101 protein-coding genes and 5 tRNA genes (2 of these 106 running past the window's edge) are annotated in these 112,474 nt (G+C 67.7%); 33 read left to right on the top strand and 73 right to left on the bottom strand.

Features of this window, described 5'->3' with window-relative positions:
- The 15 genes from rpoC to DFW101_RS01420 form a co-directional block, all read right to left on the bottom strand.
- Positions 1-1,561 carry the 5' portion of a DNA-directed RNA polymerase subunit beta' gene (gene rpoC / locus DFW101_RS01490; RefSeq protein WP_009179759.1) on the bottom strand. 2,600 nt of this gene lie to the left of the window's left edge, so the window shows 1,561 of its 4,161 coding nt (coding positions 1-1,561); its start codon is at positions 1,559-1,561; its stop codon lies beyond the left edge, outside the window.
- Between the two features lie 204 nt (positions 1,562-1,765).
- The gene (gene rpoB / locus DFW101_RS01485) at positions 1,766-5,872 is read right to left on the bottom strand and encodes a DNA-directed RNA polymerase subunit beta (protein ID WP_009179758.1); all 4,107 of its coding nucleotides are present in this window, start codon (positions 5,870-5,872) and stop codon (positions 1,766-1,768) included.
- Between the two features lie 227 nt (positions 5,873-6,099).
- A complete protein-coding gene (rplL, locus tag DFW101_RS01480; protein ID WP_009179757.1) occupies positions 6,100-6,486 on the bottom strand; it encodes a 50S ribosomal protein L7/L12 in 387 nt (128 codons plus the stop codon).
- 42 nt (positions 6,487-6,528) lie between these two features.
- Positions 6,529-7,050 carry a 50S ribosomal protein L10 gene (gene rplJ / locus DFW101_RS01475; RefSeq protein ID WP_009108920.1) on the bottom strand — a complete coding sequence of 174 codons (522 nt, stop codon included), beginning with the start codon at positions 7,048-7,050 and terminating at the stop codon, positions 6,529-6,531.
- 196 nt (positions 7,051-7,246) lie between these two features.
- Positions 7,247-7,954: a 50S ribosomal protein L1 gene (gene rplA / locus DFW101_RS01470; protein WP_009108921.1), complete on the bottom strand. Its 708-nt coding sequence runs from the start codon at positions 7,952-7,954 to the stop codon at positions 7,247-7,249.
- A gap of 29 nt (positions 7,955-7,983) precedes the next feature.
- Positions 7,984-8,406 (bottom strand): 50S ribosomal protein L11, encoded by a 423-nt coding sequence (rplK, locus tag DFW101_RS01465; RefSeq protein WP_009108922.1) that lies wholly within the window; start codon positions 8,404-8,406, stop codon positions 7,984-7,986.
- A 28-nt stretch (positions 8,407-8,434) separates the two neighbouring features.
- Entirely contained in the window at positions 8,435-9,013 is a 579-nt protein-coding gene (gene nusG / locus DFW101_RS01460; protein ID WP_009108923.1) for a transcription termination/antitermination protein NusG, read from the bottom strand.
- Between the two features lie 11 nt (positions 9,014-9,024).
- A complete protein-coding gene (gene secE, locus DFW101_RS01455; RefSeq protein ID WP_009179756.1) occupies positions 9,025-9,336 on the bottom strand; it encodes a preprotein translocase subunit SecE in 312 nt (103 codons plus the stop codon).
- A gap of 21 nt (positions 9,337-9,357) precedes the next feature.
- Positions 9,358-9,433: transfer RNA gene (locus DFW101_RS01450), tRNA-Trp, on the bottom strand.
- Between the two features lie 16 nt (positions 9,434-9,449).
- A complete protein-coding gene (gene rpmG, locus DFW101_RS01445) occupies positions 9,450-9,599 on the bottom strand; it encodes a 50S ribosomal protein L33 (RefSeq protein ID WP_009179755.1) in 150 nt (49 codons plus the stop codon).
- A gap of 3 nt (positions 9,600-9,602) precedes the next feature.
- Positions 9,603-10,796, bottom strand: a complete 1,194-nt coding sequence (gene tuf, locus DFW101_RS01440; protein WP_009179754.1) for an elongation factor Tu — start codon at positions 10,794-10,796, stop codon at positions 9,603-9,605.
- A 56-nt stretch (positions 10,797-10,852) separates the two neighbouring features.
- Positions 10,853-10,928: transfer RNA gene (locus DFW101_RS01435), tRNA-Thr, on the bottom strand.
- 28 nt (positions 10,929-10,956) lie between these two features.
- A tRNA-Gly gene (locus DFW101_RS01430) sits at positions 10,957-11,033 on the bottom strand.
- A 60-nt stretch (positions 11,034-11,093) separates the two neighbouring features.
- Positions 11,094-11,179 (bottom strand) — tRNA-Tyr (locus tag DFW101_RS01425).
- A gap of 4 nt (positions 11,180-11,183) precedes the next feature.
- Positions 11,184-11,259, bottom strand: a tRNA-Thr gene (locus DFW101_RS01420).
- A gap of 297 nt (positions 11,260-11,556) precedes the next feature.
- Between DFW101_RS01420 and ftsH the strand changes: the two genes are divergently transcribed.
- The gene (ftsH, locus tag DFW101_RS01415) at positions 11,557-13,374 is read left to right on the top strand and encodes an ATP-dependent zinc metalloprotease FtsH (RefSeq protein ID WP_009179753.1); all 1,818 of its coding nucleotides are present in this window, start codon (positions 11,557-11,559) and stop codon (positions 13,372-13,374) included.
- Between the two features lie 178 nt (positions 13,375-13,552).
- Here the strand turns inward: ftsH and DFW101_RS01410 are convergent, their stop codons facing one another.
- The 5 genes from DFW101_RS01410 to rpmE all read right to left on the bottom strand — a co-directional run bounded on the left by DFW101_RS01410 (position 13,553) and on the right by rpmE (position 18,641).
- The gene (locus tag DFW101_RS01410; RefSeq protein ID WP_198285076.1) at positions 13,553-14,794 is read right to left on the bottom strand and encodes an NRAMP family divalent metal transporter; all 1,242 of its coding nucleotides are present in this window, start codon (positions 14,792-14,794) and stop codon (positions 13,553-13,555) included.
- A 463-nt stretch (positions 14,795-15,257) separates the two neighbouring features.
- Complete coding sequence (gene prmC, locus DFW101_RS01405; RefSeq protein ID WP_009179751.1) at positions 15,258-16,169, bottom strand: peptide chain release factor N(5)-glutamine methyltransferase; 912 nt, start codon at positions 16,167-16,169, stop codon at positions 15,258-15,260.
- Between the two features lie 48 nt (positions 16,170-16,217).
- A complete protein-coding gene (gene prfA, locus DFW101_RS01400) occupies positions 16,218-17,291 on the bottom strand; it encodes a peptide chain release factor 1 (protein WP_009179750.1) in 1,074 nt (357 codons plus the stop codon).
- 113 nt (positions 17,292-17,404) lie between these two features.
- Complete coding sequence (locus tag DFW101_RS01395; protein ID WP_009179749.1) at positions 17,405-18,361, bottom strand: DUF1385 domain-containing protein; 957 nt, start codon at positions 18,359-18,361, stop codon at positions 17,405-17,407.
- A gap of 61 nt (positions 18,362-18,422) precedes the next feature.
- The gene (gene rpmE, locus DFW101_RS01390; protein WP_009179748.1) at positions 18,423-18,641 is read right to left on the bottom strand and encodes a 50S ribosomal protein L31; all 219 of its coding nucleotides are present in this window, start codon (positions 18,639-18,641) and stop codon (positions 18,423-18,425) included.
- A gap of 176 nt (positions 18,642-18,817) precedes the next feature.
- On the opposite strand from rpmE, the gene thiC reads away from it, so the two are divergent.
- Together thiC and gpmA are read left to right on the top strand one after the other, a co-directional pair.
- Positions 18,818-20,131, top strand: coding sequence for a phosphomethylpyrimidine synthase ThiC (thiC, locus tag DFW101_RS01385; RefSeq protein ID WP_009179747.1), 1,314 nt, complete (start codon positions 18,818-18,820; stop codon positions 20,129-20,131).
- 30 nt (positions 20,132-20,161) lie between these two features.
- Positions 20,162-20,908 carry a 2,3-diphosphoglycerate-dependent phosphoglycerate mutase gene (gpmA, locus tag DFW101_RS01380; protein WP_009179746.1) on the top strand — a complete coding sequence of 249 codons (747 nt, stop codon included), beginning with the start codon at positions 20,162-20,164 and terminating at the stop codon, positions 20,906-20,908.
- 203 nt (positions 20,909-21,111) lie between these two features.
- Here gpmA and DFW101_RS01375 read toward each other — a convergent pair whose 3' ends face one another.
- A complete protein-coding gene (locus tag DFW101_RS01375) occupies positions 21,112-23,451 on the bottom strand; it encodes a GGDEF domain-containing protein (protein ID WP_268743547.1) in 2,340 nt (779 codons plus the stop codon).
- A 198-nt stretch (positions 23,452-23,649) separates the two neighbouring features.
- On the opposite strand from DFW101_RS01375, the gene lhgO reads away from it, so the two are divergent.
- The 13 genes from lhgO to DFW101_RS01310 all read left to right on the top strand — a co-directional run bounded on the left by lhgO (position 23,650) and on the right by DFW101_RS01310 (position 39,338).
- Entirely contained in the window at positions 23,650-24,846 is a 1,197-nt protein-coding gene (gene lhgO / locus DFW101_RS01370; RefSeq protein WP_009179744.1) for an L-2-hydroxyglutarate oxidase, read from the top strand.
- Between the two features lie 153 nt (positions 24,847-24,999).
- Positions 25,000-25,419 carry an NADH-quinone oxidoreductase subunit A gene (locus tag DFW101_RS01365; RefSeq protein ID WP_009179743.1) on the top strand — a complete coding sequence of 140 codons (420 nt, stop codon included), beginning with the start codon at positions 25,000-25,002 and terminating at the stop codon, positions 25,417-25,419.
- Positions 25,416-27,788 (top strand): NADH-quinone oxidoreductase subunit B/C/D, encoded by a 2,373-nt coding sequence (locus tag DFW101_RS01360; protein WP_009179742.1) that lies wholly within the window; start codon positions 25,416-25,418, stop codon positions 27,786-27,788. Before DFW101_RS01365 ends, DFW101_RS01360 begins: the two co-directional genes overlap by 4 nt.
- Before the next feature lie 100 nt (positions 27,789-27,888).
- Positions 27,889-28,389 carry an NADH-quinone oxidoreductase subunit NuoE gene (gene nuoE, locus DFW101_RS01355; protein ID WP_009179741.1) on the top strand — a complete coding sequence of 167 codons (501 nt, stop codon included), beginning with the start codon at positions 27,889-27,891 and terminating at the stop codon, positions 28,387-28,389.
- Positions 28,380-29,744: a complex I 51 kDa subunit family protein gene (locus DFW101_RS01350; protein WP_009179740.1), complete on the top strand. Its 1,365-nt coding sequence runs from the start codon at positions 28,380-28,382 to the stop codon at positions 29,742-29,744. The genes nuoE and DFW101_RS01350 overlap by 10 nt, the downstream gene beginning before the upstream one ends.
- A complete protein-coding gene (gene nuoG / locus DFW101_RS01345) occupies positions 29,732-32,152 on the top strand; it encodes an NADH-quinone oxidoreductase subunit NuoG (protein WP_009179739.1) in 2,421 nt (806 codons plus the stop codon). Before DFW101_RS01350 ends, nuoG begins: the two co-directional genes overlap by 13 nt.
- Positions 32,153-32,155: 3 nt before the next feature.
- On the top strand, positions 32,156-33,145 hold the full coding sequence (nuoH, locus tag DFW101_RS01340; protein WP_009179738.1) for an NADH-quinone oxidoreductase subunit NuoH: 990 nt from the start codon (positions 32,156-32,158) through the stop codon (positions 33,143-33,145).
- Between the two features lie 11 nt (positions 33,146-33,156).
- Positions 33,157-33,720: an NADH-quinone oxidoreductase subunit NuoI gene (gene nuoI / locus DFW101_RS01335; RefSeq protein WP_009179737.1), complete on the top strand. Its 564-nt coding sequence runs from the start codon at positions 33,157-33,159 to the stop codon at positions 33,718-33,720.
- A gap of 9 nt (positions 33,721-33,729) precedes the next feature.
- Positions 33,730-34,248 (top strand): NADH-quinone oxidoreductase subunit J family protein, encoded by a 519-nt coding sequence (locus DFW101_RS01330; RefSeq protein ID WP_009179736.1) that lies wholly within the window; start codon positions 33,730-33,732, stop codon positions 34,246-34,248.
- Positions 34,245-34,553 (top strand): NADH-quinone oxidoreductase subunit NuoK, encoded by a 309-nt coding sequence (nuoK, locus tag DFW101_RS01325; RefSeq protein ID WP_009179735.1) that lies wholly within the window; start codon positions 34,245-34,247, stop codon positions 34,551-34,553. Before DFW101_RS01330 ends, nuoK begins: the two co-directional genes overlap by 4 nt.
- Complete coding sequence (gene nuoL / locus DFW101_RS01320; RefSeq protein ID WP_009179734.1) at positions 34,553-36,418, top strand: NADH-quinone oxidoreductase subunit L; 1,866 nt, start codon at positions 34,553-34,555, stop codon at positions 36,416-36,418. Before nuoK ends, nuoL begins: the two co-directional genes overlap by 1 nt.
- A 16-nt stretch (positions 36,419-36,434) precedes the next feature.
- Positions 36,435-37,931 (top strand): complex I subunit 4 family protein, encoded by a 1,497-nt coding sequence (locus DFW101_RS01315; protein WP_009179733.1) that lies wholly within the window; start codon positions 36,435-36,437, stop codon positions 37,929-37,931.
- Positions 37,932-37,946: 15 nt separating this feature from the next.
- Positions 37,947-39,338, top strand: a complete 1,392-nt coding sequence (locus DFW101_RS01310; protein WP_009179732.1) for an NADH-quinone oxidoreductase subunit N — start codon at positions 37,947-37,949, stop codon at positions 39,336-39,338.
- 176 nt (positions 39,339-39,514) lie between these two features.
- On the opposite strand, the gene DFW101_RS01305 is transcribed toward DFW101_RS01310, so the two are convergent.
- The 4 genes from DFW101_RS01305 to DFW101_RS01290 all read right to left on the bottom strand — a co-directional run bounded on the left by DFW101_RS01305 (position 39,515) and on the right by DFW101_RS01290 (position 43,531).
- On the bottom strand, positions 39,515-40,651 hold the full coding sequence (locus DFW101_RS01305) for a divergent polysaccharide deacetylase family protein (protein ID WP_009179731.1): 1,137 nt from the start codon (positions 40,649-40,651) through the stop codon (positions 39,515-39,517).
- Between the two features lie 25 nt (positions 40,652-40,676).
- Positions 40,677-41,960, bottom strand: coding sequence for a S41 family peptidase (locus DFW101_RS01300; RefSeq protein WP_009179730.1), 1,284 nt, complete (start codon positions 41,958-41,960; stop codon positions 40,677-40,679).
- A 78-nt stretch (positions 41,961-42,038) separates the two neighbouring features.
- On the bottom strand, positions 42,039-42,884 hold the full coding sequence (locus tag DFW101_RS01295) for a murein hydrolase activator EnvC family protein (RefSeq protein WP_009179729.1): 846 nt from the start codon (positions 42,882-42,884) through the stop codon (positions 42,039-42,041).
- Complete coding sequence (locus DFW101_RS01290) at positions 42,881-43,531, bottom strand: endonuclease III domain-containing protein (protein ID WP_009179728.1); 651 nt, start codon at positions 43,529-43,531, stop codon at positions 42,881-42,883. The genes DFW101_RS01295 and DFW101_RS01290 overlap by 4 nt, the downstream gene beginning before the upstream one ends.
- Positions 43,532-43,732: 201 nt before the next feature.
- Between DFW101_RS01290 and cutA the strand changes: the two genes are divergently transcribed.
- Both cutA and DFW101_RS01280 read left to right on the top strand, forming a co-directional pair.
- Positions 43,733-44,050, top strand: a complete 318-nt coding sequence (cutA, locus tag DFW101_RS01285) for a divalent-cation tolerance protein CutA (protein ID WP_009179727.1) — start codon at positions 43,733-43,735, stop codon at positions 44,048-44,050.
- 29 nt (positions 44,051-44,079) lie between these two features.
- Positions 44,080-45,012 carry a carbohydrate kinase family protein gene (locus DFW101_RS01280; RefSeq protein WP_009179726.1) on the top strand — a complete coding sequence of 311 codons (933 nt, stop codon included), beginning with the start codon at positions 44,080-44,082 and terminating at the stop codon, positions 45,010-45,012.
- 220 nt (positions 45,013-45,232) lie between these two features.
- On the opposite strand, the gene pal is transcribed toward DFW101_RS01280, so the two are convergent.
- The 6 genes from pal to DFW101_RS01250 all read right to left on the bottom strand — a co-directional run bounded on the left by pal (position 45,233) and on the right by DFW101_RS01250 (position 50,828).
- Positions 45,233-45,748, bottom strand: a complete 516-nt coding sequence (gene pal / locus DFW101_RS01275) for a peptidoglycan-associated lipoprotein Pal (RefSeq protein WP_009107714.1) — start codon at positions 45,746-45,748, stop codon at positions 45,233-45,235.
- A 254-nt stretch (positions 45,749-46,002) separates the two neighbouring features.
- Positions 46,003-47,325 carry a translocation protein TolB gene (locus tag DFW101_RS01270; protein ID WP_232286123.1) on the bottom strand — a complete coding sequence of 441 codons (1,323 nt, stop codon included), beginning with the start codon at positions 47,323-47,325 and terminating at the stop codon, positions 46,003-46,005.
- Between the two features lie 189 nt (positions 47,326-47,514).
- Positions 47,515-48,822: a cell envelope integrity protein TolA gene (gene tolA / locus DFW101_RS01265; RefSeq protein WP_009179724.1), complete on the bottom strand. Its 1,308-nt coding sequence runs from the start codon at positions 48,820-48,822 to the stop codon at positions 47,515-47,517.
- A 39-nt stretch (positions 48,823-48,861) separates the two neighbouring features.
- Positions 48,862-49,302: a protein TolR gene (tolR, locus tag DFW101_RS01260; protein WP_009179723.1), complete on the bottom strand. Its 441-nt coding sequence runs from the start codon at positions 49,300-49,302 to the stop codon at positions 48,862-48,864.
- Positions 49,303-49,305: 3 nt separating this feature from the next.
- The gene (locus DFW101_RS01255) at positions 49,306-50,052 is read right to left on the bottom strand and encodes a MotA/TolQ/ExbB proton channel family protein (protein ID WP_009179722.1); all 747 of its coding nucleotides are present in this window, start codon (positions 50,050-50,052) and stop codon (positions 49,306-49,308) included.
- A 29-nt stretch (positions 50,053-50,081) separates the two neighbouring features.
- Positions 50,082-50,828, bottom strand: a complete 747-nt coding sequence (locus DFW101_RS01250; RefSeq protein ID WP_009179721.1) for an SIR2 family NAD-dependent protein deacylase — start codon at positions 50,826-50,828, stop codon at positions 50,082-50,084.
- 561 nt (positions 50,829-51,389) lie between these two features.
- On the opposite strand from DFW101_RS01250, the gene DFW101_RS01245 reads away from it, so the two are divergent.
- Both DFW101_RS01245 and DFW101_RS01240 read left to right on the top strand, forming a co-directional pair.
- Positions 51,390-51,632 carry a hypothetical protein gene (locus DFW101_RS01245; RefSeq protein WP_232286122.1) on the top strand — a complete coding sequence of 81 codons (243 nt, stop codon included), beginning with the start codon at positions 51,390-51,392 and terminating at the stop codon, positions 51,630-51,632.
- A 16-nt stretch (positions 51,633-51,648) separates the two neighbouring features.
- A complete protein-coding gene (locus tag DFW101_RS01240; RefSeq protein WP_009179719.1) occupies positions 51,649-52,050 on the top strand; it encodes an SH3 domain-containing protein in 402 nt (133 codons plus the stop codon).
- Here the strand turns inward: DFW101_RS01240 and DFW101_RS01235 are convergent.
- Positions 52,035-52,754 (bottom strand): hypothetical protein, encoded by a 720-nt coding sequence (locus DFW101_RS01235; protein WP_009179718.1) that lies wholly within the window; start codon positions 52,752-52,754, stop codon positions 52,035-52,037. The two genes, DFW101_RS01240 and DFW101_RS01235, sit on opposite strands and share 16 nt — an antisense overlap.
- A gap of 134 nt (positions 52,755-52,888) precedes the next feature.
- Between DFW101_RS01235 and DFW101_RS01230 the strand changes: the two genes are divergently transcribed.
- Positions 52,889-53,740: a YitT family protein gene (locus DFW101_RS01230; RefSeq protein WP_043643073.1), complete on the top strand. Its 852-nt coding sequence runs from the start codon at positions 52,889-52,891 to the stop codon at positions 53,738-53,740.
- A 144-nt stretch (positions 53,741-53,884) separates the two neighbouring features.
- On the opposite strand, the gene DFW101_RS01225 is transcribed toward DFW101_RS01230, so the two are convergent.
- A complete protein-coding gene (locus DFW101_RS01225) occupies positions 53,885-54,766 on the bottom strand; it encodes a LysR family transcriptional regulator (protein WP_009179716.1) in 882 nt (293 codons plus the stop codon).
- A gap of 97 nt (positions 54,767-54,863) precedes the next feature.
- Here DFW101_RS01225 and DFW101_RS01220 point away from each other — a divergent pair, with 97 nt between their 5' ends.
- A complete protein-coding gene (locus DFW101_RS01220) occupies positions 54,864-55,718 on the top strand; it encodes a carboxymuconolactone decarboxylase family protein (RefSeq protein WP_009179715.1) in 855 nt (284 codons plus the stop codon).
- Positions 55,719-56,002: 284 nt separating this feature from the next.
- On the opposite strand, the gene DFW101_RS01215 is transcribed toward DFW101_RS01220, so the two are convergent.
- The 3 genes from DFW101_RS01215 to DFW101_RS01210 form a co-directional block, all read right to left on the bottom strand.
- A complete protein-coding gene (locus tag DFW101_RS01215; protein WP_009179714.1) occupies positions 56,003-57,037 on the bottom strand; it encodes a DUF1786 domain-containing protein in 1,035 nt (344 codons plus the stop codon).
- 197 nt (positions 57,038-57,234) lie between these two features.
- Positions 57,235-57,384: a hypothetical protein gene (locus DFW101_RS19725; RefSeq protein WP_009107683.1), complete on the bottom strand. Its 150-nt coding sequence runs from the start codon at positions 57,382-57,384 to the stop codon at positions 57,235-57,237.
- 314 nt (positions 57,385-57,698) lie between these two features.
- A complete protein-coding gene (locus tag DFW101_RS01210; protein ID WP_009107682.1) occupies positions 57,699-57,881 on the bottom strand; it encodes a ferredoxin in 183 nt (60 codons plus the stop codon).
- A 507-nt stretch (positions 57,882-58,388) separates the two neighbouring features.
- On the opposite strand from DFW101_RS01210, the gene DFW101_RS01205 reads away from it, so the two are divergent.
- Entirely contained in the window at positions 58,389-60,092 is a 1,704-nt protein-coding gene (locus tag DFW101_RS01205) for a putative bifunctional diguanylate cyclase/phosphodiesterase (RefSeq protein WP_009179713.1), read from the top strand.
- A 410-nt stretch (positions 60,093-60,502) separates the two neighbouring features.
- Here the strand turns inward: DFW101_RS01205 and DFW101_RS01200 are convergent, their stop codons facing one another.
- From DFW101_RS01200 to DFW101_RS01145, 12 genes are all read right to left on the bottom strand, one after another.
- A complete protein-coding gene (locus DFW101_RS01200) occupies positions 60,503-62,995 on the bottom strand; it encodes a CBS domain-containing protein (protein ID WP_009179712.1) in 2,493 nt (830 codons plus the stop codon).
- 126 nt (positions 62,996-63,121) lie between these two features.
- Complete coding sequence (locus tag DFW101_RS01195; protein WP_009179711.1) at positions 63,122-64,516, bottom strand: sigma-54-dependent transcriptional regulator; 1,395 nt, start codon at positions 64,514-64,516, stop codon at positions 63,122-63,124.
- Positions 64,517-64,544: 28 nt separating this feature from the next.
- Positions 64,545-65,885, bottom strand: a complete 1,341-nt coding sequence (locus DFW101_RS01190) for an HDOD domain-containing protein (RefSeq protein WP_009179710.1) — start codon at positions 65,883-65,885, stop codon at positions 64,545-64,547.
- Positions 65,886-65,954: 69 nt separating this feature from the next.
- Positions 65,955-67,130, bottom strand: a complete 1,176-nt coding sequence (locus DFW101_RS01185; protein ID WP_009179709.1) for a hypothetical protein — start codon at positions 67,128-67,130, stop codon at positions 65,955-65,957.
- A 242-nt stretch (positions 67,131-67,372) separates the two neighbouring features.
- Entirely contained in the window at positions 67,373-68,092 is a 720-nt protein-coding gene (locus tag DFW101_RS01180; protein ID WP_009179708.1) for a hypothetical protein, read from the bottom strand.
- A 32-nt stretch (positions 68,093-68,124) separates the two neighbouring features.
- Positions 68,125-68,778: a lactate utilization protein gene (locus DFW101_RS01175; protein WP_009179707.1), complete on the bottom strand. Its 654-nt coding sequence runs from the start codon at positions 68,776-68,778 to the stop codon at positions 68,125-68,127.
- An 81-nt stretch (positions 68,779-68,859) separates the two neighbouring features.
- Positions 68,860-69,306, bottom strand: a complete 447-nt coding sequence (locus DFW101_RS01170; protein WP_009179706.1) for a hypothetical protein — start codon at positions 69,304-69,306, stop codon at positions 68,860-68,862.
- Between the two features lie 104 nt (positions 69,307-69,410).
- On the bottom strand, positions 69,411-70,055 hold the full coding sequence (locus DFW101_RS01165) for a histidine phosphatase family protein (protein WP_009179705.1): 645 nt from the start codon (positions 70,053-70,055) through the stop codon (positions 69,411-69,413).
- An 8-nt stretch (positions 70,056-70,063) separates the two neighbouring features.
- Complete coding sequence (locus DFW101_RS01160) at positions 70,064-70,459, bottom strand: flagellar basal body-associated FliL family protein (protein ID WP_009179704.1); 396 nt, start codon at positions 70,457-70,459, stop codon at positions 70,064-70,066.
- A 23-nt stretch (positions 70,460-70,482) separates the two neighbouring features.
- Positions 70,483-71,679: an MFS transporter gene (locus tag DFW101_RS01155; RefSeq protein ID WP_009179703.1), complete on the bottom strand. Its 1,197-nt coding sequence runs from the start codon at positions 71,677-71,679 to the stop codon at positions 70,483-70,485.
- Positions 71,680-71,883: 204 nt separating this feature from the next.
- On the bottom strand, positions 71,884-72,048 hold the full coding sequence (locus DFW101_RS19720; RefSeq protein WP_009179702.1) for a hypothetical protein: 165 nt from the start codon (positions 72,046-72,048) through the stop codon (positions 71,884-71,886).
- An 80-nt stretch (positions 72,049-72,128) separates the two neighbouring features.
- Entirely contained in the window at positions 72,129-72,818 is a 690-nt protein-coding gene (locus DFW101_RS01145; RefSeq protein WP_009179701.1) for a LexA family transcriptional regulator, read from the bottom strand.
- Positions 72,819-72,990: 172 nt separating this feature from the next.
- Between DFW101_RS01145 and DFW101_RS01140 the strand changes: the two genes are divergently transcribed.
- Positions 72,991-73,173 carry a flagellar biosynthesis anti-sigma factor FlgM gene (locus DFW101_RS01140; protein WP_009179700.1) on the top strand — a complete coding sequence of 61 codons (183 nt, stop codon included), beginning with the start codon at positions 72,991-72,993 and terminating at the stop codon, positions 73,171-73,173.
- A gap of 75 nt (positions 73,174-73,248) precedes the next feature.
- Here DFW101_RS01140 and DFW101_RS01135 read toward each other — a convergent pair whose 3' ends face one another.
- Both DFW101_RS01135 and DFW101_RS01130 read right to left on the bottom strand, forming a co-directional pair.
- On the bottom strand, positions 73,249-74,190 hold the full coding sequence (locus DFW101_RS01135; RefSeq protein WP_009179699.1) for a pseudouridine synthase family protein: 942 nt from the start codon (positions 74,188-74,190) through the stop codon (positions 73,249-73,251).
- 51 nt (positions 74,191-74,241) lie between these two features.
- On the bottom strand, positions 74,242-77,454 hold the full coding sequence (locus DFW101_RS01130; RefSeq protein WP_009179698.1) for a tetratricopeptide repeat protein: 3,213 nt from the start codon (positions 77,452-77,454) through the stop codon (positions 74,242-74,244).
- A 114-nt stretch (positions 77,455-77,568) separates the two neighbouring features.
- Here DFW101_RS01130 and DFW101_RS01125 point away from each other — a divergent pair, with 114 nt between their 5' ends.
- Positions 77,569-77,865, top strand: coding sequence for a hypothetical protein (locus DFW101_RS01125; protein WP_009179697.1), 297 nt, complete (start codon positions 77,569-77,571; stop codon positions 77,863-77,865).
- Positions 77,866-78,024: 159 nt separating this feature from the next.
- On the opposite strand, the gene DFW101_RS01120 is transcribed toward DFW101_RS01125, so the two are convergent.
- Positions 78,025-79,092 carry a phosphotransacetylase family protein gene (locus tag DFW101_RS01120; protein ID WP_009179696.1) on the bottom strand — a complete coding sequence of 356 codons (1,068 nt, stop codon included), beginning with the start codon at positions 79,090-79,092 and terminating at the stop codon, positions 78,025-78,027.
- Between the two features lie 276 nt (positions 79,093-79,368).
- Here DFW101_RS01120 and rnc point away from each other — a divergent pair, with 276 nt between their 5' ends.
- Complete coding sequence (gene rnc / locus DFW101_RS01115) at positions 79,369-80,088, top strand: ribonuclease III (RefSeq protein ID WP_009179695.1); 720 nt, start codon at positions 79,369-79,371, stop codon at positions 80,086-80,088.
- 295 nt (positions 80,089-80,383) lie between these two features.
- Here the strand turns inward: rnc and DFW101_RS01110 are convergent, their stop codons facing one another.
- The 13 genes from DFW101_RS01110 to DFW101_RS01050 all read right to left on the bottom strand — a co-directional run bounded on the left by DFW101_RS01110 (position 80,384) and on the right by DFW101_RS01050 (position 97,217).
- Positions 80,384-81,277, bottom strand: coding sequence for a flagellin N-terminal helical domain-containing protein (locus DFW101_RS01110; RefSeq protein WP_009179694.1), 894 nt, complete (start codon positions 81,275-81,277; stop codon positions 80,384-80,386).
- 376 nt (positions 81,278-81,653) lie between these two features.
- Positions 81,654-83,309: a flagellar hook protein FlgE gene (locus tag DFW101_RS01105; RefSeq protein ID WP_009179693.1), complete on the bottom strand. Its 1,656-nt coding sequence runs from the start codon at positions 83,307-83,309 to the stop codon at positions 81,654-81,656.
- 36 nt (positions 83,310-83,345) lie between these two features.
- On the bottom strand, positions 83,346-84,053 hold the full coding sequence (locus tag DFW101_RS01100) for a flagellar hook assembly protein FlgD (protein WP_009179692.1): 708 nt from the start codon (positions 84,051-84,053) through the stop codon (positions 83,346-83,348).
- A 15-nt stretch (positions 84,054-84,068) separates the two neighbouring features.
- On the bottom strand, positions 84,069-85,976 hold the full coding sequence (locus DFW101_RS01095; protein ID WP_009179691.1) for a flagellar hook-length control protein FliK: 1,908 nt from the start codon (positions 85,974-85,976) through the stop codon (positions 84,069-84,071).
- A 116-nt stretch (positions 85,977-86,092) separates the two neighbouring features.
- Entirely contained in the window at positions 86,093-87,535 is a 1,443-nt protein-coding gene (locus DFW101_RS01090; RefSeq protein WP_009179690.1) for a glycosyltransferase family 9 protein, read from the bottom strand.
- Positions 87,525-89,207 (bottom strand): glycosyltransferase, encoded by a 1,683-nt coding sequence (locus tag DFW101_RS01085; protein WP_009179689.1) that lies wholly within the window; start codon positions 89,205-89,207, stop codon positions 87,525-87,527. The genes DFW101_RS01090 and DFW101_RS01085 overlap by 11 nt, the downstream gene beginning before the upstream one ends.
- Positions 89,204-90,892, bottom strand: coding sequence for a CgeB family protein (locus DFW101_RS01080; protein ID WP_009179688.1), 1,689 nt, complete (start codon positions 90,890-90,892; stop codon positions 89,204-89,206). Before DFW101_RS01080 ends, DFW101_RS01085 begins: the two co-directional genes overlap by 4 nt.
- Positions 90,893-90,901: 9 nt before the next feature.
- Entirely contained in the window at positions 90,902-91,243 is a 342-nt protein-coding gene (locus DFW101_RS01075) for an STAS domain-containing protein (protein WP_009179687.1), read from the bottom strand.
- Positions 91,231-91,647, bottom strand: a complete 417-nt coding sequence (locus DFW101_RS01070; protein WP_009179686.1) for an ATP-binding protein — start codon at positions 91,645-91,647, stop codon at positions 91,231-91,233. Before DFW101_RS01070 ends, DFW101_RS01075 begins: the two co-directional genes overlap by 13 nt.
- Before the next feature lie 121 nt (positions 91,648-91,768).
- Positions 91,769-92,164, bottom strand: a complete 396-nt coding sequence (gene queD / locus DFW101_RS01065; protein WP_009179685.1) for a 6-carboxytetrahydropterin synthase QueD — start codon at positions 92,162-92,164, stop codon at positions 91,769-91,771.
- A gap of 398 nt (positions 92,165-92,562) precedes the next feature.
- The gene (dnaE, locus tag DFW101_RS01060) at positions 92,563-96,024 is read right to left on the bottom strand and encodes a DNA polymerase III subunit alpha (protein ID WP_009179684.1); all 3,462 of its coding nucleotides are present in this window, start codon (positions 96,022-96,024) and stop codon (positions 92,563-92,565) included.
- Positions 96,025-96,336: 312 nt separating this feature from the next.
- Positions 96,337-96,786, bottom strand: coding sequence for a VOC family protein (locus DFW101_RS01055; protein ID WP_009179683.1), 450 nt, complete (start codon positions 96,784-96,786; stop codon positions 96,337-96,339).
- A 20-nt stretch (positions 96,787-96,806) separates the two neighbouring features.
- A complete protein-coding gene (locus DFW101_RS01050; RefSeq protein WP_009179682.1) occupies positions 96,807-97,217 on the bottom strand; it encodes a DUF309 domain-containing protein in 411 nt (136 codons plus the stop codon).
- A 126-nt stretch (positions 97,218-97,343) separates the two neighbouring features.
- Between DFW101_RS01050 and DFW101_RS01045 the strand changes: the two genes are divergently transcribed.
- A complete protein-coding gene (locus DFW101_RS01045) occupies positions 97,344-97,859 on the top strand; it encodes a DinB family protein (protein WP_009179681.1) in 516 nt (171 codons plus the stop codon).
- Positions 97,860-97,908: 49 nt separating this feature from the next.
- On the top strand, positions 97,909-98,517 hold the full coding sequence (locus DFW101_RS01040) for a LysE family translocator (RefSeq protein WP_009179680.1): 609 nt from the start codon (positions 97,909-97,911) through the stop codon (positions 98,515-98,517).
- A 26-nt stretch (positions 98,518-98,543) separates the two neighbouring features.
- Here the strand turns inward: DFW101_RS01040 and DFW101_RS01035 are convergent, their stop codons facing one another.
- The 4 genes from DFW101_RS01035 to DFW101_RS01020 form a co-directional block, all read right to left on the bottom strand.
- A complete protein-coding gene (locus tag DFW101_RS01035; RefSeq protein WP_009179679.1) occupies positions 98,544-99,779 on the bottom strand; it encodes a glycosyltransferase family protein in 1,236 nt (411 codons plus the stop codon).
- A 7-nt stretch (positions 99,780-99,786) separates the two neighbouring features.
- Positions 99,787-101,304: a sigma-54 dependent transcriptional regulator gene (locus DFW101_RS01030; RefSeq protein ID WP_009179678.1), complete on the bottom strand. Its 1,518-nt coding sequence runs from the start codon at positions 101,302-101,304 to the stop codon at positions 99,787-99,789.
- A gap of 77 nt (positions 101,305-101,381) precedes the next feature.
- The gene (locus DFW101_RS01025; RefSeq protein ID WP_009179677.1) at positions 101,382-102,548 is read right to left on the bottom strand and encodes a glycosyltransferase family protein; all 1,167 of its coding nucleotides are present in this window, start codon (positions 102,546-102,548) and stop codon (positions 101,382-101,384) included.
- Positions 102,549-102,560: 12 nt separating this feature from the next.
- Positions 102,561-103,556: a polysaccharide deacetylase family protein gene (locus DFW101_RS01020; RefSeq protein ID WP_009179676.1), complete on the bottom strand. Its 996-nt coding sequence runs from the start codon at positions 103,554-103,556 to the stop codon at positions 102,561-102,563.
- A 296-nt stretch (positions 103,557-103,852) separates the two neighbouring features.
- On the opposite strand from DFW101_RS01020, the gene DFW101_RS01015 reads away from it, so the two are divergent.
- On the top strand, positions 103,853-104,308 hold the full coding sequence (locus DFW101_RS01015; RefSeq protein WP_009179675.1) for a hypothetical protein: 456 nt from the start codon (positions 103,853-103,855) through the stop codon (positions 104,306-104,308).
- A 181-nt stretch (positions 104,309-104,489) separates the two neighbouring features.
- On the opposite strand, the gene budA is transcribed toward DFW101_RS01015, so the two are convergent.
- Together budA and DFW101_RS01005 are read right to left on the bottom strand one after the other, a co-directional pair.
- The gene (gene budA / locus DFW101_RS01010) at positions 104,490-105,251 is read right to left on the bottom strand and encodes an acetolactate decarboxylase (RefSeq protein WP_009179674.1); all 762 of its coding nucleotides are present in this window, start codon (positions 105,249-105,251) and stop codon (positions 104,490-104,492) included.
- 14 nt (positions 105,252-105,265) lie between these two features.
- Entirely contained in the window at positions 105,266-106,027 is a 762-nt protein-coding gene (locus DFW101_RS01005; protein ID WP_232286120.1) for an ABC transporter ATP-binding protein, read from the bottom strand.
- A 222-nt stretch (positions 106,028-106,249) separates the two neighbouring features.
- Between DFW101_RS01005 and DFW101_RS01000 the strand changes: the two genes are divergently transcribed.
- The 3 genes from DFW101_RS01000 to DFW101_RS00990 are packed head-to-tail and all read left to right on the top strand — an operon-like array spanning position 106,250 to position 109,487.
- On the top strand, positions 106,250-107,365 hold the full coding sequence (locus DFW101_RS01000) for an N-acetylneuraminate synthase family protein (RefSeq protein WP_009179672.1): 1,116 nt from the start codon (positions 106,250-106,252) through the stop codon (positions 107,363-107,365).
- Positions 107,366-107,391: 26 nt separating this feature from the next.
- On the top strand, positions 107,392-108,213 hold the full coding sequence (locus DFW101_RS00995; RefSeq protein WP_009179671.1) for a glycosyltransferase: 822 nt from the start codon (positions 107,392-107,394) through the stop codon (positions 108,211-108,213).
- Positions 108,210-109,487: a tetratricopeptide repeat protein gene (locus DFW101_RS00990; RefSeq protein ID WP_009179670.1), complete on the top strand. Its 1,278-nt coding sequence runs from the start codon at positions 108,210-108,212 to the stop codon at positions 109,485-109,487. Before DFW101_RS00995 ends, DFW101_RS00990 begins: the two co-directional genes overlap by 4 nt.
- Positions 109,488-109,666: 179 nt before the next feature.
- On the opposite strand, the gene DFW101_RS20120 is transcribed toward DFW101_RS00990, so the two are convergent.
- The gene (locus DFW101_RS20120) at positions 109,667-109,912 is read right to left on the bottom strand and encodes a hypothetical protein (RefSeq protein WP_009179669.1); all 246 of its coding nucleotides are present in this window, start codon (positions 109,910-109,912) and stop codon (positions 109,667-109,669) included.
- 478 nt (positions 109,913-110,390) lie between these two features.
- Positions 110,391-111,248 (bottom strand): DUF2092 domain-containing protein, encoded by an 858-nt coding sequence (locus tag DFW101_RS00980; protein ID WP_009179668.1) that lies wholly within the window; start codon positions 111,246-111,248, stop codon positions 110,391-110,393.
- Positions 111,249-111,411: 163 nt separating this feature from the next.
- On the opposite strand from DFW101_RS00980, the gene DFW101_RS00975 reads away from it, so the two are divergent.
- Entirely contained in the window at positions 111,412-112,215 is an 804-nt protein-coding gene (locus DFW101_RS00975; protein ID WP_009179667.1) for a hypothetical protein, read from the top strand.
- Positions 112,216-112,349: 134 nt separating this feature from the next.
- Here the strand turns inward: DFW101_RS00975 and DFW101_RS00970 are convergent, their stop codons facing one another.
- Positions 112,350-112,474: the 3' portion of a hypothetical protein gene (locus DFW101_RS00970; protein ID WP_009179666.1), read on the bottom strand. It continues 250 nt past the right edge of the window; 125 of the gene's 375 nt are visible here — the last part of the coding sequence; the start codon falls outside the window, past its right edge; it ends in the stop codon at positions 112,350-112,352.

Genomic DNA, 112,474 nt, shown 5'->3' with positions numbered 1-112,474 from the left:
TCAGGTAGTAAAGCCCGAGCACGATGTCCTGGGACGGCACGATGATCGGGGTGCCGTTGGCCGGGGACAGGATGTTGTTGGTCGACATCATGAGCACACGGCACTCGATTTGCGCTTCCACGGACAGCGGCACGTGCACGGCCATCTGGTCGCCGTCGAAGTCGGCGTTGTAGGCCGAGCAGACGAGCGGATGGAGCTGGATGGCCTTGCCTTCGACCAGGGTCGGCTCAAAGGCCTGGATGCCCAGGCGGTGGAGCGTCGGGGCACGGTTCAGGAGGATCGGGTACTCGCGGACCACGTCCTCGAGGATGTCCCAGACCACCAGCTCTTCGCGTTCGACCATTTTCTTGGCCGTCTTGATCGTGGTGGCCAGTCCCCTCTCCTCGAGCTTCGAGTAGATAAAGGGCTTGAAGAGCTCGAGAGCCATCTTTTTGGGCAGGCCGCACTGGTGGAGCTTCAGTTTCGGGCCGACGACGATGACCGAACGGCCGGAGTAGTCGACGCGCTTGCCGAGCAGGTTCTGGCGGAAGCGGCCCTGCTTGCCCTTGATCATGTCGGACAAGGATTTGAGCGGCCGGCCGTTGGTGCCGGTGATGGCCCGGCCCCGGCGGCCGTTGTCGAACAGGGCGTCCACGGCTTCCTGGAGCATCCGCTTTTCGTTGCGGATGATGATGTCCGGAGCGCCAAGCTCGATCAGGCGCTTTAAGCGATTATTCCGGTTGATGACCCGGCGGTAGAGATCGTTCAGGTCGGAAGTGGCGAAGCGGCCGCCGTCCAGGGGGACCAGCGGACGCAGCTCGGGCGGGATGACCGGAATGACTTCCATGATCATCCACTCGGGCTTGTTGCCGGAGTCGAGGAAGGCCTCGACGATCTTGAGCCGCTTGATGATCTTTTTCTTTTTGGTCTGTGACTTGGTGGTCATGGACTCTTCGCGCAGCTCGGCGCGAATGGTGACCAGATTGAGCTCTTCGAGCAGCGAACGCACGGCCTCGGCGCCCATGCCGACCACCACCGCGTCCTCTCCGCCGTAGTGGTCGATGACCTGGATGTACTGCTCCTCGGAGATGACCTGGAACTTGGTCAGGTTGGTGTCCTTGGGGTCGAGCACCATATAGGAATCGAAATAGAGGACCTTTTCCAGGTCCACCATGGTCATGTCGAGGAGCGTGCCGATCTTGGACGGCAGGGTCTTCAAAAACCAGATATGGGCGACCGGGGCGGCCAACTCGATGTGGCCCATGCGTTCCCGGCGGACCTTGGAGGCGATGACTTCGACGCCGCACTTCTCGCAGACAATGCCCCGGTGCTTCATGCGCTTGTACTTGCCGCAGTTGCACTCGTAGTCCTTGACCGGTCCGAAGATCTTGGCGCAAAAAAGACCGTCGCGTTCCGGCTTGAACGTGCGGTAGTTGATGGTTTCGGGTTTTTTCACTTCCCCGAAGGACCATTCCCGAATTTTTTCCGGCGCGGCGATGGAAATGCGAATGGATTTAAGGGACCGGCTGGAGACGCCGGTCTGGCCGATGCCACGCATGCTGAACAGTTCGTCCAGAGACATACGGTTACCTCGTATGGCGGGAGGACCCTTCCCGCTTCTGGCCCGGCCGGCGAACCGGCCGGGCGTTGGCGTCGCAAATGGCTATGTCAAAAGGCCGCGTGCGGCTGGCGTTGCGGACCCGGGGTCGGCCGGCCGGTTCCGGGGGAATCCGGCGCTTAAAGGCGCCGCATCCGGTCGGAGGGCTGGTTCCCGGGTGCGCCGCCCTTAGCGCCGGGGCGGAGCCTTGACGATCTTTTTCTCGTCCTGAATGAGGTCCACATCAAGGCCCAGGGACATGAGCTCCTTGACCAGGACGTTAAACGATTCGGGCAGACCGGCTTCCAGGAAGTTGTCGCCCTTGACGATCTTCTCGTACATCTTGACGCGCCCGCCGACGTCGTCGGACTTGACGGTCAGGAATTCCTGCAACAGGTAGGACGCGCCGTAGGCTTCGAGGGCCCAGACTTCCATTTCACCCAGACGCTGGCCACCGAACTGGGCCTTGCCGCCGAGCGGCTGCTGGGTGACCAGGGAGTAAGGACCGGTCGAACGGGCGTGGATCTTCTCGTCGACCAGGTGGTGGAGCTTCAGGATGTACATGCAGCCCACGGTGACCGGCCGGTGGAAGGCCTCGCCGGTGCGGCCGTCGTACAGGGTGACCTTGCCGTCCTCGGGCAGGCCGGCCTGCTTGAGCCAGCCCCACATCTCGTCCTCGGTGGCGCCGTCAAAGACCGGAGTCTTGGCCACGATGCCTTTTTTCAGGCCCTTGAGGGCCTTTCGGAGTTCGTCGTCGGTCATGCCGTCGATCATGGCCACGGTGTCCGCGGCGGAGAAGACGGACTTGGCCTCGGCCCGCACGCCTTCCATGGGCTTGCCGGACTCGATAAGGGCGGCCAGCTGCTTGCCGAGCTCCATGCCGGCCCAGCCGAGGTGGGTCTCCATGATCTGGCCGATGTTCATGCGCGAAGGCACGCCCAGGGGGTTCAAGACGATGTCGACCGGCGTGCCGTCCGCGAAAAAGGGCATGTCCTCTTCCGGCAGGATGCAGGAGACGACGCCCTTGTTGCCGTGGCGGCCGGCCATTTTGTCGCCCACGTTGAGCTTTCTTTTGACGGCCACGTAGACCTTGACCATCTTGATGACGCCGGGGGGCAGATCGTCGCCCTCGGTCACCTTCTCGCGCTTCTGGTCGTAGACGCCCTTCACGAAGTGGATGTGGCGGTCGTACTCGTCGAGAAGTTCGGCCACGGCCTCGTTGGCTTCCTTGGACGAGAAGATGCCGGAAAGCTTCTTGATCGGCAGCGTTTCCAGAAGCTCCTGGGTGATGGGATGGTTGGCCTCGAGAAGGACCTCGTTTTTCTTGGACCCCTTGATGGTCTGGAAGACGGTCTTGCCGGCGACCAGCGGCCAGATGCGGCGGCGCATGTTGGCGGCGATGGCGTCGATGTGCTGGCCTTCCTTGATATCCAGGCGGGAGAGCTCGTAGTCCTCGATGGACCGGGTGCGCTCGTCCTTCTCGCCGGAGCGGCGGTTAAAGACGCGCACGTCGATGACCGTGCCCTCGATTCCGGGCGGGACCTTCAAGGACGTGTTCTTCACGTCCCGGGCCTTGTCGCCGAAGATGGCGCGCAGGAGCTTTTCTTCCGGAGTCAGCTGGGTCTCGCCCTTGGGCGTGATCTTGCCGACCAGGATGTCGTCCGGCACGACCTTGGCCCCGATGCGGATGATGCCGCACTCGTCGAGGTCGTTTAACATCTCCTCGCCCACGTTCGGGATGTCGCGGGTGATCTCCTCGGGTCCGAGCTTGGTGTCCCGGGCCACGACCTCGAATTCCTCGATGTGGACCGAGGTGAAGGTGTCGTCCTTGACGGCCTTCTCGGCGATGAGGATGGAGTCCTCGTAGTTGTAGCCGCACCAGGGCATGAACGCGACCAGCAGGTTCTTGCCCAGGGCCAGCTCGCCGTCGCGGATGCCCGGGCCGTCGGCCAGGACATCGCCCTTGACCACCCTCTGGCCGACCCGCACGCGCGGGACCTGGCCGAAGCAGGTGTTCTGGTTGGACTTGTGGTGTTTCAAAAGCTCGTAGGTCTTGGCCCCGCCGGTGTCGGGCGAGACGGTGCCGTCGTAGCAGACGATGACCCGCTCGGCATCGGCATAGTGGACCACGCCCGGAGCCTCGGCCAGCAGGCACGAGCCCGAGTCCTTGGCCACCGGACCTTCCATGCCCGTGCCGACCAGCGGCTGCTCGCACCGCAGGAGCGGCACGGCCTGGCGCTGCATGTTCGAACCCATGAGCGCCCGGTTGGCGTCGTCGTGCTCCAGGAACGGAATGAGCGCGGCCGAAACGGACACGATCTGGCTCGGCGAGATGTCCATCAAGGTGACCTGCTCGCGCGGGGTCATGATCAGGTCGCCGCGGATGCGGGAGCCGACCATGGGATGGATGAACCGGGCCTCCGCATCGAGCTCGGCGTTGGCGCCGGCGATGACCTCGTCGATCTCGCGGGTGGCGTCGAGGTAGACGACCTCGTCGGTCACCTGGCTGTCGCGCACGACCCGGTACGGCGTCTCGATGAAGCCGAAGTCGTTGACCTTGGAATGGGTGGTCAACGACACGATAAGACCGATGTTCGGGCCTTCCGGCGTCTCGATCGGGCAGATGCGGCCGTAGTGCGAGGTGTGGACGTCGCGGACCTCGAAACCGGCCCGCTCACGGGTAAGCCCGCCCGGTCCCAGGGCCGACAGGCGGCGCTTGTGGGTGACTTCGGAGAGCGGGTTGGTCTGGTCCATGAACTGCGACAGCTGGGAGGTGCCGAAGAATTCCTTCAGGACCGCGGCCACGGGCTTGGGGTTGATCAGGTCGTGGGGCATGAGCGTGGCCACTTCCTGGAGGCTCATGCGCTCCTTGATGGCGCGCTCCATGCGGACAAGACCGATGCGGTACTGGTTTTCCACCAGCTCGCCGACCGGACGGACCCGGCGGTTGCCGAGATGGTCGATGTCGTCGGCCGGGCCGTGGGAGTCCTTCAAGAACGTCAAGTGCTTGACGGCCTTCAGGATGTCGTCGTTGGCCAGGGTGCGGAAATCGAGCGGCTGGTCGATCTTGAGGCGCGCGTTGAGCTTGTAGCGGCCGACCGGCGACAGGTCGTAGTAGTCGGAATTGCGGAACAGGTTCTCGAAGAAGTTGGCCGCGATTTCCGGGGTCGGCGGCGACGACGGGCGCAGGCGGCGGTAGATCTCGACCTGGGCCGTGATGGTGTCGATGGTCTTGTCGAGGGCCATGGTGTCGCGGATGGACGAGGAGGTATCCACGCCCCGGGTATGGAGCACCGGGAAGTCGGCGACGCCCGCGTCCTTCAGCTTTTCCACCACGTCCGGGGTCAGCTCGTCGGCGGCCTCGGCCAGGACCTCGCCCGTGGCCACGTCCAGCACGTCCTCGGCCAGGAACAACCCGGTCAGGGTGGCGGGATCGACCTCGATCTTCTCGATGCCAGCCTCGAGCATCAGCCGCCAGGCCCGCTTGGTGATGGGCTTGTCCACGGCCACGATGGTCTTGCCCTCGGCGTCGCGGACTTCGCCGTAGGCCTTTTCCTTGCGGTAGAAATCGGGATGGACCTGGCGGAAGACCCGGGGGCCTTCCACGGTGAAGTGCTCGATCTCGTAGAAATAGCGCAGAATGTCGACGCGCGACATGCCCATGGCCTTGAAAAGAATCGTGGCCGGCATCTTCCGGCGACGGTCGATGCGGACATAGAGGATGTCCTTGTGGTCGTAGTCGAAATCGAGCCACGAGCCGCGCATGGGGATCACGCGGCAGGAATAAAGGACCTTGCGGCTGGTGTGGCTCTTGCCGGAGTCGTGCTCGAAGATGATGCCGGGGGAGCGCTGGAGCTGGTTGACGATGACGCGCTCGGTGCCGTTTATGATAAACGTGCCCTTCTCGGTCATCAGCGGCACCGTGCCGAAATAAATGACCTGCTCCTTGATGTCGCGGATGGTACGGTTTTCCGTTTCCTCATCCACGTCGTACACCACCAGGCGGACCTTGATGCGAAGGGGGGCCTCGTAGGTCAGGCCCTTGCCGATGCACTCGGGAACGTCGTATTTTGGCTCGCCGATCTCATAGCTGACATACTCCAGCGAGGCGGTTCTATTGAAGTCCTCGATGGGAAAGACCGAACGGAAGACGCCTTCAAGCCCCGCGTCCTCCCGGCTGGTGGGGGGGACGTCCTTTTGCAGAAAAAGCTCGTAGGAGTCGATCTGCAGGTTGAGCAAGTGGGGAATGGTCAGCGTTTTGACGATCTTGCCGAAATTTTTGGTCAGCTGGGCCATTTTTTCCTCTGTTGCAGGGCTACGACGTTGGAAAGAAGTCGGGCGTGGGGGACGCCCCTCATCGGCCTTGCGAGGCGCGGGTCGCGCCGGTTTCGCCTCTGCCGGGCAATGATATGCCGGCGGCGGGTCTGCGGGAAGCGTTTACCGAAAAAAAAGGGAAAAAGAGCGCCCCCGCCCCTATGGAGAGGGGGCGCCCTTTCGTGTCGACAGCGAAGGCGTCGGCCGCCTTACTTGATTTCGCAGGTAGCTCCGGATTCATCCAGCTGCTTTTTGGCATCCTCGGCCTCGGCCTTGGACACGGCTTCCTTGATGGTGGAGGGCAGCTCGTCGACCTTGGCCTTGGCTTCCTTGAGCCCAAGACCGGTCAGGGCGCGCACGACCTTGATGACGGCGATCTTGTTGCCGCCGGCACCGGTCAGGATGACGTCGAACTCGGTCTTCTCTTCCTCGGCCGGGGCGGCATCGGCGGCCGGGGCGGCCATCATCATGCCCATCGCCGGGGCGGCGGCAGAAACGCCGAACTTTTCCTCGAGCTCTTTGATGAACTGGGAGAGTTCGAGGACGGTCATATTGGCGATGAAATCGACAACCTGCTCTTTGGTGATCTCGGACATGGAATGATTCCTCCTAAAACGTTCGCTTTGGCGGAAGCTCGCTTACGCGGCTTCCTTTTTTTCCTTGACGGCCGAAAGGGCGTACAGCATGCCGCGAATGACGTTCGCGAACAGGCCAACGAAGTTGGTGGGCACGGCGTTCATGGTGCCGAGGGTCTTGGCCAGCAGTTCCGGCTTGCTCGGCAGCTTGGAAAGCTCGACGACGCCGGGGGCGTCGATGATCTTTCCGGACAGGCTGGCAAGCTTGACCGAGAATTTCTTGCTGGTCTTGGCGTACTCCACAAGGACCTTGGCCGCGACGACCGGGTCGTCGTATCCGAAGGCAACAGCGTTGTTTTCCTTCAGATGGTCCTTGAGGGCGTCATGTTCGCCGCCTTTCACCGCCAGACGGGCCAGGGTATTTTTTACCACCTGGTAATCGATACCCGCGGCGCGGAGCTTGACGCGCAGTTCGGTCAGCTCCTCCACCGTCATGCCACGAAAGTCGGTGACCACCGCAATGCCGGCCCGGTCCGCCTTGGCGCGCAGTTTCTCGATGATCTCGTTTTTTTGCGCACGTTGCACGGTACCTACCTCCACATGCGGGTTGGAGGGCCTTCAAGTGAGCCAAAGCGTGGTCTCGGCGGGAAATTAAGGGGAACGCCCCCGCCCGCTGTCTCTGACTCGCCTTCCATGCCCTGTTTTATATCGAAAAATCGTCCCTGGCCAAAGGACGTGCCTCTGGCCTGGGACAATCACAAACTAGGAGTGCGCGGACGCGTTAGCTTTCAAGCAGCTTTCGCACCGATTGGGTGTCCACCTTGATGCCGGGGCCCATGGTCGTGGCCAGGGCCATGGCCTGGAGATACGTGCCCTTGGCGGCCGAGGGCTTCAGGCGCATGACCGTGTCGATCACGGCGCGGAAATTGTCGAGCAGCTTCTCGGGGCCGAAGGAGCGCTTGCCGAGGGGGACGTGGAGGACGCCGGCCTTGTCGACCTTGAACTCGACCTTGCCGGCCTTGAGCTCCTGCACGGCCTTGCCGATGTCGAAGGTGACGGTGCCGGTCTTGGCGTTGGGCATGAGACCGCGGGGGCCGAGGATCTTGCCGATCTTGCCGACGGTGGCCATCATGTCCGGGGTGGCCACGGCCTTGTCGAAGTCCAGGAAGCCGCCCTTGATCTTTTCGATCAGGTCGTCGCCTCCGGCGTAGTCGGCTCCGGCCTCGCGGGCCTCGGCTTCCTTGTCGCCCTTGCAGAAGGCCAGGACGCGCACGCTCTTGCCGAGCCCGTGGGGCAGGGAAACGGCGCCACGAACCATCTGGTCGGAATATTTGGGATTGACGCCGAGGCACAGGGCCACGTCAACGGTCTCGTCGAACTTGGCGACGCCCGTCTTGACGGTCAGGGCCATGGCTTCAGTGAGCTCGAATTTTTCAGTGAGGTCGACGTCTTTGATCGCCTCGCGGTACTTCTTTCCGTGCTTGGCCATTGCGGAAATTCCTCTTGCGTTCGTGCCGGTTAGACGATCTCGATGCCCATGCTGCGGGCCGTTCCGGAAATGGAGCGGCAGGCGGATTCCAGGTCCTTGGCCGACATGTCCACAAGCTTGAGCTTGGCGATCTCTTCGATCTGGTCCTTGGTCACCTTGCCGACCTTGTTCTTGTTGGGCTCGCCCGAGCCCTTGTCGATCTTGGCGGCCTTGACCAGAAGAACGGACGCCGGAGGGGTCTTGGTGATGAACGTGAAGGAGCGGTCGGCGTAGATGGTGATGAGCGCCGGGATGATGGTGCCTTTCTGCTCCATGGTCCGGGCGTTGAACGCCTTGCAGAACTCCATGATGTTCACGCCGTGCTGGCCGAGCGCCGGACCGACCGGAGGAGACGGGTTGGCCGAGCCGGCCGGAAGCTGCAACTTGACCTTGGCGGTGATCTTCTTGGCCATTGTGATTATCCTCGAGAGGGCAACGCCCCTAGTTTTTGCTGACCTGCACGAAATCGAGCTCCACCGGCGTCTGACGGCCGAAGATGGAAACCGACACGCGAAGCTTGCCCTTGTCGTAGTTGACGTCTTCGACCACGCCGTTGAAGCCGCCGAAGGGGCCGTCGATGACCCGGACGTCGTCGCCCCGTTCGAAGTGGTATTTGGGCCTTGGCTGTTCCTGGCGGCTGACCATGAGGCTTAAGATCTTGTCCGCCTCGCTGTCGCGCATGGGCGTCGGCTGGTTTTTGCCGCCGATGAACCCGGTGACGCGGGGAATGGACTGGACCAGGTGCCAGGAATTGTCGTTCATGGCCATCTTGACCATGACGTAGCCGGGATAGAACTTGCGGGTGGAGGTCTTTTTCTCGCCCTTGACCAGTTCGATGACCTTCTCAGTGGGGACGACCACTTCCTCGATGCTTCCGCCGTCCTGGCCCGTGCGCATCATCTCGCGGATGGTCTGCTCCACCCGGTTCTCGAAACCGGAATAGGTGTGGACGATGTACCATCTGGCGGGGGCGCGTTCTTCTTCGGAGCGCTGTTCGTCGGAGCCTTCTTGTTCAACCATGATCTATCCCGTTACGAGAGGATGAACGCGACGAGCCGGGACAGGGCCATATCGACGACACCCAGGTAAATGGCCATGACAACGCTAAAGACCAGGACCGCGATGCCGGTCTTCACCGTCTCTTGGCGCGTGGGCCAGGTGACCTTTTTCAGTTCGACCTTGGACTGCTCGAAGAATTCCCTGCCCGCGTCGATACGCGCCTTGAGGGACTTGTCCGAGCCGGCCGCACCGTCGGCGGACTTGGTTCCCGCCTTGCATGCAGCGGGCTTGGCCTTGACGGGCTTGTCCGCGGCGGCAACCGCCTGTGTCTTTTCTTTGGCCATGACCTACGCCTTACTCGAAAATGGCAGGGCAGGAGGGATTCGAACCCCCAGCCCTCGGATTTGGAGTCCGATGCTCTACCGTTGGAGCTACTGCCCTGCGTTATAAACCGGCGCTACTTGGTTTCCCGATGGACCGTATGCTTACGATCGAACGGGCAGTACTTCTTGACCTCGAGGCGGCCGGTGGTGTTCTTTTTATTCTTTTCCGTGGCGTAGTTCTTGCGTTTGCACTCGGTGCACTGCAGCTGGATATTGATACGCATCATTTACTCCACGATTTCCGACACGACGCCGGCGCCGACGGTGCGGCCGCCTTCGCGGATGGCGAAGCGCAGGCCCTTTTCCATGGCAATGGGGGCGATCAGCTCCACGTTGAACGTGGCGTTGTCACCCGGCATGACCATTTCGACCCCTTCATCGAGGGTCACGACGCCCGTGATGTCGGTCGTGCGGAAATAGAACTGGGGACGGTAGCCGGTGAAAAACGGGGTATGGCGGCCGCCCTCTTCTTTGTTGAGGACGTACACCTCGGCCTTGAACTTGCGGTGCGGGGTGATCGAACCCGGCTTGGCCAGCACCTGGCCGCGCTCCACGTCGTCACGCTTGACGCCGCGCAGAAGCACGCCCACGTTGTCGCCGGCCTGGCCCTGGTCCAGGATCTTGCGGAACATCTCGACACCGGTGCAGGTCGTCTTGACCGTGTCCTTGATGCCAATGATCGCCACTTCGTCGCCGACCGTGACGATGCCGCGCTCCACGCGTCCGGTCACCACGGTGCCGCGGCCGGAGATGGAGAAGACGTCCTCAATGGGCATGAGAAACGGCTTGTCGATGTCGCGCTTGGGCTCGGGAATGAACGAATCGCAGGCGTCGAGCAGCTCGAAGATCGGAGCGGCCTCGGGGCTGTTGACATCGGCGGCTTCGAGGGCCTTGAGGGCCGAACCCTTGATGACCGGAATGTCGTCGCCCGGGAACCCGTACTTGGAGAGCAGCTCGCGAACTTCGAGCTCGACCAGCTCGAGCAGTTCCGGATCGTCGACCAGGTCGACCTTGTTCATGAACACGACCAGCTGGGGCACGCCGACCTGACGGGCCAGCAGGATGTGCTCACGGGTCTGGGGCATGGGGCCGTCGGTGGCCGCGACCACCAGGATGCCGCCGTCCATCTGGGCCGCGCCGGTGATCATGTTCTTGATGTAGTCGGCGTGGCCGGGGCAGTCGACGTGGGCGTAGTGCCGCTTGTCGGTCTGGTACTCGACGTGGGCCGTGGCGATGGTGATGCCGCGCTCTTTCTCTTCCGGCGCCTTGTCGATCTGGTCAAAAGGAATATACTCGCCAAAACCCTTCATGCTGGCCAGACGCGTGATGGCCGCGGTCAGCGTGGTTTTGCCGTGGTCGATGTGACCAATGGTGCCGATGTTTACGTGCGGCTTGTTCCGCTCGAATTTCGCCTTGCCCATGTCGTCCCCCTGCCTAAGCGGTTTGGCTTCTCAGGTTTTGTGAGGTGATTGAGATATGGAGCCCACGACCGGATTCGAACCGGTGACCTCTTCCTTACCAAGGAAGTGCTCTACCGACTGAGCTACGTGGGCTTTATTCTGCGTAGGACACGGGAGGCTTTGGAGCGGGAAACGAGACTCGAACTCGCAACCCTCAGCTTGGAAGGCTGATGCTCTAGCCAATTGAGCTATTCCCGCGTATGTCACACGTAGTCCATGCGACAGGGCTTCCTGTCTCCTACTGCATTCGCGCACTTATGGTGGAGGGGGGAGGATTTGAACCTCCGAAGGCGTACGCCGACAGATTTACAGTCTGTTCCCTTTGGCCACTCGGGAACCCCTCCGCTCTGGAGCTGGCGATGGGACTCGAACCCGCAACCTGCTGATTACAAATCAGCTGCTCTGCCAGTTGAGCTACGCCAGCTGCTCAAGAGGCAGCAAACTAGCTCGCAGAGTCGGGTGTGTCAAGTCTTTTTTTCGCTCACTCTTTGGCCACGTCCGCTTCACACAGACGCGAAGAGGGGTCTTTACCCCCATCCCCCACCCCTGGCAAGGGCTTTTTGCCTTTTCCCGCGTTTTTTTTCACTCCCACCCCGAATCCCGTTCCCGGACAGGCCGACGCGGCCGGTCCGGCCGCGTTGTCATCCGCCCCGAACCGACGTATAGGGAGACAACCAAAGTCGTCCCCGCAACCTCCACCCGCGAGCGTCCTGTGAAGAACATGCAAAAACACCATCGATTTTCCCTCTGGTACGTCCTTATCGCCATATGGGGCGTCCTGCTCCTCAATAACTTCATCGTCACCACCTACGGCCCCAAAAACCTCCCCTACTCCGAGTTCCTCCAGAAGTTGCAAGCCGGCGACATCAACGAGGTCTCGATCACCGGCGACGTCATCAGCGGCACCATGAAGGACCAGGAGAACGGCGAGGCCAAGACCGTGGACTTCACCACCCGGCGGGTGGACCAGAACCTGTCCACCGAACTCTCCAAGTACAACGTCCACTTCCGGGCCCAGCCCGAATCCACGTTCTTGCGCGACATCCTGTCCTGGGTCATCCCGATCCTGCTCTTTTTCGGCATCTGGTACGTGCTCATGCAGCGCCTGAACCCGGGCTCGGGCGTCATGGCCTTTGGCAAGAACAAGGCCCGGGTCTATGCCGAAAAGGACCTGCCGACCCGGTTTACCGACGTGGCCGGCTGCGACGAGGCCAAGGCGGAACTGGTCGAGATCATCGATTACCTCAAGACCCCGGAGCGGTTCCAGCGCCTGGGCGGCCAGATGCCCAAGGGCGTCCTGCTCATCGGCCCGCCCGGCACCGGCAAGACGCTCCTTGCCAGGGCCGTGGCCGGCGAGGCGCAAGTCCCCTTCTTTTCCATCTCGGGCTCGGAGTTCGTGGAGATGTTCGTTGGCGTCGGCGCGGCCCGGGTCCGGGAACTTTTTGTCCAGGCCAAGGAAAAGGCCCCGTGCATCATCTTCATCGACGAGCTCGACGCCATCGGCAAGTCCCGGGCCGGGGCCATCGTCGGCGGCCATGACGAGCGGGAACAGACCCTGAACCAGCTTCTGGTCGAGATGGACGGCTTCGATCCCCGGGTCGGCGTCATCATCATGGCCGCCACCAACCGGCCCGAAACCCTGGACCCGGCGCTTTTGCGGGCCGGCCGCTTCGACCGGCAGGTGCTGGTCGACAAGCCGGATGTGGCCGGCCGCGACGCCATCCTGCGCGTGCATGCCGCCAAGATCGTCCTCGGCAACGATGTGGACCTGTCGGTCATCGCCCGCAAGACCCCCGGCTTTTCCGGGGCCGACCTGGCCAACGTCATCAACGAGGCCGCCCTGCTCGCCGCCCGAAAGGACAAGGACGCCGTCGGCATGCCCGACCTCGAGGAAGCCGTGGACCGCCTCATGGGCGGCCTGGAAAAGAAGAACAAGGTGATCAATCCCAAGGAGAAAAAGGTCGTGGCCTACCACGAGGCCGGCCACGCCCTGGTCGCCACCTTCACCGCCGGCGCGGACGCGGTGCACAAGATCTCCATCGTGCCGCGCGGCATCGGGGCCCTGGGCTGGACCCAGCAACTCCCCACCGAGGACCGCTACCTCATGACCCACCTCGAACTCCTCGGCAAAATCGACGTGCTCCTCGGCGGCCGGGGGGCCGAACGGCTCGTTTTCGGCGACGTCTCGACCGGGGCCCACAACGACCTCCAGCGGGCCACCGACATCGCCCGGGCCATGGTGGCCGAGTACGGCATGGGCCAGACGCTCGGCCCGGCCACCTACCCGCGCCAGAACCGGCCGGTCTTCCTCGGCGCGGACCAGGGCGGGCTGGCCGGCCGGGAGTATTCCGAAGCCACGGCGGCCAAGCTCGATACCGAGATCAAGGAAATCCTGGTGGCCTCCCAGGAACGCGTGGCCGAACTGCTCGGCTCCCACCGGGAAGAACTCGAACGCGTGGCCGGGACCCTGCTCGAAAAAGAAAGCCTGGACGAGGCGGAATTCAAGGCCCTGCTCGGCCAGGCCGGCGCGACGGCCTGACGGCAAATGACCTTTGGGGCGGCCCGCTTTCCCCTCTCCCGGGATTCGGGGCCGCCCATCCCTGTCCTTTTCCGCAAGCTCCGGTCCTACCGCCCCGGGGCGCGGCACATGACGCAACCATGCGAAAGCCCGGCCGCCTGACCGGGCTTTCGCGTCTCCACGGCCCGTATCCGGCCGGCTACCCGGCCAATCCCGCGAACATGACCAGTACGGCCACGGCCATCACCCCCGTGGCCAGCCAGCCGAAAACCCGCAAACGGCGTTTGACCACGAACTTGCCCATGACATCGGCCCGCCCGGAGAGGAGCATGATCATGGCCATGATCGGCACGGCAATGACGCCGTTTATGACCGCGCTCAAAAACAGCGCCTGGATCGGGTCTACGGGGGCCAGGTTGATGGCCACGCCAAGCAGCGTGCATACGGCCAGGACCATGTAGAAGCCCTTGGCCCGCAACAGCTCGCGGCCAAGGCCGATCTTCCACTTGAAGGCCTCGGCCACGGCATAGGCGGCCGAGCCGGCCAGGGTCGGCACGGCCAGCATGCCCGCTCCGATCATGCCGGCGGCAAAGAGCCAGAAGGCGAAATCCCCGGCAATGGGACGGAGCGCCTCCGCCGCCTGGGCCGAGGTCTGGATGTTCGTCACCCCGTGGCTGTTGAGGGTCACGGCCGCCGTCAGCATGATGAAAAAGGCGATCAGATTGGAAAAGACCATCCCCACGTAGGTGTCGAGCTTGATGCGGGCAAAATTGCGGGGGGCCTGCTCCGGGGCTTCCTTGAGCGGTTCCTCTCCGGGTTCGGCGCGCTGCTCCTCCACTTCCTGGGAGGCCTGCCAAAAGAACAGATAGGGGCTGATGGTGGTGCCAAGGACCGCCACCACGCCGGCCGCATAGGCAAGCGTCAGGGGAACGGAAGGAACGATGACCTGATAGGCCACCTCGCCCCACGGCACCTCGACGACAAAGGCAATGCCGACATAGGCAAACAGGGCCAGGGTCAGGGTTTTCAAAAACGGGGCATAGCGGGGGAACGGAACGAAGACCTGCAACACCAGGGAAACGACGCCGAAACCGATGGCATAATGCTGCCAGGATCCGCCGCCGAGCATTTCCACGGCCGCGCCCATGGCCCCGACATCGGCCGCGATGTTGATCGTATTGGCCATAAACAGCAGCCCCACGAGGCCCCTGAGGAGCCAGGGGGGGAAATGGCCGCGGATGTTGGCCGCGATGCCATTGCCCGTGACGCGGCCGATTTGCGCGCTCACGATCTGGATGGAAATCATGAGCGGAATCGTCAGGACGCAGGTCCACAACATGCCGTAGCCGAAGGCGGCGCCGACCTGGTTGTAGGTGGCGATTCCGCTCGGATCGTCGTCCGCCGCGCCGGTGATGAGCCCCGGCCCGAGCTTCTGCAGCAAGGTTTTATCCTTGGGTGGCGTCCGGTCGGAGTTATGCATGGGCCACCACGTCCGGATGGCGGGGAAGGCGGTCCTTGGCGAAGGACAGACACGGGCGGGGAAAACGATCGGCCGATACGTGAGCGGGTGGGAACTGCACAAAAGACTCCGTAGAGAAAAATGTGGCGACAAAAAGCCGGGCAACCGGGGGCCAATGGCGCGGACTGCCGTCCGCCTCGCGCGCGCTCCCCGGAAATGGGGGAACGAGCGCAAGGATCAGGGAAGATCCCATTTTCTTATGCGGCATTCCGTTATCCGCGTCAACGGCGGCACGGGGGAGACCGCTTGGCCGGGATATCCGCGACGGCCACGGGAAAAAGCCGGTCCCGGCCGAACGGCACGGGACCAGGATGGCGGGAATCGGGGGAACCGTTTGCGGAAAAGCGAAGGGGAAGGAAAAAACGCGGACGCGGTCGAAAAACGCTTACGGCCGACGGCCCTCGACCACCCGGTCGCAGCCGGCCAGATCGCGGCGCACGGCCACATCGGCAAAGCCGCTCGCGGCCAGGATGTCCGCCGCCTCGCCGCCCTGCTTCCAGCCGATCTCGACCAGGAGCCAGCCCCCCGGAGCCAGGGCGTCAAAGGCCGCCTGGGCCACCACCGGCACGGCCTCAAGCCCGGTCTCCCCGGGCACAAGCGCCGCCAGCGGCTCGAAGTCCCGGACTTCGCGGGAGCACTCGCCGTATTCCGCCTGGCTCACATAGGGCGGATTGGAGACCACCAGCCCATACCCGCCGTCCCGGGCCGGCAGGGCCGCGAAATCGGCCTCCACGAACGCCAGCCGGTCCGCCACCCCGTGCCGCGCGGCGTTCTCCCGGGCCACGGCCAGAGCGTTCGGGCTTCTGTCCAGGGCCAGGCCCACGGCCGCCGGGAACTTGCTTGCCAGCGTCACGGCCAGGCAGCCCGACCCCGTGCCAAGATCGGCAAACGCGGCCACATTCCCGGCCGGAAAAAGGGCCAGGGCCCGGTCCACGATCAGTTCGGTCTCGGGCCGCGGAATGAGCGTGTCCGGGGTGACGCGAAAATCCAGGCCGTAGAACTCCCGTTCCCCCAGCAGATAAGCCACCGGCTCTCCCCGGCCCCGCCGGGCCACCAGCGGCCGGAAGGCGTCCAGCTCGTCCGGCGTGAGAGGCCGGTCCATGGCCAGGATCAGCCCCAGCCGGTCCAGCCCCAGGCTGTGCGCCAGCAGCAGTTGGGCCGACAGCTTCGGCGCGTCCACGCCCTTGCCGGCGAGGTAGGTTTCCGTCTTTTGCAGGATCTCCCGGATGGTCGGGGCGCGTTTGGCGGAGGTGGCGGCAGGGGGAGTGCTGTCGGGGGTGTGGATGTCGGCGGTCATGGGAAGAAGATGCCTCCGGCGGCCGAGGGACGGCACGCCCCGTGCCGGCTACCCGATGTCGGCCTGGGCTTTCAGGGCTTCGGACTGGTAGTGGGCGATCAGCCCCTCGCACAGTTCGTCGAGGTCGCCTTCGAGCACGGCTTCCAGGCGGTAGAGCGTCAGGTTGATGCGGTGGTCGGTGACGCGGCTCTGGGGGAAATTGTAGGTCCGGATGCGTTCGGACCGGTCGCCGGTGCCGACCTGGGAGCGGCGGGTGGCTTCCTGTTCCAGACGCTGCTTTTCCTGTTCGATCTGGAGCAGGCGGGAGCGCAGGACCTTTAAGGCCTTGGCCTTGTTTTTGTGCTGGGATTTTTCGTCCTGGCAGATGACGACCAGTCCCGAGGGGACGTGGGTGACGCGCACGGCCGAGTCGGTGGTGTTGACGGACTGGCCGCCGGGACCGCTCGACCGGTAGACGTCGATGCGCAGGTCGTTGGGATCGATGGCCACGTCGACTTCCTCGGCTTCGGGCATGATGGCGACCGTGACGGCCGAGGTATGGATGCGGCCTTGCGATTCGGTGGCCGGCACGCGCTGGACGCGGTGGGCCCCGGATTCGTATTTGAGGCGGCTGTAGACCTTGTCGCCGGCAATGGAGGCGATGACTTCCTTGTAGCCGCCGGAGCCGGTTTCGGACTGGCTCATGAGTTCGACCTTCCAGCGCCGGGCTTCGGCGTACCGGCAGTACATGCGAAAGAGGTCTCCCGCGAAAAGCGCCGCTTCCTCGCCGCCGGTGCCGGCCCGGATTTCAAGAAGGATGTTCTTGTCGTCCATGGGGTCCTTGGGCAGGAGCAAAAGCTTCAAGCGGGCTTCGATTTCGGGCAGGGCCTCCTTGATGGCCTTGATTTCGGCCAGGGCCAGCTCCCGCATTTCCGGGTCCGGGTCCTGGGCCATTTCCTGGTTTTCTTCCAGGTCGCGCGACAGTTGCTTGTGCTCCCGAAAGGCGGCCATCATATCGGCCATGTCGGCGTGGGCCTTGGTCAACTTGCGGTAGCGTTCCTGGTCGTTGACCACGGAGGGATCGGAAAGCTGTTTTTCCAGCTCCACGTATTTGCGTTCGAGGCTCTCGAGTTTGGCGAACATGAAACGTCTCCGAAGCGGGGGGAGCGGGACACGCTTGCCGCATTCCCCGGCTGGGGTTGGGAACGGACCGGATGAACCGGGCGGGCCGGGGGGCCGATCGAAGAGGCTCGGGGTCAGGAAGCCGGCTGACGATCCACCGCGCCGCGAAGGGCGGCCAGGGCCACCTCGATCTGCCGGTCGTCGGGTTCCTTGGTGGTCAGGAGCTGCATCAAGAGCCCGGGGGCCGAAATCAGGCGGCAGACGAGGCTGGTGTGAAACTTGCCCGCCACTTTGATGACTTCGTAGGCCACGGCGCTGACCGGCGCCATGAGCGCGAGCTTCAGGGCCACGATGTAGGCCTGCTTGATCCAGCCGGTCGCGGGCGCGTAAAAAGTCAGGAGCCAGGGGATCAGAAAGGCGTAGAGCACGATGGAGATGGCCAGCACGAAGAGCAGGAAGGCCGTGCCGCACCGGGGGTGCAGGCGGGAGAAGCCGCGCGCTCCGGCCGGGGACAGTTCCGCGCCCTGCTCGTAGGCCCAGATGACCTTGTGTTCGGCCCCGTGGTACTCGAAAACCCGGCGCACGTCCGGCAGGTAGGAGATGGCCAGGATGTAGCCGAGAAAAAGCAGCATCTTGAAAAGGCCGTCCCAGACGTGGAAGCTTAAGGCCTCCACGCCGCCGGACAGGCCGGCCGCCTTCATGCCCAGGGAAAAAAGATGCGGCGTCACCACGAACAGCAGCAAGGCGAAGCCGATGGACGCGGCCAGCGTCAGGCCCATGGCCCACGGCCCGATCTCGCCTTCGTCCCCGTCCTCTTCCACGGCCATCTGGGCCGAGAAATTAAGCGCCTTGATGCCGTTGACCAGGGTTTCGAGCAGGATGGGAAACCCGCGCAAAAAGGGTTTGCGCAGGATTTTGGCGGCGGTCAGGGTGAACCAGGGGCGCACGTCGAGATGGATGTCGCCACCCGGCTTTCGCACGGCAATAGCCAGCCGCTCCCGGTCGCGCATCATCACCCCTTCCATGACGGCCTGACCACCCACGGTCGGTGCGGCGAAAAGGAGGGGCAGGAGGAATCCGGTGCGCTTCATGAACGGTACCCCGGGCTGGCCGCCGGGCGCGAGGGCCCGGCGGAGGATGGAAAAACCCGCACTAGGCCTTGGGCTGGTCGAACTTGGCGTACTTTTTCCGGAAGCGGTCGATGCGGCCGGCGGTGTCGAGGAAACGCTGCTTGCCGGTGTAGAACGGATGGCAGTTGGAGCAGACTTCCACGAGCATCAGCTCGCCCTTGGTGGAAATGGCCTGGGCTTCGAACCCGCAGTTGCAGCGGATGGTGGCCTTGAAGGTCTTGGGCTGAATATCCTTGTTCATCTGGCGACTCCTTGAATGGCCCTTTCGGGAAAGCGAGATCAATTAACGCCTTTTTATCGGCTTGGCAAGTCCTGGGAACGTTTTCTTCGTACCCGGCTTTTTCCCCAACCCGCCTTTGAGCTTTGCCGGCCTTCATGCTAGAAACTGCGATCCGTCAACCCTCTCAAGGATCAACTATGTCCATCTGCAGCAAAAACTCCATCTGTTCCGATATCCTGCGCACCCACATGGGAAAGCTCGGCCAGTCCGACGGGCTGGCTCCGGAAACCATCCTGGCCGCGGTTGACGCCGGCACCATGGTCGTCCTTGCCAATCCCGCCCACAAGGGCGTCACCCCGACCTTGATCGGCCAGCCGGCCCGGGTCAAGGTCAACGCCAACATCGGCACCTCCATGCTGGTGACCGACGTGGCCATGGAGCTCGAAAAGGCCAAACTCGCCAAGAAGGCCGGGGCCCACGCCCTCATGGACCTGTCCACGGCCGGCGACCTGACCGAAATCCGCAAGAGCATCCTGGCCGCCACCGACCTGCCGCTCGGCACGGTGCCCCTGTACGCCGTGGCCCAGCGCCACGTGGCCAAGGGCAAGGACCCGAGCGATTTCGGGGAAGACGAGATCATCGCCGAGATCGCCGAACAGGCGGCCAGCGGCGTGGACTTCATGACGCTGCACTGCGGGGTCACCCGCCGGGGCGTGGAACTGGCCGCCGAGTCCGGCCGGGTGACGGGCATCGTCTCGCGCGGCGGCTCGATCCTCGGCCGCTGGATGCGCCGCCACGAGGCCGAAAACCCGTTTCTGACCCGCTACGACGACATCCTCGACCTCTGCCTGGCCCACAACGTGACCATCAGCCTCGGCGACGGCCTGCGTCCCGGCTGCGGCGCCGACGCCGGAGACGGGGCCCAGTGGGAAGAGGTGATAAACCTCGGCCGGCTGGCCGACCGGGCCAAGGCCCGCGGCGTCCAGACCATGATCGAGGGACCGGGCCACGTGCCGCTCCACCTCGTCCAGGGCCAGATCCAGGGCATCAAGCGCCTGACCGGCGGGGCCCCGCTCTACGTTCTCGGGCCGCTGACCACGGACTGCGCCCCGGGCTACGACCACATCGCCGGGGCCATCGGCGGGGCCATGGCCGCCTATTTCGGCGCGGATTTCCTGTGCTACCTGACCCCGGCCGAGCACCTCACCCTGCCCGGCCCCGATGACGTCTGGGCCGGCATCAAGGCCAGCCTGGTGGCCGCCCAGAGCGCGGAAACGGCCCTCGGCCGGCCGGCGGCCGTGGCCCGCGATCTTGGCATGTCCAAGGCCCGGGCCGACCTCGACTGGGAGGCCATGGCCTCCTTCTCCCTGGACCCGGACCTGCTCCACAAGCGTCGGGCCATGCACAGCAAGGAAAAGGAATGCGCCATGTGCGGGGCTCTTTGCGCCATGCGCATGATGACCGGCGAGAACTTCGAATGCCCGTCCCCCAAGGACGGCGAGGCCAAATAACACCCCACGGCCGGCCCGCGCGGAGGACGCATGCACACCCTGGTACTGCTTCGCCACGGACAAAGCGCCTGGAACCTGGAAAACCGCTTCACCGGCTGGACCGACGTCGGCCTGACCGAAGCGGGCCAGGCCGAGGCGGCCTCGGCCGCCAGGCTCCTCGCCGACGGCGGCTACGACTTCGACGCCTGCCTGACCTCGGTCCTGTCCCGGGCCATAAAGACCCTGGACATCGTCCTTGACGGCATGGACCGGCTGTGGCTGCCCGTCACCAAGTCCTGGAGACTCAACGAACGCCACTACGGGGCCCTGCAAGGCCTCAACAAGGCCGAGACGGCCGCCCGATACGGCGACGAGCAGGTCTTCGTCTGGCGCCGGAGCTTCGACACCCGGCCTCCGGCGCTTGCTCCGGACGATGCCCGCTTCCCCGGCCGCGACCGCCGCTACGCCGGCCTCACCGACGCCGAACTGCCGCGCACCGAGTGCCTCAAGGACACCGTGGCCCGGGTCCTGCCCTTCTGGAACGACACCATGGCCCCGGCCATCCGTTCCGGGACCCGCCTGCTCGTGGCCGCCCACGGCAACTCCATCCGCGCCCTGGTCAAATACCTCGATGCCGTCAGCGACGCGGACATCACGGAACTCAACATCCCGACCGGCGTGCCGCTGGTCTACGAACTCGACGACAGCCTAAGGCCGCTTCGCCACTTCTACCTCGGCGACCCCGAGGCCATCGCCAAAAGTGTGGCCGCCGTGGCCGCCCAGGGCAAGGCGAAGTAAGGGAAAGATGCCTCCGGCGGCCGGGAGGGGGTCACCCCCTCCCGGACCCACCCGGAAAGGATGATGGACAGACGGCAAGGTGCCATCCCCGGTGCCACATCGACATACGCCCGCAAACGACCGCGAGCCCCCGCTTACCCTCTCCCGCTCACCCCGTCCGGGGGGCCGGGGGGGCGTGACGTCCCCCGGACACGGCATCTTCCCTACGCCCTGGCCGGCCGCGCTTCTTCCTCGACCAGCCCGAGCGGGGCCCGGCGGTCGCGCACGAACGAGTTGCCGGGCCGGGATTTGGCGTATTTTTTCACCGCCGCCGCCCGCAGGCCCAGCTCGTCCATGGTCACGGGCACGGCAAAAGCGCAGTCGATGACGCCGATGGAGATGGTGAGCAGGTCGAAGCGGCCCTCCCGGCCGTCGCGGCCCTGGCCCTCGATGTAGCCGCGTTCCCGGTCCTCGGCGCTGTAAAGGGCCGGGGAGGCGGCGGCGAAGGCCCGGACCACGGCCTCGCAGACGGGGTCCACGGAGTCGGCCTGGCACAGGAGCACGAAATCGTCGCCCCCGACATGGCCGACGAAGTCGTCCGGCCCGCCGTGGGCGGCCAGGGCCTCGCCGAGGATGCGGGCGGTCATGAGGATGGCCTTGTCCCCGTCCTGGAAGCCGTAAACGTCGTTGAAGACCTTGAAATTATCCAGATCGGCGTAAATGAACGAGGTCGGCCGGGCCGATTCGGCCCTTCTGGCGATCTCGCGCTCAATGGCCACATTGCCGGGCAGCCCGGTCAGGGGATTGGCCCCCTTGGCCATCTCCACCTGGACGCAGGCCAGGGTGTCGAGGATCTTTTGCACCGACACCATGCCGGAAAGCCGCCCCCGGCAGGTGACCAGAATCGGGTCGTAGAGCTTGTCCCGGTCCCGGGCCATGGCCGCCTGGGCCGCCACTTCCACGGGCGTGTCCCACTCCACGGCCAGGGGTGAACAGTCCATGATCCGGCTGACGTCGCGGCGCAGGAAAAGGGCCAGCCCGTACTGGGAGCTGAGTAGCCTGTCCAGGTGGTGGCTCATGATGAGCCCCTCGGGCCGGCCGGCCTCGACCACGGCCACGGCGTGGATGTCCTCGTTGCCGTCGAAAAACTGCTTGACCTCGCCGACCGTGGCCGCGAGCGGCACCTGGTGCGGCCGCTCGGCCAGGTCGTTTATGGGCAGGGAGCACTTGGAGCCGTCGGCGGCCTGGCTCGCCCCCCGGGTGATGGCCAGCCGGCAGGCCTCCCCGGGCTGGCTCGGCGCGTCGGCCGGCCGGCCCAGGAAATAGCCCTGGCCGAAATGGACGCCGAGCCGGATGAGGCAGGCCAGCTCCGCCTCGGTCTCGATGCCCTCGGCCACCATGCGGCAGCCCACCTTGTCGGCAAAGGTCAAGAGCGTTTCGAGGAGGGCCCGCTTGACCGGGTTGGTGTCGATGCCGCGCACGAGGGACATGTCGATCTTCATGAAATCCGGCTGGATCTCGGCGATGGACACGAGCCCGGAGTAGCCCGTGCCCACGTCATCCACGGCCACGCCGTAGCCGGCGTCGCGGTAGTGGGCCAGGGTGCGGTGGAAGAGGTTGAAATCCTTGACGCTATGGCGCTCGGTGATCTCGAGGACCACCTCGCGCGGCTCCATGCCGTACTTGTCGAGCAGCCGGCGCGTCTCGCCCGGGGTAAACGCCGGGTCGAGGAGCGTGCGCGGGTGGACGTTGCAGAAAAGCTTGGCCCCCTGCTCCCTGGGGGCGAAGCCCCGGATGGCCGCCTCGCGGCAGACCTTTTCCAGGGCGAAGATGGCCCCGGCCTCCTCGGCCACGTCAAAGAGCATGGCCGGCGAGGCCAGCGTGGTGCCGGCCGGCCCCCGGGCCAGGGCCTCCCAGGCGAAGACCGACCCGGAACGCAGGTTGACGATGGGCTGGTACACGGCCCGGACCCGGCCGAGTTCGAGGATCTCCCGGAATTCCCGCAGGGCTGGGGCCACGGTCTTGCCCCCGGCGTGGCCGGCCTGGCGCGAAGCCTCGGCCAGGGCGGCGATCAGCGCCACGTCCAAGCCGGCCACGCCCTGGGCCAGGACCTGGGCCGCGCCGCAACGGATCTCGGGATCCTGGCCGGTCAGGCGGACCGAGGCCTCGCGCAGGCGGCTGCGGGCCTCCAGGCGCAGGGCCGCAGCCGTGCGTTCGAGTTCCTCCGGGACGGCGGCCTGCCCGCCGAGTACCACCAGCACCCGCGACGGCTCCAGGGTCTCCACAAAGCAGACCGGAAAACCGGAGAGGCGCTCCCGGGCCACCTGGTCCACCTCCCCGGCCAGGGACTCGGCCAGGGCCTCGGCCACCTCAGGCCGAAAAACCCGACGCAGGAGGGAGAAATCGTGGATCTGCAGGAGGACTAGGCCGAGAAACCCGCCCCGGCCCACATGGCCGGCCACCAGTTCCCGGCGCGGCCCCCGCAGGAGTTCCGGGACATGGCGCCCCCGCGGCATGCCGGCTTCGGGAATGAAGCCCTGTTCCAAACGCGGTGAAAACTGCATAGGCGTCCTTAACATAAACCTGCCTCGGGAAGTCTCCCCGGCCCAGCGGCCAAACCGTGTCCAGCTATCCCGAACGGGGCCCGGCCGTGGCCGCGCCCCCCCGACGTTTCCATGACGATTGGGTGACACGGCCGCCGGACGCAACCGCGCGCCGCGCTCCCCGCTTGACCGGAAACGCGTTTGGGCTAGCATGTCCCCATGCGCGCCCACACCGTCATCGTCGGAGCCGGCATCCTCGGCCTGACCCTGGCCCGGGAACTGCTGGCCCGGGGCGGGGACGGCATTGTCTTGCTTGACAAGGAGGCCGGGCCCGGCCGCCACGCCTCGGGACGCAACAGCGGCGTGCTCCACGCCGGCATCTACTACGCCCCGGACACCCTGCGGGCCAAGACCTGCCTGGCCGGCAACCGCCTCATGCAGGCCTACTGCCTGGAACGCGGCCTGCCCCTTTCCCGGTGCGGCAAGGTCATTGTGGCCCGCAGCGAGGCCGAGCTGCCGGGACTTATCGCCCTTCGCGACCGGGCTCTCGCCAACGGCGCCACCGTGCGGCTGGTGGACGAACGGGAACTGGCGGAAATCGAGCCCCAGGCCCGGACCGCCGGGCAGGCCCTTTTTTCCCCGGAAACGGCCGTGGTCGATCCCAAGGCCATCCTGGCCGCCCTGGCCCGGGACGTGGAAATGTCGGGCCGGGCCCGCATCCTGTGGAACACCCGGGCCGTCGGCCCCAAACGGCCGGGGGTCCTGGCCACCCAAGCCGGGGATATCGAATACCAACGGCTGGCCAACGTGGCGGGGGCCTATGCCGACAAGCTGGCCCACGCCTTCAGCCTTGGCCGGAACTACCGGCTCGTGCCCTTCAAGGGCGTCTACCGGAAGCTGCGGCCCCAGGCGGCCCGGCTGGTCCGCGGCAACATCTACCCCGTGCCGGACCCCAGGAACCCCTTTCTCGGGATCCACTTCACCCGCAGCCTGTCCGGCGAGGTCTCCATCGGCCCGACCTCCATTCCGGCCTTTGGCCGGGAGAACTACGGCCTCCTCTCGGGCCTGGACCTGGAGGCCGCCTCCATCCTCCTTCGCGACGCCCTCCTTTTCGCCGTCAACCCGGGTTTCCGCTCGGTGGCCCTGTCCGAACCGCGCAAATACCTGTCTGCGCCTTTCTTCGCCGACGCCTCGCGGCTCTTGCGCGATCTGAAGCCGGAAGACGTAGTTCCGTCGGACAAGGTCGGCATCCGCCCCCAGCTCGTGGACGTCAAAGCGAGCCGGCTCGTTTCCGACTTCGTGCCGGAAGAGGGCCCGCGCGAACTCCACGTCCTCGGAGCCATCTCCCCGGCCTTCACCGCCTCCATGGCCTTCGCCCCCTGGCTGGCCGACCGGCTGGCCGGGCTGGCCGGCTGAGCCGGACCCTCGGAAAACGGGTTCCCCGGCCGGCCGAGTCGCCGGTTTGCCGGCCGAAACGGTTGCAAAAAAACCGGTTGCGGGTACCATGGGTTGCAATCAACCCTGTCTGGCCCGCATCCGAAGCCGAAAAACGGTCCGACACGAGGCAGCATGCAGCCGACGCCCTCCTACGCCCCTCTGGCCGCCGCCTTTTCGCCCTGGGAACCGGGCGCCTTGCCGCTGGTCGTCTTTTTCGCGGTGGTGCTGGCGCTTCTGGCCGCCATCCTCTTTCTGTCCGGCTTCCTGGTCCGGCGCCGGCCCAATCCCGACAAGCAGCGCCCCTACGAATGCGGCATCCTGCCGACGGGCCCGGCCCGGTTCCGCTACCCGGTCCCCTTTTTCCTGGTGGCCGTTTTCTTCCTCATCTTTGACGTGGAAACCGCCTACATCGTGTCCTGGGCCGTGGCCTGGCCCGAGCTCGGCCTGCCCGGCTACCTGCGCATGGCCGTTTTCATCGTGGTCCTCGGCCTCGGCCTGGCCTATGCCTGGCGCAAGGGCGGGTTGGACTGGGACGAGGAGGAGGGCCTGTGACGGAACCGCTCGATGCCCTGTTTCGGCCCACGGATCACATCATTAATTGGGCCCGCAAAAACAGCATCTGGCCCTTTTTCTTCGGCCTGTCCTGCTGCTTCGTGGAAGAGGCCACGGCCTGGGGGCCGCGCTACGACATCGCCCGCTACGGCTCGGAAGTCTTCCGGGGCTCGCCCCGGCAGGCCGACGTGCTCATCGTCTCGGGCACCCTGTTCACCAAGGTGGCGCCGGTGGCCCTTCGCCTCTACGAGCAGATGAGCGACCCCAAGTGGGTCATCTCCATGGGCTCGTGCAGCAATTCCGGCGGCATGTACGACGTCTACTCCGTGGTCCAGGGCACGGACCAGATCCTGCCCGTGGACGTCTACATCCCGGGCTGCCCGCCCCGGCCGGAAGCCCTGTTCGACGGCCTGCTGCTGCTGCAAAAAAAGATCGCGGCCGGGGAGAAGCCGACCCGGCCGGTGCTGCACCTGTCCGGCGGCAACGAAGGCGGACGTCGCGACTTCCTGGTCGAGGACGTGAGCAAATCCCGGGACACGCGCGGTCCCGGCTACGCCGGCATCCCCATCCGGGGCACGGCCGCCACCGAACCTCGCTTTTGGGGTTCCCGGGCCGAAATCATGTGGACGCCGCCGGCGCCCCGAACGACGCTGCGGCCCGACCAGCAGGTGGTGGCCGCGGATCTGGCCGCCGTGTTCGGCCCGGACATCACGCTTACGCCCGATGCCGGCGACATGCCGACCTACGTGGTGGCCCCGTCGCGGATCATCGAAGTCCTCGCCCACTTGAAGCACAAGGCCCCGACCCGGTTCGAGCGCCTGGAAGACCTGACCGCCATCGACGAGACGGCCCGCCGGGACCGGCCGGGCCACGACGCCACGGTGGTCTACACCCTGACCTCGCTGTCCACGCCCGGCATGGTCCGGCTCTCCTGTCCGCTGCCGACCCGGGACGCGGCCATCGACACGGCGACGGGCCTGTGGCCCTCGGCCGACTGGTACGAGCGCGAGGCGGCCGAGATGTTCGGCCTCTCCTTCACGGGCCATCCGGACCCCAGGCGGCTTTTGACCCACCGCGACTGGACGGGCCATCCCCTGCGCAAGGAGTACGAGGGCCGGGCCACCGGCCGGGCCCCGTTCCTCCGGGCCGACTGCGCCCGCCTGGAACCGGTGGACGCCCGGGAGATCCTCGGCAAGCGGGCCGACGCCGGGGATTATCTGCTTAATTTCGGGCCCCACCACTACGCCACCCACGGCATCTTCCGCTATGTCCTGGCCATGCGCGGCGAGCGCATAAAAGCCCTTGGCATGGACATCGGCTACCACCACCGGGGCGTGGAGAAGATCGGCGAGCGCCAGACCTGGCACCAGTTCATCCCCTACACCGACCGGGTGGACTACCTCTCCGGCGTGGCCAACAACCTGTCCTACGTGACCGCCGTGGAGACCCTGGCCGGGATCACCGTGCCGCCCCGGGCGGCCTACGCCCGGGTCATGCTGTCGGAGCTCTTTCGCATCTCCAACCACCTCATGTATTTCGGCACCTTTCTCCAGGACCTCGGCATGATGAGCCCCATCTTCTACGCTCTGCGAGAGCGCGAGATGGTCCTCGACATCATCGAGACCATAACCGGCGGCCGGCTCCATCCGGCCTGGCTGCGCATCGGCGGCATGGCGGCGGACCTGCCCGAGGGCTGGAAGGACATGGTGGACGCGTTCGTCAGGATCTTCCCGGGCCGGCTCAAGGAATACCACGCCGGGGTGACCAAAAACCCGATCCTCAAGGCCCGGTGCCAGGGGGTCGGCTGCATCGCGGCCGCCGACGCCGTGGACTGGGGCATGACGGGCCCGAACCTCCGGGCCACGGGCGTGTCCTTCGACCGGCGCAAGACGATGCCCTACGGCGCCTACGCGGACTTCGATTTCGACGTGCCGACCCGGGACGCGGGCGACTGCTATGCCCGCTATCTCGTGCGCATGGACGAGATGCGGGAAAGCCTTCGCATCGTCGAGCAGGCGGCCGCCCGGATGCCGTCCGGCCGGTGGCTCTCGGAAGACGTCCGCTACAGCCTGCCCCAGAAGTCCGAGGCCCTTAACGACATCGAAAGCCTTATCCACCATTTCGTGAACGTCACCCGGGGCCCGCGCCTGCCGGCCGGCCAGGCCTATGCCGCGACGGAAGCCCCGCGCGGGGAGCAGGGCTATTACGTCGTGTCCGACGGCGGCTGCCACGCCTACCGCATGCGCATCCGCACCCCGGGCTTCGCCAACATCCAGACCCTGCCGCTGATCGCCGAGGGTCTGCGCATTGCGGATTTCGTGGCCGTCCTGGCCTCCTTCGACTACATCCTGCCGGATATCGACCGATGACGCCGCACCCATTATCCATTCGTCCCTTTCCAGGGGGTCCGGGGGGGATGATCCCCCCCGGCGGGTCCAGGGCAGAGCCCTGGCCGCCGGAGGCATAACGATGGCACTTCCCAAAGAACTTGTGGCCGACCTCAGCGGCATGGTGGCCACGGCCGAGCGGACCCGCGAGGCCGCCATCGACGTCATGTACGCCCTGCAGCGCCACTACGGCTACCTGTGCGACGAGGCCATGGAATACGCGGCCAGGCTTCTCGGCATGACCACGCTCGAACTCGAATCCCTGGCCACCTTCTACGACTTTCTCTACCGCCGGCCGGTCGGGCGCTACGTCATCCACGTCTGCGACTCGGTGGTCTGCTGGATGTTCCACCAGGACTCCATTTTCGACTACCTCTGCCGCACCTTGGGCGTCCCCCCGGGCGGCACCACCGAGGACGGCCTTTTTACGGTGCTGCCGGCGGCCTGCATCGGCAACTGCCACAACGCCCCGACCATGCTCATAAACGGCCGCTTCTACGACCGGCTGCACCCGGAGAAGATCAACGCCATCCTGGACGAACTGCGGGCCCAAACCACCGAGGAGGACATCCGGTGCAAGTGACCCCGCCGCTGGTGCTGTTCAAAAACCGCCACTACGGCCGGCCGACCACCTTTGACGAATACAGGGCCGGCGGCGGCTACGAAGCGCTTTTTGCCACCATCGGCAAGCGCACCCCGGCCGAGGTCACCCAGATCGTCCTCGACGCGGACCTGCGCGGCCGGGGCGGGGCGGGATTCCCGGCCGGGCGCAAGTGGCAGGGCATCCCGGCCGGCTACGTCGGCCCGCGCTACGTGGTGGTCAACACCGACGAGATGGAACCCGGCACCTTCAAGGACCGGGTGCTGGTCAATGTGGACCCGCATCTGGTCATCGAAGGGATCATCCTGTGCGCCTACGCGGTTTCGGCCACCCTTGGCATCTGCTTCATCCGGCCGTCCTACGAGGCCGACGCCCGGCTGCTCGAGCGCGAAACGCAGGTGGCCCGGAACAACGGACTTCTCGGCAAAAACATCCTGGGCTCGGATTTTTCCTTCGACATCCACATCCACCGGAGCGCCGGCCGCTACATATGCGGCGAGGCCTCGGCCCAGATCAAGGCCATTTCGGGCCTTCGCCCCAATCCCAGGAAGGGCGGCCCGCGCACCAGCGTCAAGGGGCTGTGGGACTGCCCGACCATCGTCAACAACCTGGAGACGCTGGCCAACCTGCCCGGCATCGTTGCCAACGGCCCGGCCTGGTTCAAGGGGCTCGCCCACTCGGAAACCGGCTCCGGAACCAAGCTTTTTTCCGTCTCGGGTCGGGTGGTCCGGCCGGATTGCTACGAGCTGCCGATCGGCACGCCGCTGCGGGAAATCATCTTCGACCACGCCGGCGGCATGCCGCCCGGACGGGTCATCAAAGCCGTCATCCCGGGCGGGGCCTCCTCGCCGTTCATGCCCGAGAAGTACCTTGACCTGCAGATGGATTTCGAACCCATGCGCAAGGCCGGCCAGCGGCTCGGCACGGCCTCGATCATAGTCTTCGACCAGAACACCTGCCTGGTCGGGGCCACGCTCAATCTGATGGAATTTTTCGCCCGCGAGTCCTGCGGCTGGTGCACCCCGTGCCGGGAGGGCCTGCCCTACGTACGCGACCTGCTGCGCCTGATTGAGGGCGGCGAGGGCCGGGAAGAGCACATCGACATGATCAAGGACATGGGCAAGGCCATGCTGTCCGCCTACTGCGCCTTCGCCCCGGGCGCGGCCGAACCGCTTTTGAGCCTTTTCACCCACTTCGAGGCCGAGGTCCGCGAGCACCTGCGCCAGAAGCGGTGTCCCTTCGGCAACCCCCCGCCCGCCCTTCGCGGCAAGGCCTGCGGCACCCGGCCCGCCAACTTCGGCCCGACGCTGTGTCCGGAGGACCAATGCCCGATCTGATCATCGACGGCCGTCCGGTCACCGTGGCCAAGGGGAAATCGGTCCTGGAGGCGGCCGAGGCCCTTGGCATCATGATCCCGCGATTCTGCTGGCATCCGGCCCTTTCCGTGGCCGGGGCCTGTCGGATGTGCGCGGTGATGTTCGTGGACGGCCCGGTCAAGGGACTGGAGATGAGCTGCATGACTCCGGCCACGGACGGCATGGTGGTGGAGACCTTCCATCCCGAGGCCGTGGCCTTTCGCCGCCACGTGGCCGAACTCCTGATGATCAGCCATCCCCACGACTGCCCGGTCTGCGACGAGGGCGGGCACTGCCTGCTCCAGGACGAGACCATTTCCGCCAACCACGGCCTTCGCCGCTGGCCCGGCCGCAAGCGGACCTACCTGGACCAGGACCTGGGGCCTTTCGTGCAGCACGAGATGAACCGCTGCATCCACTGCTACCGCTGCGCCCGGTTCTACCAGGACTACGCCGGGTACCTCGATTTCGGACCCATGCAAAACGCCAACCGGGTCTATTTCGGCCGCTTCGAAAACGGCCCCCTGGAGAGCCCCTTTGCCGGCAACCTGGCCGACATCTGCCCGACCGGGGCCCTGACCGACAAGCCCGCGCGCTACAAGTCCCGGCGCTGGGAATGCGAGCGGTCGGCGTCGGTCTGCCCGCACTGCTCCCTTGGCTGCAACACCGTGGCCCTGTCCCGCTACCGGCAAGTCCTGCGCATCGAGGGCCGGCCCAACGCGGCGGTCAACGGCTATTTCCTGTGCGACCGGGGCCGGTTTTCGAGCGGCTTCGAGTCCAACCCGGCCCGGCCCCGGCAGGCGGTCATCAAGGGCCGGCCAGCCAGCCTCGGCGACGCCCTGTGCCTGGCCGCCGGCCGGCTGGCCGAGACCGTGGCCCGCCACGAACCCGCCGCCGTGGGGGTGGCCGGCTCGGTCCGCTCCTCCATGGAAACGCAAGCCGCCTTGGCCGCCCTGGCCAAAGCCGCCGGCTGGACCGGACCGGCCTTTTTCCCGACCCGGGACGGTCAGGCGGCCGTCGGCGAGACGCTGGCCGTCCTGACCCCGGACCGGGCCCGGTCCATGGCCGATCTCACCCAGGCCGACGCCATCCTGTGCCTTGGCGTATCCCCGCTGTTCGACGCCCCCATGCTGGCGCTCGCCCTGCGGCAGGCCGTCCGCCAACAGAACGCCGCCGTGGTCGTGGCCGACCCGAGGCCCGTGTCCCTGCCGCTCCCCTTCGACCACCTGCCCGTGGCCCCGAGACACCTGCCGGCCGTGCTGGCCGTCCTGGCCGGCCCGGCGGCCGAGGCCGCCACCCAGGCCCAAAAGCGCCTGCCCTTTGCCCCGGAACTGTGGCCGGTGCTGGAAAAGGCGGCCCAGACTTTTGCCGCGGCCAGCCGCCCGGCCCTGGTCTTCGGCCCGGCCCTGGCCGGGCCGGTGGCCGCCCTGGCCGACGGCGGCCGGTTCGGATTCTTTCCGGTCCTCTCCGGCCCCAACGCCGCCGGCGCGGCCCTGATCGCCGGCCCGGATGCCCCGACCCACGACGACCTGGCCGACGGCATCGAGGCCGGCCGGATAAAGGCCCTTGTCGTGGCCGAGGCCGATTGCTTCGCCGTCTCTCCCCGGCTGGCCGCCCTCCTCGACCGGCTCGAAACCCTCGTCGTCTGCGACCACCTGCCGACCCCGACCGTGGCCCGGGCCCACGTCTTTCTGCCAACCGCCACGATCTTCGAGGCCGGCGGCATTTTGGTCAACAACGAAGGCCGGCTGCAGCAAGCCGACCCGGTCCAGGCCCCGGGCCTGCCCGTCCTTTTCGACGGCCAGGGCGGCCATCCGCCGCGCCCCTACGACCGCGCCCTTCCCGGCACGGACCCGCGCCCGGGACAGGTCCTGTGCGCCGCTCTGGCCGGCGAACTGCGGCTCCCCTGGCGGCAAACGCCGCTGGCCGCCCTGGCCGCCGGCAATGCGGCCCTTGCGGGCGTCGATTTCGCGGCCCTGCCCGAGGCAGGCCTGCGGCCGGACTACGGCCGTCTCCAGGCCGAAGCCGCGCCGACCGGTCCGACCGGCCCCTCCGGGCAGCCGGCCCCCTTCCCGGCCGGCGGGGGACTGGCCGTGATCCTCGATGACGCCCTCTTCGGCACCGAGGCGTTCGGCCGCTATGCCCCCCTGGCCGTGTCCCTGGCCGGGAAAGCCGACACGGATGGGGTCGTGCTCCTGCACGCCGACGACGCCGCCGCCCTGGGCCTTGCCGACGGGGTGGCCGCATTTCTCGAGGCCGGCGACCGGCTGGCCCCGGTCCGGGTCCGCACCAGCCGGCGGATGGCCCGGGGCGTGGTGGTCGTGCCCCGATTGCCGCAATTTTCGATCCTGCCCGCGACCCTCGGCCCGTGCGGCCTGAGGAGGAAATAGGCCATGGACATCCTCCTGGGCGTCGGCGTCATGCTGGTCAAAATGGCGGTCGTCCTGGCCGTGGTCTTCGGCCTGGCCGCTTACATGATCCTGATCGAGCGAAAGCTCCTCGGCCGGTTCCAGGTCCGCTACGGCCCGAACCGGGTCGGACTCTTCGGCCTGCTCCAGCCCATCGCCGACGGCCTCAAGATGCTGCTCAAGGAAGACATCATCCCGGACGGCGTGGACCGCCGCATCTTCCTCGTCGCCCCGGCCATCGTGGCGGGCGCGGCGCTCCTCGCCTTCGCCGTGGTGCCCTTTGGCGACGGCCTGACCCTCTTCGGCCACCCCGTGCCCCAGGTCCTGGTCGACACCGACGTGGGGCTCCTGGTCCTGGTCGCCCTGTCGTCCCTGGCCGTCTACGGCATCGCCCTTGGCGGCTGGACGTCGGACAACAAGTACAGCCTCCTTGGCGGCATCCGGGGCGCGGCCCAGATGGTCAGCTACGAGCTGGCCCTTGGCCTGTCGCTCATCCCGGTGGTCATGCTGACCAGATCGCTCAACCTCTCGGCCATCGTGGCCGCCCAGGCCGGCCTGCCCTTCGCGCTTATCCAGCCCGTCGCCTTCGTCATTTTCATCATCAGCGCCCTGGCCGAAACCAACCGCATCCCCTTTGACCTGCCCGAGGCCGAAAACGAACTGCAGGCCGGCTACCACACCGAATACTCCGGCATGCGCTTCGCCCTTTTCTACGTCGGCGAATACGTCAACATGATCCTCTTGGGCTCCATCACGGCCGTCTTTTTTCTGGGCGGCTGGCACGGGCCGTTTCTGCCGCCCATCCTCTGGCTGGCCATAAAAGTCCTGGCCGTACCGGTCTTTCTCATCTGGACCCGGGCCTCCCTGCCGCGCCTGCGCTACGACCAGCTCATGGGTCTCGGCTGGAAGGTCCTCGTGCCCCTGGCCCTGGTCAACATCCTCGTCACCGGCGCGATCCTCGCGGCCGGGGCGTAAAGAGAGCCGCCATGGAAGACGAACGCAACAAACCGGGCCTCGTGCGCGAGGTCCTGGACGGCGTGGCCGGACTGGCCGGCTCCTACGCCGCGACGCTTACCCACCTGTTCCGAAAGCCCGTCACCGAGCAGTACCCGGAATACAAGCGCCCCCTGCCCGCCCGGACGCGCGGCCGCATCATCCTCACCCGCTCGCCCGACGGCCGGGAGCGGTGCGTGGCCTGCTACCTCTGCTCCGGCGTCTGCCCGGTCAACTGCATCTCCATGCAGTCCGAGGAAGGGCCGGACGGCCGGAGGCAGGCCGCCTGGTTTCGCATCAATTTCGCCCGCTGCATCTACTGCGGCCTATGCGAGGAGGCCTGCCCGACCTTGGCCATCCAGCTGACGCCCGAATTCGCCTTTTCCAAGGACGCCATCGCGGACTTCGTCTACGAAAAGGAAGACCTGCTCGTCAGCCACGGCGGCAAGGACCCGGCCTACGATTTCTACGCCCACGCCGGGGTGACGGCCGGCGGCCCCAAGGGCGAACATATCGGCGAGGACGAGCCCGTGGACGTCAAAAGCATTCTTCCCTAGGACACGACCATGACAGCCCTTGGCGCCCTCTTTTATCTCCTTGCCGCCGTGCTCCTCGGCGCGGCCGTCCTGACCGCCACCCGGCGAAACCCCATGCACGCCGTGTGCTGCGCGGTCATCACCTTCCTGGCCGCGGCCGGGATGTTCGTGGTCCTTGGCGCGCCGCTGCCGGGCGTCCTCGAAGTGGTGGTCTACGCCGGCGCCATCATGGTGCTTTTTCTCTTCATCATCATGCTCCTTGGCCTGTCGGCCGGCACCGGCCCGGTCAGGGCCGGCCGGCTGGTGGTGCCGGGGGTCCTGGCCGCCGCCAGCCTGGTCGCCCTTTTCGCCCTGATCGGGGCCGATCCGGCCGGCCGGACCATGCTGCCCGCGGCCATCGCCTCCCCGGCGGCCGTCGGCACGGTCCTTTTCGACGCCTACTGGCTGGCCGTGGAGGTCGTCTCCCTGCTCCTTTTCGCCGCCCTGGCCGCGGCCCTTCTTTTCGGCCGGGCCCCCAAGGCCCGGACAACCGGAGGCCACGCCGCATGAACGTGCCCCTATCCCATGTCCTGGCCGTGGCCGCCGCCCTCTTTGTCGTCGGCGCGGTCTGCGCCGCGGCCCGGCGGCAGATCCTCATGATCCTGGTCGGGGTGGAATTCATGCTGACCGCCGCCTGCATCGCTTTCGTCGGCGCGGCCCTGGCCTGGGGCAACCTCGACGGCCAGGCTGCGGTCATCATCATCATGGGCGTGGCCGCGGCCGAGGTGGGCCTGGGCCTGGCGCTTCTCGTCCACGGCCGGCGCTCCGGCGGCACGGCGGACGTAGAAAGCTACAACCGGCTCTCGGGGGAATAATGGCCGCACTGCTTGCCACCATGCTCCTTTTCCCCCTGGCCGGGGCGGTGTTCCAGGCCGGCTGGGGACTGGCCGTCGGCCGCCGGGCCTCGGGACTGTTGGCCGCCCTGGCCGTGGCCGGCTCGTTCGCGGCCGCCGCCCTGGCCGTCTGGAATCTCGGCGTCGCGCCCGAGCACGTCTCTTTCGGGTCCTGGTTCGGCTTCGACGGCTTCTCGGCCGCCTTCTCGCTCCTCTACGACCGGGTGGCCGGCATCATGGCCGTCACCGTCACCTTCGTGGCCCTGCTCATCCACCTCTATTCCGCCCTCTACATGCGCGAGGACAAGTCCTATTCGCGCTATTTCTGTTATTTGAACCTCTTCGTCTTTTTCATGCTGGTCATTGCCCTGGCCGACGATCTGGTCTTTCTCTTCCTGGGCTGGGAGGGCGTGGGCTTTTGCTCGTTTGCGCTCATCGGCTTCTGGCACGAAGAGCTGGGAAACGTCGACGCCGGGCGCAAGGCCTTTCTCATGACCCGGGTCGGCGATCTGGGCTACGTGGCCGCCCTGGCCCTGGTCATCGCCCTGTTCGGCCACGCCTCCATCACCGACCTCGCAGCCAAAGCCGAGAGTCTGTCCCCGGGCATGGCTGCGGCCATCGGCTTCGGCTTTCTCTTCGCCGCCTGTGGCAAGTCGGCCCAGCTGCCGCTCTCGGCCTGGCTGCCGGACGCCATGGCCGGCCCCACCCCGGTCTCGGCGCTCATTCACGCCGCCACCATGGTGACGGCCGGCGTCTACCTCCTCATGCGCCTGGAGCCGCTTCTGGCCTACGCCCCGTCCGTCGGCGCCACGGCCGCCGTCCTCGGCGCGGCAACGGCCCTTTACGGCGCGGCCTGCGCCCTGGGGCAGCGCGACGTCAAACGCATCCTGGCCTATTCGACCATAAGCCAGGTCGGCTACATGTTCGTGGCCGCCGGTTGCGGCGACGTGGCCGGGGCGCTTTTCCACCTGCAGACCCACGCCTTTTTCAAGTCGCTCCTTTTCATGTGCGCCGGCATCATGATCCAGGCCTGCCACGAGGAGCACGACATCTTCCGCATGGGCGCGGCCCTTCGCCGCAAGATGCCCGGCCTCTTCGTCCTTTTCGCCTGCGGCGCGGCCGCCCTGGCCGCCCTGCCCCCGACCTCGGGCTGGTTCAGCAAGGGCCGGATCCTGGCCGACACCCTGGCCCACCCCGGTTCGCCCTTTTTCCTGGTCTTCCTGCTCGGCGCGGCCGCCGCCTTGCTGACCGCCGTCTACGTCTTCCGCCTGCTCTTCGTGGCCTTTTTCGCCAATCCGGCCGAGCCGGCCCCCCTGGCCTCGGATCCGGCCCTGGCCAAGATGGAGCGGCCGCTGTGGCCCCTGGCCGTGCTGGCCCTGGCCTACGGCTTTGTGAACCCGCCGGAATTCATGCACATGCGTCCCTGGCTCGACGCCTACCTGGCCGGCACCGCCACCCCGGTGCCCATGGAAGTCGAACAGGTGGAGCCCATGATCGGGCTCCTCGACGCCGTCATCGCCCTGGCCGGCCTGCTCGTGGCCTGGCTCGTCTACCGGCCGGCCAGGCAGGTGGCCGGCGCCCCGGCCGGCTGGCTGACGGCCGGCCTTGGCCTCGACATGCTCTACCGCCGTTTCCTGGCCCGGCCCTATTTCCGGCTCTCGGCCTTTCTCTGGCGCGGCGTCGACGAAGACGTCCTCGACGGCGCGGCCATGGGAACGGCCCTTGGCCTCTCCGGCCTGTCCGACAGCCTGCGCCGGGCCGGCGGCGGCCGGATCGCCGCCTCCCTCGTCACCCTGTTTGCCGCGGCCGCCGCTGTGCTCGTCTGGCTCGCGGTCCGCTCGACCTGAAGAAACCGGAGCGATCATGCGGCAATTGCCCTGGCTGACATTTCTCGTTTTCTGGCCCCTGGCGGCGGCCATGCTCATGCCCCTTTTCCGAGGTTCCGTTGCCGCCTGCCGCCGTTTCGCCTTGGCCGCCGCCGGCATGGAGCTTATGCTCTCCGTCCTGGTGGTCCTTCTTTTCGCCGCCGGCCGGCCCGACCTGCCCGTGGTCGAGGACGCGGCCTGGATACCGGAGCTCGGCATCCGCTACACGCTGACCTGCGACGGCCTGAGCCTCGTCTTCGTGGTCCTGACCGCCTGTATCGGCCTGTGCTGCATGGCCGCCTCGCGCCACGACGACACCCGGCGCCCGGCCCTCTACCACGCGCTCATCCTCTGCTCCCTGGCCACGGTCCAGGGCGTGTTTCTGGCCACCGACCTCTTTCTCTTCGCCCTTTTCTGGGAAGCCCAGCTCGTGCCGGTCTTTTTCCTGATCGGCGTCTTCGGCCACGGCGACCGGATGCGGGTAGCCATCAAGTTCTTCCTTTTTTCCGCCGTGGGCGGCCTGCTCATGTTCCTGGCCGTCATCGCCCTGGGGATCTACGCCGCCGACGGCCCGAACGGTCCGACCTTCGCCCTTTTCGACCTCACGCGCCTGCCCCTGCCCGTGACCACCGGCCGCTGGCTCTTCGCCGCCTTTGTCCTGTCCTTTGCCATCAAGATCCCGCTGGTGCCGGTCCACATGTGGCTGCCGGACGCCCACACCGAGGCCCCGACGGCCGGCAGCCTGATCCTGGCCGGCCTGCTCCTTAAAACCGGCGGCTATGCGCTGATCCGCTTCGCCCTGCCCCTTTTCCCGGAAGCGGCCCTGGCCTTCGCCCCGCTCCTGACCTTCCTCGGCCTGGCCGGGCTCTTCTACGCCTCGGCCGTGGCCCTGGCCCAGGAGGACGTGAAACGGCTGGTCGCCTATTCGAGCATCGGCCACATGGGGCTCGTAGTGGTCGCCATCGTGTCCGGCAGCCGGCTGGCCCTCGGCGGGGCGGTCCTTTTGATGGTCAGCCACGCCCTGACCTCGGGCGGCCTTTTCGCCCTGGCCGGCATGATCGGGGAACGTCTCGGCAGCCGCCGCTTCGAGGTCTTGGGCGGGCTCTGGAACCGGGCCCCGGCCTTTGGCGCGGCCTTTCTCTGCTGCGTCCTGGCCGCGGCCGCCCTGCCCGGGCTCTCGGGGTTTGTCGGCGAGGCCATGATCGTGTTCGGCCTTTTCAAGGCCCATCTCGCGGCCGGCCTTTTCGCCGTGGCCGGCATGGCCGTGACGCTGGCCTACCTGCTCCGTCTGGCCCGGGACGTGCTGTTCGGTCCGGCCCAGTCGTCGGCCCTTTTTCCGGACCTCGACGCCCGCGAGACCACGCTCTTGGTTTCCCTGGTCCTGGCCATGCTCTGGCTCGGGCTTTTCCCGGGCCCCGTCCTGTCGCTCGTGTCCGGCCCCCTGGACCTGATCGCCGGCCACGTCTGGCCGGCCCTTTCGGGACCCGGCTTTTGACCATGAGGAACGCCCATGACCCCGACCCTTGCTGAACTCCTGCCGCATCTGGCCCTGGCCCTTGGCGGTCTGGCCGTCCTGGTCGCGGCCATGGTCCGGCCGGTGCCGCCGCGCGGGCTCATGCCCGCCATCGCCGCCGTCTTCGCCCTGGTCCCCGGCCTGTGGGCCTTTTGGCCGGGACTGCCCGCCAGCGGCATGACCCGGTTTTTCGCCGGGCTTTTAAGCGCCATCACCCTGGCCACCCTCGGCCAGCTGGCCCGCTACGCCGACCGGCGCGGCTTCGCCGGCGACTCCCTCTACGGCCTGGTCCTGTGGTCCGCCCTTGGCATGCTGCTTCTGGCCGAAGCCACCAACTGGCTGCTGCTGCTCCTTGGCCTCGAACTGGCTTCGCTTTGCCTCTACGCCCTGGTCGCCTCCCGCACCGCCGACGGGCTCGGGGCCGAGGCCGCGCTCAAGTACTTCCTGCCCGGAGCCATGGCCCTGGCCGCCCTGGCTTTTGGCATAAGCCTCATCTACGCCGGCAGCGGCACCCTTGAGATCACCGATTCCCTGGCCGCCGCATCGCCGCTGGTGGCCGCCGGCCTCGGCCTCGCCCTGGTCGGCATCGGCTTCAAGCTGTCCCTGGCCCCGGTCCACCTCTGGACCCCGGACGCCTACCAGGGCGCGCCCGCCCCGGTGGCCGCCTTCCTGTCCACCGGGTCCAAGGCCGCCACCGCCGCCGCCCTGCTCCACCTGTGCGCCGATGCCGCGCCCGAAGCCATGGCCGTGCTGGCGCCCGTCCTGGTCATCGCCTCGGGCCTGACCATGGCCGTCGGCAACATCGGGGCCCTGCGCCAGAAAAGCCTCAAGCGCCTGCTGGCCTTCTCCTCCATCGGCCAGATGGGCTACATCGCCATGGCCGCCCTGGCCGTCAACGACGGCGGCGGCGAGGCCGCGCTTTTTTACCTCGCCGCCTACGCCCTCATGGACCTCGGCGCCTTCGGGGCCCTCGGCGCCCTCTCCGGCGAGGCCCATGACCGCGATGCCGTCAGCTCCTACCGGGGACTCGGCTACGTCCATCCCTGGCGGGCCGGGGCCCTCGCCCTCTGCCTGCTGTCCCTGGCCGGCCTGCCGCCGACGGCCGGCTTCATCGGCAAATTCCTGGTCTTTGGCGCGGCCCTGCGGGCCGGCTACACCGGGCTTGCCGTCTTCGGCATCCTCATGGCCGTCATCGGCATCTTCTACGCCCTGCGCGTCGTCGCCACCCTCTACATGCGCGAGGGCGTCGAAGCCTACCCCGTCGTCCCGGCCCCGGCCGGACCGGCCGCCAGCCTGGCCCTGTGGGCCGTCTCGGTCGGGGTCCTGGCCCTCGGCCTCTTCCCCGGCCCGTTGCTGGCCGCCATCGGGAAGCTCGTCGGCGGGCAATAGGGGAAAAGATACGATGCCTCCGGCGGCCGGGCGAGGCTTGGCCTCTCTCCCGACCTCTCCGCCAGGGGCGTTGCCCCTGGGCCCCACCGGGGGATAATCCCCCAGGACCTCAGAAAGGAGGATGGGGACGCGGGTGGGAGGCATCGTACGCTTGCCTCCCGCATCCCGGCGACGTCTTAAAATTCGGGTCCGAGTTCGGTGAGGGTGACCAAGGCGATGCGGGGATCGCGTTCCTTGGCCCAGATCTTGAGGGCTTCGTAGGTCTCGCCGTAGGGGTGTCCGATGGCGATGGCCCGACCGTGCTTGAGGGCGTGGCGCTCGGCGGTTTTGAGTTGGCCGAGGATGGTGCGGGTGTTGCGGACGTTGTCGAGAAAGACGGCCCGGCGGTAGAACGGCACGCCGGCCCGACGGGCGGCTTCGGGGGCGGCGCTGGTGGCCGAGGTCACGGAATCCATGAAAAAGAGGCCCTTGGCCTTGAGGATGGGCATGACGGCGGCCATGCCCGGGCCGTCGCTGGTAAAGGCCGAGCCCATGTGGTTGTTGATGCCGACCACGTGGGGCAGCTGGGAAAGGTTGTCGGTGAGGGTGGCCTGGATGCGCTTTTCGTCCATGTCGGGGAAAAGCGCTCCCGGACCGGGATTGACCCGGGGGTAGGAGCCGGGCTGCATGGGCTGGTGGAGGATGATTTCGAGGCCGTGCTCGGCGGCCTGGGCGGCGATGGACCGGGTGCGCGGCCGGTTGGGCAGGATGGCCAGGGTGACGGGGATCGGCAGTTCCATGAGGTTTCTGGCCATGACCGGATGGTCGCCGATGTCGTCGATGACCACGACCATGCGCGGGCCCTTGCCGGCGTCTCCGGGCACGGGATGGGCGTCCGGTTCGGTGTCGGCGGGTCCGGGAGCGGCCGTGCCGGCCGGGGGCGCGGCTTCCATGACCACGCGGACTTCCGAGGCCGGGGCGGGGTTGGGGGGCGGGGTTTCCCGTCCGGCCAGATGCTCCTCGAAGGGCAGTTCGGCCTGACGGGGGGTGCTTTCCGCGAGCCGGGCCGGGCCATGTTCGCCTGCCGGGCGGCGGGGCTTGGAGGCGGCGGCGGCCAGGTGCCGGATGTCGCCGGCTTTGGCGGCAGGGGACGGGTGGTCCGTCGGCAGCGGCGGAAACGGGCCGAAGAGCACCAGGACCAGGACGACGAGGCTCGCGGCCAGGGCCAGCCCGGCCACGACCGCGTAAAAAGGTTTGCCGGGGAGAACGATGTGTCGTTTCTCCCCGGCCTTGGCACGCGCCGGAGCTTTGCCCGGCCCCTTGGCGGGTTTCATGGGAGCGGTCTTTGCCCGGCGCGTCTTACTGGTTGTAGTTTTTGATGGGGAGATACTTCACCAATTCCAGGGCGAGCTTGAGCTGATTGTCGCGCGCGAGCTGTTCGATCAGCTTCTGCTTGGGATCGTCGGACGACTCGGCCTTCTTTTTCTTGTTCTCCAGATGGCGGGACAGGTCGCGTTCCCGGAACTGGTGGTTGGCGGCCAGCTTGTCGCCGTCGGCGCCGTTGTCCTCAAGGGGAACCATGAAGTCGGGTTCGATGCCTTCCGCCTGGATGGAGCGGCCGTTGGGCGTGTAGTAGAGGGCCGTGGTCAGCTTGATGCCCGAGCCGTCGGAAAGCGGGATGACGGTCTGGACCGACCCCTTGCCAAAGGTCTTTTCCCCGACGAGCAGGGCCCGCTTGTGGTCCTTGAGGGCACCGGCCACGATTTCCGAGGCCGAGGCCGAACCGGCATTGATGAGCACGGCCATGGGCACGGAAACGTCGCTCCCGTCGCCCTTGGCCGAGAAGACCTTCTCCTGGTCGGCGCTCTTGCCTTTAATGGAGACGATCTGGCCGGAGGGCAAAAAGACGTCGGACACGCTGACCGCCTGTTCGAGCAGGCCGCCGGGATTGTTGCGCAGGTCGAGGATGACGCCCTTGAGCGTTTTGCCGCCCTTCTGGAAGTCGCTTATGGCCTGCTTGAGCTCATTGGTGGTGTTTTCGTTGAAGCGGGTCAGCCGGACATAGAGGTAGCCGGGCTCCACTTCGTTGCTCTTGACGCTGATGATCGGGATGGTGTCGCGCACCACCTTGACCTTGAAGGGTTTTTGCTGGTCCTTGTGGATGAGGGTCAGGGCCACGGGCTTGCCCTTGGGGCCGCGGATCTTCTGCACGGCGTCGACGAGGGTCATGTCCTGGGTGGACTCGCCCTCGATCTCGAGGATCACGTCGCCGGACTTGATGCCGGCCTTGTCGGCCGGGGTGTCGTCAATGGGGGAAATGACCGTCAGCCGGCCGTTTTCCATGCTGATCTCGATGCCGATGCCGCCGAATTCGCCGGAGGTGCTGACCTGCATCTCCTTGAATTCTTCCTTGGACAGGAAGCTCGAATGGGGGTCGAGCTGCTGGAGCATGCCGACGATGGCGCCATCGATCAGTTCGTTTCGGGTGACGGATTTGACGTAGTGGTTCTCCACCAGGTCCATGACCTGGCTGAAACGCTTGAGCGGGGCGAAACGGTCCTCTTCCGGTTTGGCGGCCAGGGCAACCGAGCCCATCGCCAGGCAGACGACCAGGGAACACGACACTTTGGTCAAAAGACGCATACCATTCCTCCACGGAACATGACGGGCCGCGTGCGAAAGGCGCATGCGGCCGTATCCCTCGCTCCCGTCCGAAAGGCCTTATTGCCTTGCGGCAAGCCACTCCGCCGGATTAAGAGCTTTTTCCCGAAAACGCAATTCGAAATAGACTCCGGCGGTTCTCGCCGTTGCGCAAAACCCCGACCGGCCGAGGATGGCCCCCTGGGGCACCTCGTCGTCAACGGCCACGTCCACCTGCCCAAGGCAGGCGTAGACCGTATGCCGGCGATCGCCATGCGACACGATAAGCATGCGGCCAAGGCCGCGCAAGGCCCCGGTGAAAACCACCCGCCCTCCGGCCGCGGCCGCAACCGGGCTTCCGGGGGGCGCAGCCAGGACCACTCCCTGGCGCGGCGGCCGCGCCTGCGGGGCAAAAGCCGCAGCCACCTTTCCCCGGATCGGCCAGGACAACCCGCCGTCCGGGGGCGTGAACACGGCCGGCCCGGTGCCCTCCTCCCCGTTCTCGGCCGGCCCGGGCGCGCCAGGGGTCTGGTCCGGAGCCTGCGGGGCCCGGCCGGGCCGGACCGCCCCGGCCGGCCCCGGTGCCCCGGCCGGGACAGGCGGCTTCCGGCCGGTTTCCGCCGCCTCCGACCGATCCCGGGCCGCGGCCGGGCGGTCCGGCCCGGCCGCTTCCAGTAGGTTGCGCATCCACACGGCCCGGCGGTCGGCCTCGGTCCAGTCAGCGCCGGCCGCGCCGCCGTCCGGGGGGCCGGCCAGGACGGCCGCCTGCCCGGGCCAGAGCGCGGCCAGCCGGCGGGCGGCCTCCCGCTCGGACGCCCGGGCGGCGGCCACGTCCTCCCGGCGCGGACGCGCGGCGTCGCGGCCGAAAGCCGGTGCCGCCCCTGTCAGAAACATGACGGCCGCCAGGAAGAGGGCCCTCCGCCTCATGGCAGAAACGCCGCCAGCGGGCAGGTGGCGCACCGGGGCGCCTTGGGCTTGCACCACGCGTTGCCCACCCGGGCCAGGAGTTCGTGGTACTCGGCAAAAAGGGCCGGGTCTTCGGGCAGGGCGTCCATGAACATCTCCCGCACCTCGCCATACCCGGCATCCTCGGCAAGGAGGGCATGGCGGCCGCAGACGCGCACCGTGTAGGCATCCACCACGAAGCTCGGCAGGCCGAGGGCGAAAAGGAGGATCTTGTCCGCCGTTTCCGGCCCCACGCCCCGGACGGCCAGCAGGGTCTGGCGCGCGGTTTCCAGGTCCATCCGGGCCAGGGCGGTCAGGTCCCCGCCGAGGTCGTGCACGATGAGTGCCAGGAGATTGCGCAGCCGGGCCGCCTTGACCTGGAAATACCGGACCGGCCGGATCAGCCGGGCCAGCTCCTCCACCGGCAGGGCGAGCAAGGCCTCGGCCGTGAATTCCCCGCCGGCCTTCAGGTTGGCCATGGCCCGCTCCACGTTTTCCCAGCTCACGTTCTGGGTCAGGATCGAGCCCACCGCGATCTCGAACGGGGAGGCGTCGGGCCACCAGCGGCCGGGACCAAGGGCGTCCCGCATGGCCGCGTGCATTGCCAGAAAAAGGGGTTGCCGCTTCATGCTCCGTTTCCGTCCCCGGTCCGTCCCGGGTGTTTGTCGCGCCAGGGGTCTTGAGCCTACCCGCTTTCGCCGGTTTGATACAGCCCCGGCCGCCGGGCCGCGCGTCGGGAGGGCCCCGGCCGATGTCTCCCGGCTTTGCAAAGCCGGGCCCGTCGTGTAAGGCGGTTGCCACGGCGCACCGTCTTGCGCCCGGAGGAAGCCATGCCCGCCGCCTTCGTCTACATCACGGCCGCGTCGCCCGAAGAGGCCGAACGGATCGGCCGGGCCCTGGTGGAAGCGCGGCTAGCCGCCTGCGCCAACATCCTGCCCGGCATGCGCTCCATCTACCGCTGGAAAGGCGCCGTCGAGACCGCCGAGGAAACCGTGCTCATCGCCAAGACCCGGATGGAGAAGGCCGAGGCCTTGCTCGCCAAGGTCAGGGAACTGCACGCCTACGAGGTCCCCTGCGCCGTGGTTCTGCCCATTGCGGCCGGCCTGCCGGACTTCCTGGGCTGGATCGACGACGAAACGGCCCCTTAAGCCCCAAATATCCTAAGGAGAATCCGTCCATGCGCATCCTTGTCTCGGGCTCCCTGGCCTATGACCGCATCATGAGCTTCCCCGGAAGCTTTGCCGACCATATCCTGCCCGACAAGATCCATATTTTAAACGTCTGCTTCCTGGTCGACGGCCTGGAGGAGAAGTTCGGCGGCACAGCCGGCAACATCGCCTATTGCCTGAAGCTCCTCGGCGAGGATCCGACCATCGTGGCCACGGCCGGCAAGGACTTCGCCGCCTACGAGGCCTGGCTTCGCCACTGCGGCATCGCCATCACCGGCATCCGCCGCGTCAACAGCGAATTCACGGCCGGGGCCTACATCACCACCGACCGGTCCGACAACCAGATCACCGGCTTCAACCCCGGGGCCATGAAGCACAGCGCCGAATATCCGGTCGACGACTGCGACCCGGCCGACACCCTGGCCATCGTGGCCCCGGGAAACCTGGCCGACATGCAGGACCACCCCCGCCGCTACAAAGCCAAGGGCATTCCGGTCATCGTGGACCCGGGCCAGAACATCACCGCCTTTTCGGGCGAGCAGCTCACGGAAATGCTGACCGGCGCCACCTACCTCGTGTCCAACGACTACGAGCTCCAGTTGATCGAGAACGCGACGAAGCTGACCCTGGCCGAGATCGTGGCCCGGGCCGGCACCGTCATCACCACCCTTGGCGAAAACGGCTCGGTCATCCGCCAGGGCGCGGCCGAGACCGTCATTCCGGCCTGCCCCGCCGCGGACGTCAAGGACCCGACCGGGGCCGGGGACGCCTTCCGGGCCGGGTTCATCAAGGGCCTGTCCCTGGGCAAGACCCCGGTCGAGGCGGCCAGGATCGGTTCGGTGTCCGCCGCCTACGCCGTGGAGCACCACGGCACCCAGGAACACCGCTTCACCTGGCCGGAGTTCACGGCCCGCTACGCCGCCGCTTTCGGCGACCTGTAGGATCGCCCCGGCAGGAAAAGAGGAACCGGGGCTCCGCCCCGGACGCAGCGGGCGGACGTGTGCGCCGAAGCGATGCGCCCGCCCGCTCCACACCCCCTCTCCGAGGTGCCCGGGGGGAAGCATTCCCCCCGGCCGTCGGAGGCATGCCTTTCTCCTCCCTTGAAAAGAAAACGGCCGCCGGGAATCCCCGGCGGCCGTTTCAGCCGTATGGCGGAAAACGCTAGTACGTGGCGCGGAATTCGTCGCGGCGGTTCTTGGCATAGGCGGCTTCGCCGGTGCCCGGATCCAGGGGACGTTCCTTGCCGTAGCTGACGGTGGACAGACGGTCGGCCGGGATGCCCAGGTTGGACAGGTACTGGGCCGCGGCCTGGGCCCGGCGTTCGCCGAGGGCCAGGTTGTACTCGGCCGTGCCGCGCTGGTCGCAGTTGCCTTCCACGATCACCTTGATCTGGGGGTACTGCTTCATGATGTCGGCCTTGCGGGTCAGAATCTGCCGCGCTTCGGGCGTCAGGTTGGAGCTGTCGAAGGCAAAGTTGATCATCTGGGCCAGCTCATTGGCAGCCTGTCCCATCTTCTCGCGCAAAGCCCGCTCCTGCTCGAGACGAGCCCGTTCCTGCTCTTCCCAGCTCGTGCCGGAACCGTCACCGGGGCCGCCGGCCTTTTTGGCACAACCGAAGCCGGCCAGGGAAAGCAGCAGCACCAACATCGCCAGAATCACAATCCTCGAACGCATCATTTTTTCTTCCTCCTCACTATTGCCCGCCCGGGCTTTTGGAAACCAAGAGCTTTACCCCTGGCTGTTCTCGATGGGGCTGGCGAAGCACCAACCGGAACCGGCCCCCAATTACGCCTCCTGCAATAAAATGCAACAAGGAATTGCGGTGGGGTTCCGGTAATTGCGTACTTCTTTTAACCCCTTGTCTCCAATGTCCGCGCTTTCTCCCGGCCTCGGCCGGGTCCATTACAGGATGGTCAGAAAGCCGCCCCTCCCTACTGCGGCAATGGCCCCCACGACGGCATCTGGGCCGGACCGTCGCCGGTCGGGACCATGACCGGCGGCGCGCCGTGCCGGGTGGTCACGTAGATCTTCTTCTGCCCGCTCCTGGTGGAAGCGAAGGCGATGAAATAGCCGTCCGGCGCGAACGACGGGTTCTCGTCCGAGCCGCCGCCGGACGTGACCTGGGTCTCCTGGCCCGTGCCCAGGTCGTGGACAAAGACCTTCTGGGCCCCGCCCATCTGCTTGGTGAAGGCCACGAGCTTGCCGTCGGGGCTGATGCTCGGGTTGGTGTTGTAGCCCGAGGAGGTGATGCGCCGGCCCGAGCCGCCGCCCACGTCCTTCACGTAGATGTTGGGGCTGCCCGTCTCGTCGGACACGTAGGCCATGGTCCGGCCCGAGGCGTCAAAGGAGGGGGAGACGTCGATGCCCGGACCCGAGGCGATGGCCCGGCCGGGCTGCTGGCCGCCGGTCAGAAGGTAGATGTCGGCCTTGCCGCGCAAGGACAGGCTGACCGCGATCTGGCCGTCCGGCAAAAACCGGGGGCTGACCACGTTGGTGGTCGGCAGGGTGTAGACCTGCGGCTTGCCGCCGCCGGACCAGACGCCGAGATAGTGGGAACGGGAGCCGATGAGCGTGAAGACGATGCGCCGGCCGTCAAACGACCAGGCAGGGCTGACGGCCATGCCGAGATCGTTGTAGCTGGTGACGCGGGTCAGCCCCCGGCCCATGGGCCGCACGGTCCAGATGTCGGTGCCCTTGCCGCTGCTCGGCTTCACGAAGGCGATCTGGGAATTGAAAAATCCGCCCTGCCCGGTCAGCGCGGCCATGAGCTCCATGCAGAAGCGGTCCGCGATGTCCGGCAGCTGGGCATCGGTGACGCCGTCGTAGCCCTTCCCGACCAGGACCTTCTGGGAATAGACCTCGAAGGCGCGCAACTCGACGTTGCCGAGGTTTGTGCCGGGCGTCCAGTTGGCGGTGACCAGGACATCGACCTTGGCCAGGCTGAAGGGCTTGAAGTCGATCTGCTCGGCCTTGGCGCCGCCAAGTTGGCCGGGGATGTTCGACGGGGGGACGAGTTGCAGGAAGGGTAAAAATTGCAGGTCCTTGTTGATGAGGTCCTGGAGCTTGTCCGCCGGGCTCATCTGCCCGCCGCCGGCAAAGGGCCGGGCCATGACCAGGTTCATCTTGGCCTGTCCCGGCCCCTGGATGTCAACGGCCAGGGATGTCTGCTGGGCCCCGGCCTGTCCGGACAGGAGGCAGGCAACCAGCAGGACGACCGCCCCGAGAACGCCTGTAAATCGCTTTGTCGCGCGCATGGTCATTGTCCAATTCCCTGAAAACTGGATTGAAGTTGGATGCAAGAGGCCCCGGCGGCAAGGCCGGCGGGACGTCCGCCGCGGTCCGGGCGGCAAGGCCCGAGGCCGCATGGCCTTGGCGGCCCCCCTGGGAAGCCGCCATCCTTTTCCTAATAGCCCGTTCCCGAACAGCAGGCAATCCTTTGTCGGCTAATGCCCGAGTTCCTGGGAACTAAACCGCAGCTGGAGGACACCGAGGCCGGCCGGCGGCGGCGGCAGCTTCTCGGTCTCGGCCACGGACTTGACCGTGGAAGCGTCGAAGCTGGCCTGGCCCGACGGCTGGACGAGCCGGTAATTCTCGATGCGGCCGTCCTTGTCGATGTGGACTTCCACCACGGCCAGAAGCTGCTGCTTCGCCCCGCTCTGGGGGAAGCGCCAGTTTTTTTTCACTTCCCGGTTCACGATCCCGGCGTAAACGCCCATGGTCACGCCGCTCCCGCCGCCACCGCCGCCCGGCGCGCCGCCGCCTCCGCCGCCGCCGGCCATGCGCTTGGCATCGGCCAGGGCCTTGGCCAGCGGATCGCCGCCCGCCTCGCCCTTGCCCGCGCCCTGGCCGGAGCCCGACCCGGAGCCCTGGCCGGCCTTGGCCTTGGCGTCCTTGAGGGCCTGGGCCAGGGTGTCCTTGCCCGCCGCGGCCTCCCGGGCCGCCGACTCCTTGGCCGCGGCCGTCTTGGCGGCGTCCAGGGCCTTTTTCACGTCCTCGGCGGCCTTTTTGGCGTCTTCGGCCTTCTTGGCATCGGCCGCCTTCTTGGCATCCTCGGCTTTTTTGGCCTCGTCCGCCTTCTTTTTGGCCTCGTCGGCCTTTTTCGCGTCCTCGGCCCTTTTCGCGTCCTCGGCCTTTTTCTTGGCGTCTTCGGCTTTCTTGACCTCGTCCGCCTTTTTCTTGGCCTCTTCGACCTTTTTGGCCTCTTCGACTTTCTTCAGTTCCTCGGCTTTCTTGGTGGCCTCTTCGAGCTTTTTGAAATCCGGCTTGGGCTCGGGCTTGGCCTGTTCCGTGGGAATGGGCGTGGCCTTGGGCTCGGGCTTGGGTTCGGGTTTCGGTTCGGGCTTGGGCTCCGGCTTGGGCTCGGGCTTGGGCTCGGATTTTGGCTCGGGCTTGGGTGCCTGGGGTTCCGGGGCCACGGGCACGGCGGCCACGGGCTCGGGAGCCGCGGGCTTGGCCGGCGTGGCCGGGGCCTCGGCCGGTTCCGGCAGTTCGGGCTCGGCCGCGGCGGGACCGCCGGGTCCGCCGGCCGGCTCGGGGGGCCCGAGTTCGGGCCGGTCGCCCGGCCCCTTGGGCCCAGGCGGCAGGCCGGCCTCGCCGGGCGGCAGGCCCGGCGCGCCGAGGCTGACCAGGTCGACCTCGTAGACCGGCACGTTGAGCTCGAACTTCACCGGCTCGATATTGATGAAGACAAGGCTCGCCAGCACCACGGTCAGGTGCAGGAAAACGGAAAATATCCAGCCGAGAACGCGCATGGGGCACTCGTTTGGACGCGACCGGGCCGCGCCCGGGTCCTATTTCTTTTTGGAGGCGGCAGCGGGTTTGGCCGTCTTTTCTTCCTCGGCCACGACGCCGAGCTTGTCCACGCCGGCCATTTTGACCACGCCCATGATCTTGACCACCGTGCCGTAGGGCACGGCCTGGTCGGCCCGCAAAAAGAGCTGCTTTTTCTGGTTGGTCACGAGCTGCCGGACCTGGCCCTCGAGGTCGGCCATCTCCACCTGGTACTTGTCGAGGAAGAACGTGCCGTCGGCCTTGACGGTCAACACCAGGCTCTCGTTATCCTTGGGCAGGACGCTGACCGCCCGGGTCTGGGGCAGATCAACTTCCAGGCCCTGGGTCATCATGGGTGCCGTGACCATGAAGATAATCAGCAGCACCAGCATGACATCGACAAACGGCGTGACGTTGACGTCCGCCATGAAGCGGCCCTTGCCGCCGACCTGCATGCCCATGGCCTAGAACCTCTCTGCCGACGGCTGGCGGTGCGGCGCGGCCGGAGCGGCGGCGTCGCGCGGCGTCCAGGTCACCTCGCGCTGGATGCGGTTTAGAAACGCGCCCGCGAAATTGACCAGCTCGCCTTCGATGGCCTGCATGTAGCCGAGAAAGAAGTTGTAGGAGATGACCGCCGGGATGGCCACGGCCAGGCCGATGGCCGTGGCGACCAGGGCTTCGGAAATGCCCGGGGCCACGGCGGCCAGGGCCGCGGACTGCATGAGGCCGATGGAGTGAAACGAGTTCATGATGCCCCAGACCGTGCCGAAAAGGCCGATAAAGGGCGTGGCATTGGCGCTCGTGGCCAAAAAGGACAAGGAACTCGAAAGCTTGGCCAGCTCCTGGGACACGCCCTGGCGCAGCACCCGGCGGATGTTGTCCATGGCGATGTGGCCCTTTTCCGAGGGATCGAGGTCGGCCTGCTCCATGCGGACCAGTTCCTCGAAGGCCAGCCGGCCGACGTTGAAGGCCGGGGACTGGCGCGACTGGCCAAGAGCGTTCATGGCCGACCGCAGGGTGTCGGCTTCCTGGAACCGGGTGTAGTCTCTGGCCGTGTCGCGTTTGGCCGCGGTCAGGGTGAAAAGCTTGACGAAAATGATGCTCCAGCAGCCAAGCGACATGAAGCCGAGGATGCCAAGGACAAAGATGACCGTTGGCGTGGCACTGGCCATCATGGCCCAAAAGCCGCCATGCGGCGTTAGCGCGTCCATTGCGACCCACCTGTGGGAAATGTAAGAGGTTAGGAAAGCACGAAATCGGCCAGGGCTGGGAGGGCAATTTCCGCAGGCGCGGCAATCCGGACGTCGGACAGCCCCTTGTAGGCGCTTTCCATGAGATTTATTTCCACGACCACCCCGCCCCGGGCCTTTATCTCCCGTGGCAGGAGATTGGCCGGGGCGACCTCCCCCGATGTTCCGGCCACCACGATACAGTCGGCGGCCAAGGCCAATTGACCGCTTTTGCCAAGGGCGTCAAGTGGAATGGCCTCTCCGAAAAAAACGATGTCCGGCCGCACCACGCCGCCGCAGTCCCGGCAGCGCCACGGAATATCCCCGGCCGTCAGGGCCAGCGCCGCCGTCGGATCGTGCGCCAGGCCGCAGCCCATGCAGGAATAGCGGGCCAGGCTGCCGTGGAATTCCACCACGTTTCGCGAACCCGCCGCCTGGTGCAGGCCGTCGATGTTCTGGGTGACGATGCCGGACAGGCGGCCGGCGGCCTCCAGCCGGGCCAGGGCCGTGTGGGCCGGATTGGGCCGGGCCCGGCCGGCCACGGCCAGGGCGTCGAGCAGAAAGGCCCAGACCCGCTCGGGATGTCGGGCCAGCGCCTCGGCCGTGGCCACCCGCATGGGGTCGTGGCGCTCCCACAGGCCGCCGGGGCTGCGAAAATCCGGAATGCCGCTGGCCACGGAAACCCCGGCCCCGGTCAGGGCCAGGACGCATCCGGCCCGACGCACGAGGCCGGCCGCTTTATGAAGGGCTTCATCCACGGCCGGCACTCCGGTTGCATTCCTGGCAATTTCCACAAACAGGCTGTATTTTCTTCCACATTGCGGTATCGGTGGTAAAAGGCATCGTGTCCACCATCTGACGCAGGAGGTTTAGGTTATTATGAAACGCACTGTCCGTACGTTGGTCTTTTGCACCCTGCTGTCGCTGCCGGTGATCGGCATCGCCGCCGAACCGGCGCTTCTGGCCCAGATGCCGCCGCCCGGCATGCAGCAACAGCCTTCGCCCCCCCCCCCGCGCCGGGGGGAACGCAACCCCAACCCGCGCCCAACGCCCCGCAGCCGGGCGGCATCCCGGGCCAGCCCGCGCCCAACGCCCCGCGCCAGGGCCGCATGCCGGGCCAAACCGCGCCCAATGCCCCGCAGCCGGGCGGCATGCCGGGCCAGCCTGCACAGAATGCCCCACAGCCGGGCGGCATGCCGGGCCAGCCTGCGCCGAATGCCCCGCGCCAGGGCGGCATGCAAGGCCAGCCCGCGCCCAACGTGGCCCCGCCAGCGACGCCCCGGCCTCCCCGGACCACTCCCGCACCCGGACCGAGAGGCGTGATGACACCCGGCCCCGTTGTCGTCCCCCCGGCCCCGGGCCTGCCCCCGGGCCCGGCGATGGCCCCCGGCCAGCGTCCGGGACGCGGCCGCGCCAACGCCATAGCCGTGTGCAACCAGCAGCAGGCCAACTGCGCCAACCGCTGCAACCGCCGCACCTACGGCCAGTCCCGCAATTTCTGCAACAACCAGTGCAACGCCCAGTTCGTCAATTGCACCACCCGGGCCAACACCCGATTCTAAGCCCCAGGGGGACGCCATGAAGCGCCTTGTCGCCATCGCCTTTCTGCTTGTCGCCACCGCCATGCTGGCCGGGCCGACGCCGGGCACGGCCCAACCGATCTGCCCGCCCGGCTATGTCTGGGCCGGCGCGGCCTGCCGTCCGGCCGGCCCCCCGCCCCCGCCGCAGTACGCGCCGCCACCGGCCTACGCCCCGCCGCCGGCCTATGCCCCGCCCCCGGGCTATGATCCCAACATCAAGCAGGTGGCCCGCCGGGCCATCACCGTCCACTCCTGCCCGGGCGAAGGCTGTCCGCCGGTCACGTCCCTGACCTACGGCACGCCCGTGCGCATCGTCGGCTGGGAAGGCCCCTTCGTGCGGGTGCACGTTCCCGGCACCCCCATCGACGGCTGGGTCAAGCGGCGTCAGCTGACGCCGTAGGCCGTTTCCCCGCCCTGGCAGCGGCGGTCCGGGCCCGGTCCCGGGCCGCCGCTTTTGCGTTCGCCCGGCAAGGCCGGTCGGCAGGCCGCGAAATCCGGGTCAACGGCATCCAGGACCGCAAAAAGCGCCCGCAGCTCGCTGTCGGCATGGAGCAAGCGGACATTGGCCCGGAAATGCCGGATCAGGTCCGCGCCCATGGCCGCCAGCCCGGCCCGCCGGTCGCGCCGGTAGGTCCGCACGCCCTCGGCCACCCCGGTCGCCTGGCCGCAGAGGCCGTAGGCCACGAGGTAGCGGTCGGCCACGGCCTCGTAGACCGCGAGGGTCTCGAAGCGGTCCGGCAGCGGCACCGGCCGGGCCATGGCCGCCACCGTCTTTCGCACCGCTCCCCGGCGCACCTGGAAAACCTGCTTGCCATACCCCTGCCGCCGCAGCCATACGAGGTGGTAGACCAGCACCCGGTCGTAGAGCCGCTGGCGCAGGGCGTAGCAGACCCCAAGCCCGACGAGGAGCACCGCGCCCGGCACGGACACCCACAACGGTACGGCCGCGACCTTGGCGGCCAGAATCCCTATCCACCCGGCCACGGCCAGGGCCCAATCCAGGGCCTGGCGCCCGGCCAGGATCGCGACGTTCAGGCAGAAATCCGCCGCCTTGCCCGCCAAGGCCCACAGAATGGTATCCAGATGGGCCAGCACATCCTCCACGACGCCTCCTCCCCCGGCCACGGCCAAAACGGCCGGGCCTCTCCCACGACCTGACGGCTACACCCGGCCCGGGGCCGGCGGCAAGGGCAAGCGTCCCCTTGCCCTTGCCGCCGGCCTTGCATACCTACAGGGCCATGTTGGCAAAACACCGCTCCATCCTCTGGAACCTGGGCCTCTTGACCTTCGGCGCGTCCGTTTTCAGCGTCGGCATCCAGGAGATCGTCGTCGGCAAGGGCCTCATGGCCGGCGGCATCTCCGGCGTGGCCCTGCTCCTCTACTATCTGACCGGCCTGTTCGGCCCGGGGGTCCTCTATTTCCTCCTGAACGTGCCGCTGATGCTTCTTGGCTGGCACAGCCTGTCGCGGCGCTTTTTCCTCTACACCCTCTTCGGCATGGGCGCGATCAGCGCCACCATGCAGCTCCTGCCGGCCCGGGCCCTCATCGCGGACCCGCTCCTGGCCGCCATCTTCGGCGGCGCGGTCATGGGCGCGGGATCGGGCATCATGCTGCGGTCCCTGGGCTCGGCCGGCGGCACCGACATCCTGGCCATCTGGCTCAACCAGAAATACAACCTGCGCATCGGGCAATTCAATTTCTTCTTCAATCTGGCCGTATTCGCCGCCGGACTGGCCTTTTACGAACCGACGCTCGTACTCTACTCCATCATCCTGTCCTACACCAACTCCAAGGTCATGGACTATTTCCTGTCGCTTTTCAACCAGCGCAAGATGGTGTTCATCATCTCCGACAAGGCCGACGCCATCGCCCGGGACATCATCCACAACCTGCGGCGCGGGGCCACGTTTCTTCACGGCGCCGGGGCCTATACCGGAAAATCCAAACGGGTCATCCTGACCATCACCAACACCGTGCAGATCAAACGCCTGGAAGAACTGGTCTTCTCCCACGATCCAAACGCCTTTTTCGTGGTGGAGAACACGTTTAACGTCCTTGGCGAGGGCTTTTCCAGACGCAAGGTGTATTGAGGCGGCATGCCGCCGGCGGCCGGGGCCCTGGCCCGGACCCCACCGGGAGGGGGATGATCCCCTCCCGAACCCTCCCCCATGGGGGGACCGTGTCGGTTGTCGGACCCCTGCCCATGCAAGTGCAATGAAAGGGACGGTGCCGGCCTAGGCCGGCTTCGGGATGGTTGCGAGCAGCCGGTCCACGGCCGCGTTCTCCCGGCCCTCGGGCCGGATGGCGGCCAGTTCCACCAGGGGCAGGTCGCCGTCGATATCGCGGTAGACCACGCCCGCCCGCTTCCACACCCGGACCGAGGCGGGCAGGAACGCCGGGCCGAGGCCGGCCGCGACCAAGGATAACGTGGTGAATTTCGAAGCCGCTTCCTGGGCCGTGGCCAGCCGGACCCCGGCCGTGGCCAAGGCGGCCTCCATGGCCGCGCGTAGGGCCGGAAGCTGGGCCCGGGGCGGCATGACCAGCGGCGTGGCGTCCAGCGCGGCCAGGGGGACCCGCTTGAGCCTCGCCAGACGGTGTCCGGCCGGCAGGGCCAGGAGGTAGGGTTCCCGGGAGACGACCGCCACCGTCGCGCCGGGAATGTCCTGGCCGGCGAACCGCACGAAGCCCACATCCAGCCGCCCGCCGGCCAGGGCCTGTTCCTGGTCCCGGGTGGTCATCTCGACAAGCCGCAACTCCACCGCCGGCGCGCTCCGCCGCAACCGCGCCAGAGCGTCCGACAGGAAGGCGTCCATGGCCGGATTGACGAACCCCACCGTCAGCCGGCCGGCCAGCCCCGCCGCCACCCGCCGGGCCGTTTCCCCGGCCTTGGCCGCCTGTTCCAGAAGCGCCGCCGCCTCGCGCCAGAAGGCCTCGCCGGCCGGCGTCAGGGCCACCTTCCGGCTGGTGCGGACAAAAAGCCTGGCCCCAAGCTCCTCTTCCAGAGCCCGGATGCGCTGGCTGAGCGGCGGCTGGGCCATGTGCAGCCGCGCCGCCGCCCGGCCGAAATGCAGCTCCTCGGCCACGGCCGCAAAACAGACGCAATCCCGCAGTTCCATGGATCGATATTTTCCACGTCTCAATCGACGTGTAAATCGGTATTTCACCTCTCGATCCAACACGCCTAGGCTGGCCGCAACCGATCAGGAGGCGACCATGCTTCGGAAAACATGCACACTGTCCGCACTGGTTCTGGCCATCGCCCTGACCGCAACCGCAACCCGGGGAGGAACCGACATGAACGAACGCTACGACCGGGGCTGGGCCGCCCTCAGCGCCCTGGCGCCGGAAAAGGCCCGGACCGTCCAGGAATCCCTGGCCGACATCGCGCCGGACATGGCCCGCTTTGTCGTCGAATTCGGCTACGGCGACGTCTTCACCCGGCCGGGCTTGAGCCCGGCCCTGCGCCAGACCGCCACCATCGCCGCCCTGGCGGCCCTCGGCAACGCCGCGCCGCAACTGCGGTTTCACATCGAGGCCGGACTCGCCGCCGGCCTCTCGCCCGCCGAAATCATCGAAATCCTCTACGTCACCACCGTCTTCGCCGGCTTTCCCGCCGGCCTCAACGGCCTGGCCGCCGCCCGGCAGGTCTTCGCCGACCGCGGCGTCACCCCGCCCCCCGCCCCCGCTCCCGAAACCACGGATCGCCGCACCCGGGGACTGGCCGCCCTCGAGGCCACCAGCCGGAACGCCGGCCGGCAGGTCCTCGACTCCCTGGCCGACCTCGCACCCGACATGGCCGGCTTCATCCTCGACTTCTCCTACGGCGACGTCATCGCCCGAAACATCCTCACGCCGGCGCACAAGGAAATCGCCATGATCGCCGCCGCCACGGCCCGGGGCACCATGGAGCCGCAACTCAAGGTGCACGTCAAAGCCGCCCGCGCCGTTGGCGTCAGCCGCGAGCAGATCGTGGAGGTGCTTATCCAGATGGCCGTCTACGCCGGCTTCCCGGCGGCGCTCAACGGCCTGGGAGTGGCCCGGACAGCGTTCGCGGAAATAGGCGAGTGAGGCGGGAGGAAAAGAAAGAAAAAAAGATGCCTCCGGCGGCCGGGAGGGGGTCACCCCCTCCCGGACCCACCCGGAAGGAGGACAGGCTTTGCGACCACGCAGCAGTCGGGAAAAAAACGACGCTCGCCACATCCCCGAGGCAAGGGGCCGGGATGGCCGGAATCGGACCGGCGTCGCACACCCGCCCAAGACCGCGCTTCCACCCGCCCGCCCCAATCCCTGCCTGCCTCGTTCAGGGGGTCCGGGGGGGATGATCCCCCCCGGCCGCCGGAGGCATCTTCCTCCTACCTGCGTTCGCGCAGCCAGCGGGCCAGGCCGAAGCAGGCGGTGAGCATCATGTCGCCGCCGGGGCTGGGGAAGTCGACGTCGAAGCCGGTCAGGAGGGCCCGTTTGGGGCCGATGACCGAGGTGTAAGGAAAGATGCAGCTGGGGTCGGGCAGCGGCAGGGTCAGGCAGCCGTGGCCGCCGCGGTCGAAGACTTCGGCGTTTGGCAGGGCGCCCCGGCGGAAGCGTTCGAGGTCGGCCCAGACTTCCTCGGGCGTGAGCATGCCGGTATGGTGTTCGTAGATGCCGTGGATGCGGTCCCGGAAAACCAGGGCGGCCAGGGTGTGGCTGTTGCCGATGTTGACGAGCATGGCCCCGGTTTCGGCGGTTCGGGCTTTGATGACCGGGTCGGTGAGGAGGCCGAGCACGGCGGCGGCGGCGGAATCGGCCACCGGCCCCCCGCCGATGGACTGCTGGAGCACGGCCAGCCGGGTCAGTTCCCGGGGCGGCGTTTCGTAGACCAGGGCGTCCGGCCGGCCGTCGGCCTCGCGCAGGAATTTTTCCCAGAGCTTGAAGCGGCCTTCGCGGCTGCTCTTGCCGGGGTGCAGGCCGTGGTCCTGGGCGCAGGCCAGGACGAGCTCCGGTTCCGGCAGGGAAGCGGCGGCGAGGAAGGCCTTCCAGAAGCCAGGCTCGTAGTCGGCCAGCGGCAGGGGCACGTGACCGTCCGGCCGATGGTCGGTGACGGCAATGCCAAGGGTGGCGCGCAGCCGTTCGGGATCGTCGGTCAGGGCCCAGACGGCATCGGGGTGGGCGGCCAGCGGCAGTCCGGCCTTGAGGTGGGCCTTGACGGCCTTGAAAAAGCCCCCGCCCATGTTGCGGCCGCACAGATACACGGGCTTGCCGGCAAGGGTCAGTTCGGCGAGCCGGGCGGCCACGAGCCGGGCCGGAGCGGGCAGCACGAATTTGGGACAGTTTTCCGGCTCCAGGGCGGGATTGTAATAATAGACGTCCTGGGTGCCGGAACCGATATCAAGACACAGCGCGCGTTCGGCCATGGGTTTCTCCTTGCGGATGCAAAGCTTGATATTACGACAGAAACGCGCGCGGTTCAAGGCAGGAGGCTGGTTACGAAAATGGAACGAAAAGCGACAGTGTGGGAAAAAAACGTACACCGGGCGGAAAGGCGCGCCGCCGGCCCGGAAAAGGGGTGGCCGCCGCGGGAAATGCCGGCGCACGGGCCTTGGCCTGTGTCCTAATGAAACAGCAGGCCTTTGTAGATGAAACGTTCGTACACGGAACAGACCTGCCGGGCCCTGGCATCGGCCAGGCCGAAATCCATGAGCCGACAGTACATATGCACGGGATTGAGCCGGTGTTGCAGGTAATTACGAAAACGCTTCATGGTGGCACCTCGCTCGGAAGCGAATCCTCACGCCTCATATCTAAGCAAGAAACGTTCCTTTTCCACAGGCGCTGCTTGCGCGTCCGGAGGCGGGAACCTTCACGCCTCTTATCGGACGTTTCCGGCAAAGGCTTATGCATGTCGCCAAAAGAGCCGGCCGGCTCGGGCGTCGGAAAAGCGCCGGCCCGGGACAGGGGGGGGGTGGGAAGTCGAAGGTTTTCGACGGCCGAAAGGGGGGGAGGCGGCCAGGGGACGGCGACAAAAAAACCGCGCCGGTTTCCCGGCGCGGCCGATCCCGTGCGGGATCAATGCAGTCAGGACTTGCTGATGGCTTCGGCCGGGCAGGCGTCCACGGCTTCGTCCACGCAATCGGCTTCGGTGTCGGCGTCTTTCACGATGGCCTTGTCGCCGTCGCTGTTCATCTCGAACGCGTCGGGGCAGGTCTCCACGCAAGCTTCGCAACCCATGCAAGCATCGTCATCAATAACAATGGCCATGTCCGGTCCTCCTTAAAGGTTGGTCCGACGGCGCCCGGTCCGGTTTTCCAAGGGATAACCCGGTGGCGACGCCGGACAGAGTCTCTGAAACCCTATGTTGCCAGGATGTTCCCCCTAACCCTCTGCCGCTCCAGGGAGAAGCGTTCACCCTGGAAAATGCCTTCTTGGTTCAGTGGTCTTTAAATGCCCGCCGCATGAAAAGGGGGTCCTTGTTTGCGAATCACCCGGGCAAGGCACGATACCCGGGAAGTTCGTCTATGACGGGGCGCAAACGAAAAGTCAAGAACGAGCGGGCAGGGTTTTTCGCCGCATCCATCTTGACAACTCGATGGTTTATCAGATTTTTTTGGTGAGGGAACCGCGCCGGGCTCCGGCCCGCGACCGGGACGGGCCAAACGGCCGGCCGGGAGCGTCTAATTGTCCTTTGACGGTGGGATTTAAAAACTTTACATTCTCCCAACCGTTGCGACAGCCGTTTTGATCACCGCATACCAACGACGAAGGGCCATGCTTCCCGAATCACGCGACCTTCTGGAATCCCTCCCTTCCCATGCAGCCGTGCTCGATACGGCCGGATTGGTCGTTGCCGCCAACGCCTCCTGCCTGACCCTTCTAAACGAAATCGACGCCGGCGACGCCATCGGCCGCCGTTTCACCGGCTATTGCGACAGGATCCTCTCCCCCACCGCCGCCGCCGCCGTGCGCGAGGGCTTGGCCTCGGTGCTCGGGGCCAGGACGTCGCGCTACACCATGGACCTGCCGTGCGGCGCGGCCCAGGTGCCGGTCTGGCGGGCCTTGTGCGTCACTCCGCTCGCCGGCGATGTCCCCGGGGCCCTGGTCAGCCTGACGGACATCTCCCGGGAAAAGCAGCTCGAGGAGCACATCCTCCACGACGCCTTCCACGACACCCTGACCGGGCTGTTCAACCGGGCGCTCTTCATCAACCGCCTGGACCAGGCCATCCGGCGCCAGAAGCGCAATCCCGACGCCCTGTACGCGGTCCTCTACCTCGACATGGACCGGTTCAAGCTGGTCAACAAGACCTTCGGCCACGTCACCGGCGACCGGCTGCTCATGATCATCGCCAACCGCCTGCAAAAGCTCCTGCGCGACGTGGACACCCTGGCCCGGTTCGGGGGCGACGAATTCGCCATCCTGATCGAGGACGTGGCCGGCATGGAGGAGACAAGCTCCATGGCCGCCAATGTGCTGCGCGAGCTGGCCGCGCCCTTCCGCCTCAAAAAGCAGGAAATTTTCGTCACCTGCAGCATCGGGGTGGTCCTTGGCTCGGCGGTCTACGAACATCCTGACCAGGTGCTGCGCGACGCGGACAACGCCATGTACAGTTCCAAGGAGCACGGCGGCGACCACTTCACGGTCTTTGACGCCGGCATGCGGGTTTTGACCCAACGCCGCATGGAAATGGAGATGGCCCTGCGCCATGCCCTGGAATCGGGCGAGATCACGGTCCATTACCAGCCGATCGTGTCGCTTCGCACCGGCGAGATCACGGGCGTCGAGGCGCTTGCCCGGTGGCAGCGCCCCGGGCAGGGGCTCATCCCGCCCGTGGAATTCATTCCCATCGCCGAGGAGACGGGCCTCATCAACGAACTGGGGGCCATGATCCTGCGCCAGGCCTGCCGGCGCATGGTGGCCCTGGCCAAGGCCAGCCCCGACGCGGCCCGGCTGACCCTTTCGGTCAACATCTCCGGCCGCCAGTTCAAACGCCCGGACTTCGTGGACGAGGTGGCCGCCATCCTGGCCGAAACCGGCATCGACCCGTCCCTGGTCAAGCTCGAACTGACCGAATCCGTGCTCATGGACGACGCCGACGAGGCCATCTCCACCATCAAACGCCTGAAGTCCCTCCGGCTCAAGGTGGTCATCGACGACTTCGGCACCGGCTACTCGTCGCTCTCCTACATCCAGCGGTTTCCCTTCGACAGCCTGAAAGTCGACCGGTCCTTTGTGGGCAACATGAACGAGGCCGAGCAGAACATGGAGATCGTGCGCACGATCATCGCCATGGCCCACAAGCTGGGGCTCGAAGTCGTGGCCGAGGGGGTGGAATTGGACGAGCACCGGTCGGCGCTGTCGGATCTGCGCTGCGAAAGCGCCCAGGGATTCTTCTTTTCAAAACCCGTTCCCGGCGAGGAACTCGACGCCTTGGTGCTGCGCCACTGGCGAGTGGACGCGCCGCCTGGGCATTGAAGTCGGGGCAACGCTTTTTCCGCAAAAAAAGAGATTCGCTTTCGGCGTGGGAGCTGCAGGGGCAGCCGGTTCCAAGGCACTGGCTGGGAACTCTTCTAGTACGCCTGGCGAATCTCTGTATGCTGGGCCTCGATACGCCCGTTATGGTTGCTGGTATTTATTTCGCTCGTTCCTCCGTCACACGTTGGTGACATATCTTGAGGGGATCCGCTCCCCTTACATGCTTATCATAAGCATCCCGGGCCCGTTGTAAAGGCCTTGGGCCGCCAACGACTTCCGTTTCCGCTGTTCCAAGGGACCCCGCCTTCCTCGTGTCGCGACCCTTAAAAAACACACCGGCATTTTTTAAGAAAAAATAACGATATTATACTGTTACTCATGGAAAGAGCCTGTACTTTTTCATGGGCGCGCTACGAGGCCGCATCTCCCGTTCCCCCGTCTTGCGGCTGCCGCGCCAGCAGGCCCTCGATGGCGGCCAAGAGCCTGTCCGGGTCGAGGGGCTTTCGCAGCACCGCATCCGCGCCCTCGGGCGGCGCGCCCTCGTGGCCGGTGATGACCAAGACCGGGATGCCGGCCAGGTCGGGATCGTTTCGCAGGGCGGCCATGGCCGCCCGGCCGTCCATGCCCGGCATGGCCATGTCCATGGTGATGGCGTGGGGCTTGAGCTTCTCGGCCGCCGACAGGGCCGATTCGCCGTCGTGGGCCGCGGCCACCTGATAGCCCTCTCCTTCCAGGAACTGGATGAGGAAGGAGGACACGGCCGGATCGTCATCGACCACAAGCACCAGGGGCCGCTCGCGCTGCTCCGGCCGGCCGGAGCGCGGCGGCGGACAGACCCCCTGGCCGTCGGTGGTCGGCAGCTCGAAAAGAAAGGCCGCGCCCCGGCCGGGCGCCGGCTCCACCCAGATCCGGCCGCCGTAGTGGCCGACGATCTCCCGGCAGATGGCCAGGCCAAGCCCCGTGCCCTTGGACGGGGCCGAGCCTTCGGGATCGCGGCGGACCTGCCGGAACTTGTCGAAAATGAGTTCCCGGTCCTCGGCGGCGATGCCAGGGCCCGTGTCGGAAACCGAAACCCGCGCCGTGTGCGGGCCGGACACGGCCAGACGGACCGTCACGGCCCCGACGGCCGTGAATTTGGCCGCGTTGCCGATCAGGTTGATGAGCACCTGCTCCAGGCGGTCCGGGTCGGCCAGGACCATGACCGGGACGTCCGGCAGGCGCATCTCCAGATCCACTTCCGGCCGGGAGGCGAAAAGTCCGGCCACGGCCGCGACCGCGCTGCGCACCACCTCGTCCAGGCAGATCTCCCGGTCGCGCCACTCCATGCGGCCGGACTCGATGCGGGAGAGGTCGAGAAAGTCGTTTAGAAGCCGGGCCAGGCGTTCGCCTTCGCTGAAAAGGACGCGCAGGTTGTCCTCGATGCGGGCTCCGCGCTTGTCGAGCGCCGCCTCCCCCGCGCCAAGGGGCCGGAAATGCCGGCTGAAATCCCGGGCAATGAGCTTGGAAAACCCGAGCAGCGAGGTGAGCGGGGTACGCAGTTCATGGGAGACGGCCGAGAGAAAGGCGCTTTTGATCTCGTCCATGCCGCGCAGGCGCTCGTTGGCTTCCTTGAGTTCCCGGGCCTGGCGCGTCAGGTCGCGGGTCCGCTCGACCACCAGGTGTTCGAGGTTTCGCGTCAGCCGTTCCAGATGTTCCTCGGCCTGGCGGCGCTCGGTGTCGTCCCGGGCCATGAGCACGAACCCGGCCGGCACGCCTTCCTTGTCGTAGATGCCGGAAATGCGCACGGCATAGCGGCGGATATCCTGCCCACGCGTCAGGGTCAGGGAAAAATCGTGGCTGCGGGTCGGCGAGACGGCGTCCAGGCCCCGGCCCACGGTGCCGAGGTCCACCCCGGCCTGGACATGGACCTCACGCAGGTCCCGGCCGGCCAGATCGGCGGCCGGCGTGGAAAAAAGGTCCTCGGCCGCCGGATTGACGTAGGTGATTCGCCAGGTCTCGTCCGCGGCCACGATCCCCATCTCGGCGCTGCGCAAGAGATTGTCGAGGAACATGGTCTTTTCGACCAGGGACTTGCCGACCTCGCGCAAGGCCTCGTCCTTCTCGGCCAGGGCGGACTTCAAGGTGCGCACGTACCTGCTCTCGAGACCCCGCACGATGTCGGACTGGGTGACGACCCCAAGCACCCGGCGGTCGTCGTCCACCACCACCAGCCGGCGCATGCGCCGCTTTTTCATGACCATGGCCGCTTCGAAGACCGGCCGGTCGGCCTCCACGCAGACCACCGGACAGCTCATGATGTCATAGAGCTTGAGGCGCCCGAGGTGCGGGCTTTCAGCCAGGAGGCGCACCACGTCCCGCTCGGTGATGATGCCGGCCGGCCGGGCGTCCCGGGCCACGATCAGGCAGGAAATGGACCGGTCGGCCATGCGCCTGACGGCCTCGCGCACCGTGATGTTGCCGGGCGCGGTCACCACCTCGCGGGTCATGATGACGGAGACGCGCTTTATTTCGGACAGGGAATCGTGCCCCAGCCGCTCGATCAGGTCCGACTGGGTGAGCACGCCCCGGGCCTGGCCGGCGGCGTCCACCATGACCAGGTGGCGCAGACGCTTTTTGGCCAGCAGGTGGTAGGCCTCGACCAGCATGGTGTCCTCGGCCACCGTGACCACGGGCGCGCTCATGAGGTCGGCCACGGGCCGGTCCGCAAAGTCCTCGCCCCTGTGGGCCGCGGCCCACAGGATGTTGCGTTCGGTGATGATGCCGACAGGCAGCCCCGCCTCGGCCACGATCAGGCAGGAGATGCTCCGCCGGCGCATGACGTCGAGGCCCTCGCGGACCGAAACGGCCGGAGAAACGGCAATGACGTCGGGGGAGACGATTTCGGCCAGGCGCCTGTCACCCATGAGACCTCCTCGGACAGGTTCCCCCGCCAAAGCGGGATGGGGTGGCCGATGCCCGAATTTCCCGGCCTTGGCAAGATGGCCCGGATCCGGCCTCCCGGTCGGCGGAGGCTCGGACCGCCCCGCCGGTCAGGACACCGGGGCCACGGCGTAGTCGGCCGCCCCGATGCCGTGCTTCTGGATCTTGTTCCAGAGGTTTTTCGGACTGACGCCGAGGAGCCGGGCCGCGTCCTTCTGGACGCCGCCGGCCTTTTTGAGCGCCGAGACGATCATGTTGCGCTCCATGTCCTGGAGGGTGTCCCGGAGGTTCCCGGCCTCGTGGACGCAGGCGGCTTCGGCCGGCTCCAGGCGGGCCGGGCCGTCCAGGGCCCGGGCCACGTCCGAGGCGGTCAGCACGTCGCCCGTGCTGACGATGGCCGCCCGCTCCAGGGCGTTGGCCAACTGGCGGACGTTGCCCGGCCAGTCGCAGGCGTAGAGAAGCTGCATGCCCTCGCGGGAGACGCCGCGCAGGTTGACGCCGACGCGCGGATTGATGCGTTCGAGAAAATGACCGACCAGGAGCGGCAGGTCCTCCTTGCGGTCGCGAAGGGGCGGCAGGGGAATGGCGGCCACGCTCAGGCGGTAATAGAGGTCGGCCCGGAATTTTTTTTCGGCGACAAGCGTTTGCAGGTCCTGGTTGGTGGCGGCGACGATGCGGATGTCGATGTCGATGGGTTTTGTGCCGCCGACCCGCTCGATCTGCTTCTGTTCCACGGCCCGAAGGAGCTTTGGCTGCAGGAAAAGCGGCATGTCGCCGATTTCGTCGAGCATGATGGTGCCGTGGTCGGCCAGCTCGAACTTGCCTTTCTTGAGGGCCACCGCCCCGGTGAAGGCCCCTTTTTCGTGGCCGAAAAGCTCGGATTCGAGAAGGCTTTCCGGAATGGCCGCGCAGTTGACCTTGATGAAGGGGGCGTCGGCCCGTTTGCTCAGGGCCTGGATGGCGTCGGCCACCACTTCCTTGCCGGCCCCGGACTCGCCGGTAATAAGGACCGTGGAATCGAGCGGCGCCACCCGGCGGACCATGTCCACCACCGCACGCATGACCGGCGACTGGCCGACGATATTCGGCCCGCGCCCGCAGGCCAGGGCGGATTTCAAGCGGGTGAGCTCCGCGAGGAGCGACCGGCGTTCCAGGGCGCGCCGGATGACCACTTCCATCTCGGCCAGGGAAAAAGGCTTGGCGAAAAAGTCGTAGGCCCCGAGCCGCACGGCTTCGAGCGCCTTTTCCTTGGTGGCGTAGCCGGTCATGACGATGACGTCGCAGCCGGGGCTGGCTTCTTTCAGGCGCGAGAGGCCCTCGATGCCGTCCATGCCCGGCAGCATGACGTCGGTCAGCACCAGGTCGAAGGCCTCGGCCCGGGCCCTGGCCACCCCCTCCTCGGCCGAGCCCAGGCCAAGCGGCTCGTAGCCCTTGGAGGCCAGGGCCTCGCACAGCATGGCCCTGAAGGCCGCATCGTCCTCGATGACCAGAATTCGGGCGGACATCCGTGCTCCAGAGGTCTTGCCGGCCGCGTCACAGCGGGCCGGGCCGGTCCGGGAAAAAACTCCGCATGGTTTCGGCCAGCCGCGCCTCCATGGCCGGAACCATGCGGGCCAGGGCGTCGCCGGAAAGGCCCAGGGCCTCCCAGGCGGCCGGGGACAAAGCCCCCACGTGGCGGTTGCCGCTGCCGCCCCAGCCCAGGGCCGTGGCCACGCCGTCGGCCAGATGGATCACGGCCGGCTCCTCGATGAAAAGCGGTTCGTCCAGATCGTGGTGGTAGCGGACCATCTTTTCCAGATTGGCCGGAAACTGCCACTTTTGGAGCAGATGGCCGCCCAGGGCCGCATGGTCGAACCCCAGGCGGCCGCGTTCGGCAAAGGACAGCGGCAGCCGCTCGGCCGCGGCCTGGCGCATGGCCGCGGCCATGTGGGCCGGAGCCTGCTTGAAGGCCAGGATGCGGCCGATATCGTGCAGGAGCCCGGCCACGAAAGCGGTTTCGGGATTGCCCCGCCCGCTCGCCGCGGCAATGGCCTGGGCGGCCACGGCGCAGCCCACGCTGTGCTCCCAGAAAACGCGCATGTTGACCCAGTGCGGCGGGATGTCCTGGAACAGCGGCAACACGGACACGCCAAGGGCCAGCGTGGCCAGCTGGCGGGCCCCGACCACCATCACGGCCCGGGACAGGCTGTCGACCTTGGCCGGAAACCGGCCCTCCACGGCCCGCATGGTGCGGGCGTAATAGGAACTGTTGACCAGGCGCAGGAGCTTGGCGGCCAGGCTCGGGTCGTAGCGGATGCTCGCGGCCGCGTCCTCCACCGTGCTTTTCGGGTCGCGCAGGACCTCGTTGATGCGCAGGTAGACTTCCGGTGGCGAAACGAGCTGGGGCTCGTCCCGCAAAAGGGCTTCGGGCGAAGCCAGGGGCGGCGGCGCGGCCTCGTCGCTTCTGTTTGGCCGGTCTGTTCTCTCCGGCCGTTCCTGTCCGAGACCGTGGACTTCGCCGGCCCCGCCGGCTTCCTGGACAGTGACGCGCCTTCGGATTTCCCGCTCCAGGGCCAGCCGGAAAAGAACCTGTCCGGCCTCGTGCTCGAGGTCGAGCCACAGCAGTCGTTCGCGGACAGCGGCCTCGGCGGCCTCGGCCAGGTCCGGGCCAGGGGCGGCGGCGGGCGGTGCCCCGGGTCCGGAAGCGGACGGGAACGCCCCCTCGCCGTCGGCCTGGTTCACGGCCACGGTGGGCAGGTTCCAGGCAAGCAGGGATTTCAGGTGCCCGGGATCGAGGGTGGTGCCCTTGGGCATAAGAAAGCGGCCGCCGGGCGTCATGACGTCCTCGGCCAGCACCATGCCCGCGCGCAGCTCGGTTACGTTGCGTCTGACCATTGCCCCCCGCAGTCCGTCAACGCGAATTGATCCTTGAAGTCCGCAATCATAAGGTATTGGGGGAGGCTGTCAAGAAAGGCCGGGAAACCCGGACGGGGCCTGTCCCCGGGGCGGTTCGGCGATTTCCACCACCAGGCGGGGGGGACGGCCGGCGGCCCCGGGCTCGTGGCGGAAGGCCCCGCCGTTTTCGTTCAAAAAATTGATGAACGCGGCCACGGCCGGTTCGCCGGTCTCGGCAGCCGGCACGCCGTCCAGGGTGAGGACCGCCCGCCTGTCCGGCCCCTGGCCGAGGCGCACCCGGACCGGATCCGTGGCCGCGTCCAGGGCCTGGCGCAACAGCGCGGCCAGCCCGAGCAGGAACGGTTGTTTGCGCACCGTCACCACCACCTCCGGCAGGATGTCGCGGGAAACCGGGTCGCTGCCGGCCGCGCGGGGCATGCGGTCGAGGATGGCGGCCAGCTCCAGGTCCAGGCGCACGTCCTGCACATAGGGCCGGGGAGTGCCGCGCCGCTCGAATTCGCCCCGGTGGCGCTCAAGCTCGCCGAGCATCCGCCCCTTGAGGTCGCCCAGGGAAGCGGCGCAGCCGGACAGCCGGGGAAAGGTCCGCCCAATCACGGCGTCGCGCAGGACCTGCGCCCCGCGGCCGGCCTCGGCCCGGTCCCCGGATTCGATGGCCCGGGCCAGGGCGTCGAAGGCCGCGTCGAGCCGGCCCGCGCCTTCCAGAGCCCGGTCGAGGCGCAAGAGTTCCAGTTCGAAGGCGGACAGGGCGTTGCCCACGTGGTGGAGATAGGTGCCGGCCGCCTCCACTTGGCCGGCGGCAAAGGCCGCCTCGGCCTCGCGCTCGGCCAGCCGTTCGCGGAGCCTGGATTCGCGCAGGGCCTTGGTGCGGTTTTTGAGGGCATCCGTGCGCCGGGCCATGCGCCGGCCAAGGGCGGCATGGGCCACGAGCAGTTCGTCCTCGGCCCGGCGCCGCCGCCGGGCGTCCCTGGCGGCCAGTCCGGCAAGGCCAAGCCCGCCGACGCTCAAAAGCACCATCATGACCCGCATCTCGCCGACCCGGGCCGCCACCTCCGGGGGCACGGCCCCGGAGGTGGCGGCCCGCTCATAGTCGAGAAACACGTACCAACTGAGGGCGATGCAGATGGCGGCGGCCACGGGCAGCAGCAGATCGACTTCCCGAAGCCGCCGCTCCCGGGGGGGAGCGTCCGGCTGCCGGGAGGACGCGGCGGGAGGCGGATGGGACATGGGAACCTCGTCGCGGCAAAGACCTGTTGCCTGGTCCTCGCGGGAGGCGCCACCAAGGGCCAGGAGCCGCCGCCCGGGCCAGAGGGGCGGCGCGCCAGGATACCAGGAGCCAGGATGCCAGAATGGAAGACGGGCCGGGCGGGCGAGGCCCCTCCCTCTGCCGTGGATCGGTCCCTCCCGCCCCGGTCCTTCCCGGCCCGCCGTCCCGCCTGGGGACGGCGGGCCGGGAAGGACGCCTGCCGCTAATCAGGCAACGTGATGCCGAAATCCATGCGGCCAAAGGAGTCCAGGCCGTCGTCCATGCCGCTGTTTTCGGCATTCTCCTCGACCGCCCGGGGAGCGGCCGCCTTGGTCTTGCGACGCCGCCGGGCGATGATTTCCTTCAAGAGTTCGTCGCGACCCATGTAGCAATCCAGGCACATGTCGTCGCGGGCGCTGAATTCCGAGGCGCGCTTGCGCAGGTTGCAGACTTTGCAGATGCGGGCGTCGGACAGGGGGGCCACGACCTCCTCGTCCTCGTCCTCTTCTTCCATCATGAGCGGCTCATCGTCGGTGTCGGGCAAGGCCTCCTCGACTTCCTCGCGCTCGCGGCGCACGGCCTTTTCCTTGCGGGGCTTTGACGCGGCCGGCCTGGCCGGCGCATCGTCCTCGCCGGATTCGGCCTCGATCCGGATGCTGAAAGGCCCCTTGCGGGTCCGCACCAGGACTTCCCCGTCCAGGAGGTCGGGAAAGAGCTCGGCGAAAATCCGCACCAGTTGGAACTTCTTGTCCACGCCCTTGCGGCGCACCCGGATGTAGGCGCGGTTGCCCTGGACCGTCGGCCAGATGGCCTTGTCCAAATTGGCCCCTTCGTCTTGCAAGTACCGGCCTTCGACCACGAACCCTTCTTCGCAGATGTAGTAATCCGTGCCGGGTTCGCAGTGAAAATAATCCGCCTCGGGGGGTATCTTCTTCCAAGACAATGCCGGAACCTCGTCTGGCCGTAACAGGCCTTTTACAGTCCCAAATCCTGATTGATGCAGATCACCGTGACGCGTCCCCTGGGAAAGGACTTTTCGGTGATGGCCCATACGTTGCATATGCGATCCGGGCTGCCGCAGTCCTCGCAATGGGACGTGGCCACGCACGGTGTTTTCTTGGACAGCCGCATGGCGTTGGCCGGAGCAGCGAATTCCTTTATGCGCGAAAAGGCGGATGTCAAGTCCGGCACGATCTTGTTGCGCCCGACCAGGACCACGACCTGGCGGGGCCCGAAATTGATGGCACAGACCCGGTTGCCGATCATGTCCAGGTTGACCAGCACGCCGTCCTCGGTGACGGCATTGGTGCCGGTCAAAAAAAGATCCACGAGCAGGGCCTGACGGCGGCGTTCGTGGAGCTCCTCCGGGGGGATGGTCCGGTCGAAGGTGTCAAGGACGGAAATTTCGCTTTTTTCGGCCAGGGCTTGCGGCAGCCCCGTGGCGGCAAGGGTCTCGGAGCCGCCGAAGGACACGGTCCTTGCCCGCGATTCCGGCAGGATGCGCTCGAGAACCAGATCGCGGGCCGCGGCCGCGTCGGGCACGACATGGGCCTGGAAGTGGTTGCGGCCAAGGGCCTCGGCCACCTCTTCCAGGCGCTTGGCGTAATAGCCCTCCCGGGGATCTGGCATGGGTCGCCTCCTTGCCGACCGGCCGGCCGGTTGGCGCCTGTCCTTTTAATCGCGCTGCCCAAAAAAGCAAGACACACGCCGTCATGGATAAATGTTTCGCAATTCGCCCAGAAACTCGCCCACCGTCGCGTCCTTGCGGTTTTTGCGCACCACCACCCACACGCCCCAGGAGACCGGGATATTTTTATTTTTTCTGTCCGCGTAAAAAGCGTCCAGGGCCGTGACGATTTTTCCGGCCGGCATGCCGGCGAAAAAGGCGTCGGACTGGCGCATGATGCTTTCCATGATGTCGGAACAGATCGTGTACTCGTTTTTGAGCGTGATTCCCAGAATGTTTTCGTTGAGATTGAAGCCGTCGAAGATCCCGAGCACCAGGTCTGTCTTCTGGTCCCGGCTGAGCCCGGCCCAGTAGGCGCCGGCCCGGCTGACCGCCTGCCCCGTGGCCGGGGACAACAGCATCGCCGCAACCGTCAGCGCCACGACCAGGGCCGCCCACCTCCGTGGCCCTTCCCTTCGCCCTGTCGCCATGGTTGTTCTCCCTTTGGCCCGTGGGTCGGCCGGTTGCGATTCCCTTTCCTTGTAAAGCAAGAAAAGAGCCGTTTCAACGGATTGGGAAAAAAAACGACGCGACATCACGAGGAAAGCATCCCGGCCGGCAGGTGGCCGGTCGCCACCGGACCGAGCATGGCCCCCCGGCGCGTGAGGGCAAGGTCCACCATGGCGGCGTTGGGCAGGGCGATAGCCTGCCGGAAAGCCCGGAACCGGCCCATGGCCTCGGGCACGGCAAGCGGCCCGGACAGGATCCGCAGCATGACCCCGCGCAGGAATTGGCCGTGGGAAAAAACAGCCACCCTTCCCGCCGCCTGCCGGCACCGGGCCAGGAAGGCCTCCACCCTGTCCCAGAACACGGCGAACGACTCGGCCTCGTCCCCGTCGCGGCTTTCCGGGTCGAGGCCCTTCCAGTAGGCGGCCACGGCCGCCTGCCGGTCGAGGCGGGTGGTGCCGCAGTAGCGGCGCGGGGCCAGGTAGGTGAATTCCTCGACCGGCCAGACTGCGGTCGGCACCTCGGGAAACCGCCGGCAAAGCGGCTCGGCGGTCTCGACCGACCGCTCGAAGGTGGAAAAGACCACCAGCCGGGGCGGCCGGACAAACGAGGCGGCCACGGCCTCGGCCTGGGCTTGGCCAAGGGCGGTCAAGGGGATGGTGCCCGGAAACTGCGTCACCTCGCCGGCGTTGGAAATGCTCTGGCCGTGACGGATGAGGCGAATGACGGGCATGACGGGCCTTAGAGGACCACGAGTTGCAGGAAATAGAGACGCACCACGCGCGGGCCGCCCACGGCCTTGTTCATGACCGCCAGGAGGTCCTGCTTGAGCTTTCGCTTGCCGGGAACCGTCGCCAGTTCGGCCACGGTCTTGTCGCGCAAGAAAAGCAGGATCGCTTCGCGGGTCTGGGGCGCGGCGGCCATCTGGGCGGAAGGCGCGTCCACGCACTGGGCCTCGAAGGCGATATGGAGCCGGGCCAGCCGGCCGCCGTCCGCGATGTTGACGTCCAAGCCGGGATAGACGGCGATCCCGCCCCGGACCACGGCGTCGGACTGGGCGTTGCCCCCCCGGGGCCACAGGAGGCACACGAGGAGCGCGGCCAGAAGCCAGGGCCAGGGCCAGGGGGCGTGTCGCATGGTTTCTCCGGTCACGGTATCGGCTAACGGTTGCGGTCGCGCCGCCCGGCCGTCGCCCGGGACGGCCCGCCCTCGGCGGCGAAGGAGACGGCATCGAGCCGCACGGCCACGACGGCGGCCACGACGGCGGCCACGACCAGGAGGCCGGCCGCCGCCCCGAACCCGGACCGGGCCAGGACCAGGCCGGGCAGGCAGGTGCCAAGGGCGCCCCCGGAATAATAAAAAGATATATAGAGCCCGTTGACAAGCCCCTTGTGCTCCCGCTCCGCCCCGTTGAGCACGCCCGGGGCCACGGAATGGGCCGTGAACATGCCGGCGCAAAGGACAAAGACGCTGGCGAAAAGGGCCCCCTGGAACGGAAGCGCGAACACGAGCGCCGCCGCGATGACCACGGCCGCGCCGACCGCCATGGACCGGGCCGGGCCGTCGAAATACCGGGACAGGCGGTGGGAGGTCAGGCAGGTGACAATGCCCATGAGGTAGCCGGCGTACATGGCCCCGGCCCGAAGGGGCGTGTAGCCGCCTTCGAGTTCGGCCAGCCGGAAGGGAAGCAGGTTCAGCATGCCGGAAAAGACGAAAAAGAGCAGGGCTATGACCGTGTAGGTGGCCAAGAATCCCGGTTTTCGCAGCACCTCCGGCGCATGGGCGAACCGGATGGGGGAAAAGGCCGTGCGGGCGTCCGGCGGCAGGGTCAGGCAGGCGGCGGCGCACAGGGCCAGCGCCGCGCCGAGCCCGGCAAAGGGCAGCCGCCAGCCCAGGGCGTCGGCGGCCAGTCCCGAGAAGAACCGGCCGAAAAATCCGCCAAAGACCGTGACCGCGATGTAGACGGCCATGACCCGACGGACCTGGGACGGCTTGGCCGCCGTGGCGAGGTAGGTCATGAGCGCGGTCAAAAGGGCGGGGACCAAGAGCCCCTGCCCCACCCGCAGGACCAGGAACCAGCCGAAATCGGAACACAGGCCGAGCCCGCCGGTGCACAGGGCAAGCAGCGCCAGCGATGCGCCGATAAGAGGCCTGGCCGGCACGGCCTCGAGAAAGAAGCCGTAGGCCAGGGGCGCGAGGCCGAGCGGCAGCATGGTGGCGGTCAGGGCCAGGGAGGCCGTGGCCTGGGAGAGGCCGAAGGTGGCGGCCAGAAGCGGAAGCAGGGGCTGGGGCGCGTAAATGGAAGAGATGCCACACACGGTTGCGGCAAATAGAACGGAAAACGTCCACTTTCCCATGCCCATGCTCCCTGGCCGTCCTGATGCGACGGTTTCCCTACGCCCTAACCGGGGCGGAGGAAAGCAAAAACCCGGCCCCCGGCTCCCCCCGGGAAAAAAGGCCCTGGGCGTCGCGGGAGCGGGAACGACGCCCAGGGCGCGAGGGGCCGGCCGCCGGACGGGGGAGGCGGTCCGGCGGCCGGCCCCGGGTCAACGACGGGCGCCTCAGGACAAGCTGTCAATGTCGAGGGGTGCGCCGCAACGGGGGCAGCGCGACACCCGGGAGCGGAAAAGGAGCCGCGGCTTGAAAAAGACCGCCAGCCACGTGGGCCCGGCCGGCCGGAAATCCACCAGGATGGATGTGCCGCAGGGGCAGTAGCGTCGTTGCATGATGCGTCTCCTTGTCGGGTGTTGCGCCAGTGCGCAACGGCAGTTTATTTAAATAAACGTTCCGGACAAAAAAAAGGGGCCTACAGTTCGCGCCCCACCCACAACACCCGGCCGATGACCCGCAGCGCGTCGAGCTCGTCCCCGGAAAGGACAAGGGGCGCGTAGTCCCGGTTGTCGCTCAAAAGGACCAGGGCCCCGGGCCGCTTTTCCACCCGCTTGACCAGCACCGTGTCCTCGACGCCCACGGCATAGACGGCGTGGGCCATCACCCCGGTCTGGCCCTGGTCGATCAGCACCGTGTCACCGTGGCGGATTTCCGGCTCCATGCTGTTGCCGACCACGTCCATGAGCACCATGGAGGCCGGGTTGCCCTTGCGCCGCAGCCAGTCCCGGCGAAAGGGATAGACCGCCTCCACCTCGCCCGCCGTCTCGAACGAGCCGCCGCCGGCCGAGAGCCTGGCCCGCACCTTGGGCACACCCGCAAAGAGTCCGCCGTCCGTCTCCCCTGCCCCGGACGTTGCCCGGGCCCGCCGGTCCGGCCGCCCGAACTCCAGCCAGTCGGCGTCCACCCCGGCCCGGCGGGACACGGCCAGGATCCAGGCCTTGGGCACGGCGTCCTTTTTCTTGGCCTGGGTGACGGCCGAGCGGTGCACGCCCACAAGGAGGGCCAGTTCGGCCTGGGAGGTGAGCCCCGCCGCCTTGGCGGCCCGGGCGAAAAATCCCTCGAACCCCCCGGCGGTTGGCGCATCGGTCTCGTGTCGTTCCGTCATGTTGCTTCTTATAAACAAACCGGCTCCCGGACGCAAGCGTTTTCGCCCGTCCGGGCCGGACGGCAAAATTTTTCCGGGTTGGTAAAGTTCGGCTGTAACCAGACCGATAAGACCTGCGACAGACACCGTCGCCAAGGCCCGGGGCCCGGCGGCGCAGACAAGGAAGTCCGCCATGACCGTTCCCGACAAGTGCCACCGCCCACCGGGCGCCGACGCCACCCAGCGGGAAGACCCGGCCATGCGGGCGCGCCGCATCCAGGATTTGAAGCGTCGCGTCGCATCCGGCACCTACCTCATCCAGCGCTACGAGATCATCGAGGGCCTGCTCGACGCGCTCTCCGCCGACTCGGACTAGCTTTCCCGCCCTCGAAAGCCCCGCACGAAGAGTCGGCAAGAGAAGCATGTTCCTTGAAAAGTGCTGCCGTACTTTTCAAGGAACGCCCTCCGGGCCGTCCGTTGCCGCGCCTTCCTCTGCCGCGCCCTTTTTCCGCGCCGCGCCCCGGGCCGTCGCAGCCGCTTCGGCCAGGGTCCAGGCCGGCGGATCGCTCGCGTCAAGGACCGGACAGGCCAGGGCCGCACAGTGGAGATGGAGCCGTTCCCCCTCCCCCCGCCCGTAGACCGGGTCCCCGACAAGGGGATGGCCGGCTCCGGCCAGATGGGCCCGGATCTGGTGCCGGGCCCCCTTGGCGATGCGGCAGCGGACAAGCGTCAGGCCATCCAGGCGGTCCAGGGGCTCCACCTGGGTATGGCGCAGGGGATCGGGCTCGCTTTTGAACCGAACCCGGGTCTTGGCCCGGTCTGCCGTATCCAGCCGGAAATCGACCACAAAGGGGTCGGCGATCACGCCGTGGACCACGGCAAGGTAGTCCTTGGCCACCTGCCCGGCGTCCTCCAGGTCCCGGTACCGGGTCCCGGCCCCGGGCGTCAGGGCCACGGCCACGATGCCGGAGGTCAGGCGGTCGAGCCGGGAGAGGAGTATGGCGGCGCGGTCCGGAAAAAGGGCCGGCAGGAGGTCGTCGAGGCTCTGGCCGCCGCCGTGGGCGATGGCCGCGCTGTGAAGGCCGGCCGGCTTGGACACGGCGGCAAAATCGCCAGTCTGGACGAGCACCGGCACGTCGGCGGCCGTAAAGGCACCCTCGGGCCGGGCCGGAATCTGGCCGGCCAGGATTTCCCCGGTCCGGACCCGGTAGGCCGGGCCGCGCAATTGCCCATCGACCAGGACCGCCCCGGCCGCGATCAGCCGCCGCCGGCCCCGCAGCCCGGTTTCCGGCCACAACAGTTCCGTCGCCCGGTCCAGCCGCCAGCCGGCGGCCTCGGGCGGCACGGCCGCTTCCCGCCTGTCCTTTGCGCCCTCGTCCAGGATATCTTCCATCGCCAAAGCATAACCGAGCCCCGGCGGAAAGCAACGGTCGGCTTTTCGCCGCTACGGGCGGCGCGCGGCCGTGCGCAGGCGCTTGACCGTCAACTCGTAGTTGTCCTTGAACAGGGCGTCCTTGGGATTGCAGCGCAGGGCCTGCTCGAAAAAGGGCAGGGATTCGGCCGGCCGGCCGAGCTTGTGCAGGGAAAGGCCCATGTTGTTGTAGGCGGCGCAGAAATCCGGACACCGGGCCACCACGGTCCGGTAGCCTTCGATGGCTCCGGCCAAGTCGCCGCCGCCGCGCTTGGTCTCTGCCGCCGCGAACGAGGCGGCGCAGGTGGCGGCCGTGTCCGGCCCGGCTTTGGCCGGCGGCGGCGACAACTTTTTCCGGGTCAGGGCCACGTTGTCCTGATAGAGCCGCTCGCCCGGGGCGCATTTGACCGCCTCGGTGAACCAGGGCAGGGACTCCGCGGTGTAGCCCAGGGAAAAAAGCGACGCGCCCACGTTGTTGTAGGCCTGGCAGGTGTCCGGGCACTGATTGAGCAGCGCCTGGTAGTCGCGGATGGCCCCGGCATGGTCGCCGGCCGCCCGCTTGGCCGCGGCCTCCCGCCCCGCCGCCTCGCACCGGGCCCGGCGCTCGGCGTCCACAGGCCTCCCCGCTGCGATGTCGCGGCGGGCGTTTTCGCGTTTGGCCTCGGCCTCGCGGCCAAGGCCGGCCTGGACCCGGCGGTCGAGGTCCTTGGCCCTGCCGGCCAGGCCGGCCGGCAGCGGCCCCAGGGTCCGGGCCGCGTCCAGGCGCGTTCCGGCGGCGGCAAAATCCTTTTTCTCAAGCAGCCCCGCCGCCTCGTCGAGCCTTTTGGCGGCCTCGGCCTCGGCCAGCTTCTGCCCGGCCTGGATCTTTTCCCGCCACCCGGCCAGGGCCGGCAGTCCGGGACTGGCCTTTTGGGCCTCGGCCACGGCCCCAAGGGCCAGATCGAAACGTCGGGCGGAGAGGTAATCCCGGGCCCGGCCAAGGGCCTCTGTCGCGGCGTCGCGGTCCCGGACCAGCTTGTCGCGTTCGGCCGTCATGGCCTGGTCGCCGGGGGTCAGGGCCAGCATGTCGTTTAAGGCCAGGATGGCCCCGTCGGCGTCGCCGGCGGCTTGCCGCCTGGTGGCCTCGCCTCGAAGCGCGGCCAGCCGCTTGTCCCGGTCGACCCGGTGGGCGAGGGCCCCGGCCAGGGCGGCCAGCTTCGGATGGCGGGGGCTGATGCCGGCTGCTTCGGCCAGGGCCACCCTGGCCGCGTCGCATGTGCCGGCGGCAATGGCCGCCTCGGCCCGTTCCTCGGCGTGGGCAAGTTTTTCCCGGGCCAGGACCAGGTTTTTGCGTGTGGCCGCCGCGCCGCCGTGCTCGGGGTCAAGCGCCGTCGCCTCGGCCAGGGTGGCCAGGGCCCCGTCGGCGTCGCCGGCGTCCCACTGGTCCCTGGCCCGGGCCAGCCGCTCGTCCATGCGCCAGGCCCGGTCCTTGCGGGCGGCAATGGCCTTGTCGAGCTCCCGCACGGCCGCGAATTTGGGGTTGACCGCCCGGGCCTCGGCCAGGGCCCCGGCCGCGCTGTCGAAACGCTTGGCCAAAAGATAGGCGGCCGACTGCTTGAGGGCCGCGATCAGCCGGTCGCGGTCGGCCACCATCCGCTCCCGCTGGGCCCGGGCCGCCGGGTGGCCGGCATCGAGGGACAGGGCCTGGCCGGAGAGGCCCAGGGCCGCGTCCACGTCGCCGGCCTCCCATTTGTCGCGGCCCTCGGCCAGGAGCGCATCCACCCGGCCAAGGGTCTCCTTTCTGGCTCCGGCCTTCCGGCGCAGGGCCTCGATGGCCCCGGCCCGGGGACTCACCTTGGCCGCCTCGCCGAGCATGGCCGCGACCTCGGAAAAATCGTCTCCCGCGAGCGCCGCGCCGGCCTTGGCCAGAGAGCCGTCCAGCCGGGCCTTGTCCCGGCCGATCCGGTCGAGGGCGATCAGGGCCGGACCGTCCCGGGGGCTCAGGCGCACGGCCAGCCCGGCCAGATCGAGGGCCTTGTCCGGCTCGCCGTCGGCCCAGGCCGCCTCGGCCGCCCGGGTCCTCCGGTCGGTCTCCCGGGCGTTGGCCACGGCCGTGTCCAGCTCCTCCTGGGAGACCGACACCGTAAAGCTCCCCTTGCCCCGGCCAAGGAGCAGCCCCCGGCCGTCGCGGACCTCGAGTTCGGCCTCGCAAGGCCCCAGGGCGTCGCGCGAAACCGCGATCTCGCGCCCGTCCTCCCCGCCCCGGACCCGGGCCCCGGGACACAGGCTCCAGGCATAGGCCAGGGGCGGACTTGGCGGGGTCGGCGTCACCACCGCCCGCAGCCGCACGTTTTGCCGCACCGCCACCCCAGGGGCCGGCACCGGCCCTTCGCCGTCGCGCCAGACCGTGGCCGGCGCTTCCAGGAGCCCCCGGTCCTCCACGGCCACGGCGTAGGGCCGGGCCGTCACCGCCGCCTGGGCCCCGCCGAGGTCTCCGCCAAGGTCCTTGCCGCCCGCCCAGCCTCCCTCTGTGGCGCCCGTGGCGGCCGTCACGCGCACCGGCACGACCCCGGCCTCGGTCGGATAAAAGGTCAGGCTCCGCTCGCCGACAGCCACAAGCTTCGCCTTGCCCGCCGGCAACGGATCCCACCGGAATTCCACCCCGTCGTGGACCGGGAAATCCCGGATGGACACGGTGGCCTCTTCCCCGACCAGGGGCGAGGACGGCGTGACGGACAAGGAGAAAGACGGCGCGGCGATGTCCAACTCCACCGGCTCGGACACCGCCGTAAGTCCCGGCGACGGCCCCGAGCGCGGCACCACCTCCACCCAGACCCGCTGGCGGCCGGGGCGCAAAAAAATAGCCGTGGTCGCAAACGGGCCCTCGGCCTCCAGAAATTTCGCCCCGCCGTCCGAACGCCAACGGCACACCGACCCGTCCAGGGCCATCTCCCGGTCGCCGGCGAAAAGCCGGGCCTCGAACGAAGCCGCGCCGCCGACCCGGATCGCGCCTTCGGCAGGGGCGCTTTTCTTGAGTTCCACCCGGAAGGCCCGATCCGCCGTCGGCAACGGCGTTTCGCCCCGGCCCGGCAGGGCCTCGCCCCCCGGAGCGTCCGGAGCGCGTATGGCGGCCAGGGTCGGCCCGGCGGCCGGGCAGGAGGCCGGTACGACACCCCCCAGGCAACAGACCACCGCCACGGCCGCGAGCGCCGGGGCGGTTCGGAAAAGGCGCGTCGTGGCGCGGCGGCAAAGCGTATGGTGTCTCACGGATGGCTTCCCTGCGTTTGCCGGGAAGCAAAGCAGCATTCATGCCAGGAAAAATCGTCCGGCCTCTAAGGCATCCGGCCGGCCGGCCGAAAAGAACCCCGCAAGGAGCCTGACATGAAAGACGTCCCCGCCATCTCCCGCGACCACGACAGGCAGATCCTCGATATCCGCCAGCCCGAACACGCCGCCCGCCTCGGCGAAGCCTTTTCCAGGGAACGGGCCGATGCCCTGGCCTCCCTGGCCGAACTCGAAGCCATGCGCTACGACGGCAGGCAGGCCCGGGAACAGACCGCGCTCGCCACCATGCTCCCCATGCCCGGCCACGCCCTCATGGACCGCGCCCCGCGCGAAGTCCTGCGCCTGCGCGCCGCCCTGTTTCTGGTGTCCTGCCACGAGCACAGGAAGAATTAAGAGGCCTCCGGCGGCCGGGGGAACCCTTCCCAAAAACTTTCCACGGGCTTCGCGGGGTGCGCGGGAACCTTTGCCCCGTTCGGGTGGGTCCGGGAGGGGGTGACCCCCTCCCGGCCGCCGGAGGCATCTTCTCTTCCCTTCCCGCACGCCGCCGATGGGCTAGCGCCGCAAGCCGAGCTGGTCCATGAGGACCGGGAAGTCGAGGTTGGCGTTGATGAGCTGGGCGCCCTGGCGGATCTTGATCTCGTCGCGCAGCTTGTGGCGCATAAGCAGCGTCTCCATCTTCTTGGCCACGGTGTAGGTGTCTTCCCGGACCACGATGATGGGGATTTCGAGGACTTCGGAGCGGGTCAGGATGATGTCGTTGGGGTAGAGGTTGCCGGTGAGGACGAGGCAGGGGCTGTCGCCTTCGAGGGCGACCAGGTGGACGTCGGAGCGGTCGCCGCCGACGATGATGGCGGAATTTTTCTGCCGCCGGAAGTGGGTCATGAAGTTTTCCACCTGCATGGTGCCGATGAGAAAGCTTTCCACGATCCGGTCGGACTTGTGGTGGGCGGAGATGACCTTGCCGCCGAGCCGGTCGGCCAGGTCCGAGACCTTGATGGCCCCCATGAGCGGGTCCTTGGGGATGATGCCGAGCACCCGGATGCCCCGGTCGCGCAGGAAGGGGGCGATGAGCGTCTGGGTCTCGTCCAGGAAATTCTGGGCCACGTCGTTTAAGATGACGCCGGCCAGATGGTCGCCGAGCTGCTCCTTGAGGACCAGCAGGTAGTCGTAATTGAGTTCCTTGGAATAGCGGTCGATGACCACGGCCTTGAGGTCGAGTTCGCGCACCACACGCACGCCGTCGGCGTTGCAGTACCGGCCGGTGTGCATGCCGCCGGATCCGCCGACGATGGTCACGTCCTTGCCGGCGGCCACTTTCTCGTAGGCGGCCCGGATGGATTCCATGACGTCGCCGGTCTGGTTGCGAAAGGCCCTGACCTGGAAATCGTGGGAAGCGATGACGGGAGTCAGGGTTTCCGGCTCCTCGTTGGTGTGCAGGATACGCTGCACGTGGTAGGCGTCGTCATCCCACATCCGGCCGTCGATCTCGCGGGGCATGGCGCCGACGGGTTTCAAGTAGCCGACGGAGTAGCCTTCCTTCTGGAAACGGAGCCCAAGCCCCATGACCACCATGTTTTTGCCGGAATACCCGGCCGTCGCGCCAACATACAATCCAGCCATGGCTGCCCTCCTCCTGCGGCCGCTTCGGGGCCGCGCCGGTCGCCGCCCGCCACGGCGGTCCGTGCCGCCGCCCCATGGATCGGGGACGGCGTCCTCGGCATAAAATGCCCGCCCCGGCCGGGATAATCAAGATAATTGGGCGGCTCGGCCGTAAAAACACCACCGGCCTTCCCTGCGGCAACTTGGAATCGCCCCGGAAAAAGGCTAGCTTCGCCCGCGTCGTTTCACGTCTCGGGCCGGGCGGAATCACCGACCCGGCATCACGGAGTGCCGCGTATGCTGCCATCTTTTGCCGTCGTCCAAGAAGCCCTGGGCCACGCCTTTGCCCGGCCGGAGCTCTTGACGGCGGCCCTTACCCACAGTTCCTGGGCCAACGAACGCGGCGACGCCCTGGGCCACAACGAGCGCCTGGAATTTCTCGGCGACGCGGTGCTCGAACTGTGCGTGTCCGAGGAACTTTTCGTCCGCTTTCCCGAGGCCCCGGAAGGCGAGCTGACCCTGCTCCGCTCCCAGCTCGTCAACGAGGGCAGCCTTGCGGCCATGGCCCGCCGCCTGTCCCTGGAGGAACACGTCCTGCTCGGCAAGGGGGAGGAAAACCAGGGCGGCCGGACCCGGCCGGCTCTTTTGAGCGACGCCTTCGAGGCCGTGATCGGGGCGATCTTCCTCGACGGCGGCTACGCGGCGGCCAAGGGCTTCATCATCCGGGCGTTCGCGGGGAGCTGGCCCATGCGGCCGGCCGCGCCGAAGACCAAGGATTTCAAGAGCCGGCTCCAGGAGTACACCCAGAAGGCCCACAAATCCCGGCCGGTCTACAGCCTGCTTGGCAGCGAAGGCCCGGAGCACGACAAGCGGTTCCAGGTCCGCCTGACCCTGCCCGACGGGCAGGTGATCACGGCTGTCGAAAAAAGCGTGAAAAAGGCCGAGCAGATGGCCGCCCTGCGGGCGCTCGAGGCCCTTGGCGAAACCGCCGGGGATGGCGAGGGGATCGTCCGGTAGCCGGGCCGCGCGAGTCACGTTGGGGGATGCGCCGGCTGGCCGCCCGCGCCGTTTCGGACCGGCCGCCCGTGGGGCGGCTTTGCCGCGGGCCTGCCGGGGCGCGTTGCGCAAGCGGCTTTTGCCGCACCTTCCCGGCACGGAAAGCCGCTTCGGGCCGGGGCACACGCAGCCGGCCTTCCTTGTCAAATTTCCGTCAGCACCGGGCCAAGCCGTTTCGGACCAGGGAGGGATCGACGCCTGCGATCCGCGCCTCCCTGGTCCTTTTTCATGGCGTACCGTTCCGGCTGGCCGGGGCCTAGCCGCTGATGAGCTGCATGGCCATCTTGGGCAGGGAGTTGGCCTGGGACAGCATGGCCACCGCCGACTGGGTCAGGATCTGCTGACGCACGAATTCCGTCATTTCGCTGGCCACGTCCACGTCGGAGATCTGGGATTCGGCGGACTGCAGGTTTTCGGCCTGGATCTGCAGGTTGGAAATGGTGTTTTCCAGGCGGTTTTGCAGGGCGCCCAGGTTGGCCCGGATCTTGTCCTTGGACACGATGGCCGCCGTGATGGCGTCAAGAGCCTTCTGGGCCAGCTCCTGGGTGGAAATGCTGCGGCCGGCCCGGCCCGTGCCGGCGGCCAGGCCGACGCCCAGGGCCGAGGCCGTGGAGTTGCCGATCTGGACGTAATAGTAGTCCTCGGCGCTGGAATTGCCGGTGCCGAAGTGGACCTTGAGTTTACCGGACGGGGTGAGGCTGTTGCCGTCGTGGATCCCGGAGGACAGGTTGCCGTTCAAGAGATAGATGCCGTTGAAGTCCGTGGCCATGGCGATTCGGGTGATTTCCGAAGCCATGGCCTGGTATTCCGAGTCGATGATCAGGCGCTGGTCCGAGGTGTAGGTGCCGGTGGCAGCCTGTTCGGCCAGTTCCTTCATGCGGATGAGCTTTTCGTCCACGACCTGGAGCGCGCCGTCGGCCGTCTGGATCATGGAGATGGCGTCGTTGGCGTTTCGCACACCCTGGTTGAGGGTGGAAATGTCGGACCGCATGAGCTCGCGAATGGCCAGGCCGGCGGCGTCGTCCGAAGCCGTGGTGATGCGAAGGCCCGAAGACAGGCGGCGGGTCGAGGTGGCCAGAGCGCCGTAGGAATTGGACAGGTTCCGCGAGGCGTTCATCGCCATCATGTTGTGATTGATAACCAGGGACATGGAAAACCTCCTTGTTGCAACCAGACGTTCCTTGTTGGTTTTGCCTGGGTACAGCACGAGCCGTACCAACATGACTTTCATCATGAAAATCATGCTGTTGCCTACAGACATGAACCCTCTGGGAAAAAAAGTTCCCTCCCGGCCGCCAATATACGCACACCCCGGGGTCCCCACCCCCCGGCCGGGGCCGGCCGGCTGGTCCGGCCGGGCAAGCTTTTCCCATCCCCGGCCGCTTTCCGTCCGAAAAGACGACGCCCCCCGTTCCTCCGGCCGATGCGTGTCGGCTTCCCGGGCAAATGCCCGCCCCGTCTGGCCCGGCCCATAAAAAAAGGCCGCTCCCCGGGGGGAACGGCCGGTGGTACCGGGAAAAAGAAGGCTAGCGCTTGAGCTGGATGACTTCCGAGAGCATGGAGTCGACCGTGGTGATGGTCTTGCTGTTGGCCTCGAACCCGCGCTGGGTCAGGATCATGCTGACCATCTCCGTGGCCATGTCCACGTTGGAGGATTCGAGGGTGTTGCCCGAGATCGAGCCCACCGAGCCGGTGTTGGCCCGGTTGGTGGTGCCCTGGCCCGATTCCAGGGTGGCGGCGTAGAGGTTGCTGCCCTCGCGGCTGAGCCCCTGCAGGTTGGTGAAGTTGGCCAAGGCCAGGGCCCACAGCTTCTGGGTCTGGCCGTTGGAGAAGGAGCCGGTCAGGATGCCGTCGGCATCCACGGACACGTTGTTGAGAAGCCCGGACGTGTAGCCGTTCTGGGAGCTGAACACCGTGGACGAGGATGTGGCGTAGTTGGTGGTGACGTTGCTGTTGACCTTCATGGTCGAGGGATTGAAATGGACCAGGTTGGCCGGGTCGTGGCCGGCGGTGGCCAGGCTTGAGCCGGAAGCGCCGGCGCTAAACCCGGCGATGTTGCTGATGCCGAAATTGAGCGCGATGTTGAGCGGGTTGTTGGTCGAGTTGGTGAAACTGGCGTTGGAGACGGACTTGAAGTTGGCCGTGAAGACCGGATAGCCGTTGCTCACATCGGCCGCGGTCCATTGGGTGGCGTCGAAATCCCCGGGGGTGGCGTTGCTGGCCTTCATCGTATAGGCGCTCATGTTTTCCATGCTGCCCGAGGAATCGAAGGTCATGGTGCCGGTCATGAGCAGGCCCGCCGCTTCCGTGCCCCCGAAGGGGGTGCCGTTGCTGGCCACCCGCCCGTCTTCGTTCGGGGCGCAGGTGACGGTGTATTCCCAGTACTCCTTGCCGTTTACGTCAGCCACCTTGTCGTAGTACGTCGTCAGGGTGTGGGGCGAGCCGTTTTCGTCGTAGACCTTGACCGTGGTCTGGTAGGAGTAGGCCGTGGACGGCATGGCCGGATCCTGGGTGCCGTCCCAGCTTTCGGTCATGGCGTAGTAGTAGTTGGCGTTGGAGGCCGAACGGGTGCTGGCGGACTTGGTGTCGGAATCCAGGTTGGTGATGAGGGTGACGCTGGAGGTCGCCTTGGCCGGGCTGGTGAACTGGCTGAGGCGTATGTCCTGGATCTCGCCCGAAACCGGGGTCTGGCTCAGGACCGTGCCGGACGCGTTGGCCGCGTCGATGCGTTCCTGGTCCACCTTCCAGCCCTGGACGGCCAGCCCCTGCGGGGTGACCAGATAGCCGTCGGAATCGAAGCTGAAATTGCCGGCCCGGCTGTAGTAGTTGGTCTGGTTGCCGGTGTTGAGCATCTTGCCGTTGGACCCGACCTGGCTCTTCTGCTTGACCATGAAAAAGCCGTTGCCGTTTATCGCCATGTCCAGGCTGTTGCTCGTGGTTTCCAGGCCGCCCTGGGAATAGTCCGAGACCACCGTGCCGACGCGCACGCCCCGGCCGATCTGCTTGTCGCCGGCGGCCGTGCCGATGTTGGCGCTCATGAGATCCATGAAATCGGTGCGCGCGCCCTTGAAGCCCACGGTGTTGACGTTGGCCAGGTTGTTGCCGATAGTGCTCATCTTCGTCGAGTTCGCCAGCAGGCCGGAGACGCCCGACCACATGGATGTTCCCAATCCGACTGCCATACTGTTATCCCCCTTGCGTCTTTAAGCCGGCGCTGCCTAGGAAGCCGCATCCGTATCAGTTGCGCTCGACGCGTTGAGCACGTTGGTGATGTCGGTGAAGGCCACGTTGCGCCCATCGCCGATATTGAGGTAATAGGTGCCGTTTTCCTGGGCGATTCCCTGCACGGTCCCGGTCATGGTGGAAGAGGTCTTGATCAGTCCGCTGTCTGCGTCGGTGGCGGTCATGGCCACCTGGTACTGGCCGTCATCCATGGTGTTGCCATTGTAATCCTTGCCGTCCCAGACGAATTCCACCGCCCCGGCCGTCGTGGCCCCGAGGTCCACGGTGCGCACGACCTGTCCCGACGTGTCGAGGACGTTGACCAGGCAGGTCTCGGCGTCTGTTGGCAGGGTGAAGGTCACGGCGCTGGCCTTGCCGTCGGCCAGGCTCACGGCGTTGCCCGTGGCTTCGATGGTCTTGCCGATGAAATTGACCGCGCCGAGCAGTTGCTGCTGCGTGCCCTGGATGGCCAGATTGTCGATGCCGGTGTTGATTTCCGTCAGCTGCTCGAGACTCGAAAACTGGGCCAGTTCGGCCACGAATTCCTTGTCGTCCATGGGATTGAGCGGGTCCTGGTACTGCAGCTGGGTGACGAGGAGCTGCAGGAAGGCGTCCTGGCCCAGGCTCGAGGAGGCCTTTTGGGTCGTTGTGGAACTACTGCTGCTGGAGGAGTCGGTTCCGAGAAGGCTGCTGGCGTAACTCATGGCGTAACTCCGTTGCTAGGCGAAAAGATCGAGTCCGGCGGCCCGGCTGGCAGTGGTCGCGGGAGTGAATCCCGCGTCCTCGGCCCCGAATCCGGTTCCGCCGTCGCGAGCCAGGCGCAGGGACGACCGCATCCGCTCCACGGCCTCGCGTTGTTCGCGGGCCAGGTTGTGCTGCTCCGGGCTTTGCCAGGTGCCCTGGTTGTCCTGGGCCAGGCCCGTCTGCACATCGAGCTTGGTCACCTTGAAGCCCTGGTCTTCCAGGGTCTGCTTGATCTTGGCCGCCTGGTCCTGGAGCATGGCCGCGGTGTCGGAATTATCGGCCATGATGACCGCCCGGACTTCCTTGTCCTTGACCGTCAGGGTGACGGAGAGCTTGCCGAGTTCGTCCGGCGAAAGGTGCAGGGTCAGCTGCTTGGCGTCCCCGCCGACGTTGCGCAGGATGCCGGTTTCGAGCTGCCGGGCCGCCCGGGCCGCCAGGGCCGGATCAAAGGTCTTGGCCGTCTTGCCGGCCCCGGCTCCGGCCACCGCGTCCATGGCGGCCATGGTCTGGGTGGCCGTGGACTGCCCGGCCGAAGTTGTCTGGCCGGAAATCTTGTCCGTGCGGACCTTGCTCCAGAAGGCGCCCCAGCCGGCTTCCTGGTCGGCGTGGTCAAAGGTGCCGCCCGCGCCGCCCTGCTGGTTGCCGGTGAAATTTCCCGCATCGCGGCCCGCGGTCTGGAGGGCGGCGGCCACGGCCTTGTCCGACACCGGGGTGCGGGGCGTGGCGGGCGTGCCCGCCTGCTGGCCGGGATCCGCCTGGCCGTTCTGGCCCGAGGCCAGGGCCTGGTCGGCCGCCACTGCGCCGGCCCGGCTAGCCAGGTCGGCGGCCGTCTTGGCCGATCCGTCGCTGCCGGCCTGCCCGGCCTGACGCGCCTGATGCGTCTGGCTTTCCTGCTGCGCCTGGCCCGCGCCGGCCGCGGGCACGTCGGCCAGGACGTCCACACTCGGCTGACTGGCGGTCGGCACATCGGAAGTCTTGTCCTTGCCGCTGTTCATGGCCACGACCTGGGCCGCCTTGCGGGCCACGTCGTCCTGGTGCAGGTCGGAATTCTTCTTGCCCGTTTCCCGCTGCCAGGCCTGGGCCATGACCCCGGCGGCCTTCTGGCGGAAATCGGCCAGGGCCTGGTTTTCCTTGCCGATCTGGGCGACCAGCTCGTTTTTGACCAGGGACATGGCCGTGGCCAGGCCCTGACCGGCCAGGCCCGAAGCGGCGTTCGACTGGTCGAAAAGCGCGGCCAGGCGCTTTTGGCCGTCTTCGGAAAGATTCATGGCCCGGGCCAGCGCGGTCATTTCCGTGGAACCGAGGCTGACCGTGCCGTCGGAGGGCAGGCCCGCCACCTTCTGGTTGACCGCCGCCCACACGGCTTCGGTCTCGCCCTTGGCCAGGGAATCGATCAGGTTCTGGGATTCGGCGGGGGTGAAGCCGAGCTTGCCGAAAAGTCCGAGGAGCTCGACCTTGTCGTCGTTGGAAACTTCCTTCTTCTCGGTGGCTTCCGTCTTGGAGACCTTCTTTTTGACCTCGTCCATCACTTCGCGCCAGGTCAGCCCCGTGGGACTGTCGGCCCGGTCCTGCATGGCGGAAAGTTCTTCGTCGGAAAAACCCTCGGCCTTCAGGTCGTCGTGGAGGGCGGCAATATCTTCCCGGGTCACGGGCAGGTTCACGAGATCCTGGTCGCTTGGCCCGGCCGTCGCCGTGTCGGCCACGGTGCTCGAAGCGGCCGAGGAGGTTTCGGACTGGCCCGCGATCGAGGCCGCGTCGGACCGGGCGCTGTCAAGCAGGCTGGCGAACAGGGCCGACTGGCGCTTGGCCAGATCGGCGCTGGAAGTGACGCTGGTGTCGGCCGCGCTTTTGGCGCTTTGGGTGGCGAGGGGAAGAATCTGCATACTGGGCCTCCTGACGCCCGGTATTCTTCAAGACCCGTTCCAAATAAAAAAGAGAAGAATCGGCAGCATCTTGCCGAATTGAAAGAAATCGGGGAGGGAGTTTTTTTCCGGCCCGGTCAGGGCCGGGAACCCAGGGCGGCCAGCCGGGCCAGAAGCGACAGGCAGCGCAGGCGCGACGGCCGGTCGCCGTCGCCGTTTTGCAGCACCCGCTCGAAAAATCCGGCCAGCGGCCGCACCAGCGGCGCGAAGCGCCGGGCAAAGCCCGTATCCGGCACGCTGCCCTGGCGGGCATCGCGCCCGAGGGCCGCGCCGAGGCCGGCCAGGCTCCGGGAGAACCGGCCGGCCAGGGCCGGATGGCCGGCCGCGAGCCCGGCCAGGGCCAGGGCGGCGCGGTCCTCGCCCCAGGCTCCGAAAAACCAGCCGAAGACCGCCTGCCACAGCCCGCCCACGGCTTCCCGGGCGTCGCACGGACCGTCCGGCCGGCCGCCTGGGCGGTGGTCCGGCGACACCGGCACGAGGCCGTAGAGGCCGGCATCGTCCCGGGCGCTTCGCAGGAGTTCGTAGCCCGGCACCCGGGCCCCGGCCAGCCGGCAGTCCTCGCCCCGGGCCAGCCTGGCCGCCACATAGGCCACCCGGGCCGGATCGAGCCCGGCCCGGCAGACCGGCCGCTCCCGGACGCAGGCCCAGCAGCCCCGGCAGGACATGCGCGGCCTGAGCACAAAATGCCCGGGCTGGTAGGGGCCGGTTTCATGGGCGCTGACCGGGCCGATGGAGAGGTTCAGCACCCGCCAGCCGGTCCAGGCGGCCAGATGCATGGGCCCGGTGTCCGGCGTGACCAAAAGCGCCAGGTCCTGGCCGATGACGGCCAGTTCCTTGAGCCCGAGCCGGCCGCACAGGTTGGTGACCGGGATGCCGGCCCGTCTTGCCGCCTCGGCCCCGAGTTCGACCTCTCCCGGCCCGCCAAGCAGCACCGGCACCAGGCCCCGGCCGGCCAGCTCCCGGACGAACCGGGCCGTGAAATCCACGCTCGGCCGCTTGTCCGGCTCGCTGGCCCCGACGAAGACGCCGACCCGTCGGCGGCCCGGGCCGCCGGTGCGCGGAGCCGGCCAGACGGTTCGGGCCATGTCCGCCACCGGCACCACGTCCAGGGCGTTCAGTTCCGCCCAGTGGAAGCGGTTGTGGCGGTTGTTGTGCACCACCGAGGCCCGGTAGAGCTGCCAGTCGCCGCCGACCCGGACCACCCCGGCCGCGTCGGCCACGGGCCCAAGGCGCCTGGGGGCGGCGAGCTCCCCGGCCAGCCGGGCGGCCTCGGGCCGGATGCTCAGGTTCACGACCAAATCGTGCCCGCGTCCAGCCAACTCCCCGCCCCGGGCCAGGGGGACATACGCGGCCGGGGGGCTCAAGGGAGCCAGCGGCCCGGCAAAGGTCGGCTCGGCCACCACCGTGAGTGCGTGCCCGGGATACTCCCTGGCCAGCCACAGGAGCAGCGGATAGGTGAGGATCAGGTCCCCCATCCGCTGGGTCTGGATGACCACGATGGAACCGGCCTCAGACGCCACGCTCGCCCTCCCCCGCTTCCGGTGTTTCCGGCCCGATCAGGCCCAGGCCGGCCAGGGTTTCGATCTTGCCGGCCAGATCCGCGGCCAGGGCGTCGAAGGCCGTCCGCGCGGCCGCCTCGATCTGTCCGTCGTCGTATTTGTGGTGGAGCTTGAACTGGTTGGCGAATGCCGAGCCGTACTGTTTGCCGCCGACGTGGGCGGCCGCGCCCGTGGCCTTGGCGTGTAGGACCGTCAAATGCCCCTGGCAGGCGGCCGGCCGGCCGGCCAGGAGCTGGCGGATGTCCAGGTCCAGGTCGTCGTACTGGGTCGGGGAAAAGCGGATGTCGAAGCCGCCAAGGCCGGTGAGAACGTCGGTGCGAAAAAGGTGGCAGCAGCCCGTGACCGAGGCGCACGGCCGGCACAGGGCATACTGGCCCCAGTCGGCCGTGGTCAGCCAGGGCCGGGCCAGGGCAAAGGCCCGGCTCTCCCCGTCCTGCCCGCGCGGCGTGGGCAGGAGATGGGTGTCGGCCGACTGGACGAAACGCGGGGCGTCGGTGGCCCGGACAAGGCTTCCCCAGACGCCGGCCCCGGGCATGGCGGCCACGGCCGCGCCGAACCGGCCGAGCCAGTCCGGAGGGACCAGCGCGTCGTCGTCGAGATAGGCCGCAAAGGCGGCGGCCCGGACCGGCGGCAGGGCGGCCAGCCAGTTGCGGGCGGCCGGGGCTCCCACGTTGACCGGCAGCGAAACAACTTCGAGCCGGCCGGCGGACCGGTCCCGGGCGGCGGCGCAGACGGCGGCCGTGTCGTCGGCGCTGCCGTTGTCCAGCACGACGATGCGGGCTCCGGCCGGCGCGAAGGCCCAGTCGGTCGCCTCCAGGGCCTCGAGGGTCCGGGCCAGAAGCGGCGCACTATTAAAGGAATACAGCAGCACGGCCACGGGGCCCGGCAGCGGCTCCAGCCGGTCGGCCAGGCCGGTGGCCAGGTCGTACAGGCGCGTGGTGGCCAGGACGTCGCAAGGCCGGCCGGCGCAGGCGGCGGCCAGCTCGGCCAGGGCGGCCTCCCGTCCGCCCTGGCGCAAAAGCGCTTCGGCCAGACGCAGCCCGGCGGCCGCCGTCGGCAGGCCGGCCAGGGACCGGCGCAGATGCGCCTCGGCCGCGTCCGTCCGGCCGGCCAGGAGGGACAGTTCGCCGGCCACCAGGGCCCCGGCCGGGGCCAGAGGTCCGGCCAAATCCGCCAGAAGAGCCGCCACCTCGGCCAAGGCCCCCTCCCCGGCCGCGTCGGCCATCGGCGCCAGGCAGGACAGGCGGTGAAGGATGCCGGCGTCGGCCGGGTCCTTGCGATGGCGGTCCAGGAGATAGGCCAGCATTTTGGGAATCTCCCGCCGGGCGGCCAGACGGTCGAAATAGGGTTCCGGCCCGGCCGGCCGGGCAGAGGCGGCCACGGCGGCCACGACGCGATTGGTCTCTGGCGGCAAAAACGGCCGGCCGGCGTGCCGGGCCGCCGCCACGGCCGCGGCCTCGGGCGCAAGGGGCGCGTCCTCCCACACGGCCAGGGCCAGGGCGTCGGCCAGGGCGGCCGGGCCGGACCATCCGGCCTCGTCCCGGGCGGCGGCCAGTCCCGGACCGCGTCCGCCGGCCAGGAGCAGGCGGGAGAGCGGCCCGGGCAGGCGGCCAAAGGGAATCGTCCCGGTCACGGCCTGGCCTTGAAGGTCTGGCGCATTACCGCGAAAAGCTCCGTCATGCGCCGGGGATAAGTGTGCTCGGCCAGGACCCGCCGGTGGCCGGCCCGGGCCAGGGCCGCCCGGGCGGCCGGATCGGCCAGGTAGCGGGCCAAAAGCTCCCCGGCCTCCTCCGGGCTCGCGTAGACCGCCACCTCGCGGCCGGGCTCGAAAAGCCGCTCCATCTGGCGGCGGGCGTCGGTCAGGAGAAAAGCCCGGCAGGCCGGCACGTCAAAGACCCGCTGGTTGACGGCCCCTTTCATCTGCAGACTGGTGGCGTTGAAATTGACGTCGGAAAGCGGATAAAAATCCGGCAGCTGGTCGTAGTAGGCCAGTTCCGGCAACCGCCGCCACCGGGTCCCCTCGCCGGCAAAGGTGTCGCTCCAGCCGGCGTCGCCGACCAGGAGCGGCCTGTGGGCCATGGTCCCCTCGACGCAGGCCGCCCGGTAGCGGCGGGTGGACTCCCAGATGACGGCCGTCTCGTAGGCCAACCGCCGCTCGGTGGTGCCGAGGGCCTCGTAGGCCGGGAGCAGGTCCGGCCGGACATCGGCCAGGTGGTCGCGGACCAGCCGCCGGGGCGAGGGGCCGAAGCTCGCGGCCAGGTCGCCGAAGGCGGCAAGAAGCTCCGGCGACGGCTCGGAGGCGGCCAGGCGCAAGGCGGTTTTAAGCCGCATGGAATTGCCGACGAAAGATACCCGGGCCCGCCAGGGATGGGCTTCGGGCAAACGGGTCCGGGGATGGAAGCGGGTCTCGTCGGCGGCCAGCGGCAGGTAGTGGACGTGGGGAAAGCCGGCCGCCCGGAGCGGTTCGAGGCTGTCCGTGTCCCAGGTGAAAAGGACGGTGTCGGCCGTGGCCGCCGGCCGGTAGAGCGGCAGGGTCAACTCCGGGCTGTCCACGAACCACGAGGCCAAGGGCAGGCGCAAGCCGGCCAGAAGTTCCAGGAGCACGCCCTCGCGGTCGACGCCCAAGTGGTTGACCGTCAGCACGAAGTCCGGGCGAAAGGCCGCAACCGCCCCGCGCACCAGGGCCACGAAGGCGTCGCGGTCGAGCTCGTCGCCGGTCTCCAGGTACCGGCACGGCGCGCCCAGGCGCTCGCAGGCCCGGGTCACTTCGCCAAGGAGAAAAAGCCGGCTGGTCAGGCACAGGACCCGGGGCAAGGCCTGTTGGAAAAGGGACCGCTGCGGCAGGGGCGTCTCGGCCGGGTGCGCCGTCAGCAGCCGGGGCAGGACGCCGTAATAGGCCGGGTCGAGCCGGAGGTAGACGGGATGGGAAACGAGTGTGGGCGTGGCCGGAACGTGGCGGACGGCGAACTCCCGGACCAGGGCGGCGGCCGTGGCCGCGTCCGGGGCGTCGATCCACAGGAGCTCCGGATCGCCGGCCACGGCCCGGCGAAGGCCCGTGGCCTCGCTTATGGCCGCTTCCTTGTCCACGACCGCCACGGGCAGGCCGGCCTCCCGGCAGCGCCTGACGGCCACGCCGAGCCCGGCTCCCAAAAAGACCGGCAGGCCGCCTGCGGCGACAAGCTCCCTGGCCCGGGCCTCCTCGGCGGCGACGCCGCTTCGTCCGGCCAGGCTCCAGGCCTTGCCGGCCACCCGCAGACGGACGTCCGCCAAGCGGTCCGCGTCAAAAACCGGCGTGGCGACAAGGGCGGCAGTGGTCATGACGCCCGGTCAGCCGCGGATGGCGGCCAGGGCTTCTTCGTCGGCAAGGATCTGGAAAAACTGGAGGAGCTGGACAAGCCCCAGGGTCTTTTCCACGGGCTTGCTCAGTTTGTAGAGGAAAAAGGATCGGCCGGAACTGCGCATCCGGGTGTTGGCCGAGACCAGGAAACCGATGCCCGAGGAATCCATGAAACTGACGTCGGACAGGTCGATGATCACGGCCTTCACTTCCGCGTCTTCCAGTTCCGCGTCCAGGCGGCGCTTGAGGTCGCCTGTGATCTCCAGGGTGATTTCACCGGAGTATCGCAGCATGAGCGCGTCGCTGTCGCGCTTGATGGTCAGCTTTTCCACCGCGCTCTCCCTATGTCCTTGTGGATGAACACCACGTTTTCGCCGTTTCGCCGGTGGACCTGGCAGTCGCTTGAAAGCATGCGCATGATGTAGAGGCCCCGGCCGCCTTCGGAGTCCGGGCCGGGATTCTCGAAGCGGGCGTCGGCGGCGAACCCCTTGCCCCAGTCCACGATCTCCAGTTCCACGTACCGGCCCGTATTGACGGTGAGCCGGACCTGCAACCGGCCGGCGGCTCCGCCGTAGGCGTGGCGGCAGACGTTGGCGCAGGCTTCGGTCAGGATGATGTCCAGATCGTGCAGGGCGTCCGGGTCGGAAAGGTGTCCGCCCAGGTACTCCACCACGTCCTTGGCCAACCGACGGCTGTCGCCGGGAAGCGAAATGGTCTCAAAGACCTTTCTGATCACCGCCTGCTCCAAAGCCCTGCTCCGGGGGTTGCGGCGGCCTGTGCCGCGCCTTGCCTCGACCATGCTCTGCGCCACAACGTCACGCTCCGTCAAGTAGGCCGGTCCACGCCCCGCCTTGGTCCTACAATTCGCGGTACGTGGCCTTGCTCGTGTCCTTTTCCGAAACCGACACCGCGACCAGGGTCACGGCCTCGCCGGCCAGGGCCGCCTCGAGCCTTCTGTAAATATGCCGGGCCAGATTCTCCGACGACGGATTCTCCCCGTCAAAGGGCGCGACGTCGTTTAAATGCCGGTGGTCCAACTCGGCCAGGATCCCGCGCAACCGGCCGCGCAGCTTCTTGAAATCCATCAGGTACTCGACCTTGGCATCGAGCCGCTCGCCCTCCACCACCGCCTCGACCCCGAAATTGTGGCCGTGCAGGTTCTCGCACGGCCCCTCGTAGCCCCGCAGGCAGTGCGACGCGCTAAAAGATTCGGTCACCGTCAACTGCCAGACGCCGCGTTTGTTATTAAGCATGAAGATGCCTCCGGCGGCCGGGAGGGGGTCACCCCCTCCCGGACCCTCCCGACCTGGGGGCCGCGAGTGCCGGGATGCAAAACCACCCCGGCACTCGCGGCCCCCAAACAAGGGGATCAGGAAAGGAGGGCCACCTGCCCGCGCTCTCTTACGTAAAAATTCTTTACTCGCCCCGTCTTCGGGGCGACGGGCCTGTGTGGCCGGAATGGGCCGGACGTGCTCGCCGGCTTTGCGGCGTGCGTCGTCCGGCCCATTCCGGCCACACCGACGCATACCCGACCACGACCACGCTCCCCACCCGCTTCCCCCATCCCCGCCCACCCGTGCGGGGGGTCCGGGGGGCGTGACGCCCCCCGGCCGCCGGAGGCATCTTCCTCCCCCCTGCCTTCCTCCCCGCCCTACTGTCTGGCAACCACGACGCCTTGCTCGAAATCGTCGAGTTCGCGGCGCAGCTCGGCGCAGCGGCGCACGCCGAACTCCTGGCCCAGACGCAGGCGGCAGACGGCCCGCGGCAGGGAGAGCACGAGGTGGACGGTACACTGGCCTGGGTAGCGGCGCAGGATGTCGCCCAGGGGATCGAGGGTCACGGGCTTTTCCTCGGGGCAGGCCACGATCACTTCCACGGGCTCATCGCTGCCACCGATGATCTTGGCCAGGGGATCGATGCGCACGGCTTGCAGCTTGATGAGCCTTTTGCCTTCGCCCTGCACTTCTTCCGTGGCCCCGATCTTGGCGGTTAGAAAGAGCGGCGCGTCGGCGTCGAGGTGCTCGCGGCACAGGGCATAGCAGTCCGAGAAGACCACGGCCTCGGCCTCGCCTCCGAGATGGTCCTCCAGCTTGCAAAAGGCCATCTTCTGGCCTTTTTTGGTGATGATTTCCTTGGTGGAGACGCAGATGCAGGCGACTTTCACCTCGACGCCGGGCTCGATGCCGGCGCACTGGGCGAGGGTCGTGGTGCGCATGGCCCGGAGATCGCGCTCGTAGGCCAGGAGCGGATGGCTGGTCAGGTAGAAGCCGAGGGCCTCTTTTTCAAAGGCCATCATCTCCTCGTGGAGCCATTCCGGGAGCGTGGCTTCGGGACAGGACAGGCCAAGGCCCACGGTGGGCTTGGGCTTTTCGGGCATGAGCGTCATGAGCGAGAGCCGGCCGTCGTTCTTGTCGGCCGCCCGCTTCTGGCCGAGGGCCGCCGCCTGGTCGAGCCCGGCCACGAGTCCGGCCCGGGAGCAGCCGAAGCCGTCGCAGGCCCCGCATTTGATGAGATACTCGATGACGCGCTTGGTGACCTTGCGCATGTTCACGCGGCTGGTGAAGTCGAGAAGCGAGGTGAAGGGGCCGTTCGCCTCGCGCTCGGCCACGATCTCGGCCACGGCGTCGCGGCCGATGTTTTTAACAGCCGCCAGACCGTAGAGGATCTTGTTGTCCTTGACGGAAAAGTGCGGCAGCCCGGCGTTGACGTCCGGCGGGCACAGTTCGATGTCGTTGTCGCGGCAGGCGGCGATGTATTGCAGGAGCTTGTCCTGGTTTTCCATGTCCGAGGTCATGAGCGCGGCCATGAAGGCGACGGGATAGTGGGCCTTCAAGTAGGCCGTGTGGTAGGAAATCAGGGCGTAGGCGGCGCTGTGGGACTTGTTGAAGCCGTATTCCGCGAACTTCTCCATCAAGTCGAAGATCTCGTTGGCCTTTTTGGCCTCGATGCCGTTACCCGCGCAGCCGTCCACGAAAAACTGCCGCTGCTTGCCCATCTCCTCGGCGTTTTTCTTGCCCATGGCCCGGCGGAGCAGGTCGCCGGCGCCAAGCGAGAAGCTGGCCAGGACCTGGGCGATCTTCATGACCTGTTCCTGGTAGACAATGACGCCATAGGTGGGCTTGAGCGTCTCTTCCAGGCGCGGGTGGGGATATTCGACCGGGTCCTCGCCGTGCTTGCGGCGAATGAACTGCTCGACCATGCCCGAGCCGAGGGGACCCGGCCGGTAGAGGGCCAGCATGGCGATCAGGTCCTCGAAGCAGTTGGGCCGTAGCATGCGCAGGTATTTGCGCATGCCCTGGCTTTCCACCTGGAAGATGCCGTCCGTGTCGCCCTTGGCGAAAAGCTCGTAGGTCTTCTCGTCGGTAAAGGGCAGGGTGTCGAGGTCCGGCGGCGTGACCCCCATGCCCTCAATGATTTTCAGGGCGTCGTCGATGACCGTCATGGTCTTGAGGCCGAGGAAGTCGAACTTGACGAGTCCGGCCTTCTCCACGCGCTTCATGTCCCACTGGGTCACGGTTTCGTTGTTTTTGCCCTTATAGAGCGGCACGTACTCGGTCATGGCCGTGTCGGACACGACCACGCCGGCGGCGTGGGTGGAGGCGTGGCGGGCCAGGCCCTCCAGGCGCTTGGAAATGTCGATCAAATGCCCGACCCGGGGGTCGGTGCGCATGAGGACCTTGAGCTCGGGCTCGCGCTCAAGGGCCTTGTCGATGGTCATCTTGAGCTCGTCGGGGATGAGCTTGGCGATGCGGTCGGTCTCGCCAAAGGTCATGCCGAGTGCCCGGCCGACGTCGCGGACCACGCCCTTGGCCTTCATGGTGCCAAAGGTGGTGATCTGGGCCACGGCGTTTTCGCCGTAGCGCTCGGTGACGTAGCGGATGACCTCGTAGCGGCGGCGCTCGCAGAAATCGACGTCGATATCGGGCATGCTGACCCGTTCGATATTGAGGAAGCGCTCGAAGAGGAGGTCGTAGGGCAAGGGGTCCAGGTTGGTGATGCGCAGGGCGTAGGCGACCAGCGACCCGGCGGCCGAGCCACGCCCTGGACCGACCGGGATGCCGTGGTCCTTGGCCCAGTTGATGAAGTCCTGGACAATCAGGAAATAGCCTGGAAAGCCCATCTGCTTGATGACGTCGAGTTCGAGTTCCAGGCGGTCCCAGTATTTTTTTGGCTCCGCGTCCGGCATCTTGGCCAACCGGTCCCGAAGCCCCTGGCGGGCCATGTCGGCCATGACGTCGTCCAGGGACTTGCCGGGCGGGGTCTTGTAGACCGGAAAATGGTAGTCCCCGAACTTGAGACTCAGATCGACGCGCTCGGCGATCTCGCAGGTGTTGGCCAGGGCCTGGGGCACATGGGCGAAGGCCTCGGCCATCTCGTCCGGCGAACGGTAGTAGAGGTCCTTGGTGGTAAAGCGCATCCGCTTGGCGTCGTCCACGCAGGCGGCGGTCTGGATGCAAAGGAGCACGTCGTGGGCCTCGGCGTCCTCGGCCCGGAGATAGTGGCAGTCGTTGGTGGCCACCAAGGGCACCTTGAGGTCGTCTGACAGGTCGATCAGGAAGTCGTTGACCGTTTGCTGCTCCGGGATGCCGTTGGCCTGGATCTCGAAATAGAAACGGTCCGGGAAAAGCGCCATGTACTCCCTGGCGCAGGCCACGGCCTGATCTTTCCCTTCTTTTAAAAGCCGCTGGTTGATTTCGCCCTTGAGGCAGGCGGAGAGCGCGATGAGCCCTTCGCCGTATTTCCCGAGCAGTTCCTTGTCCACCCGGGGCTTGTAGTACATGCCCTCGGTGTGGCCGAGGGTCACGAGCTTGAGGAGATTTTTGTAGCCGGCCAGATTCTGGGCCAGGAGCACCAGGTGGTAGCGCGGGTTCCTGGGATCGCGGTCGTGGCGGCTGGCGGCGGTGACGTAGACCTCGCAGCCGATGATGGGCTTTATGCCGGCCTTTTTGGCGTAATCGTAGAAGATGAGCGCGCCGTGGAGGTTGCCGTGGTCGGTGATGGCCGCGGCCGGGGACCCGAAGGACGCGGCCGTCTTGACCAGGTCGCCGATGCGGATGGCCCCGTCGAGGAGGCTGTACTCGGTGTGGCAGTGGAGATGGACGAAATCGGACATGATGCTTTTTGCCGGCCGGCGCCGCGCCCCTGGAGCCAGGCCCCTGTGTTACGAAAAAATAAAGGATTTCCGGCGCGGCCTTCCCGGACCGCCGGGCGCGCCGGCCACGGCCGTGGCCGCCGGAGACGGCCCATGCCGCCGCCGGCACCATAGCGCACATCCCCGGGCCTGGAAACCGGGCACAGGCGGGCGAGGCCGCCGCAAAGGCGCGGCACGCCGCTTCGCCCTTGAAAACCCGGAAGGTTTTTTAGCGAAAATACTTCCGGCCTTTGCGCCCCGGACGCCTCGCCCGAACATCGCGGAGCGGCGGACCTAGGACCAGTGGAGCAGCTCGATCATGTTGCCTTCGGGATCGCGCATGTAGCGAAAGGCCAGCCGGCCGACGTCGGGCACGTCGCGGGTGCCGAGCTCGCCCACGGCCGAGCCGCCGGCGGCCAGGACCGCCTCGGCCATGGCCGGCACGTCGTCCACCAGAAAGGCCAGGTGGGCGAACCCCGGGGTGTTGGGGGCCACGTCCGGCCGCTCGGCCAAGTCGTCGTAGGAAAAGATTTCGAGCGTCGGGCCGGTGTCGCCGTGGCCCGGCAGGCGCAGATGGAGGCCGGTGATGTGGGCCCCGTCGAGGCCGGTTGCGGCGTCGAGCCACCCGCCCGACAGGTCCCGCTCCGGCGGCACGGGCCGGCAGTCGAAGAGGCGGACGTAGAAGGAGGCGAGGGCCCGCCAGTCCCGGGCAATGAGGTTGGTGTGGACGTAGCGGATGGCCATGGGAAAAACTCCTTTTGGGCTCAGTCGGCAAGGACCATGCGCGGCACGAGTTCGGGCGGCATGGCCGTGTCCGGCTCGGCGTCCCGGGCCCATTCGAGCCCGGCCTGGGCCTCGACCATGAGCGCCGCCACGTCCAGGCCCTGGCAGCGCGGGGCGTAGCGGCCAAGGTAGACGATAGCCCGTTCCAGGTGCTTGAGGCAACCGGCTTTGTTGCCGTTTTCCCAATGAAAGAAGCCGCCTGCGACCTGGATCACGCCCTTGTACAGGTCGCGCACGGGCCCGGTCTCCTCCAGCCAGTAGGCTTCGAGGACTTCATGGCACTCGAAATAGTCGCCGGCGTTGAACTTGGCCACGGCCTGGCGCAAGGCCTCGGGAGCCGGCTCGGCGCAGGCCGGCCCGGGATCGCCGAGGGTCAGGGAAAAGGGTTTCATGGCAGGTGCTCCTTGGGGGGAATTTTCCTCCCCATACCACACCGGCCCGGTTCTGGAACACCCCTTGGGCCGGAGTTGACGCCCCGGGCCGCAGCCGGCATCCTCCCGCCCATCCGGAGGTTTGCCATGCAGTTCCTGGTCCGCATCCAGGCCCGCTACAACCAGTGGGCCAACCAACGCCTCTACGCCGACATGGAAAAGCTCTCGCCCGGGCAGCTCCATGCCCCCTCGGCCGCCAACTTCGGTTCCATCCTCGCCATCGCCAACCACCTGGTCCTGGCCGACCGGCTGTGGATAAACCGCCTGACCGGCCAGGGCCCGGCAGTCCCCACGGTCGACGCCGTGCCTTACCCGGCCCTGGCCGACCTGGCCGCCGCCAGGCGGGTCGAGGAGGACCGGGGACTCGCCTTTGCCGACGCCCTGGACCCGGCCCGGCTGGCGGGAAACCTCGTTTTCACCACCACCGACGGCCGGCCCATGGACCTGCCCTTTGCCCTGTGCCTGGCCCATTTCCACAACCACCAGACCCACCACCGGGGCCAGATCCACGGCATGCTCGGGACGTTTGGCGTCAAGGCCCAGGACATCGACCTGCTCGGCTTCGAGCGCCAGACCGGCGCCTACGCGGCCCTGCGGCCGTAAGCGGCCGGCCCGCCTTGCCGCGGGCCGGCAAACCCGGTAGTCTGGCACGATGCCCACGTTTTTCCTCAAGGGTCTGGCCATGGGGGCCATCATCGCCATGCCGTTTGGCGCGGTCGGCATGCTGTGCCTCGGGCGGGCCATCACGCACGGGCTTCGGATCGGACTCCTGTCCGGCATCGGCGCGGCCGCGGCCGACGCCTTCTACGGGGCCGTGGCCGCCTTCGGCCTGACGTTCGTTTCCGATTTCCTGGCCGAGCACGCCACCGTCATGCGGATCGGCGGCGGCCTCTTCCTGGTCGGCATGGGCCTGCGCCTGGCCCTGTCCAAGACCGCGCCAAAGCCGCTGGAAGCGCCGAAACGCCGCTACGCCGGGGCCTTTGTCTCGGTCTTCCTGCTCACGCTCACCAACCCCATGACCATGGTTGGCTTCCTGGCCATCTTCGCCGGCTTCGGCCTCGGCCAGGCCGAGGCCCACGCGGCCGAGGCCGCCTCGGTGGTGGCCGGCGTCTTTTGCGGTTCCATGGTCTGGTGGGTGGCCATCGCCTTTGGCGGCAAACTGCTGCGCTTTCGCCTGCTGGCCCATATGCGGGCCATCAAGCGGGTGTCGGGCTGGCTGATCGCGGCCTTCGGCCTGTGGGCCGTCTTTTTCGCGCGCTGAGGCGGGGGAAGGTTCGGGATTTCCGGTCAGGAACCGGCCGGGGGCGGACAGGCATTCCTGTCCACACGGCACAGTTCCCGGCGAAAGGTGGCCAGCCGGTCGGAGATGACCGAGAGGCCGGTGAAGGGAAAATTGGCCATGGCCGTGCGGTAGGACCCCGCGTCGCCAAGAAGCAGGACCAGCTTGTCCCGGAGCGCGGCCGGGGTCAGGCTGTCCCAGGGCAGGTATTCGATCAGCCCCCGGCCGCTCATGACCTCGGCCCGGATGCGCTGCTCCAGGCGCGGCACTTCCCGGGGCACCACCAGGCAGGGCTTGCCCTGGGACAGGATCTCGCAGGTGGTGTTGTAGCCGCCCATGGTGACCACGGCGTCGGCCAGGCCCATGAGCGTCTCCATGCGCCGGTAGAAATGGTAGAACCGGGCCTTCAGGCGCCCCGCCCGCCGGGCCACGGCCTCGCGCTCGGGTTTGGGCATGAAGGGGCCGGACACGAAGATCACCCGGTGGTGCGGGGCCCCACCCTCTTCGAGCATGGCGAGATAGGCGTCCATCAGCGGATAGCCGTCCCCGCCGCCACCGGTCGTCACCACCACCAGCTTTTCCTCGGGCGAAAGCCGCTCCTCGCGCCGGGTCCGGGCCATGGACTGGGCGGTGGGCACATGGCGCGGAATGTAGCCGGTAAAGACCATCTTGCGGCTGATGCCGTCCGGGATGGCGTACTCGGCGATGGGATCGTAGAGGTCCTGGTTGCCGTAGACCCAGATCTCCGAATAATACTGGTCCAGGACCTCGTAGACGCCCTTCTCCCGCCATTCGCGGCTGGTGGAGACGGCGTCGTCCATGATGTCGCGAAGGCCGAGGATGGTGCGCGTGCCGGGCAGGCGGCGGCGCAGCCACTTGAGCGTGGGAATGACCTCGCGGCGAAGGCCCATGGGAGCCTTGTCCACGATGAACAGGTGCGGCTGGAAGGCCTTGGCCGTGGCGATGATGATGTTGCGCCGGATGTTCAGGGCATGGCGGGCGTTGATCTTGATCGAGAGCGGCTGATACTCTTCGTTGGTCTTTTTGATCATGCCCGGGATGCGCACGAAGTCCACGCCGTCCGGCGTCTCGTAGCGGCCGGCCAGGGGCGAGCCGGTCAGGATCAGGATGTTGACCCCGTGCTGGCGCAGGTGCTCGGCAATGGCCATGGTGCGGCGCAGATGTCCCAGACCGTAGGTGTCGTGGGAATACATCAGGATGTTGTAGGTCGTTGGCGCGGCCATAGGGGGGTCAGGGAACTTCGATGCCGAGCTTTCGGTATTCGTTCAATTTATTGCGAAGGGTTCGCACGGAGATGCCGAGGAGCTGGGCGGCCTGGGTCCGGTTGCCCTCGGTGCGGTCGAGGCTTTTGATGATCATGTGCCGCTCCATGACGTCAAGGGGCAGGAGCTCCCCGGACACGTCGGCCGGGGCCCGGTCGAAAAGCCGCGCGGCCGCCGCGAGCCCGTCCCCCTCCCCGTCCTCGCCGGCCACGGCGGCCAGGCCCGCCGCGGCGCCCGGCTCCCGGCCGCCAAACCCGTCGTCCGGCCCGGCCTCCGGGCCGGCCTCCTGCCAGTTGTCGCCGTCGAGGAGAAAATGGGCCTTTCGGATGGGCCCGTCCCCGGCCAGGAGCACGGCCCGCTCCATCAGGTTTTGCAACTCGCGGACATTGCCGGGCCAGTCGTAGGCCATGAGCCACTGTTTGGCGTCGGCGGAAAAGGTGAGCGGCGACAGGCCGTAGGCCTTGCGGAACTTGTCCACGAAGAAAAGGGCCAGCCGGGGCACGTCCTCGCCCCGGTCGCGAAGGGGCGGCAGTTTGAGCGGGATGACGTTCAGGCGGTAGTAGAGGTCCTGGCGGAACTTGCCTTCGGCCACGGCCTCTTCCAGGCGGCGGTTGGTGGTGGCCAGGACCCGCACGTCCACCTGCACGGTCTCGGTGCCGCCGACCCGGTCGAACTCGCTTTCCTGGAGCACGCGCAGGAGCTTGGCCTGGAGGCCGAGGTCCATTTCGGAAATTTCGTCGAGAAGGATGGTGCCGCCGGAAGCCATCTCGAACTTGCCGAGCTTTCTGGCGATGGCGCCGGTAAACGACCCCTTCTCGTGGCCGAACAGCTCGGATTCCAGAAGGTGCTCCGGCAGGGCGGCGCAGTTGATAGCCACGAACGGACCCTCGGCCCGGTCCGAGCAGGCGTGGAGGTAGCGGGCGAACATCTCCTTGCCCGTGCCGGACTCGCCGGAAATGAGGACCGTGGCCTTGGACCGGGCCACCTGCCGGGCGAGCCCCAAAACCCGGCGGATGAGCGGGTGCTCGCCCACGATGGAAAATTTCTTGCCCTGGACGTCCGTGGCCGGCTCGGGCCGGCGCGCCGGGGCGGCCGGGGCCAGGGCCGGGGCGGCCGGCACCGGAGCCGGGGGGGCCTCGGCCGGCAGCACGGCCTGGATCTTTTCCCAGGACAGGGGTTCGAGCCAGTAGTCCCTGGCTCCGAGTTCCAGGCAGCGGGAGGCCTCGGCCGCGGTGCCCCGGTCGGCGAAGACGATGACCGGCGGGAAGGCGGCATCCTTCTGGCCTTCGGCCAGCAGGCTCTCGGCGGTGTAGATGCCGATTTTGGCCTGGGAGAAAATCAGGCAGGGAGGGGATTTGCGGATGGCTGCCAGGGCGGCGGGCAGGGAATCGGCAATGCCGGCGGCCACGCCTGCCTCCTTGAAAAAGGGGAAGAACCGGGTCACCGCCTGGGCCGGGGCGACAAAAAGTATCGTCTTTTCCGCCATCGGCGACCTATTAGCCCCAAGTCAAACGGTTTTCAATCGGTTAAAGGCCGATTCCCCCCAATCGTCGCATTTCCCGGTCAGGCGAGCCCGCAGGCGCGCAGGAGCCCGGTCAGGACCTTGTCGCTGTCGAAGTACTCCCGGGCGATCTCGAAGGCGGCCTGGCCGGCCCGGACCGGATCAGCCTCGGCGGCGAGCAGGGCCTCGCCGGCCGTTTCCGGGCCGTCGAAGGGAAAAAGGCCCTCGCCCACGGGCAGGTACCGGCCAAAGCCCGTGTCCTCGACCACGGCCGGCCGGCCGGCCGCCAGATAGGTGGCGGTGCGGTCGGAAAACCAGCCGCTTTTGAGGACCACGTTCTGGTCCTTGGCAATGGTGAACTCGCCGCGCGACCCCCGGATGTAGTCGCGGTAGGCGTCGGGATCGCGGGAAAGCTCCAGCCCGTCCCGCACGGCCCAGCCCGCGGCCGCGTAGCGCCGGGCGTCGCCGCCCATGCCGCTCATGGCCATGCCGAGCGGCACGGCGGGCAGCCTGGAGGGGAGGTCGAGGATGGCCTCGTACTTGACGTTTTTGCGCCACGAGAGTTTGCGGCCGGCCACTTCCACGTCCCGGTCCTTGGCCTCCCAGGTGCCGATGGTGGTGTAGGCCTCGCCCGGCCCCTGCCCGCGCGGCCAGTCGTCCATGACCACCGGCGGCAAAAGCGGCTTCCAGTCGATGCCCGAAAGCGGCACCTCGGTTGCGCCGCCAGGCAGGTTGCAGCCGTAGGTGAAGCAGACGTCGTGGGATCGGTAGTATTCCCGGGTCCAGGGATCGGTCGCCACCTTGACCTGGGTGAAGACCGGGTCCGTGTCGATGATGGCCTTGACCGGCGCCTGGAAGTACTCTTCCTTGGGCGGCAGGACGCCGGAGACGTTCAGAAAGAGGTCCGCCTCGGAGAGGTGCCGGTCCAGGGTCGCCCGGTCCATGCCGTAGAGCCTGCCCTCTATTTCGCTGACATAGGCCCAGCGGCCCGCAAGGCCGCAACGCCGAAACAGGCGCTCCACCGTGGCCCGGCCCCGCGAGGAGTCCGAGACCGGATAACCGAGCACCGGATCGAAGGGATAGGCCCAGTCGGAAGTGTCTTCCAGAAACACGACGTGGTGGCCCAGGCGAGCCAGCCCCGACGCGAAGTGGGCCATCATCCACAATTGGCCGCCCAGGGGGAACCCCACGGCAAAGCCGGCGACAAGTATCCGAAGCGGCCGTTTCATGCCTCTCCTTTGCTAGATTCCGGGCTTTCCCTTGCCCTCGACCCAGATCTTCACGCCCTGGTCGATGGTGACCACGGGCACGGCCTTCTTCTTCAGGTATTCGGCCAACTGGGCCAGCTTGGCCGCGTCCCACGGCTCCCAGCCGAGGTCCGAGCCGACGCCGTGCATGCAGAAGATGACCCAGCCGTTTTCGCGGATGGCGTGTTCCTTGACCAGGCCGATGATGGCCTCGGCTGAATCGTTGGCATGGACCACGAACCGCTTGAGCCAAAAACGGTCGGTCGCGCCCTTGCGGTTGAAGTCGTCGCCGCCGTTGGCCACCTGCGCATAAAACCGCTTGGACAGGTTGCTCATCTCCGGGGTCCAGTAATTGTGGGGGGTGATGTAGGTGCTCACCCTAAAGCCCCGTTCGAGAAGTTCCTTTTTGGACTCTTCCAGTTCGCGCTCGTAGGAGATGGCCCGGATCTGCTGCTTCTCCCCGTTTTCCAGGTCAAAGGGATGCACCAGGACCTCGCCGATCAGTTCGTCGAAATAGTAGCTGCCGGGCTCGCCCTTGACGCTGCTGCCGCTGGCCCGCTCCCGGAGCAGCCGGCCGTTCTCCATGAGTCCGGCCAGTTCCTCGTACTTGTACTTGGCCTCGTAGAGGGCCCGCTGGCCCTTGACGGGCTTCAAGTTCAGGCACTTTTCCTCGGCGTAGAACTTGGGAATGTCGATGGGCCGCTTGTGGGTCAGGCTGTGGGAGGCCACTTCCCAGCCGGCGTCCTGCAGTTCGCGGATCTGGCTTTCGGTCATGAAGTCCGAATCCCCGGAATCCACCCGGTTGGCGATGATGCCGACAGTGGCGACAAGGCCGAGGTGGGACAGGACGGGGAAAGCGTATTGATAAACGCTCTCAAGGCCATCGTCGAAGACCAGCGAGACCATGCCGGCCCGGCCGATGCCGCTTAATGGTTGCAGCAAGAAAACGGCCGCAAGAACGGCAACCTGGAGGAGACGATTTTTTTTCATGGCGAGTCCGAATGGCATGAGACCGCAGGGTGTCGGAGCAACAGAGAGCCTATCGTAAAAAGGTCAAAAGTCAACGTCGCCGCCGGCTCGGGCCGGTTGCCCGGCAACGGGGCCGCCGGGGCCGCCCGGATGGAAGCCGGTCCGGGGCCGCCGGCCTGGCGCCATGGCAGATAAGCATCCCTTCCCCCCTGGCAAGGCGGCCCGGCCGTGCTTTGACGGCCGGGCAAAAACTGGTATGTGGCGCTTGCCGCCCGGAGAGCATCCGCCGGGGCGGGCCTTGCAGCAACGGAGTCCCCATGCGCACCAGACTGTCATTCCCCTGCGCCCTGTGCCTGGCCATGGTCATGGCCACCGCCCCCCAGGCCTTCGGCGCTTCCAAGCATTTCCGCGTTTCCTTCGAACACTTCAACGAATACGCCGGCAAGGCCGCTGACCTGTACTTCAAGGCCTCCCAGCCCGGCGAGAAAAACGTCCTGTCCCACCTGACCGCCATCTCCGCCATCTACGCCGAAAAGGCCTACGCGGTCATGAACATGGCCGATGTCCTCGAACACATGGCCGCCAAGCGCGACCAGACCTACGTCCGGGAGCGCCTGCGCGAGGTCAAGCGGTTGACCCTGGCCAACCTGCCCCAGGATATCAAGCTGCTGGCCGATCTGGTGGAAAACCAGGAGAACGAGGATCTGCGGTCGCTCGGCAACCAGGTGGTCAACGAGATGCGGGTCTTTGAACGCAATACCGAAAACCTGTGACCGGCGCGCGATCCCTACCATCAACCGCCGCCCCCGGCTCGTGAAAAAACTGAAAGCCATTTTTCATCCGCCGCACGCCAGTCCCGCCCGGGGCGGCCTCCCGCCAGCCGCCTCGCCGCCGCTCTGACGCCGGCCTGGCCGTCCCCCTCCGCCACCGGGCGGACGGCCGGGCCGGCCGGGCCTATTCCTCGCCCGGGGCCGGTTTGGCCGCGTCCCGGCGCGGCAGGGGATGTTCCGAAAAGACCACGGTCATGGCCGTGACGCCATCGCCCCGGGCCTTGGCCGGACCGAGCCGGGCCGCCAGGACGTGGCCGCCCTGCCGGCGGTCGGCGGACAGGAAATGAAAGTGCCAGCCCGGCGGCGACAGGGCCGGGGCCCCGGCCGGGGTGTAGTAGCCGACAAGGGTCCCCTGAACGCCCGCCAGGGGAAAGACGGCCTGCCCCTTTATGGCCTCGGCCAGGGTGGGCCAGGGCTTTGGCTGGGCCGGAACGCTCCGGACGGAAAGGGTTTCGAAGCGTCCGTCCACGCGCACGGCGTAAAACCGCGACGGATCGGGCAGGCGGGAGGCCAGGGTGGCGGTCAGGGCGGCAAGGTCCAGGCCGTCCACCCGGCCGAGGTCCAGGCTGCCGGTGAAATGGACCACCTGGGCAAAGGGCGCGGTCCGGGCCGGCGGCACCTCGCGGACCGAGCCGTCGCTGCCGGCCCGGTAGAAGCGGCCGTCCAGGGCCACCATCTCGCCGTCGAGGTCGGCAAAGGTGCCCAGACCGAAATCCCCGTGCCGGGCCAGGACGGCGTAGGTCGTCCGCCCGGCGTAGTCCCCGGCGCCAAGGGCCTCGATGGTTCCGACCTGGAACAGGTCGACGGCCGGGCTGGAAGCGACGGAAAAGGCCAGGAGGGCCCAGGCCAGGGCCGGGGCGCGCCACAAAAGCGACAGGCGTCGCATGGGGAACCTCCTTGTCAGGCGGCGTTGGACGGAAAGCTGTCGGACAGCGGCTCGGGCTCGCCGGCCAGAAAGCGCCGCACCACCGGATCGGGGCTGGCGTTTATGGCCTCGGGCGATCCCTCCCAGATGATGCGGCCGCCGTCGAGCATGGCCACGTGTCCGGCCACGCCGAAGACGTCCGGGATGTCGTGGCTGACCAGCACGGCCGTAAAGCCGAACTGCTGGCGCGAATGGTCGATCAGCGACAGGACCGAGGCCTTGCGGATGGGGTCGAGGCCGGTGGTCGGCTCGTCAAAAAGGACGAGATGCGGCTCGGTGATGAGGGCCCGGGCCAGGGCGACCCGCTTTTGCATGCCGCCGGAGATCTGGGACGGGAACTTGGCCAGGATGCCGGTCAGTTCCAGCCGCTCGGCCATGCCACGCACGCGTCTCCGGACCTCGGCCTCGGGCTGGCGGGAGGTCTCGCGAAGGGGCAGGGCCAGGTTGTCGAACACGGTCATGGAATCGAACAGGGCCATGTTCTGGAACATGTAGCTGCAGCGGCGGCGAAAGGCCCGACGCTCGCTGTGGCTTGCCGCGGAGAGCGGCGCGCCCTGGAAAAGGATGTCCCCGGCGTCGGGCTTGAGAAGGCCGATGATGTGCTTTAAAAGCACGCTCTTGCCCTCGCCCGATTTGCCGATGACCGCCGTGACCACGCCCTCGGGCACGGTCATGTCCACGCCGCGAAGGACGGGCTGTCCCTGGAAGGCCTTTTTCAGGCCGCGTATTTCGATCATGGGTTGTGTCATGGCCTCGTGTCCGCCCGGTGTCGGCGAGCCGGGCCACTTTGACCGCAATCGCGGCCGATGGCAAGGTCGGGCCAGCCGGCACGGGGCTTGCAAAATTCCGGGCAACCGGCAATTTCCGCCGGCCCGCCCCGTCCGGCTTGTGCAACCGGCGCGTCGCGGCTAGGATCAAGCCACGCGGCGGCGCTTCGCCGCCTTGGAGTACCACGCCTCATGCCAACCGCCGCCCCCTCTATCCGCCTGCGCCACGGCCGGTCCATCGGACCGGGCTGCCCGGCCTTTCTGGTCGCCGAAATCGGCAACAACCACCAGGGAAGCCTGGCCACGGCCAAGGAGATGGTCCGGGCCGCCGCCCGGAGCGGCGCCTGCGCCGTCAAGTTCCAGAAGCGCGAGATGGCCGCCCTTTTCACCAAGGCCGGGCTCGAGGCCCCCTACGGCGGGCCGCACAGCTTCGGCGACACCTACGGCCGCCACCGGGCGGCGCTGGAGCTTTCCGGCGACGACCTGGCGGAGCTCAAAACCCTGGCCGAATCCCTGGATCTCACCTTTTTCGCCTCGGCCTGGGACGCCCCGAGCCTGCGCCTCCTGGTCGACCTCGGCGTCGAGATGCTGAAAATCCCGTCGGCCGATCTGGTCAACCTGCCGCTTTTGCGCCTGGCCGGGGAAACCGGCCTGCCGCTTGTCGTCTCCACCGGCATGAGCGTCCTTGCCGACGTGGACGCGGCCGTGACCGAGCTTCGCCGCCACCACGACCGGATCGTGCTGCTCCACTGCAACAGCTCCTACCCCTGCCCGGACGAGCAGGTGGGACTGCCGGTCATGGACATCCTGCGCCGCCGCTACGGCCTGCCGGTCGGGTATTCCGGCCACGAGCGGGGCCTTGGCCCGACCATCGCCTCGGTGGCCTTCGGCCCGGCCGTCATCGAGCGCCATTTCACCCTGGACCGGACGCTCCCCGGCACGGACCACCAGGCATCGCTCACACCGGAGGAATTCGCGGCCATGGCCGGCATGGTCCGCGAGGCCGAAGCCGCCATGCGGGTGGCCAGAAAGCACCTCTTTCCCGGCGAGGCGGCGGCCGCGGCCAAGCTCAGAAAATCCCTGGTCTTCGCCCGGGACCTGCCGGCCGGGCACGTCCTTGGCCCCGAGGACCTGACCGCCAAGTGCCCGGGCACGGGCCTGTCCCCGGTCCTTGGCGACGCCGTGGCCGGCTGCCGGCTTCTGGCCAAGGTCCGCCAGGACGAGCCGGTCGCCTGGGAGCGGCTGGCCGCGCCCGAGTCCTCCGACGTCGGCCCAGCCGGTCTGCCGCAGGCCCTGTCCGGGTTCTAAGCCCACCCCCGCCCAGGCAGGTTGCCGTGGCCAGCGTCACCATCGTCATTCCGACCTTCAACCAGATGCCCTACCTGCCGGCCTGCGTGGACCGGTGCCTGTTCCAGACCCACCCGGACCTGGAAATCGTCATCGTGGACGGCGGTTCCACCGACGGCACCAAGGCCTACCTCGCCGGACTGCCGGCCCGGATCGCCTCGGCCACGGCCAGCCCGGTGGCGCGCATGCAGGAGGACGGGGACATCGTGCGCGAGGAAATTTTGACCTGCCCGCAAGGCCGCCGGCTGACCATCGTCGCCTGCGACCGGGACATCGGCCCGACCCGGACCTACAACGAAGGCTTTGCCCGGGCCACCGGAGAATTTTGCACCTACGTGCCGGGCGACGACCTGCCCTACCCGCACATGGTCGAGGAACTGGCGACGGCGCTTATCGAGACGGGCGCGGATTTCGCCTACGCCGACCAGGACGTGGTCGAGGACGACGGCCGGGTCTTTCGGCGCATGACCTTCCCGGATTTCGATTTCAAGGCCTGTCTAGCCGACTGGTTCCACCTCGGGGTCTGCAAGCTCTACCGGACACGGCTCCACCGGACCGTCGGGCTCATGGACGAGGCTTACCAGAGCGCCAACGACTACGACCACTATCTGCGTTTCGCCATGGCCGGGGCCAAATTCGTCCACGTGCCGCGCGTCCTTTACGGCGTCAGGCGCCACGGCCCGAACCGGCCGACCGGCCAGCACGCGCCGGCCCGTTACGAGCGGCTTCTGGAGGAATCCCGCCAGTGCGCCCGGCGGGCCAGAGACTTTCTGCAAAGCCGGAAGCCCACCGGCAATCCCGCGCCATGACCGGTTTTCCGCCCGCCAACGCGGCCTTTGCCCGGCTCCTGCCGGACACCCCGGCCGCCCACGCGGCCATGAAGGCCGCCCGGGAAGCGGTGCGCCGGGACGATGTTCCGGCGGCCCTGGCCCTGCTTGGCGGACCCGACCTCCGGGAGACGCCCCTGGCCGGGCTGCTGCGGGCCGATCTCCTGCTGGCGCGGGGACAGGTCCGGGAGGCCGAAAATCTCGCCCTGGCCCTTGCAAGGACCCACGGCGACACGGCCCAGGCCCTGCTCTGCGCCGGCCACGCCGCCCTGGCCCGGGGCGACCGGGACGCGGCCGGAAGACGCTTCGCCCGGGCTTTTGCCGTCGACCCCGGCCGCCTGGCCGCCCAGGTCAACATGGCCGCCCTGTCCCCGGACGCGGACCGGCCTTTTCCCCCCGACCTTCCCTGCGGCGGCCCTGTCGCGGCCGCCACCAGCCTGCCGCCGACGACCGACCAGCGCCACCGGGCCGCGGTGGCGTCGTTCGTCGCGGCCGGGTTCTCGCCGGTGGTGTCGGTCAATACGGCGGCAGAAATCGAGGCGCTTTGGCGGAAGTTCCCGGAAGTGGTTTTCGTGCCCGGCCCGGACGCGGCGGCCCGGGACTTGGGCCGGCCCTACGCCGCCCTGGGCGACCTGCTTGCCGCCGGTGTTGCCGCCGGGGCCGAGGCCGTGGCGATCGTCAACGCCGATATCGTCCTGGTTCCGCCGGAAGGGCTGGCCGAACGGATCGGCCGGGCGGCCCGGGGCGGCGCGGCCTTCGCCTGCCGGGTGGACGTGGCGGGGCTGGCCGCGACAACGGGCCAGTATCATGACGTCGGGTTCGACCTGTGCGCCGTGGACGCGGCCGTGGCCGGCCGGCTCGACGTGGGAGGATTCCACCTCGGCCTGCCGTGGTGGGACTATGCCCTGCCCCTAGCCGTCCTGGCCGCCGGCGGCCGGCTCGGCTTTGCCGCCGCCCCGGTCCTGCGCCATCCGGTCCATGCCCAGGCCTGGTCCCACCGGCACTTCGTAGCGCTTGGCCGGCTCTTTGCCCGGCGTTTTTGCCCGGGCGCGGGAGACTTCCTCTTCCCGGCCGGCGAGCTGGCGACGGGAAACGCGGCCGAGGCCTGCCTGGCCGGCATCGGGGCCCGGGCGGCCGCCTTCCTGCGAGGCGCCCCGGAGGTCTTCCTCGGTCCCATCCAGGCTTACTGCCCCCACGACCCGGGCTATGCGGCCGCCGCCCTGCCGTTGACCCGGGTGGACCTCGAGCCCTTTTAGCTCCCGAGCCGGCCTCGTCCGCGACGTACCGGATACCCGACGGCCCGGGTGGTCACGCGCGCCTCCCCCGGGTTTCCGAAGGGCAGCGCCCCGCGGCCGCCGGGGCAATTTCTCCCTTGTTCCAAAACAAACGGGCGGCCCTTTCGGGTCGCCCGTTGCCATCTCTTTCGCCGCGTCGGCTAATAGCCCGGGTAGCCGGGCGGGGGCGGCGGCGGGCAGGGGCCGGTCACCGGCACGTAGACCACCCGGTCGCCCTGGTACTGCTCGACGTAGCAGACCTTGTTGTAATTGTAATAGGTCACCCCGGCCACGGTCAGGGCCACGGCGGCGGCGGGCAGGGCCCACAGCCAGGGGCCCGGGCCGACGGGCGGACGGGCCCAGGGACCGGGGCCGTAAGGACCGACCGGATACGGCCGTCCGGGCACGGGCACCGGTCTCGGACCCGGGTACGGCGGTCTCGGCCCCGGGCCATACCCGGGAACCGGTCCGCCTGGAACCGGCGGGCGCGGCGCGAAACCCGGAACGACCGGAACCGGACCGGGCACCGGCGCGAAGCCCGGGCCACGGAAGCCGGGCCCGGGCGGCCGGACCGAAGGCCGGGGTCCGACCGGCGGGCCGCCGCCGAAACGCAGGCCGCCCGGAGGCGGTCCGCCCGGCGCGGGTCCTCCGACACGCGGCCCGCCACCACCACCGAAACGGGGCCCGCCACCGCCACCGCCTCCGCCTCCACGCGGCCCACCGCCGCCACCGCCGAAATGCGGCCCGCCCGCCTCGGCCGTGGCCGCGAAAAGGCCGGAGAGCGTCAGCAGTTGCGAGGCATCGAACACCAGGCTCAGGGCCGCGACCAGGACCAGTGCCGACGACGCCCGACGACGCCAGGAAGTGTGTCTCATGTTCGCCGCCTCACTTGGTGGTTTCGCCCTGGCCGGACACCAGGGGCATGAAATCGATCTGCCGCGCATCCTGCTGCGGCTTGAAGGTGAAAAGCCCGGCCGGCAGGCGCGGGTTCAGGTCCCACTGCGAAAAGGTGGCCGAGAACTGGGGCCAGCCCATGACCTGCTTGTCGTTTATGACGAGCTTTCGCGGCAGCGGGGCCTTGCCCTTCTCGACCCACAGCTGCCAGTCCGACTCCTTCTGGGAAAAGACCAGGTGGTCGCAAGTCTTGCCCTCGGCCGTGTGCGCTCCCACGCAGTCGCCGGTGCGCACGGTCTGGAGCATGACCGCGCACGGGTCCGCGTAGAGCAGGTCGGCCAGGGGGGCATGGATGTCGTATTTGTCGGACAGCATGTCCAGGGTGGCGTCGATGGTCGGCGGCGCGTCGACCATGGCGTAGACGCCCCGGTCGAGGTCGGCCACGACCACGGTCTTGCCGTCGTAGACGAAAACCCGGTCGCGGTCGTCGCCGGAGATCCGGGCGTAGAGCTTGTCCGGACGCCGGATGGCCATTTCGACGTTCCGGGTCAACTGCACGGTCTGTCCGTTGGGATAGACCTGCTCGGAGGAAACCTCGGCCGTGAAGGTGAACGATTGTTTTGACTTGAGAAGTCCGCACATGGCTTGGACAGGGGCGGCCGCCTCGGGCGCGATGTCCGGGGCCGGGGGCTGTTGCCCCGTCGCGGCCGGGGCCGGGGCCTGCTGGTCCGTGGTGCTCGGGGACGCAGCCTCGGGAGCGGGCGGCGGGTCTTGTTCCCCGGTCGCGGCCAGGGCCGGGGCGGCGGCAAGCCAGACGAGCAGGCCGAGGATCAAACTGAAGTGGCGCATGAAGACCTCCTTGCCGGCCCGCCGGGCACCCCGGACGAACCGATTTTCGCTAGGATGACCCTAGGAGGCCGGGCCTGGGGTGTCAAGAAAACCTTAAAGCCGCCGGAGGGCTTCCGCCATTGCCTCGCCCGGCCGGCTGATTTACCTTCGCGCCGGAGGCGATATGTTGCGGGAACTCCTGACCCTGCTCCGGGACCGGGGGGCCGGCCTGGCCGGATGGTACGGCCACGACCGGGAGGCCGCCCGGATCGCGGCCCGGCACCGCCGGTGCCGCACGGCCTGGCGGCCCCACCTGGAAGCCGTCAAGACCCTCGTCCTCGAAGCGGCCGACGCCGCCCCGGCCCGGGGCACGGCCGTCATCCTCGGCTCGGGCCCCTGCCTGGACGTGCCCGTGGCCGAACTGTGCGACCGGTTCCGACAAGTCGTGCTCGTGGACGCCCACCATCCCCGGCCGGCCCGGACCCTGGCCAGGAAGCACGCCAATCTCCGCCTAGTGACGGCCGACGTGACCGGCATGGGCCACACGGCCAGAAAGGCCGCCCGGGCAAAAGCCCGCCTCCCCCACCCCGTGCCCGTGCCGGATCCCCTGCCGGGCATCGAGCCGGATTTCACGGCTTCGCTGAACCTGGCCTCCCAGCTCCCCATCCCCTTTTACAAGACCCTCGGCGGCCGGGTGGACGAGCAGGAGCTGGAGCGGTTCTGCCGGGGCCTGATCGAGGCCCATTTCGCCTGGATGGAGGGGCTTCCCGGCCGGACCTGCCTTGTGTGCGACACGGCCTGGGAACGGGTGTCCGGGGACAGGCTTCTGGAGACGTGCGACGCCCTGGAGGGGGTCATCCCGCCGCCGCCGGACCGGGAATGGACCTGGGACATAGCACCCCGGCCGGAGGAATCCTTCTCCTACGACCGGCGCAACCGGGTATGGGGCTATCTGGATTTCCGGGCCGCCCGGCGGGCTGCCTCGTGAGCCCCCGGCTGGCCTTGGCCGGAAGGTGCGTCGGGCCCTGGCGGCCCTCGAAAGGACGGGCCGCGCCAGGCGCCGGGACAAACGGGCGGTGCCGGCCGCTGCCGGAAATCCGCCGGGGCCGCGGCCCCAGTCCGCTACTGGGCCTTGTATTCCCGCTTTTTGGCCTCGTAGAGTTCTTTCAGGTAGTCGGCCTGGATTTTGAGCTTTTCGGCCTTGGTCACAAGCTGCCCGACCTTGTCGTCCAGGGCCCGCAGGTCCG

This window comes from Solidesulfovibrio carbinoliphilus subsp. oakridgensis, assembly GCF_000177215.2.
GTDB lineage: Bacteria > Desulfobacterota > Desulfovibrionia > Desulfovibrionales > Desulfovibrionaceae > Solidesulfovibrio > Solidesulfovibrio carbinoliphilus.
This window is presented reverse-complemented; position numbering and strand designations above follow the sequence as displayed.

What these genes read in the sequence shown, in the direction of transcription:
- rplK (WP_009108922.1), bottom strand. Translation starts at nt 8,406, where the DNA reads ATGGCCAAGAAGATCACCGCCAAGGTCAAGTTGCAGCTTCCGGCCGGC.
- DFW101_RS01080 (WP_009179688.1), bottom strand. Translation starts at nt 90,892, where the DNA reads ATGACCACTGCCGCCCTTGTCGCCACGCCGGTTTTTGACGCGGACCGC.
- nusG (WP_009108923.1), bottom strand. Translation starts at nt 9,013, where the DNA reads ATGGTTGAACAAGAAGGCTCCGACGAACAGCGCTCCGAAGAAGAACGC.
- DFW101_RS01125 (WP_009179697.1), top strand. Translation starts at nt 77,569, where the DNA reads ATGAAAGACGTCCCCGCCATCTCCCGCGACCACGACAGGCAGATCCTC.
- DFW101_RS01155 (WP_009179703.1), bottom strand. Translation starts at nt 71,679, where the DNA reads ATGGGAAAGTGGACGTTTTCCGTTCTATTTGCCGCAACCGTGTGTGGC.
- queD (WP_009179685.1), bottom strand. Translation starts at nt 92,164, where the DNA reads ATGCTTAATAACAAACGCGGCGTCTGGCAGTTGACGGTGACCGAATCT.
- DFW101_RS01110 (WP_009179694.1), bottom strand. Translation starts at nt 81,277, where the DNA reads ATGTCCCTGGTTATCAATCACAACATGATGGCGATGAACGCCTCGCGG.
- rnc (WP_009179695.1), top strand. Translation starts at nt 79,369, where the DNA reads ATGCTGCCATCTTTTGCCGTCGTCCAAGAAGCCCTGGGCCACGCCTTT.
- DFW101_RS01190 (WP_009179710.1), bottom strand. Translation starts at nt 65,885, where the DNA reads ATGGTCAGACGCAACGTAACCGAGCTGCGCGCGGGCATGGTGCTGGCC.
- DFW101_RS01035 (WP_009179679.1), bottom strand. Translation starts at nt 99,779, where the DNA reads ATGGCCGCGCCAACGACCTACAACATCCTGATGTATTCCCACGACACC.
- lhgO (WP_009179744.1), top strand. Translation starts at nt 23,650, where the DNA reads ATGCGCGCCCACACCGTCATCGTCGGAGCCGGCATCCTCGGCCTGACC.
- DFW101_RS01330 (WP_009179736.1), top strand. Translation starts at nt 33,730, where the DNA reads ATGACAGCCCTTGGCGCCCTCTTTTATCTCCTTGCCGCCGTGCTCCTC.
- nuoE (WP_009179741.1), top strand. Translation starts at nt 27,889, where the DNA reads ATGGCACTTCCCAAAGAACTTGTGGCCGACCTCAGCGGCATGGTGGCC.
- dnaE (WP_009179684.1), bottom strand. Translation starts at nt 96,024, where the DNA reads ATGTCCGATTTCGTCCATCTCCACTGCCACACCGAGTACAGCCTCCTC.
- DFW101_RS01200 (WP_009179712.1), bottom strand. Translation starts at nt 62,995, where the DNA reads ATGGGTGACAGGCGCCTGGCCGAAATCGTCTCCCCCGACGTCATTGCC.
- prmC (WP_009179751.1), bottom strand. Translation starts at nt 16,169, where the DNA reads ATGACCGCCGACATCCACACCCCCGACAGCACTCCCCCTGCCGCCACC.
- ftsH (WP_009179753.1), top strand. Translation starts at nt 11,557, where the DNA reads ATGCAAAAACACCATCGATTTTCCCTCTGGTACGTCCTTATCGCCATA.
- DFW101_RS01040 (WP_009179680.1), top strand. Translation starts at nt 97,909, where the DNA reads ATGCCCACGTTTTTCCTCAAGGGTCTGGCCATGGGGGCCATCATCGCC.
- gpmA (WP_009179746.1), top strand. Translation starts at nt 20,162, where the DNA reads ATGCACACCCTGGTACTGCTTCGCCACGGACAAAGCGCCTGGAACCTG.
- DFW101_RS01375 (WP_268743547.1), bottom strand. Translation starts at nt 23,451, where the DNA reads ATGCAGTTTTCACCGCGTTTGGAACAGGGCTTCATTCCCGAAGCCGGC.
- DFW101_RS01315 (WP_009179733.1), top strand. Translation starts at nt 36,435, where the DNA reads ATGCGGCAATTGCCCTGGCTGACATTTCTCGTTTTCTGGCCCCTGGCG.
- cutA (WP_009179727.1), top strand. Translation starts at nt 43,733, where the DNA reads ATGCCCGCCGCCTTCGTCTACATCACGGCCGCGTCGCCCGAAGAGGCC.
- DFW101_RS01140 (WP_009179700.1), top strand. Translation starts at nt 72,991, where the DNA reads ATGACCGTTCCCGACAAGTGCCACCGCCCACCGGGCGCCGACGCCACC.
- DFW101_RS01050 (WP_009179682.1), bottom strand. Translation starts at nt 97,217, where the DNA reads ATGAAACCCTTTTCCCTGACCCTCGGCGATCCCGGGCCGGCCTGCGCC.
- DFW101_RS01170 (WP_009179706.1), bottom strand. Translation starts at nt 69,306, where the DNA reads ATGGCGACAGGGCGAAGGGAAGGGCCACGGAGGTGGGCGGCCCTGGTC.
- budA (WP_009179674.1), bottom strand. Translation starts at nt 105,251, where the DNA reads ATGCGACGCCTGTCGCTTTTGTGGCGCGCCCCGGCCCTGGCCTGGGCC.
- DFW101_RS01205 (WP_009179713.1), top strand. Translation starts at nt 58,389, where the DNA reads ATGCTTCCCGAATCACGCGACCTTCTGGAATCCCTCCCTTCCCATGCA.
- nuoG (WP_009179739.1), top strand. Translation starts at nt 29,732, where the DNA reads ATGCCCGATCTGATCATCGACGGCCGTCCGGTCACCGTGGCCAAGGGG.
- DFW101_RS01015 (WP_009179675.1), top strand. Translation starts at nt 103,853, where the DNA reads ATGCGCACCAGACTGTCATTCCCCTGCGCCCTGTGCCTGGCCATGGTC.
- DFW101_RS01160 (WP_009179704.1), bottom strand. Translation starts at nt 70,459, where the DNA reads ATGCGACACGCCCCCTGGCCCTGGCCCTGGCTTCTGGCCGCGCTCCTC.
- DFW101_RS01290 (WP_009179728.1), bottom strand. Translation starts at nt 43,531, where the DNA reads ATGAAGCGGCAACCCCTTTTTCTGGCAATGCACGCGGCCATGCGGGAC.
- nuoK (WP_009179735.1), top strand. Translation starts at nt 34,245, where the DNA reads ATGAACGTGCCCCTATCCCATGTCCTGGCCGTGGCCGCCGCCCTCTTT.
- DFW101_RS01280 (WP_009179726.1), top strand. Translation starts at nt 44,080, where the DNA reads ATGCGCATCCTTGTCTCGGGCTCCCTGGCCTATGACCGCATCATGAGC.
- DFW101_RS01195 (WP_009179711.1), bottom strand. Translation starts at nt 64,516, where the DNA reads ATGTCCGCCCGAATTCTGGTCATCGAGGACGATGCGGCCTTCAGGGCC.
- DFW101_RS01215 (WP_009179714.1), bottom strand. Translation starts at nt 57,037, where the DNA reads ATGGCCGAACGCGCGCTGTGTCTTGATATCGGTTCCGGCACCCAGGAC.
- nuoL (WP_009179734.1), top strand. Translation starts at nt 34,553, where the DNA reads ATGGCCGCACTGCTTGCCACCATGCTCCTTTTCCCCCTGGCCGGGGCG.
- pal (WP_009107714.1), bottom strand. Translation starts at nt 45,748, where the DNA reads ATGATGCGTTCGAGGATTGTGATTCTGGCGATGTTGGTGCTGCTGCTT.
- DFW101_RS01310 (WP_009179732.1), top strand. Translation starts at nt 37,947, where the DNA reads ATGACCCCGACCCTTGCTGAACTCCTGCCGCATCTGGCCCTGGCCCTT.
- DFW101_RS01145 (WP_009179701.1), bottom strand. Translation starts at nt 72,818, where the DNA reads ATGACGGAACGACACGAGACCGATGCGCCAACCGCCGGGGGGTTCGAG.
- DFW101_RS01270 (WP_232286123.1), bottom strand. Translation starts at nt 47,325, where the DNA reads ATGCGCGCGACAAAGCGATTTACAGGCGTTCTCGGGGCGGTCGTCCTG.
- nuoI (WP_009179737.1), top strand. Translation starts at nt 33,157, where the DNA reads ATGGAAGACGAACGCAACAAACCGGGCCTCGTGCGCGAGGTCCTGGAC.
- nuoH (WP_009179738.1), top strand. Translation starts at nt 32,156, where the DNA reads ATGGACATCCTCCTGGGCGTCGGCGTCATGCTGGTCAAAATGGCGGTC.
- DFW101_RS01025 (WP_009179677.1), bottom strand. Translation starts at nt 102,548, where the DNA reads ATGAAACGGCCGCTTCGGATACTTGTCGCCGGCTTTGCCGTGGGGTTC.
- DFW101_RS01255 (WP_009179722.1), bottom strand. Translation starts at nt 50,052, where the DNA reads ATGGACGCGCTAACGCCGCATGGCGGCTTTTGGGCCATGATGGCCAGT.
- DFW101_RS01220 (WP_009179715.1), top strand. Translation starts at nt 54,864, where the DNA reads ATGCTTCGGAAAACATGCACACTGTCCGCACTGGTTCTGGCCATCGCC.
- rpoB (WP_009179758.1), bottom strand. Translation starts at nt 5,872, where the DNA reads ATGGCCCAGCTGACCAAAAATTTCGGCAAGATCGTCAAAACGCTGACC.
- DFW101_RS01230 (WP_043643073.1), top strand. Translation starts at nt 52,889, where the DNA reads ATGTTGGCAAAACACCGCTCCATCCTCTGGAACCTGGGCCTCTTGACC.
- DFW101_RS01030 (WP_009179678.1), bottom strand. Translation starts at nt 101,304, where the DNA reads ATGGCGGAAAAGACGATACTTTTTGTCGCCCCGGCCCAGGCGGTGACC.
- rplL (WP_009179757.1), bottom strand. Translation starts at nt 6,486, where the DNA reads ATGTCCGAGATCACCAAAGAGCAGGTTGTCGATTTCATCGCCAATATG.
- DFW101_RS01185 (WP_009179709.1), bottom strand. Translation starts at nt 67,130, where the DNA reads ATGTCCCATCCGCCTCCCGCCGCGTCCTCCCGGCAGCCGGACGCTCCC.
- rpmE (WP_009179748.1), bottom strand. Translation starts at nt 18,641, where the DNA reads ATGAACAAGGATATTCAGCCCAAGACCTTCAAGGCCACCATCCGCTGC.
- rpmG (WP_009179755.1), bottom strand. Translation starts at nt 9,599, where the DNA reads ATGCGTATCAATATCCAGCTGCAGTGCACCGAGTGCAAACGCAAGAAC.
- rplA (WP_009108921.1), bottom strand. Translation starts at nt 7,954, where the DNA reads ATGGCCAAGCACGGAAAGAAGTACCGCGAGGCGATCAAAGACGTCGAC.
- secE (WP_009179756.1), bottom strand. Translation starts at nt 9,336, where the DNA reads ATGGCCAAAGAAAAGACACAGGCGGTTGCCGCCGCGGACAAGCCCGTC.
- DFW101_RS01000 (WP_009179672.1), top strand. Translation starts at nt 106,250, where the DNA reads ATGCCAACCGCCGCCCCCTCTATCCGCCTGCGCCACGGCCGGTCCATC.
- DFW101_RS01055 (WP_009179683.1), bottom strand. Translation starts at nt 96,786, where the DNA reads ATGGCCATCCGCTACGTCCACACCAACCTCATTGCCCGGGACTGGCGG.
- DFW101_RS01020 (WP_009179676.1), bottom strand. Translation starts at nt 103,556, where the DNA reads ATGAAAAAAAATCGTCTCCTCCAGGTTGCCGTTCTTGCGGCCGTTTTC.
- DFW101_RS00980 (WP_009179668.1), bottom strand. Translation starts at nt 111,248, where the DNA reads ATGCGCCACTTCAGTTTGATCCTCGGCCTGCTCGTCTGGCTTGCCGCC.
- DFW101_RS01135 (WP_009179699.1), bottom strand. Translation starts at nt 74,190, where the DNA reads ATGGAAGATATCCTGGACGAGGGCGCAAAGGACAGGCGGGAAGCGGCC.
- DFW101_RS01300 (WP_009179730.1), bottom strand. Translation starts at nt 41,960, where the DNA reads ATGCGTCTTTTGACCAAAGTGTCGTGTTCCCTGGTCGTCTGCCTGGCG.
- DFW101_RS01295 (WP_009179729.1), bottom strand. Translation starts at nt 42,884, where the DNA reads ATGAGGCGGAGGGCCCTCTTCCTGGCGGCCGTCATGTTTCTGACAGGG.
- DFW101_RS19720 (WP_009179702.1), bottom strand. Translation starts at nt 72,048, where the DNA reads ATGCAACGACGCTACTGCCCCTGCGGCACATCCATCCTGGTGGATTTC.
- DFW101_RS01305 (WP_009179731.1), bottom strand. Translation starts at nt 40,651, where the DNA reads ATGAAACCCGCCAAGGGGCCGGGCAAAGCTCCGGCGCGTGCCAAGGCC.
- DFW101_RS00990 (WP_009179670.1), top strand. Translation starts at nt 108,210, where the DNA reads ATGACCGGTTTTCCGCCCGCCAACGCGGCCTTTGCCCGGCTCCTGCCG.
- DFW101_RS01120 (WP_009179696.1), bottom strand. Translation starts at nt 79,092, where the DNA reads ATGGCTGGATTGTATGTTGGCGCGACGGCCGGGTATTCCGGCAAAAAC.
- tuf (WP_009179754.1), bottom strand. Translation starts at nt 10,796, where the DNA reads ATGGGCAAGGCGAAATTCGAGCGGAACAAGCCGCACGTAAACATCGGC.
- DFW101_RS01240 (WP_009179719.1), top strand. Translation starts at nt 51,649, where the DNA reads ATGAAGCGCCTTGTCGCCATCGCCTTTCTGCTTGTCGCCACCGCCATG.
- DFW101_RS01045 (WP_009179681.1), top strand. Translation starts at nt 97,344, where the DNA reads ATGCAGTTCCTGGTCCGCATCCAGGCCCGCTACAACCAGTGGGCCAAC.
- prfA (WP_009179750.1), bottom strand. Translation starts at nt 17,291, where the DNA reads ATGTTCGCCAAACTCGAGAGCCTCGAACGCAAATACGTGGAGCTGGAA.
- thiC (WP_009179747.1), top strand. Translation starts at nt 18,818, where the DNA reads ATGTCCATCTGCAGCAAAAACTCCATCTGTTCCGATATCCTGCGCACC.
- DFW101_RS19725 (WP_009107683.1), bottom strand. Translation starts at nt 57,384, where the DNA reads ATGAAGCGTTTTCGTAATTACCTGCAACACCGGCTCAATCCCGTGCAT.
- DFW101_RS01225 (WP_009179716.1), bottom strand. Translation starts at nt 54,766, where the DNA reads ATGGAACTGCGGGATTGCGTCTGTTTTGCGGCCGTGGCCGAGGAGCTG.
- DFW101_RS01395 (WP_009179749.1), bottom strand. Translation starts at nt 18,361, where the DNA reads ATGAAGCGCACCGGATTCCTCCTGCCCCTCCTTTTCGCCGCACCGACC.
- DFW101_RS01165 (WP_009179705.1), bottom strand. Translation starts at nt 70,055, where the DNA reads ATGCCCGTCATTCGCCTCATCCGTCACGGCCAGAGCATTTCCAACGCC.
- DFW101_RS00975 (WP_009179667.1), top strand. Translation starts at nt 111,412, where the DNA reads ATGTTGCGGGAACTCCTGACCCTGCTCCGGGACCGGGGGGCCGGCCTG.
- DFW101_RS01100 (WP_009179692.1), bottom strand. Translation starts at nt 84,053, where the DNA reads ATGAGTTACGCCAGCAGCCTTCTCGGAACCGACTCCTCCAGCAGCAGT.
- DFW101_RS01005 (WP_232286120.1), bottom strand. Translation starts at nt 106,027, where the DNA reads ATGATCGAAATACGCGGCCTGAAAAAGGCCTTCCAGGGACAGCCCGTC.
- tolR (WP_009179723.1), bottom strand. Translation starts at nt 49,302, where the DNA reads ATGGGCATGCAGGTCGGCGGCAAGGGCCGCTTCATGGCGGACGTCAAC.
- DFW101_RS01095 (WP_009179691.1), bottom strand. Translation starts at nt 85,976, where the DNA reads ATGCAGATTCTTCCCCTCGCCACCCAAAGCGCCAAAAGCGCGGCCGAC.
- DFW101_RS01105 (WP_009179693.1), bottom strand. Translation starts at nt 83,309, where the DNA reads ATGGCAGTCGGATTGGGAACATCCATGTGGTCGGGCGTCTCCGGCCTG.
- DFW101_RS01365 (WP_009179743.1), top strand. Translation starts at nt 25,000, where the DNA reads ATGCAGCCGACGCCCTCCTACGCCCCTCTGGCCGCCGCCTTTTCGCCC.
- tolA (WP_009179724.1), bottom strand. Translation starts at nt 48,822, where the DNA reads ATGCGCGTTCTCGGCTGGATATTTTCCGTTTTCCTGCACCTGACCGTG.
- DFW101_RS01210 (WP_009107682.1), bottom strand. Translation starts at nt 57,881, where the DNA reads ATGGCCATTGTTATTGATGACGATGCTTGCATGGGTTGCGAAGCTTGC.
- DFW101_RS01175 (WP_009179707.1), bottom strand. Translation starts at nt 68,778, where the DNA reads ATGCCAGATCCCCGGGAGGGCTATTACGCCAAGCGCCTGGAAGAGGTG.